Here is a 115,343-nt window from a genome sequence, read left to right on the forward strand (position 1 = left end):
GCCCGCTGGCGCGACATTCACCTGCAACTCAACACCCCGGTCTATTTCTGCAATCCGCACTCGCCCTGGCAACGCGGCACCAACGAAAACACCAACCGCCTCCTGCGCTTCTGGTTCGAAAAGGGCAGCGACCTCAGCGGTTACACCCCAGCAGACCTCAAACGCATCCAAGACACCCTCAACCGACGACCGCGCCCAACCCTTGACCTCGACACCCCCGCCCAACGCCTGGCCGCCCTCCTCGACCAAGCCGCCTAACAAAAATGCATTAGCCACTTGACTTTGAGCGCGGAATCCCGCCGTGGCGTTACAAGCGGGCTCAGGGGGACGGCGAAGACTCAAGTCGGCAGGCGGCGGTTGATCAGCAGCGCCGCCAGCGCCGCCAACGCCAACACCAGCGCGCCCAGCCGCACCCAGCCCACGCTCGCGTCGCCCTTGATCGTCTCGTAGCCGATCTGCTGTTGCAGGGTTGCGTAGACGGCCTTCAGCTCCTGCAAAGACGCTGCGTTGTAAGCGTTTCCGCCCGAGAGCTGGGCCACCTTCTTGAGCGTTTCGTCGTCGACCGGTACCGGCTGGCGCTGGTCGTTGATCTCGACGAAGCCGTAGGGGGTGCCGAACGAGATCGTCGAGATCGGCACGCCCTGGTCCTTGGCGGTGCGCGCGGCGGTGAAGGCGCCCTTCGGGTTGTCGGGGTTGGTCGGCATCGTCTCCTTGCCGTCGGAGAACAACACGATGCGCGCCGGCGGCGGCTTGTCGCCGCCGCCGATCACCGCGCCGACCGTCGCGATGGCCTGCAGGGCGGTGAAGATGCCCTCCCCGGTGGCGGTGCGGTCGGCAAACTGCAGCTTGTCCAGCGCGGCCTTGGTCGAGTCCCGATTGGTCGTCGGCGACACCAACACCGTCGCGGTCCCCGCATACGCGATCAGTCCCAGGTTGATGCCCGGGGTGAGCTCGTCGGCGAACTGCTTGGCCGCCTCCTGGGCCGCCGCCATCCGGTTGGGTTGCACGTCGGTGGCGCGCATCGACTGCGACACGTCGATCACCAGCATCACCACCGCGCGGTTGCGGGGAATGCGGACGTCGTTCGTCGGGCCCGCCATCGCGATCGTGAACAGCACCAGCGACGCGACCAGCAGGATGGCCGGCACATGCCGCCACGTCGAAGGCCGTTTGGGCGCAACGCTTTCCAGCAGCTCCATGTTGGCGAACCGCAGCATGCGCCGCTGCCGCGCCAACTGCATCAGGATGTAGAGCGCGGCCAGGCCGAAGACGACCAACAGGAACAGGAAGAACCACGAATGTTCGAAGCCCGACAACGACATCGGGCCCAGGAGCGGCAGGCTCATATGCGAGTCACTGGCGCCCCGCCAATGCCCCGCGCCGGCGGGATTCCACGAACCGCACGATGTCGGCGATCCAGTCGCGGTCGGTACGCAGCGTCAGGACCGGGGCCCCGCAACTGCGGATGGTGCGCGCCACGTCGGCGCGGTGCGCCGCGGCGGCCTTGGCGAAGTCGTCGCGCAGCTGCGCGTCGATGGTGAACTCGCGGGTGACCCCGGACTCGGCGTCCTGCAGTACCACGTCGCCGATGTCGGGCAGTTCGACGTCGCGGGGGTCGAGCACCTCGATGGCCAGCACCTCGTGCCGGGCGGCGACCGCGCGCAGCGGGCGCATCCAGTTGATCGGCCCGAGGAAGTCGCTGATGATCACCGCCATACCGCGCCGGCGTTCCGGGCGGCGCAGCGCGTCGATCGCCGTCGCCAGGTCGCCGCGTACCCCGACCGGCGCGCGCGGCGTGGTGGCGATGGTGCGCAACAGCGTCTGCTCATGCTGGCGGCCGGAGCGGGCGGGCACCCGGGTGATGTTCGCGCCGGTGGACACGATCGCGCCGAGCCGGTTGCCGCCGCCGCTGTTGAGGAAGGTGATCGCGGCCGCGGCCGCCACCGCCAGGTCGCGCTTCTCGCACACCGTGGTGCCGAAGTCCAGGCTGGCCGACATGTCCACCACCAACCAGGTTTCCAGCTCGCGGTCGGCGATCATCTGCCGAACGTGGGGGTGGGTGGTGCGCGCGGTGACGGCCCAGTCCATGCGGCGGACGTCGTCACCGGGCTGATACTCGCGCGACTCCCCCGGCTCGGAGCCCGGGCCCGGGATCAGCCCGAGGTGATCACCGTGCAGCACACCGTCGAGCTTGCGTTTGACGGTGAGCTCGAGGGTGCGCAGCGCCGCCGACAGCTTCGGGTCATCGATCTGCCCGCGCTGCATCGACGGGGGATGGACAGCCGACCGCCCCTTGGCCCCGGTCACCGACCGCTGGCCGCGCCGGCGGGTTGCATCACCGGGGCCACCGAATGCCCTTGCTGCGGAACGGCATTCACCTGAGGCAGGGCGACCGTCTGCAGCACCCGGTTGATGACGATCTCCGGCGAGATCTCGTCGGCCAGCGCGTCGTAGGTGAGCACGAGCCGGTGCCGCAGGACGTCGGGAATGACGTCCACGACATCTTGCGGAATCACGTAGTCGCGGCCGCGGACCAGCGCCAGCGACCGGGAGGCGGCGATGATGCCCAGCGAGGCGCGCGGCGACGCACCGAACGAGATCCACGTCTTGACGTCGTTCATGCCGAGCTGTTCCGGATGACGGGTGGCGGTCACGACGCGCACCACATAGTCCACCAGCGCGTGGTGCACGAAGACGTTGGCGGCGATGTCCTGCAGTCGCAACAGGTCGCCGGTGTTGAGGATCTGCTTGGGCTCCGGCGGGCGCACGCCCATCCGGTAGATGATCTCGCGCTCCTCTTCCGGCGACGGATAGCCGACGTTGATCTTGAACAGGAAGCGGTCGCGCTGCGCCTCGGGCAGCGGATACACACCCTCGTGCTCGATCGGGTTCTGGGTGGCCATCACCAGGAACGGGTTGGGCAGCGGGAAGGTCTTGCCGCCGATCGAGACGTGGCGTTCCTGCATGACCTCCAGCAGCGCCGACTGCACCTTGGCGGGCGCGCGGTTGATCTCGTCGGCGAGCAGGAAGTTGACCACCACCGGGCCGAGCTCGGTGTCGAACTCCTCCTTGCCCTGCCGGTAGATGCGGGTACCGATGATGTCGGTGGGCACCAGGTCGGGGGTGAACTGGATGCGCGCGAACGTCCCGCCGACCACCCGCGCGAACGTCTCGACGGCCAGCGTCTTGGCGACGCCCGGCACACCCTCGAGCAGCACGTGGCCCCTGGACAGCAGGCCGACCAGCATCCGCTCCACCAGCTGGTCCTGGCCGACGATGATGCGTTTGACTTCGAAGATGGCGCGCTCGAGGGTCTGGACCTCGGCGGCCAGTCCGTTGCCCCCACCCGTCGGCGCTTCGTGAGCCGGCGAACCTGCTTGCCCGCCCGGGCCCGAGTAACCACTGGCGCCTGGCGGCGGCCCACCTGCTGCTGTCATCAAGAACCCTCCACGCTCAATCGGACACGACTGCCGGGCAGCGACGTGCCCTCGTCCAACTATTCCAGGCCTGCCGGTCCCCGTCGACGCTCGCCCGGCCGATGGGTCGCCGGCCCCCGCGATCAGTACTCGATGATCCTGGTCAGGAACGGCGTCATCCCCGGCTTACGAACCGGACTGACCGTAACCTTCCCGGCGCTGCCGGAGGCCTCCAGCATCTGGCCGTTGCCCAGGTACATGGTGACGTGCTGGCCGCCGTTCGGGCCGTAGAAGATCAGGTCGCCGCGCCTGGCCTGATCCGGCGGGATGTGGCGCCCGGCGTTGTACTGGTCACCCGAGAACCGCGGGATCAGCACGCCGACCCCGGCGAAGCCGTAGCGCATCAACCCCGAGCAGTCGAAGCCGGTGATGTTGGCCCCGTCGCCGACGCCCTTGCTGGGGCCGTCCAGCGAGCCGCCGCCCCAGGAGTAGGGCACGCCCATCTGCGACCCCATGCGCTTGATCACGTACTCGATGGCCTGCCGCCCGTAGACCCGTGGGATCTTGCCGCCGGGGTTGGAGGGGGTGGCCGCGCTGGGAGCGGGATCGCCGCCGATGTTGATGCCGAGCCCGCCCAAAAACTGCTTGCCCAAATTGAACGTGGTCTGGGTGGCCTGGGCGGTGGCCTGCAGCGAGGCATTGGCGACGGCGAGCGGATCGCCCGGGGCGCCGGCGCTGATCTGGGCCGGCAGGGTGGGATCCCACGCGCCCGGATCGGCCGCGGCCACCGGAGCCGGACCGGCCACAGAAAGCATCAGCCCGGTCACCACGGTGGTGATCCAGGCGAAGTTGATGAGACGGAATCGCTTGCGGCGCATGACTTCCCGTTCAGTTCTCACTGGATCACCATTCGATGTATCGGACCACGTAGGGGGTCATGCCGCTGGTGCGCACCGGGGCGACGCGAACCTTCAACCCGATGTCGGGAGCCTCGAGCATCTGCCCGTCACCGAGGTAGATCGTCACGTGCTGGCTGCCGCCCGGGCCGTAGAAGATGACGTCGCCGCGGCGCATCTGCGAGGACGGGATCTTGCGGCCGAGGTTGTACTGCGAGCCCGAGTAGTGGGGCAGCTTGATGCCCACCCCGGCGAACGAGTACAGGACCAGGCCCGAACAGTCGAAACCGGTGATGCCGGCCCCGGAGTCGATCCCCTTGCTCGGGCCGGCCGCGTTGCCGCCGCCCCAGGAGTAGGGCACACCGATCTGCGACATGCCGCGCCGGATCACGTACTCGGTGGCCTGCCGGCCGTACACCCGGGGAATGCGCCCCCCGACCCCGCCCGGCGCCGCGTTGGTGATGCCGGTGTCGTCGGGCTTGAGGATGCCCAGCTGCTGCAGGAAGTTGCGGCCGAGACCGGCGGTGACCTGTGTCGAGGTGGCCGAGATGCCCAGCACCTGGTTGATCACCGCGATCGGGTCGCCGGGGATGTTGGCGCTCGGGACCATCGGCAGCGTGGGGTCCCAGGCGCCGTCCCACTGGCGGGCCCCGGACGACGGCGCCGCTCCGCCGGGCGTTCCCGTCTCCCAGCGATCGCCCGACGCCGGGGAGCCGCCCGACCCTTGCCGGGCGGCGGCCTCACGCTTGGCCGCCTCGAGCTTGGCCTGCGCCTGGTTCCGCTCGGCGGCCAGCCGGATCATGTCCTCGCGCTGCTCGTCGAACTTCTGCCGGGAATTGGTCAGCGCCGCCACGGCGGCATCCTGGCTGGACTTGGCGTCGGCGGCGGCCTTGTCGGCGTTCTGCTTGGCCAGCCGCGCCGCCGATTCCTTGTTCAGCTGCTCGGTGCGGGCCTGCTGCAGCTTGGCCATCACGGTCTGCGAACTGGCGGTCAGGCTCTTGGCGGCGGCCTCGGTGGCGATGATGTCGTCGGGGCTGCTGGCGGTCAGGTAGCTGCTCGACGGTCCGTTCATATAGGCGGCCGCGGCGAACGTGTTGAAGCGCTGCTGCGCCCCGGCGATCGCCGCGTTGGCGTCCTTGACCGCCTGCTGGCTGGTCTCCAGATCGTGTTGGGCGGTGGCCACGTTGTCCCGGGCGGTCTCCACATCGACGAGGGCCTTGTTGACGCTTTCCTGTTCGGTCTGAATTTCGGCGCTCAGATTCTGCAGGCGCTGGTTGGCCTTGGCGACGTTCGCGATCAGTGCCGCGAGATTGTCGGCTGCGGGGTCAGCCTCCGCCAGTCCCGGGGTGCACACCAAGAGGGCCACGCTCAACACCGATGGCACGACGGGCCGGAGCAATCTTGCGGTCGGTCGCGCGGAAGACCCCCAGCGTGTGCGTCTCATTCGACTAGGTCTCCTACGGCTCGACGCGACGGGCGGCGCCGGCCACAGCATTCTCGTAAGGCGCCAAAGACAACACCAGCATCATTTGCACCGTACGTCACACAGGTGGGCGTGCAAACGCTCCACCGAAATCGCACTCTCTACGTGCGTTTAATGTGACCGAACGGTGACCTGGCCCGTTTGCCGAATTAGCCGCGAGTCGTCAGGACCCGGTGTTGGCCTCGGCGTCCTCAGCGGTCGCCGACCCGTCCGAGGTTGCTGAGCGCTCGCCGCGCACCTGCAGCAATCGGGTGCCGACGGCCGCGGCGAAGACCGCGATCAACAGGAAGATCGTCAGGCCGGTCCAGGGAAACTCGGGCGTGTCGAGCTCGTGCAGGAAATGTTGCGCCGAGACCACCGGGTTGCCCGTCTTGGCGATGTCCTCGCCGGCCTCGAGGGTGACGCGCGGGAACTGCGTGCTGTAGCTGCCGACGTAACTCGGGCTCAGCGTCAGGACGGTGGCGTCGTGGTAGTCGGCGCCGACCACGGTCGAGATGTCGCGCAGCGGGGTGTCGTTCGGGGGGTTGTGGTCGAGCAGCACGATCTTGAGGTTGATGCCGTCGCCGTGCGCCTGGTTGACCACCTCGAGCAAACCGGGCATGGCCGCCGGTGGCGCGCTGACCCCGGTGGCGGCGACCTGGGCCTTGATCATCGTCATGTCGACGTCCACCGGAATGTAGGCGGGAAGGACCGGAACCGTTTGCGGCGGCGGTCCGAAAGAAACGTGCCCGGTCATCTGCGCCTCCTGCGGTAGTGCTAGAGGCACCGTACGCGACGCGCGGGCGCCGCATCGCGCCCGGCGCCGATCGCGCCGCGTTCATCCCGGCGAGATTCGGGCGCACGCGAAGGTTTAACCGGCGGCCACCGCGATAAGACTGCAATCAGGACTGCCGTAGTAATGCAGGACAAGCGTACTGTTAAAGTTGCATGATCGTTTTGGACGATCCGCCGACACTCAGCCCGTCGGCGCTAGAACTAAATCCTTGGGAGTTGAAGTGACTGATTCTGTGAACTCATTCGGAGCCCGCAACACCCTCGAGGTCGGCGACAAGAGTTACCAGATCTATCGCCTCGACGCCGTCCCCAATACCGAGAAGCTGCCCTACAGCCTCAAAGTCCTGGCCGAGAACCTGCTGCGCAACGAGGACGGCAGCAACATCACCAAGGACCACATCGAGGCCATCGCGAACTGGGATCCCAAGGCGGAGCCCAGCATTGAGATCCAATACACCCCGGCGCGCGTCGTGATGCAGGACTTCACCGGCGTGCCGTGCATCGTCGACTTGGCCACCATGCGCGAGGCGATCGGCGAGCTCGGCGGCGACCCGGAAAAGGTCAACCCGCTCGCGCCGGCCGACCTGGTGATCGACCACTCCGTGATCGCCGACCTGTTCGGCACCGCCGACTCGTTCGAGCGCAACGTCGAGATCGAGTACCAGCGCAACGGGGAGCGCTACCAGTTCCTGCGCTGGGGCCAGGGGGCGTTCCAGGACTTCAAGGTGGTGCCCCCGGGCACCGGCATCGTGCACCAGGTCAACATCGAATACCTCGCCAAAGTGGTGATGTCTCGCGCGGACGCGCAAGGCACAGTGGTGGCCTACCCCGACACCTGCGTGGGGACCGACTCGCACACCACGATGGTCAACGGCCTCGGTGTGCTCGGATGGGGCGTGGGCGGCATCGAGGCCGAGGCCGCGATGCTCGGCCAGCCGGTGTCGATGCTGATCCCCCGCGTGGTCGGCTTCAAGTTGACCGGCGAGATACAGCCCGGCGTGACGGCGACCGACGTCGTGCTGACCGTGACCGAAATGCTGCGCCACCACGGCGTGGTCGGCAAGTTCGTCGAGTTCTACGGCGAGGGCGTGGCCGAGGTGCCGCTGGCCAACCGAGCCACCCTGGGCAACATGAGCCCCGAATTCGGTTCCACCGCAGCGATTTTCCCGGTCGACGAGGAGACCATCTCCTACCTGCGCTTCACCGGCCGCTCCGACGAGCAGCTGGCGCTGGTCGAGGCCTACGCCAAGGAACAGGGCATGTGGCACGACCCCAAGCACGAGCCCGAGTACTCCGAATACATCGAACTCGACCTCTCCGACGTGGTGCCGTCCATCGCCGGCCCCAAGCGTCCGCAGGACCGGATCGCGCTGGCCGACGCGAAATCCACGTTCCGCGAGCAGATTTGCGACTACGTCGGTGACGACCCCGACAAGAAGGAATACTCCAAGCTCGACGAGGTTGTCGATGAGTCGTTCCCGGCCAGTGACCCGGGGCAGGCGACCAACGGCCACGCCGACGACCACAAGGTGCAATCGGCCGCCGCGCACTCCAAGGGCCGGGTGAGCAGCCCGGTGACGGTTAAGTCCGACGAACTCGGCGAGTTCGTGCTCGACCACGGCGCGGTGGTGATCGCCGCCGTCACGTCGTGCACCAACACCTCCAACCCCGAGGTGATGCTGGGCGCCGCGCTGCTGGCGCGCAACGCCGTCGAAAAGGGCTTGGTCTCCAAGCCATGGGTGAAAACCACCATGGCCCCGGGCTCCCAGGTGGTCCACGACTATTACGACAAGGCCGGCCTGTGGCCGTATCTGGAGAAGTTGGGCTTCTATCTGGTCGGCTACGGCTGCACCACGTGCATCGGTAACTCCGGCCCGCTGCCCGAGGACATTTCGAAGGCGATCAACGACAACGACCTTTCGGTGGCCGCGGTGCTCTCGGGCAACCGCAACTTCGAGGGCCGCATCAACCCCGACGTGAAGATGAATTACCTGGCGTCGCCGCCGCTGGTGATCGCCTATGCGCTCGCCGGCACCATGGACTTCGACTTCGACGAGCAGCCGCTCGGCAAGGACAAGGACGGCAATGACGTCTTCCTCAAAGACATCTGGCCGTCGCAGAAGGACGTCTCCGACACCATCGCCTCGGCGATCAACCAGGAGATGTTCACCAAAAACTACGCCGACGTCTTCAAGGGCGACGAGCGCTGGCGCAACCTGCCCACGCCGAGCGGCAACACCTTTGAGTGGAACCCGGATTCGACGTACGTGCGCAAGCCCCCGTACTTCGACGGGATGCCCGCCGAGCCCGAGCCGGTCGCCGACATCACCGGCGCGCGGGTGCTGGCGCTGCTCGGTGATTCGGTGACCACCGACCACATCTCCCCCGCCAGCAGCATCAAGCCGGGCACCCCGGCGGCGCAGTACCTCGACGACCACGGCGTGGAGCGCAAGGACTACAACTCCTTCGGCTCGCGGCGCGGCAACCACGAGGTGATGATCCGTGGCACGTTCGCCAACATCAGGCTGCGCAACCTGCTGCTCGACGATGTGTCCGGCGGTTACACCCGCGACTTCACCCAGGATGACGCGCCGCAGGCGTTCATCTACGACGCGGCGCAAAACTATGCGGCGCAAGACATTCCGCTGGTGGTGCTGGGCGGCAAGGAGTACGGGTCGGGCTCGTCGCGTGACTGGGCGGCCAAGGGAACCCGGCTGCTCGGGGTGCGCGCGGTGATCGCCGAGTCCTTCGAGCGGATCCACCGGTCCAACCTGATCGGTATGGGCGTGATCCCGTTGCAGTTCCCCGACGGCAAGTCCGCCAAGGATCTGGGGCTGGACGGCACCGAGGTGTTCGACATCACCGGTATCGAGGCGCTCAACGACGGCAAGACGCCGAAGACGGTGAAGGTCAAGGCAAGCAAGGACGGTTCGGACGCAGTGGAGTTCGACGCGGTGGTGCGCATCGACACCCCCGGCGAGGCCGACTACTACCGCAACGGCGGCATCCTGCAGTACGTGCTGCGCAACATGCTGAAGTCGGGCCAGAAGTCGGACTAGCGCGAGACCGGCCCAGCCACTCGTGCCCAAAGTCAGCGAGGACCATCTGGCGGCTCGCCGCCGCCAGATCCTCGACGGCGCCCGCCGCTGCTTTGCCGAATTCGGCTACGACAAGGCGACGGTGCGCCGCCTGGAGAAGGCGATCGGGATGTCGCGCGGCGCCATCTTCCACCATTTCCGGGACAAGGACGCGCTGTTTTTCGCACTCGCCCACGAGGACGCCGAGCGGATGGCCGACGTGGCCTCCCGCGCGGGACTGATCCAGGTGATGCGGGACATGCTGGCCGCGCCCGACCAGTTCGACTGGCTGGCCACCAGATTGGAGATCGCCCGCAAGCTGCGCAACGATCCCGCGTTCAGCCGCGGCTGGGCGGAGCGTTCGGCCGAGCTGGCGGCGGCGACCACCGATCGGTTGCGCCGGCAGACGGAGGCGCACCGGGTGCGCGACGACGTGCCCGGCGACGTACTGCAGTGCTATCTGGAGTTGGTGCTCGACGGCCTGGTGGCGCGGTTGGCGTCCGGCGAGGACCCGCAACGCCTGGCCTCGGTGCTCGACCTGGTCGAGAACTCGATGCGGCGCAGTGATTTTGGAGGTTCTCGAGGTTAGGCCCGCGCCGCCTTCGCGGTCCGGTTGGGGCCGCCGCGGCTGCGCATCGTGGTACCCGACTCCCGCAGCAGGCTGTGGATCGACCCGTACGACCTACCGGTCGTGGCAACCAGGCTGCGGATGCTGGCCCCGCCTTCGTAGGCGTGGCGTAGCTCGTCCAACAACTGGTCGCGCGCCTTGGCCGACCTGTGCGTTGCTCTTCTCATGGCTCCTCCGAGACCGGGACACGACCGCAAGAAACCTAGAGTAAGAAGCCGTCGTCGGGCGCGGGCGAATTTCGCCAAATCGCCTTGGGGCCGCGGCTCGCAAAATCAGGCGAGCTCGATGAGATCCCGGTATTCGTCGGACCAGTAGTCCTCGGTGCCGTCCGGTAGCAGCACCACTCGTTGCGGGTCGAGGGCCTCGGCGGCGCCGGGGTCGTGCGTCACCAGCACCACCGCGCCCTGGTAACTGCGCAGCGCGTCGAGCACCTGCTCGCGCGACGCCGGATCGAGGTTGTTCGTCGGTTCGTCGAGCAACAAGACGTTGGCGGTCGACGCCACCAAACCGGCCAGCGCGAGCCGCGTTTTCTCACCGCCGGACAGGGTGCCCGCCAATTGGTCGAGCTGCGGACCGCTGAACATGAACGCGCCCAGCAGGCCGCGCAGGTCCTGCTCGCCCGAATCCGGTGCGGCGTGGCGGATGTTGTCCCACACGCTCGCGTCGTTGTCGAGGGTGTCGTGCTCCTGCGCGAAGTAGCCGATCCGCAGGCCGTGCCCGGGCTCGAGCCCTCCGGTGTCGGGGGTCTCGGTGCCGGCCAGCAGCCTCAGCAGTGTGGTCTTGCCGGCGCCGTTCAGCCCCAGCACCACCACCCGCGAGCCGCGGTCGATCGCCAGATCGACGCCGGTGAACACCTCCAGCGACCCGTAGGACTTGCTCAGCCCCTTGGCGACCAGCGGCGTGCGCCCGCAGGCGGCCGGCGTCGGGAACTTGATGCGGGCCACCTTGTCGGCGACGCGCTCCTCGTCGAGCGCGGCCATCATCCGGTCGGCGCGGCGCAACATGTTCTGGGCCGCAACGGCTTTGGTGGCCTTGGCGCCGAGCTTCGCGGCCTGGGTGCGCAGCGCGGCGGCCTTGCGTTCGGCGTTGGCGCGCTCCCGGCGGCGGCGCTGCTCGTCGGTCGCGCGCGCGTCCAGGTATTTCTGCCAGCCCATGTTGTAGACGTCGGCCTCGCCGCGCACGGCATCCAGAAACCACACCCGGTTGACGACGTCGGCGAGCAATTCGACGTTGTGGCTGATGATCACCAGCCCGCCGGTGTGGGCCCGCAGGAAATCGCGCAACCAGCCGATGGAATCCGCATCGAGGTGGTTGGTGGGCTCGTCGAGCAACAGCGTTGTCTCCGAGCCCGAGGTTCCCGCTCCGCCCTCGGAGGCGGCGAACAGGATGCGCGCCAATTCCACCCGGCGGCGCTGCCCCCCGGACAGGGTGCGCAGCTGCTGGGTCAGCACCCGTTCCGGCAGGCCGAGACTGGCGCAGATGCGGCTGGCTTCGCTCTCCGCGCCGTAGCCGCCCAGGGCCACGAAACGCTCCTCGAGCTGCCCGTACCGACGGATCGCGCGGTCGCGGGCGTCGTCGTCGGCGACCTCGGCCATCAACGCCTGCTGCTTTTCCAGGTCGGTGAGCAACACGTCCAACCCGCGGGCCGACAGGACCCGGTCGCGGGCCAGCACGTCGAGGTCGCCCTCTTTGGGATCCTGTGGCAGATAACCGATTTCGCCGGTGCGGGTGATCGACCCGGCGTACGGCTCGGTCTCCCCCGCCAGGATGCGCAGGGTGGTGGTCTTGCCGGCGCCGTTGCGGCCGACCAGGCCGATGCGGTCGCCGGGCTGGACCCGCAGATCGGGGCCGTCGGGCGAGAGCAGGATGCGCGCGCCAGCGCGGACCTCCAGGTCCGTGGCCGTGATCACGATCGCTCTCCCGAGTTGAAAAGACGCCTATTTGTCGTCGGTGAATACCGCTGGTCGTCGTTCTGCGCGTGCGGCAACCGCTTCTTCGAAGTTGGCGGTGAGCAGGCGGACGAAAAGCTGTCCCAAGCCTTCGGCTTGCATGTGCCCTTCCAGGCTACCGGCGTCCAGTCCACTCCACAGCGTGCGCTTGGTCAACTCGACGCCCGGCCGCGAGAACGCCGCGATCCGCGCGGCGATGGCGTAGCAGGTGTCCAGCAACTGCTTGTCGGGCACCTGGCAGGACACCAGCCCGATGCGCTCGGCCTCCTCGGCGGTGATGTCGCGCCCGGTCAGCATGATCTCGAACGCCCGCGACGACCCGATGGCCCGCGGCAGCAGGTAGGACAACCCCAGTTCGCTGGCCGTCAGCCCGTTGTTGATGCCGGCGGCGCGGAAGTACGCGGTGGTGGAGGCCACGCGGATGTCGGCGGCCAGCGCCAGGCACAGGCCGCCGCCGATGGCGGGGCCGTTGACCGCGGCGATCACCGGCTGGTGCAACCGCCGCAAACCCAGGATGACCTCGTCGAGAATCTCCATGGAGCGCAGCGCATAGGTGGGGCGGGTCAGCCCCTCGACGTGGGGCACCGAACCAGCGGACTTGTGATCAGCCCCCGAGGAAAAGCCCCGGCCGGCCCCGGTGAGGACGACGACGCGCACCGCGTTGTCGTACCTGACCTTTTCCAGGGCCTCCTTGAGCGGGACCATGACGTCGAACGCCATGGAGTTCATCCGCTCGGGCCGGTTGAGGGTTATCAGCGCGACGCCGGGCCGCGGGTGGTCTACCAGTACCAAACTCACCCATGCAACCTAGCGCGTGGCCGACGCCGGCGCGGTGTCGCGCTTACTCGGCCGGGCCGGCTTCGGCGGCGTCGATGTCGAACGCCCGGACCTGCTGAACCAGGTCCTCCAGGGCGGCGGGAGGCAGCGCACCCGGCTGGTTGAACAGCAGTTTGCCCTTCTTGAAGGCCATCAGCGTGGGGATGGACCGGATCTGGGCGGCCGCGGCCAGCTGCTGTTCGGCCTCGGTGTCGACCTTGGCGTGCACAATGTCGGGATGTTTCTCCGAGGAGGCCTGGAACGTGGGGCCGAACTGGCGGCATGGACCACACCAGGACGCCCAGAAGTCGACGAGCACAATCTCGTTGCCCTCGATGGTTTCGTTGAACTTCTCAGCGGTGAGATCGAGTGTTGTCACATTTGCCATAACGCCCGGCGCCGACACGGTGTTCCCGCCCCGCCGGCGCCGCGCCCGGCGCTGGTTACGGTTGCGTACGTTTTCCCGCGTCCGACAGACTGGGCCTGACCATCCGCCGCCCCAATGAACCAGTGAGGGAATCGCGTTGGGCCACTACATCGCAAACGTCCGTGATCTCGAGTTCAACCTCTTCGAGGTCCTCGACATCGGCGCCGTCCTGGGCACCGGGGGCTACAGCGAACTCGACGAGGAGACGGTCCGCACGATATTGGCCGAGGCCGCCCGCCTCGCCGAGGGCCCGGTCGCCGAATCCTTCGCCTTCGCCGACCGCAACCCACCGGAGTTCGACCCGGCCGAGCACACCATCAGCGTGCCCGACGAGCTGGCCAAGACGGTGCAGGCGATCAAGGAGGCCGGCTGGTGGCGGTTGATGCTGGCCGAGGAGATCGGCGGCATGGCCGCACCCCCGCCGCTGGCGTGGGGGGTCAACGAGATGATCATCTGCGCCAACCCGTCGGCGAACTTCTTCTGCCTCGGCCCGTTGATGGCCCAGGCCCTGTACATCGAGGGCAACGAGCAGCAGCGGCGCTGGGCCGCCGAGGGCGTCGAGCGCGGCTGGGCGGCCACCATGGTGCTCACCGAACCCGACGCGGGTTCTGACGTCGGCGCCGGACGCGCCAAGGCCTTCGAACAGCCCGACGGCACCTGGCACATCGAGGGCGTCAAGCGGTTCATCTCCGGCGGCGACGTGGGCGACACCGCCGAGAACATCTTCCACCTGGTGCTGGCCCGCCCCGAGGGCGCGGGTCCGGGCACCAAAGGCCTGAGCCTGTTCTATGTGCCCAACTATCTGTTCGACCCGGACACATTCGAACTCGGTTCGCGCAACGGGGTTTTCGTCACCGGCCTGGAACACAAGATGGGCATCAAGTCCTCGCCCACGTGCGAATTGACCTTTGGCGCAACCGATGTGCCCGCCGTCGGCTACTTGGTCGGCGACGTGCACCGGGGCATCGCGCAGATGTTCACCGTGATCGAGCACGCGCGCATGACGATCGGCGTCAAGGCCGCCGGCACGCTGTCCACCGGTTATCTGAACGCGCTGGCTTTCGCCAAGGAGCGGGTGCAGGGTGCGGACCTGACGCAGATGTCCGACAAGACCGCGCCGCGGGTCACGATCATCCACCACCCCGACGTGCGCCGCAGCCTGATGACCCAGAAGGCCTACGCCGAGGGCCTGCGGGCGCTCTACATGTACGCCGCCGCACACCAGGATGACGCGGTGGCCCAACGTGTTTCGGGCGCCGATCACGACATGGCGCACCGGATCGACGATCTGCTGCTGCCCATCGTCAAGGGCGTGAGCTCGGAGCGGGCGTATGAGGTGCTGACCGAATCGCTGCAGACACTGGGCGGTTCGGGCTTCCTGTCCGACTACCCGCTCGAGCAGTACATCCGCGATTCCAAGATCGACTCGCTCTACGAGGGCACCACCGCCATCCAGGCGCTCGACTTCTTTTTCCGCAAGATCGTGCGCGATCGGGGCCAGGCCCTGCAGTTCCTGACGACTCAGATCACCGCGACCATCGACGACTGCGACGAGGCCCTCAAGCCGGTCGCCCAACTCCTGCAGACCGCGTACGACGACGTCACGGCGATGACCGGCGCACTGACCGGTTATCTGATGTCCGCCGCCCAACAGCCCACCGACATCTACAAGGTGGGGCTGGCCTCGGTGCGGTTTCTGCTCGCCGTGGGCGATCTGCTGATCGGCTGGCGATTGCTGGTGCAGGCCGGCGTCGCCCACCGCGCGCTGACCGACGGCGCGGCGGGCGCTGACGAACCGTTCTATCAGGGCAAGGTCGCGACCGCGACGTTCTTCGCCAAGAACATGTTGCCGAAGCTGACCTCCCTGCGCACGGTCATCGAGGCCATCGACGACGAGATCATGAGGGTGCCCGAAGAGGCCTTCTGACGGTCACAGGTTACGCACAGCTCAAATGGGTAAACCATGACGTTCGCTCTCACCGACGAATGGAGAAACGTTGATGTCTGCCAGCTGTGCCGTGCCCCGGCTCACGCGCTTCGCGGTATTCGCGGTCGCGGGGGCCACCGCCCTGTCCCTGTCCGCCTGCGGCTCGTCGAACAAATCCAGCTCCACCTCCACCTCGACCTCGACGTCGACGTCCACCGTGACCTCGGCGGCCCCCTCGTCCACCCCGAACGCCGAAGCTAAGGTCAGCGGCCTTATCGCGTCGGTGGCCGGCAACTCCATCCAGGTCACCAAGGAAGACAACGCGACCGCCGCGGTGAACTTCACCTCGACCACCAAGATCACCGAGGCCGTTCCGGCCGGCCTGCCCGACGTGACCCAGGGCAGCTGCCTCAGCGTGAAGCCCACCGAGGGATCGGCGCCCGGGCAGCCGGTGACGGCCGCGAAGGTCAAGATCAGCGAGTCCGTCAACGGCACCTGCCCCAAACCGCACGAGTCCACCCCCGGCGGGGCCAGCAGCACACCGCCGTCCGGCTCGCCGTCGCCGGCCCCCGCCAAGCCGGCCTGGGTGCGGGGTTCGGTTGCGTCGGTGTCGGGCAACACCATCAACCTGACCGGCACGGATGCCAGCGGAAACACCACGCAGACGACGGTCACGGTCGACGACAAGACCAAATACACCAAGCAGACCAGCGCGAACACCGAAGCGATCGCGCCGGGCAAGTGCCTGTCCGCGCGCGGAACCACGGACAGCGGCGGCGCGCTGCAGGCGACGAGCATCAAGCTACGACAGGCCGTCGACGGCAAATGCGGCAAGCCCAAGCAGCCCGGCCAGGGTGGATGACCCAGGCTCGAGCCAGCTGAGATTGCCGTCACCGCCGGCGGGCGCGAGCGAAAACCGCGCCCGCCGGGGGTGATTGGCCACGAGGGCGAACATGTGATGGAGAAGAGTCTGTGCGTGCCGCTTCACTGAAACCCCGGCCGACGCACATCGCGATCGCCGCGGTGATCGTTTTCATCGCGTTGTGCGTGGCCATGTGCGACTCCCCGCGCGACACGTCGAGCAGTAACGCGCCGCCCGCCGTCACGGCCGTCCCGCCCAGCGCCGCACCGAGCGCGGTGCCACCGCCGGCGCCGCCCCCGCCGCCGCCGGTCGGCAAGGATTACGTCGAGGGCATGGTCCAGTCGGTGTCGGCTGGCACGATCGCGCTGCGGACGCGAACCGGCTCCGCGAGTGTGGATTACACGCCCGAGACGAGGGTTGTCCAGGTCACCCCGGCCAAGCTGGCCGACGTGACCCCCGGCAGCTGCGTGAACGTCCGCGCCACCCCGCAGAGCGCGCCGACCCCCGGGGCGGTCACCGCGCAAGCGGTGACGGTCACCGCGTCCGCGGACGGCAAGTGCCCGCCGCCGGCCGGGTTCTACGGGACGGTTGCGTCGGTGTCGGGCAACACCATCACCGTCACCGGGCTGGGCCCCGGCGGCCCGGGCGCGCCCACCACCGTGACCGTCACCGAATCGACCTCATATCAACGGCAGACACCGTCGGACGCCCAGGCGATCACCAACGGTAAATGCCTGGGCGCTAACGGAACTCAAGACGGCGGTGTGCTGCACGCGGCGATGATCAGCTTGGAGACGTGCCCGCCCATGGGCCACCCGCACCACCACCACCTGCATCTGCCCCACCTGCCGTTCCACCTTTAGCCTGCGGCGGCGCGAAGCCGGGCGCAGCGGGCCGCCGGCCGTTCAGCCGTTGACCCGCAAACCCTTTCGCGCCTCGAGCTCCTCTTGGGTAACCCATTCGCGCAACGGTCGCCCCGGCACACACAGCAACGTGAGGACGAAGCTACAAGGAATGTCAGCGCGGTTGTTCGCGTCCCGGTAGTGGATCACGTCGCCGCCGGCCCCCCAGAACGCGTCTCCCGCGCGGAGGACGCGGGGCGCTTCACCTTCGATCTCGAACAGCATCTCCCCGTCGATCATGTACCCGAATCCCGGTCCGCCGGGAAGCCGATGCGGCGGGTTTCCGGGGGCGCCGGGTGGATGGTTGATGAGGACGGTCAGTACGTGGGCGTCGGCCGGAATCGACGGCGACCGCACTTCCTGCAGCACGGTGAACGTTGATTTCGGTTCGGAGTCGTTCGCATCCAACAACATTCGCTGCCTCAGCCTGAGGTTACGACGCGCGGTGCGCATCGATCCAGTCGGAGTATCGAGTGGTGAAGATCGTGGCGTTGTCGTCGGGTGCGAGGGTGTGATCGTCGATCACCGCGCCGAAGTACGGGGCCTGGGCGTCGGTCACGACCCGTCGATGATCACCGCCGGCGGCGAGGCCCGTGCGGACAAAGTCGTCCATTCCCATCGCTTCGGGTCCGGCGATCTCCGTCACGCCGTTGCTCGGGGGCTCGACCGCCGCGCGGGCCACGGCGGTGGCGACGTCGTCGGCGGCGATGGGACGGAACAGTGCGGGTGGCAACCTGACAATGTCCCCGTCCGTGGCGGAATCGGCCAAGCCGACCGCGAATTCGTAGAACGGAGTTGCTCGCACGATCGAATAAGGCACGCCCGAATCCTTGATCAGCTTCTCCTGAGCGGCTTTCGCGGTGTTGTAGCCGCTGTCCGGCATGCTCTGCGCGCCCACCACGGACAACGCGACGTGGTGTTTGACCCCCGCTTCCCGTTCGGCAGCGAGAAGATTCGCGGTCGCGGTGGTGAAGAAGTGCATCACGGGTTCATCGTCGAACACCGGCGAATCGGCGACGTCGACCAGGACGTCCGCACCGGCGACGGCGTCGGCCAGGCCTTCACCGGTGAGTGAATCGACACCGGATCGGCGGGAGGCGACGAGCACGTCGTGTCCTTGCGCGCTGAGCTGGCTCACCACCTTCGAGCCGATAAGCCCGCGACCGCCGATGACCACGATCTTCATGATGGACCTTTCCGAGTTGTTCTTGACCGAACCGGTCTACTTGCTGCCAAATCCGGCGATGGCGACGACCTCGATTTCGACGCGCTGGCCGGCCAGTGCGAGCGCCTCGACGCCCAGTGCGGTCCACAGCGGCTGCCGTTCACCGAGCCGCTTGCGGAACTGGTCCACCATCAACGACATGTGTTGACTGCCAATGGAATCGTCGGCGGTGGGGACATGGTAGGAGTGTACGTTCACCACGTCGCCCCAGGTGGCGCCCGCCTCGGCGAGGGTTTTCTCGATGTTGTCACACGCCTTGTCGATCTCGTCCTCTAAGGATGTGACCGACAAGGTGAAATTCGCGTCCCAGCCGCCCTGCCCGGAGATCTCGATGCGATCGCCGATGCGCAGAGCTTGGCGGTAGTGGTTGCGGGTGCGGGCAATCTCGCCGTACCCGGGCGTATCGAAGAATTCGGGCTTGGACATGCGGGGGTTCCTTTCATCAAATGGGCTCACCGGGGAATCTCACGCCGAAGCGTTTGCAGAGTTCGGGCACGCTGTCGACGTCCATCTCCAGCTCGTAGCGTGCACAGAGTTCGTCTAGGCTCTCCGTCGATATCTTGTCCACACCGCCAAGGTCGGTGAGCCCGTCGAAGAACTGCTCAAATCCTGCGGGGGAAATGATCTCGAGGATGCGGGCGGGTTCGTCACCCGCATTCCAGAACGTATGCCATTGGCCCCGCGGCTTGAAGATGAAGTCGGCGGGCCCGCCATAGAGCACTTCATCGCCGAGCAAAGCTCCTACACGTCCCTCGATGATCCAGCTGTACTCATCTTCGTTGTGGTGGCGATGAAGCGGTGCGGCCAGCGCTCGTGGCGACATCGGATGCTCGAGGACCGAGAAGCGCCCCTCCGCATCAAGCTTGTCGAGGATGTGGCGGACACCGATAGTGCCTTGGAACACCGACTTGCCTTCGGTGCGCCCGACAGACCTAGCGGGTGGCCCGCCCGGCCTCAAGATGTCAGTTGCCACGTCAATTCCACCTTCCCAACTCTTCTGTCGTCACCGAAACAACCATCTGGCCTCACACTGCATGATCGAGGTCTCCTTTAGGTTTTCCGTGACGGTTCATCGCCGTCCCCGGTATCGACGGCTCTTGAACAGCTCAGCTCGGCCGCCGCACAACGGGGGGCAATCCTGCGCGGTCCTGCTCTTAGTGAACCTGCAACCACGCCGGGTGAGCTGTCATCACCCCAACCACCAATTCACCCGGGTGAGTGGTGCGCCGCAGTGAACCCGAGCGTGGACGGATGAGCCTGCGCTCGCGGAAGCCCGCTGTTCGCGGGATAGATCGAACGCGTCCGCATTATGAGTGGACTTGCCTCCCATCAGGGAATCGCATCTTCCGAAACTGAACGCACACAGCAGAATACGCTCACCAGAGCGGCGACTACGTCGTCGCTGACGGGCGGCCGGCCACGGAACAAGCGCGGGCGATTAGGGGCTGTCGCGAGCCGGCCGCGACACCGGGCGGAGCAATCCTTGATACTGGTCGGCGACCAGGTCCCGATATTCGGGGTGGCGCAGGATGTAGTCGGCCGTGACCTTGCACCGTGGGATGACGGTATGTCCGGCCCTCCGGATCAGAGTGAGCACACCACTGATCATCGCCGAGGAGACCCCCCGATCACGCCATTGCGCATCGACCTCGGTGGCCATCAAAACGATGTGCGCGCGGTAGCGGCGGTACGGCTGCCGACCGATCACCTGGCCGTCGACGGCGGCCTCGAACCGACTGTCTTGGGCGTTGTCGGTGATGATCGTCTGTAATCCATGGTGGGCACTGCGTTCGATACTGCCCATCGATGTTGCCGATTCGCTCACGATCCACTATCCCTTCCGCATCGTCACGGGTGGCAGCTGAGGTCATGGGCGATGACCTCATGCTCGGTGAGAGTCGCCGGGGTGTCATCATCCGAATTCCGATCGTCCGGGTGATTCGCCTCGATGAAGCCGGACTGCGCTGCGCCAGGGGGCCGAAAGCTACACGGCATCAGGGTTTTCCACCACTACCGCCACCCCTTGGCCCGAGCCGATGCACACCCCGATCACGCCATAGCGTGCGCCACGTTCCCGTAGCTCAATGGACAATGTCAACAAATACCGCGCTCCGGTCGCGCCAAACGGATGCCCGATCGCGACCGCGCCACCGTTGGGCGTGAGCTTGTCATCGGGCACGACAAAGCCGTCGAGTTGGTTGGGCAACTCCCGCAGCACCCCCAAGGCTTGCGCGCTGAACGCCTCGTGGATCTCCCAGACATCGATCTGTTGCGGGGTCAGGCCGGCACGCCGGATCGCCGCCGGCATCGCCCACGCTGGAGCTATCCCCATGATCAGCGGATCGATCCCATGGACGGCGCTCGACACCATCTTGGCCAACGGCTGCAGGCCCAAGTCGGCCGCGCGCTCCTTCGAACCGATGAGTACCGCGCTCGCGCCGTCGCTCAGGGGCGAGGAGTTCGCCGCCGTCATCTGCGTGGTGCCCGGCTGGGCCGGAAGTGCCGCCAGCGCCTCCGCCGTGGTGTCATCACGGATGAACTCGTCATGCTCAACCACGCGCGCCGCCGTCTTCTTGGTAGCCGGGATCGACACTGCCATGATCTCTTTGGCCAGCCTCCCCCGATCGCGAGCGGCTTTGGCGTGGCGCTGCGAGCGCAGCGCAAACGCGTCAATCTCCCGACGGCTCAGCGAATAGCGATCCGCGACATTCTGCGCCGTCTCGATCATGCTGAGGTAGGCGTTGCGCGCCAGCAACACTGGATTCGGCGGACCGCCCGCACCACTCCACATCGTGTCGAGCATCAACACCGGACCGCGGGGGTTGAAGGCCGCGTCCCCCTTCATCAGCGCCCAACCCGAGCGCGACATCGATTCGACCCCGCACGCGATGCCCAGGCCCAGATCGCCGGCCTTGATGGCATGGCTGATACTCACCGCCGCACTCAACGACGAGCCGCAGAACCGATTCACCGTCAAGCCCGCGACGCTGTCGGGAAACCCAGCGGCAAGTGCGGCCCATCGTGCGATATCACCCATCCCCTCATGGGCGGGGTTCACGCATCCGGCGTGGACATCTTCGACGGCATCCAGGGGAACGCCCGCCCGTTCGCATGCGCCCTTGAGCGTCATGCCCAACAGGTCGTCGGCACGGATCGCCGATAGCGCACCCCCGTAGCGGGCAAACGGCGTGCGCACTCCGCCGAGGACATAGGCGTCGCTCATCGGGGTCCCTCCTCGTCGCGGCCAAGCCCACACGACGTGGAGCGCCGCGACATGCGGTCCACCCGTTCCGTCAGTACGATCCGGTCACGACGATCACGCGGTAACAAGCACGGCCCCAACGATATTGGCGCTCGCCCAAGATCAAGCAACGTCGGCATTCGTGATTACCCTTCCCCGGTTGCGCTCATCGACTGAGTCGGGCGAAAGTTCGGTCTGCGGCCCGAAGCGATAGACCAACACCGGATGGGCTTCTCGGTAGCGCGTGTTCGATCAGTTGCGGCCGGCCATGACGCCGCCGTCAACGTTGAGGATTGCGCCGGTGACCCAACTGGCCTCGTCCGACAGCAGATACGTCACGGCGTTGGCGACGTCGGCGGCGGTGCCGACCCGTCCCAAGGGATGAAACGGCGCGAACGTCTCTAGCGTGGCGTCGATCTCGTCCTTCGGGACCCATCGCTCGAGGGCAGGGGTCTTCACCGCGGCCGGTGCCACCGCGTTGACGCGGATCTTGTGCCCGGCAAGCTCGATGGCCAAGTTGTGGGTGAGCGCATGCAGCCCGGCCTTTTGCATGGAATGCCCCGCCGATGGGGTCCGGCCGATGGCTTGATGCGCCCACATGCTGCCGATGTTGACGATGGCCCCGCCCTCGCCCCTGGCGACCATCCCCGCAACGACGGTCTGAGTCAGGAAGAACAGTGCGTGGTTGAGCTCCATGTAGGAGTCGTAGAACTGCGCGTCGTAATCGAGAAACGGCCTGGGGATGAAGAATCCGGCCGCGTTGACCAAAAGGGTCGCATCGCTGTGCTGTTCGGCAAGCGCGCGCCGCACATCGGCGATCGCAGCGCGGTCGGTCAGCTCGGCGGCGATGCCCCAGGCGTGGCCACGCCGGCCCGTCAGGTCGGCGACGGTGTCGTCGACACGGGCTTTCGAGCGTCCCACGATCACCGCGCTGCCGCCATGGTCGACGACATCGAGAGCGACCTGCCGGCCCATGCCCGCACTGCCCCCGACAACGATGACCTTCTTGCCGTCAAAATGCATGCTCGGGTCCCTTCCCGGTCTCCTGACGAGCCCCCAACCGGGGTAGCAATCCCGTCCGATCTGTAGTGAGACTGCGGCCAGGCGGGGTGAGCTGTCATCACCCCGGCACCGTATTCACCCGGGTGAGTGAACCGACTTTGCAGTGAGAATCGACGACGACGGCTCGGTTTTCAGAAGATAGTTAATTTGCAAGCGCAACGAAATTATTTTGAAATGGCCGCCACCTGTTTTCGAAACGGAAATTGTCCGCTAGCGATAAGAAACCAGCACCGATTCAGGGCAGCCGCGCGTATTCTGACCAGTATGGTCAAGACCAAGACCTGCGTGCATTGCGGCCACACGTTCGACCCGGATGCCCGGCGGCGTGACCTATCCGATCCGGAGTGGCTCCCGGCCGCATCGGTCTATTGTTCGCACGAGTGCAGTGACCGCTACCATTGCGAGATCGTGCATTGCTGCTCGACCCACGTCAAAGAGAAGGCTCAGCGCGAAGCCGCCATGGCGGCGCATCGCGAAACGTAGACCGATTGTCCCGCCGGCTGCTATGTCTGCGCATCCGACGGCACCCCGCGTTGCGGGTGGTACAGCAGTGCACGAACAAGCGGGCGGGGTCCGACCGACCGGAGCATCTGACTGGCCGGGCGGACCCGTACCCGCTTCGGCCACCAGAACCAGCGTCCCATCACCGTCATGATCGACGGCGTGATGAGCGATCGGACGACGAACGTGTCGAACAACAGGCCGATGCCGATCGTCGTGCCGAATTGGCCGATCGCCCGGAGATCGCTGGTGATCATCGTGCCCATGGTGACGGCGAACACCACGCCGGCGGCCGTCACCACCGGCCCGGTCACACCCATGCCGCGGATGAGTCCCGTTTTCAGCCCCGCTCCGATCTCCTCCTCGATGCGGGACACCAGCATCAGGTTGTAGTCGGACCCCACCGCCAGGAGCACGATCAACGCGAATTCGGTTGCCACCCAGTGCAACTGGAAATCACCAAGGTGCTGCCAGATCAGTGTCGAGAACCCGAAGGCGGCCCCTAGCGACATCACGATGGTGCCGACGATGACGCCCGCCGCGACCAGCGCGCGGGTCACGATCACCATGATGATGAAGATGAGCACGATCGAGGCCACCCCGGCGATCATCAGGTCGTACTTGGCGCCGTTGGCGATGTCGTAAAACGTTGCGGCCGTGCCGCCGAGGTAGATGTCCGCGTTCTCCAGCGAGGTGAGTTTCAGCGCCTCCTTGGCCGCTTGGCGCTCCTGATCGACGGACGCGATTCCCTTCGACGTCGCCGGATCCACGGAGTGAGTGATGATGAAGCGCGCGGCCTTGCCGTCCGGCGACACCATCAGGCTCAACCCCAGCTGGAAGTCCGAGTTCTGGAAGATCTCGGGTGGCAGGTAGAACAGGCTCTCCACCTGGGCGTCGTTGAAGGACTTGCCCATCACGGCGTTCGTGTCGGTCAACCGGTCGAACTGATCGATCAGGCTGTCGAACGAGCTGTAGATGGTCAGCGTCGTATCCCGGATCGACTTCGAGACGGCGATGTTCTCGGGGATGATCGCCAGCAGTTCGCGCGTGGCCTTGGCCGTGTTGGTGAGGTCGCTCGTGAGGGCGTGGAACTTTTCGGCCAGCAGATCGAACCCGTCCAGCGCGTCGAACAGGCTCCGTAGCGACCAGCAGATCGGGATGTCGTAGCAGTGCTTCTCCCAGTAGAAGTAGCTGCGAATCGGTCTCCAGAAGTCGTCGAAATCCGCGATGTGATCCCGGATTTCGTCCGTGATGGCCGCCGTCTCCCCCGTGGTTTTCGAGCTGTCGTCGGCGGCGTTCGCGAGCTTCTGTGTGACCGCGTACTGACGCTCCAACAGCGCGATCTGGGTGTCGAGGAAACCGGTGATCTTCTTGATGTCGGCGACGCGATCCTTCAGGTAGTTCAGGTTGCTGCGGATCGGCGCGCTTTGCACACTGAGCTGGAACGGAATCGATCCGTCTTGAATCGGCGGGCCCAGAGGCCTGGTGATGCTCTGCACACGTTCGATGCCCGGCACCCGGAAAATGGCACCGGCGATCTTGTCCAGGACCAGCATGTCCCTCGGATTGCGCAGATCGTGGTCCGATTCGATCATCAGCAGGTCCGGGTTCAACCGGGCCTGGGTGAAGTGTTGATCGGCCGCGGTGTACGCCTGCACCGACGAAGCGCTCGGCGGCAGGTAGTACAGGTCGTTGTAACGAGGAGTGAAGCCCATCAAGCCAATTGCGCCGACGATCGCCAGGATGACCGACGTAGCGAGGATGGGCGCCGGCCACCGCACGATGGCCGTCGCCAAGCGGCGCCACCGCGTGTAGTTGAACTCGCGCTTCGGGTCGAAAAGACCGAAGCCGCTTGCGAAGGCGATCAGCGCGGGCGTCAGCGTGACGCCCGCGGCCACCACCACCAGCAGACCGACCGCACACGGAAACGCCAGCGAACTGAAGTACGGCAGCCGGGTGAATTTCAGACAGGCCAGCGCCCCGACAATCGTCAAACCCGAGCCCAGCACCACCTTGGTGACACCGGCGAACGTGTCGTAATAGGCGGCTTCGCGATCCAGCCCCCGTTCGCGGCCCTCCTGGTAGCGGCCGACCATGAATATGGCGTAGTCGGTGCCGGCGGCGATGGCCAGTGCCGTCAACAAGTTGACGGCGAAGGTCGACAGCCCCATGATGCCGGTTTCGCCCAGCAGCGCAACGACGCCGCGACCGGTGGCCAGTCCGACGAACAGGATGACCATCGTCAGCAACACCGTGCCGATGGATCGATAGACGAACATCAGCATGATCGCGATGATGATGATGGTGATGATCGTCATCTTGGCCAGGCTCGCGTCGCCGACGACGATCGTGTCGGCGGTCAGGGCTCCCTGACCGGCGACGTAGGCCTTCACCCCGGCCGGCGGTTTCGAGTCCGCGACGATTTTGCGAACCGCCGCAACCGATTTGTCGCCGACGGCCCCGCCTTGGTCACCCCGCAGGTTGACCTGAACATAGGCCGCCTTGTGGTCGTAGCTCTCGACACCGGAAGACGTGAATCGCTGTCCCCAGAAATTCAGCGCATGCTCGACGTGTTCGTGGTCCTGCTGCAGCTTCTTGACCAGATCGTCGTAAAACCGGTGAGCATCCTCGCCGAGGGGTTTGTCACCGACCAGGGTCACCAGGACAAGGTTGTCGGAGTCGTACTCCTTGAATTTCTCCCCGATGTGCTTCATCCCGGTCACCGAAGGCGCGTCGGACGGCGAGAGCGGCACCGAGACTTCCTCGGCAACCTTTTCCAGCTGTGGGACGAAGACGTTGACGCCGATCGCGATCAGCAGCCAGACCACGATGATCGGCAGCGCCAGGACGCGGATGGTGCGGGCGATCCGCGGTTTCCGCTCAACCTCGGTGCGCTGCACGACGGGGATTTCGGCCGTGTCGTCAGCGTCGCTGCTATCGCTGCTCACGCGGACTTGTCCAAGCAGGAAACCTGCGCGTTCCGGTTGGTGGCCTGTTGTTGATCGACCAACTTGCCGTCGACGGTGATGCGGCAGCCGATGAAGGGACTGTCACCTTGGGCGACGACGTAGGCGAAGATGCCGGGCATCTCGGCGACGATCGTCTTCGACCATGGCAAGGTGGTGAAGTTGGCCTTCTGCGGCAGTGACTCCGCATCCATCCAGTTGACGACGCCGGTCGTCCCGGGCGGTCCCAGGATTTCGTAGATGGCGGTCTTGGCCGCATACGGCGGGGTCGCGTCCCGGGGATCGGGCTTGGGCAGCCCGGGTCCTGGGAAAACGCCGTTGAGTCGGATCACTGCGACGCCACCGATGACCAGCGCCACAGCCACGACCAGCGGAACCCATGCCCGCTTGAGAAGCGTTAACACCGTGCCCCCCGATCAGGAATGCTCGACCGGCTGATATTAAGACATCTCTTCGCGTGCGCCACGGCTAGCCGAACGCAACAGCGGTCGAGTTGATTCCCGCGGTGGGCGCATTCGCTCGGATGCCATGTTCAGATCCCTACGGTTTCGATGACCGCGAACTGCCCAGCCTGGCCGACGGTCGTGCGGCGAAATCCGGCGGAGGCGAAGAGCGCGTCGAACTCGGCGATGTCGCGTTCCTTGCCACCATTCATGACCAACATGTTCATGTCCATCATCGCCGGCAGCCCGGGAAGCCCGAATTCTCCCACAAGATAGTCGATGACGACGAGGCGCCCGTTCTCTTGCAGGGCGGCACGGCAGTTTCTCAAGATCCGTATGCAGTTCTGGTCGTCCCAGTCGTGCAGGATGTATTTGAGCACATAGAGATCCGAGGGCGGTACCGTCTCGAAAAAATCGCCTCCCACCGCGGTAAGACGTTCGTGCAGACCATCTTTGCGCGCCGCCGTCGCGGCGTCGGGCACGATGTGCGGCAAGTCGAAGACGCCACCGCGCAGGTGGGGGTTGGCCCGCATCATCGCCCGAAGGACCTCGCCGTTTGCTCCCCCAACGTCCAGCGCGTATCTGACGCCTCGGGTGTCGACCACCTTTGCGATCTCGATCGCAGCGGCCGCACTGAGATTCGACATGGCTTCGGTGAAATGACTCGCCTCGTCGGGATGCGCGGCCAGATAGTCGAAGATCGTGCCGGGTGCGCCGTGTGCAGCCTTCATCTGGCCGGTGCCGCTGCGAACAGCATCCGGGAAGCGGCCCCAGGTCAGCCAATGACCAGGCGCGGCTTGGGCAAGGACCATGCCACGCAACGAGTTCGGGTCGTCGCGCAGCAGCGTGCTGAGCAAGGGCGTCCCGGTGAGCCGCACACCATCGTCCGACGTGACAAGACCCAGGGAGGCGCAGGCACGGATAAGCCGCCGGGTGGCGGCCGGATCGATGGACTCTTCCGCCGCGATCGCTTCAGCCGTGTCGGTACCCGCGGCGAGATGATCCGCCACGTTGAAAGTCGCTGCAGCACGAACGATCTGCGTGACCCAGAAACCGGTCAGCATGGTCATCATGCGCTCGTAATCTTGCGCCCCGGACGGTGCGGAATGTGCTGTCATGTCTCCTCCATCGCGGCAGACGGACTCGAGGCCACGGCCGGTTGCACGCCGGGCCGGTCACGGCACAACGCCGCGATGTCGCACGGGACGGGTCGGCACCCGCCAGGCGGATTGGTTATCAACAGTGCGGCGCACAACGCGCCTAGGGCGAATAGCGCGGCACTCACCTCCAACACGCGGGCGAATCCGGCGGCGCTCGCCGCGCCGACGGTGATGAGGCCCATGGACCCGATCGACATCAGCGCGGCCAGCCGCGACACCGCGTTGTTGATCGCCGACGCCAGGCCGCTGTGTTCGGTCGGCACCGAGGCCAGCATCACCGACGTCAGCGGTGTGATCGTCGCGACCAGCCCGATGCCCAGCACGGTCATCCCGGGGATAAGGTCGCTGATCGCGTGGAATCCACTGGGTTTCGGACGGATCAGCAGCAGTCCCAATCCCGCCACGGCGGGGCCCCCGATCAGGAACGCGCGTGGTCCCACCCGCGCGGCGATGCGACCGACATGGCGGGCGAACACGAACGACAGCGCCGGGATCGGCAGGGTGGCGAGTCCGGCCGCCGTGGCGGAGTACCGGCCGATTTCCTGGGTGTAGAGGGCGACGGCCAGCGATCCCAGCGTCAATGCGCCGTAGACGAAGGCGGTGACGAGGTTGGCGGCAGCGAAGTTACGAAAGGTGAACAGCGACAACGGAAGCATCGGGCACTTGCTGCGGTGCTGCCACCTCACGAAGCCGGCCAGGGCGGGGACCCCGACCACCAATGGTGCGAGGACAGCCGGGTCGGTCCAGCCATCGCGTTGGGATTCGATCAACGCGTATACGGTCGCGCCCAGCCCCACCGCCGACAGGACCACCCCCGCGGTATCGACACGGGCGCCTTCGACCCGCCCCGATACCGGGCACAGCCAGAACGTCAGGGCATACCCGACCGCCATAGGGATCGCCGACAGCACGAAAATTTAACGCCAGCCCAGAAAGTCGACGCACATTCCGCCCAGCAGGGGGCCCGCAGCGAAGGCGGTTCCCGTCCACCCGGTCCAGACGCCGATCGCCGCGGACCGCTGCGCCTTGTCGAAGACCGTGTTGATCAACGCCAGCGAGCCCGGCACCAGGAACGCGGCACCCAGGCCTTGGACGAGGCGCGCGGCGATCAGCATCGCGGGCGAGGTGGCGGCCGCCGCCAGGACCGAGCCCGCGCCGAAGGTCAACAGCCCGAAGCGCATCACCGGAACGCGCCCGAACAGGTCCGAGACGGAGCCGCCGGGCAAGATCGCGGCCGCCATCGCCAACAGGTAGCCGTCAATGACCCACTGCTGCAACGCCAGACCACCGCCGAGATCGTGTTCGGTGGCCGGCAAGGCCAGGTTGATCACGGTGGAGTCGAGGAACGCGACCATCGACACCATCACCGCGACCACCATCGCGCGACTTGTCGGTGCCGCATCGCGCCACGTCACTGCGGAGTCCGTTCGGCACGTGATCGCGACCGGACGCCAAACCCGTTGGGGCTCACCATCGGTCGAAATGCAGCACGTCATCCAGTGGAACCCGTCGGGCACGGCGGAAGGTAGTGCCGGTGTAGTAGGCGGTGGGGATGGTCGTGGCGTGGTACACGTTGTCGGGCAGGCCGAGGATGGCCCGCATCTCGTCGTCGGCCATGATGGTCACTCCGGTCCACGTGGTTCCCAGGCCCCGAGAGCGCGCCGCGAGCATGTAGCTCCAGGTGGCGGGCATGATCGAACTCCAATACTGGTTGGCGTTTTCGGCCGTCAGCGTGCCGTCACCGTCGATCACCTCTACGCACGGGATCATCAAGACGGGGACTTCGCTGAAATGCTCGGCGAGGTACGCCGCGCTGTCGGACACTTTGCGTTGCTCGCGATTGCGTGCGGGGTCCTCCTTGAACCGATCGGCGACCGCGAACGGCGACGCCGCGATCAGGTTCCAGGTGCGGCGGTACACATCGGCGATCGCACGGCGCTGTTCGGCGTCGGTGACCACGATGAAGCTCCAGTTCTGCACGTTGGCCGATGTCGGTGCCTGCACCGCAATCTCGAGGCATTCCCGGATCAGGCCGAGGGGAACGGGTCTGGTCAGATCGAGTCGTCTGCGCACCGATCGGGTCGTGGTCAGCAGTTCGTCGGTGGACAAGTCGACTTTCGCGTGATCGCTCATGCCGGCAGGATCGCGATGACTTCGACTTCCACGCGGATGTCCGGCCATACCAGCCCGTCGATGATGCTGAACATGCCGCCGGGTCGGTGGCGGATGAACTCTTTACTCACGGCCAGGTAGGCGGCCGCGTTGTCGCGATTGGTGATCCACTGGCGCATGTAGACAATGTCGGTGAGCGTGGCGCCGGCCTTGCCGAGCGCGTTTTCGACATTGGTCCAGCACTGGCGCGCCTCCTCGGTGAAATCCTCGGGCAGCGTGCCGTCTTCGCGCACGCCGGGTGTTCCGGAGACGAAGATCTGTGTGCCGCCGCCGGATACGGCGACGGCGTCGGCGTAGTGCCCGATGTGATCGGCCACTCCGGTGCGGATCGGGGTAATGGTGGTCATCGCGAGACTCCTTGGCGGTGTGTGCTTTTCGGCTGACTTTGTGAGCTGTCTGTCGTGATGGCGACTCCGCTGGCCTCGTGGCCTGCGACGACATGCGCGAGGGCGGCGGCGGCCCGATCAAGGCCGCAGGAGCGTGGGGCCGGCATGCTCAATCGACCGGTAGCGAGTAGCGCGGCGAGGCGGCCGAGTTGAGCCCCGTCGGAACGGACGTACACCGCTGTCACGCTGATTCCGCGGGCCGATGCGGGTGGATCCGGGGTGATGGTGGCCAGTCGGCCGCCGTCGGCAAGCGCGGTCATCGCCGCAGCAGCACCCCCGGGGGCGGCGTTGGCGACGGCGTCGATAGAGCCCCTCGCCAACGCCCTTGCGTGTTGCGGCCACAGCGGATCGCGGTAGTCGATGACTTCGCGGGCGCCATGCCCGCGGACCCGGACGGCGCTGCGCGGGCCGGCGGTGGCGAGCACATCGACACCGCGCAGGGCGGCCAGCTGGACAATGAGGCCGCCGGTGATCCCACCCGCGCCATGAACGAGCAACGTCTCTCCCCCGCGAAGGGCCAACGCCTCGCCGACCACCTGCTCGGCGGTCAACGCCGGCACCGGAAAGATCCCTGCGGTCTCCCACGGAATCTCGGGCGGTTTCTTGGCGAGCGATCCGGTGGATGCGATCAGCAGCGGCGCCCAAGTGCCCTGATCGCGTAGCGGCACAGGGTGACACAGCACCTCATCGCCCACACCGAATCCGCCCGGGCTGTTGCCGACGGCTTTGATGACCCCGGCCGCCTCGACGCCGAGTGCCAGTGGCGGCCCCGCGCCAACGTCCCAACCCCCGTAGCGAATGATGTTGTCCCAGTTGCCGACCCCGGCGCCGAGAACGTCGATGAGGACCTCGTCGGCCGCCAAGGGTCGCGGGTCGTCCACGTCGAACGTCTCCACGTTTCCGCCGAGCGTGCGGATCCCCGCCACAAGCATGGTCACGGCGAGGAGGGCGGCCGGTCGTAGGTCATCGTGGTTCCTTCCAAGGCTCAAGCGCTCTTCTGCGCTTTCTGCGTCTCGGTTTTCAGTAACCGGGCGAGTTCGGACTCTTCGGCCAGTAGCGGATCCCAGACCTGATTGACCGTCGGATGCGGCGCGACCGCATGGCGTAGGAGGCTGACCGGGACCTTCGCGACGATGGCCAGGGTGGCCGCTTGAACCAATTCCGAGAACTGCGGGCCGACGAAGGTCGCCCCGAGCAATGTGTCGGTCTCGTCGTTGATGACCAGTTTCGCCCATCCTTGGAAGCCATCCCGGTATAGGGCGAGGAATGACACTGCGCCGGGGTAACGGGCGGTCCGCGTCCGCACCGCGAATCCTTCTGCTCGGGCCTGACTTTCGGTGCGCCCCGCCCACGCCACTTGAGGGTCAGTGTGGATAACCTGCGCCAGGTTGCCGGCATCGTGGGCGGTCAACTCGTTCTCGGACAGTTCCCGTCCCGCGGCCCGGGCCGCGATGATGTCGGCCACGACGCGGCCGTGGTAGGTGGAGATATGAGACAGCCGGGCACGCCCCGTGGTATCCCCCAGCGCGTAGAGCCAGCCGCCGGTGACGCCGACCGCTTGCAGATGGTCGTCCACGGAGACGAACTCGCCTCTTGGCAGGCCAAGGGTTTCCAGTCCGATGTTGTCTGTGTTGTTGCGCCGTCCGGCGGCAAGCACTATTTCGTCGACCTCGATGGTCTGGCCGTGGAAAGTCGCGTTGACGCAGCCACCCGCCACGGGCCGGCATACCGCCGACAACTCTGTCTCAAAATGAATCGTGACACCTTTGCTTCGCAGCGACTGCGTGACCAGTTCACGAGCTTGGGGTTCGCAGTTGGCGATCAGGGTGTTTTCACGTACCAGAAGTGTTACCGCCGAGCCGAATCCGGTCAGGATGGTCGCGAACTCAACAGCGACGGGGCCGCCACCCACCACCAACGCGCGAGGTGGAACCCGCGTCATGGTCGTCAAGTCCCGATTGGTCCACGGGCGGGCTTGCGCCAGCCCAGGTATCTCCGGCACGTTAGGACGAGTGCCGGTCGCCACGACGACCGCATGGTGTGCCGTCAGGACGACTTCGGTGGTATCTCCCGGGGCGTAGGCCACGCGCACTGTTCGTTCTCCGCTCAGCCGTCCGAAGCCGTGAAACACCGCGACCCCGGCTTGCCGTAGCGATGCTCTTCGGTCGTCGTCCGAAAGGTGCTCGATGATCGCATCGCGCTTCGCGAAGACGGCGGCCACGTCGATCTTTCGGTCCGAAATAGCTTCTCGCACACCTGGAACCGACCTCGCGAGGTTGAACACCTCGATCGGGCGCAGCAGTGTTTTGCTGGGGTTGCAGCCCCAATAATGGCACTCCCCGCCGACCAGACGATCGTCGATGAGCGCTACCGACAGGCCCACGGACGCGAGCTTGCGCACGGCGGCCACACCGGCCACCCCGCCGCCTATGACGATCACGTCGAAGTCCTTGCTCGCTTTCATCAGGCTCACCCGTTACAACGAGCCGGGTTGCGACGGTTGGAAGTTTCCGGACTGCATGAGGCGCCAGCGGCGGGTGCCGGCGATGTCGCGCCGAGTATGGCGTAGGCCGCGGCGGCGCTTGCCGCGGAGAAGACGCTGTAGCTAAGCGGTGACTCGATACCGAGGGATACGGCCATCGCGGTCCCAAATACAGTGAGCACCAGGCAGGTCGCCGCCCCGACGAGTTTCGGCCACCAGCCGGCCAGGAGCAGGATCGCCAGGCTCGCTTCGGTGGCGGTGGCGGCCCACACGATGACGGTCAACGACCATCCAGAAGCATACGGAACAAGCCGGTGGGCATAGTCGGCGAAGCGGTCCATACTCCCCCAGCTACCCTGCCCAAACGGTTCCCACCACCCGAATCGGTCCGCAACAGCGGACAGAAAGGCCGCCGCGAGTGAGACTCGTAGTGCCATCCGGACAACTCGGATCGGATCAGGCGTGCGCATGGCTCGCGTTGTCGTCCGTGGTGAGCGGTCCGTCTCCGGTGTCCAGGAGGAACACCGCCAGCAATTCGGCGGGTTCGGTGGCGCTGGCATTTTCACTGATGGTGTGGTGGGCGCCGGGCGCTTCACTCCATGTCTCCCCGACGTGATAGACGCGTGCCGGCTCACCTTCGACCTGACTGCGGATCGCACCCGAGATCACGTACGCCACGATGAACGCCGATTTCGCGTGGTGGTGGGCTTCGCTCTTGGCTCCGGGCGGATAGCTGACGCTCACTGCCTCAAGTGATTTGCCCGGCACATTGGTGGGTTGATTGAAAACCGGGCGGACCACCGGCTTTTGCTCCGGATTCTCTGGCGCCGGCTCGGCGTGCGCGGCAGGCGCGAGCATCACCGCCACGGTCAGCGCGGCGAGCGGTTTTAGGGCCATTTTGGCCGCCTTCCCTTTTCAGTCCTCGACGACCCGCAGGATCGTCTTGCCGGGGATGCGCTTGCCGGGAGCGAACGCGGTGGCGGCGTCGGCGAGCGGCAGGACCGCGCCGACGACTGGCTTGAGGCGTCCGTCCCGCACTCGCGCGGCGAGGTCTGCGAGCTGGGCGCGGTCGGCTTCGACAAGGAAGAAAACTGCCCGTCCGTCGTGCGGCTGGGTCTTCGGCGGCTCCGCGATGGTGACGAGCGTCCCGCCCGCCCGCACCAGTGCGGCCGATCGGGCGAGGACCTCCCCGCCGATCACGTCAAACACCACATCGACTTCGCCTGCGTCCTCGAGCTTTTCGGTCTCCAAGTCGAGGAAGGCGTGCACGCCGAGCTCCTCCGCTCGGTCGCGGTCTGCGGTCCGGCCGGTGCCGATGACGCGCGCACCGACCTCGCGGGCGAGCTGCACCGCGATCGACCCGACCCCACCCGCGGCGCCGTGGATCAGAACCGTTTGCCCGGCGGCGAGGCGGCCGTGGTCGAACAGGCCCTGCCAGGCGGCCAATCCAGAGATCGGCAGCGCCGCGGCCACGGTGTGGTCGATGTCCATCGGCAGCGGTGCGAGATTGCGGGCTTCCACCGCGGCGTACTCCGCCAGCGAGCCGTTGCGGGCCCAGTCGGCGAGTCCGAACACCCGCTGGCCGACAGTCAAAAGTGTGGTGCCGTAACCCAACTCAACCACGACGCCCGACAGCTCGTGGCCGGGCACGCTCGGTGTCCGGTCGTGACCCGAGCGGTCGATCCACGTGTGCGGCCAGTCAAGCTCGCCGGGTGTGAAACCGGCGGCGTGTACCCGCACGACGACGTCGTTGTCGGCCGCCTGGGGGTAGGGCAGGTCCGTCAGCGACAGGCCGGCGACACCGGCGTGACGATCTGAAACAGTGATGGCTCGCATTACAGGTCCTTCCTGATATGGGTGGTTGTCGTCGGGTCAGCCGCGGGCTGCGGTTGTACGCTGACGAGCTCGAGGCCGAGATCACGGACCCGGTCGAGAAGTCCGTAAAGCTGTGACTGGTCGCGGATTTCACCGGTGAACACGGTTTCGGTCGCACCGGCCTCGAGGCGCATCCCTTCTAATGCGGACCCGAGCCGCTCGGTCACGCGGCCTCGAATGCAGATCTGGTACATCGTCGACTGCACTTGCCCTCCGCTCGCCGGCTGTCGAGTCAGCATTCACCGGTGCGGGGTGAGTCGTCATCACCCGGCGAGCCAAATCACCCGGGTGAGCGCGAACCGGTTCACATCGTGATGCGCGCCCCGCCGTCATCCGGCGGGCGTGGCGTCACGGTGATGGTGATCGTGGACCGGCTTTGGGGCGGAGCACCGCGGATGCCGCGCATCGCCATACTCGCCAAAGCCATTTCGTTGAGCATGTTTTCCGGATTCGTCGCCAGGACGGTCGGGGGGATGGGGCCGGGGAGGGAGTTCGGCCATGTCACCGCGACGGCCCTGATGGTCGGCGTGGCCGCGGCCCAGCCCGGCGGCACCGACAGCGCGCCGATTGAGGAGGCTCGGCCCACCCCCGCCGACAGCACGGGCGCCGCACCGCTGCCCGCCCTCTCCGCCGAACCCAATGACGCTGCTGCGCTCGCTCCCGGACCTCCCGAAAGCGCCCCCAAACGTTCCAATACGGCGTCCATCTTGCTGGCACCGTCCGGGTCGTAGTGCGCCGCGTAGCCCAAGCCCGCATACGACCCGGCCGTCCCCGTGGACGTGATGGCTGTCGCCGCCGATGAGACGGCCAGGTTCACCGGGCTCAGTAAGCTCAGCAATTCCAAGAACGAGGGAAGTCCTGCCGCGGCCGGTAGAGGAAGCGCAAGTCCCTGAAGCGCATTGGGTACCGCGGAGAGCAGCTGCGAGCCCGCCGACAGGATGGCCTGGGTGGCCGTGCCGGCTGTCGTGGTGCCGGCGTGGGCAGCCGCGGCGCCCTGTTCGGCGACCCCTGCTGGATCGGTGGTGGGAAGGGGCGAGGTAAACGGCGGTAACGCCGAAGCCGCAGCGGATGCGCCCGCATACCCGTACATCGCCCCGGCGTCTTGGGCCCACATTTCGCCGTACTCGGCTTCGGTGGCCGCGATCGCCGGGGTGTTTTGGCCGAAGAAGTTCGTCGCGATCAGCAACATCAGCTGCGCACGGTTGGCCGCGACCACCGGTGGAGGCACCGTCATCGCGAAAGCGGCCTCGTAGGCGGCCGCGGCGACCCTGGCCTCGGCAGCGGCCTGCTCGCACAGGGCCGCCGTCGTCGTCAGCCAGGAGACGTAGGGTGCGGCGGCGGCCGCCATCGCCACCGACCCGGGACCCAGCCATGCTGCGCTGGTGAGGTCCGAGATCACCGACCCATAGGAGCCGGCGGCGCAATACAGGTCGGCGGCCAGCCCGTCCCAGGCCGCCGAGGCGGCCAGCATCGACCCGCAGCCGGGACCGGAATACATTCGGCCGGAGTTGATCTCAGGCGGCAGCGCCCCGAAATCCATCTTCGAAATCCCCAGGTTCCTCCGGCTATCCGGTCGCCTCGCGGATGTAGCGGCCGATCTGACGCAACGAGCGGATGGCTTCGGGGATCATCGGCGCGGCGAGCTGGAACACGTGGATTTGGCCCGGCCATACCTGCACTTCGACCGGCACCCCGGCGGCGGCCAGTCGTTGAGCCGCCAGCTGCGCGTCGTGAAGCAACACCTCGCAACCGGACACATGGATCAGCATGGGCGGCAGGCCGGGTCGGATGTGGTCGAGCGGCTCGTAGAGCGCGTCGGAATGCCCGTAGGCGGCGGTGCGCCCTGCGGCGCGAGTGATCAAGGCGTGGAAGGCGTCGAACGCTCTGGGCGGAAACATCGCGTCCGAGCCGACGTTGGGATGAGTCGTTTTGGGTTGCGTGGCCAGTTGCAGCAGCGGTGACATGGCCGCCATCGCTGCCGGCTGCTCACCGCACTCGAGCAGGCGTTGGGCCAGCGCTAGTGCCAGATAGCCGCCGGCGGAATCGCCGGCCAACACGATCTGGTCGGGCTGGTAACCCTGTCGTCGCAACCAGCGGTACCCGTCGTAGCAGTCCTCGATCGCCTCGCCGATCGCATGTTTGGGGATCTTGCGGTAGTTGGGCACCAGTACGGGGCTGTCGGCGAAGCCGGACAGCATGCTGACCAGCCGACCGTGCGAGTGGGCGCCGCAGGTGAGGAAGGCTCCGCCGTGCAGGTACAGGACGGCCCGGTGGGAGCCGTCGGCCGGTAGCACTCCGGCGGCGCGGACTAGCTGCGCACTGCAGTGCGCCAGCCCGACACCCGTGCGTACCGTGCCCGGTGGCGGGGCGATGGCGCGAGCGGCGATCTCAACGGCGCCCCATGGCCAGGGCGCCGAGGGCAGGTGGCTGCCCACGCTCAGTGCGGGCCGGATCATCAGTCGGGCACTCAGCGAGGCAATGCGCCCAGCCATGCTCGGACCGTCCTGGATCACATCGACGACGACGTCCGCGCGGAACGGGGACCGTCGGGCTTTACGCGCCCTGGGCGCTCCTAGACCGGGGCGCGGTGAACCGGGTACGGCGGCGGGCGCGGTCATGTCAACGCTTCCGCGCTCGGGAAATCGGTTGCCCCACGCCCCCAACGGATTTCACGTGGTGATTGCGCCGCGAGCGGCCTGGGCTCGTCGTGTCGACTCTGGGGTGAGAACCAGGCGCGCATACCCCGCACAAGCGCGTACGCTGCCGGTCAGCGAATCTGGGTGATTCGCTTGGGAGTTGGCGCGCGTCTCCGCATGACGGGCACTGTTGTCCGCCAGCGGTCGCCGCCTGCCGATCACGGCGCTGCCAAACAGCCGCACGTCCCCGGGCCATCGCTTGGCGGCGTCGCTTGCTGGCGTAGGCGATCAGCCCCGCCGCGGTCGAGCACCCCACCCAGATGCCGGCGGTGACGCCGAAATCGGTGAGTCGACCATTGACCAATGTGAGAAGCGCATAATCACCGGCCACCACAGCCACCAACACGGAGGCAACGCGTACCCGGGTCATCATGACAATCCCTCGGACCCGATCGGGCGCACAGCGAAGACGCTGCGCAGGTATCCGGTGGAACGCCCGCAGGTCGCACACACCGGGCGGGTGCCGCAGCGCGACGCCATCTCGCGTTTGTCACCTACGTAGGTCGCCATCGCCCATCGCACAGTGGCCAGGCAGTGTTGGCAGAGCGTTTCGACGAGGTCACCGTCCGGGCTGAGCCCCATTTGGTCGCATCCGTCGATGGCGTGTATCTCGGCGACCGCCACCGCCGGCGCACCGCATGTGGTGCCGGTCGCCAGCCCCTGGGCACTGCAGATGGGCTGCAGCGCGTGAAGTTGGTCCTCGATCGCCGGGATGGCGCCCGTCCCGGCCTCTCCATTGCGGCGCGCCCAATGCCGGGCAGATGCGGCGGCGCCCCGTAATCGATGCAGCAGCCATGGTGTTCGCGTGGCGCCGGAGCCGTATTCGGTTGGCGGTCGTTGAAATTGGCGGGGCTTCATGTGTTTTCTCCACTTCGTGGCGGTGGCGGTTCCGCGGTGATCGACACAGCGAGGTTGTCCACCTTCACCCCGACCCGTTGCTCGCTCATGCGGCCTGAATGCCGATCCCCGAAACGTGGTGGACTCCACGTACCGTCCGCTCGCCAGTTGTTAAGTCAGCATTAACCGACGTGGGATGAGTGGTCATCGCCCGGCGAACTGATTCACCCGGGTGATTTGCCTGGCATTGGGAGCGTCACGAGCTGTCAGCGAACGTCGCTCAAGGTGGTGTATTCGCGACGTCATCCCCCGCACGTGGGTGAGCCACCCATTTGCCGAGAGGATGCGCGGTGCGAATCGAAGAGGCGGTCAGCGGCTCATCGCGTTGCCGCAGCCGGGCGGGGCGCCCGCGACGCGCCCGGCGCTTTGGCGAGCCGGAACTTGGCCAGCAACGGCCGAGGGACGCGGCGCTTCCTGATGATGACTGCGGGCCAATGCTTTTCGGCCGACAAGCGCAAGGCCGTTACGCGATGCCGTAATCGTTGATCTTGCGGTAGATGGTCGCACGTGACATTCCCAGGGCGCGTGCGGCCTCTTGTTTGTTGCCGCCGCTGTCCTGAAGGCTGCGGACAATCGCATCGCGCTCCAGAGCCTCCATCCGAGTCAGCTTGCGTCGTGTGACGGACCGGCACTCCGGCGGCAACTTGTCGACGCCGATAATGCCGGATCGTTGGCGGGCAACGGTGTCGGTCAGGACCCGGCGCAGCTGCGAGACGTTGCCCGGCCACGGCAACCTGCTCAGCTGCCGCATGGCCTCGGGCGCCAGCGTCACATCGGCGCCCCGGGTGATCTCGCGCAGCAGCAGGGGCACGAGTTCCTCGAGGTCGTCAATCCTGTGTCGCAACGCGGGCACGGTGACGGTATGGGTGAACAGCGGCAGTAACTGTTTGATCGGTGCAGCAGGAGCCGCGGAACTTGTGGTGGCCGCGATCCACCCCCGACCTGCGCGCGCGGCCAGCATCGGCACGATCGCTTCGAGTATGTCCTCGTCGATGTCATCCACGTCGGCGATCACCACCGCGAAGTCGTCATCGGCGGCCAGTGTCGCCAGCTCGGCGACGAAAGATGCCGCGCTCCCGAAGCTTTCGCTGCGCATCACGCGAATCGTTCGGTCCGGCTTCACATGCTGCCCCACCGCCTGCGCCAGCTTTGCCCGGCCGGATCCCTTCTCACCCTCGATCATCACCCATTCTCGGTCGCGGCAGCACTGCCGGACCTGCTGGCAGCAATGCAGCCAGGCGCTATTGCGACCGACCAAGCCGGGGATGTACGTGGACGCAAGGCGGCCCGTTCGACGCGATTGCGAGCCGGTCTCGCCGGAAAGATCAACGCGGAAAACGACGTTGAGGCGGCCGGCGCGTGTCGTCGACCGGTCGGCGGCGGTGATTTTGGCGATGTGTCCCCTCGGCAGCACAACCAGCGCCGTGCCCGACAGGGTGGACGTGAGCAGATCCGAGGCGTGTTCAAGCAGCGCGGTCTGCTCGTCCCCGTCGAGCGTGCGACGCAGGTAGGGATTCATCAACACGACATCGCCACCGATCGCCAACACGCCGGCCGAACATCGCCGTGCCTGCTGCAGATAGGCTTCCAGAAGTGCCGTCTCGCTCTCATGAGCCACCACGCGCAAGCGATCCTCGATGTGGCGACTGGCGCTGGTAGCCAGCGCGAGCAGCAGTGGATCGGATCGGTCTGCGAGACAGCTCAGATTGACGGCTCCGATGACTCTGCCCGTTACGGGATCACGGATCGGTGACCCCGCGCACGCAAAACCGGTGAACATAGCCACGTAGTGCTCGCTGCCACCGATGAATGTGGGCTGTCCGGTTTCCAGAGCCGTGCCGATCCCGTTGGTGCCCGCCACCTCTTCGGCCAAGCTATAGCCCGGTGCGAGGCTCACCGTGTCCAACGCGTCGAGGATGGGGACTGCCGCAGCGGTCCGATCGACGACCACACCGTCAGCCGACGTCAGGACGACGCTGACATCCTGCGCGGCCAGGTCAAAGGTGACCCGCTCCAGCACCGGCGCAGCCGCGCGCACCAGGCGCGAACCCCTGTTGGGTTCGCGCACAAAGGGCAGCTCGACCCGGTCGGGGTGGACTTGCAGGGCCCGGGACCGACGCCACGAATCGAGGACACCGGGGCGCAGAATGTCCTCATCGACTGAGCGAATCACGTCAAGGGACTCCACGGGCAGGAACGTTTCCTTGGCCTGCTCGAGTTCGGCCGTGCGGCGCGCCTGTGAACCCATCCCCAACTACCTCGACTCCGGGTCACCGTCGCGGAGCGGCGGCTGACACCCGCCGACCGCGGCCGGAGACTGGGTGTCCCTTCGCTGCAGACAGCAAACTTTTATCGACTTCGGCGATTACCCTACGCGCGCGACGGGTGCGTTGCTCGGATGAACCGATACACCCGTCCGAAGCCAAGCGGAAAGACCATGACGGACCGTCCGCCGTCGTCTCAATTTGAGACACCCATTCACCTCATGTTGAGACGCTCACCATCCGCGCGCAGCGATGTCATGAGTTGGCAGGAGCCGATACATCGATCCCGAGAGGAGAAATACGGTGAGCGGGCACAGCATGAGCGCGGATCACGAGAAAATGATGAGGTCCTTGGGGCTAGCGCCCGCCAGCAAAAGGGGACGTGCACCGGGTGTGATTGCTGAGTGCGTTGATTCAATCGAACGCGAAACACAGCAGGTGGGGCCGAAGAACATGCCTACACTGACTGCCAGCGCTAACGGTGGCGAGAACAGTGGATTACACAACTTGGACGTCTCCCGCCCGCCCACAACACGTCGGCGGGTGGCGGTTCGCGTGAGTGCCGCGAATGCGTCGGGGCAGCTGCGCACGCCGCCGATCCGCGGGCGGGCGAGCGAGCTGAGGGCGATCGATGCGCTGATCGCGGCGCTCGCTCAGGGGCGTGGGGGCGTACTGGTCATCGAGGGACCACCGGGCATCGGCAAGAGCCGCTTGTTGACCGAGGTCTTGGCGCGCGCCGAGAAGGCAACCGTCCGTGCACTCTTCGGCGAGGCGTTCGAGTACCAGCAGACGGTGCCGTTTTTCCCGCTGTTCATGGCGACACTGCGCGCGGATCCCCCCGTCGGGGATGCGGAGGCGTTGCGCCGCTTGGGCACATCGGCCGATCTCAGCTACTGGGTGGTGCGCGATCTGCAAGCGGCCATCCATGCCACCGCGTCCCGAACGCCCCTGGCGATCCTCCTCGAGGACATCCATTGGGCCGACAACGCCACCCTGCTGGCGCTGCGGTCGCTGGCCGCAACGCGACCCGACGCCCCGGTGCTGTGGATCCTTGCCACGCGAACCGGGGCCGGCGGTCCGGCCGTTCGCGAGACGCTGACCGCGCTGGAACGCGAGGATGCCACCTTTCTGCGGTTGACTGCCATGACACCGAGCGCGGTCGCAGACATCGTGCAAGACGCCGTGCGAGCCAACGCGGATGCGTCGCTGCTGAATCTGGCCGATAAGGCGCACGGCAACCCCTTCCTGCTGACGGAGCTGCTGCGCGGACTGGACGAGGAGGGCCGGCTCGACGTCAGCGATGGCCGCGCGCTCGCCACGGGAGATTCGTTGCCGCGACGGCTCAGCCACACCATGCAGCAACGACTCGATCAACTCTCCCCCGCCGCCAGCCAAGTCGTGCGGGTCGCGGCAGTACTGCCTGACCGATTCTCGGCCCGGCTGCTCGCCGCCATGCTGGAACGCCGCCCGGCCGCCCTGGTGTCGGCGGTCGAAGAGGCGGTCCGCGCCGACCTGCTCATCGAAGACGGTGATCAGATGAGGTTCCGTCATGATCTGCTGCGCGAAGCGACGCGGCAGTCGTTGCCCCGGTCGCTGCGCCGAGCGATGGAGCGGCAATCGGCGAGCGTCATGCTGGACATGGGCGCGGCGCCGCAGGAGGTCGCCACCCAGCTCGCCCGCAGCGCGGAGGTGGGCGATCAGGCGGCGATCGCCGCACTCCGCGAAGCCGCACAGTCTCTGGCCTATAGCGATCCGGGCGCCGCGTCGGACTTGAGCAAGCGCGCGTTGGAACTCCAACCCGCCCAAGACTCAGGACGCGCGTCACTCGTCACAGAGACGATCGTGCTGCTCAATCGGGCCACCCGCTACGAAGAGGCGGAAAGATTGGCCGACACCACCCTGTCTGCCGCGCTGGCGCCCGAAGAAGAGGCCAAGATTCTTCTCCGGCTCCGGACACCGATCACCGATACGACAACGCGACACATCGAAGACAACCGCCGCGCACTTCAACTGCCTCACCTCAGCGACGTGACCCGGGCACGACATCAGGCGTGGCTGGCGTACAACATGGCGATGTACGGCCAACAGGGACAGGACAGCGCGGCAGCCAACGAGGCGGCGGCCGCCGCCGCATCCACCGGCGATCTCGAGTCGAGCATCCTATCCGGAGTAGCACTTGCCTGCCTCGACTGCGCGGACGGGTACGCCGGCCGCGCCCTTTACCGGGTTGAGCAACTGCAAGCCCTGACCCCCGCGGGCGACATGACCGCTCACAATCTCGCCGCATGCCACCTAGCAAACCTGCTCGCGGTGGTCGGACGGTTGAACGATGCTGCGGCGCTCGTCGACAAGTGCACAGAGAAATCCAAGCAAGAACGCGACGGCATGGCGCTTCACATCTGGGCCCTGACGGCGGGGGTCGTACAGGCGGCCGCCGGCAGATTGTCGGCTGCCCGCGCCGCCATCGAGTGGCTGCCCACGCCGGAGCGAACGGGGTCGACCTTCGTAACCGCGATGCGCATGTTCACCCTGGCGGAGGTGGCGGCCCGCACCGACGACCGAACGTTGTTGCTAGAGACGATGAGTGAGGCACGCGATGCCTACTCCAGCGGTACACCTGCCGTACGTCGCGGGGCCGCGGCCGCGCTGGGGCTGGCGGCGTGGCAGCGCGACGACGTCCATGAGGCGGTGCGGTGGCTCGGCGGCGATATCCCGCTGCTCGTGACACCCGTCTTGCCGATCGTCTTTGATCAGCTGACCTTGACCGCGCGCGTGGCTTCGGCTGCCGGTGATGCCGGGTTGCGGGCGCGTCTCCTGGCCGTCGTTGACGTGCTCGAACGCGAGCGGCCCGGGGTTCGGTTCTTCTCCACCGTCGCCGAGCACATCCGCGGGATCCTCGAGCGCGATGCCGATGCGTTGGTGGCGGTGGCGAGTGCGCTCCACTCGTCGTCGCGGCCGCTTCTCTACGCTGGCGCTGCCGAGGACGCCGGCGGCGAGCTGAGTCGCGCACAGCGCAACGCCGAGGCGCTCGACGAGCTGAACGCGGCATTCGACACCTACATCGCGTGTGAAGCGATTGCCGATGCCCGCCGGGTCGGCCGCGCGCTGCGTGGATTGGGCGTGGAGCGGCGGATCGTCAGCCCGCGAGCAAAATCAGGCTGGGGCAGCCTCACCGACTCCGAACTCACTGTCGTCAACCTCATCGCACAGGGCGCGACCAACCGCGACGTCGCTACCGAGCTGCACCTCTCCCCCCACACGGTGAAGACCCACGTCCACAACGCATTTGCCAAGCTCGGCGTCAGTTCCCGCGCCCAATTGGCGCAGCTCATGCGCGGCGCTGATTGACCGGCAGCAAATCGGATAGATGGCGTGCGCGGGCCTACAATGACGTGCACTCCAATGGCAGTCCGGTAAACGGTAGATAGGACACACACCCGATGGGGCCTTCCACCGGCCTATTCGATGTCGGCGGCCCAAGGCTGTCCACTCCGCCGCTTCGAGGGCGGGCAGACGAGCTGAAAATGATCGGCGCACTGGTTACCGCGCTGGCGCGGGGCCGCGGGGGCGTGCTGGTCATCGAGGGCCCGCCCGGCATCGGGAAGAGTCGGTTGCTCACCGAAGTGTTGGCGCTGGCCGACCACAGCGGGGTGCGCACCTTGTTCGGTGAGGCGTTCGAGTACCAGCAGACGGTGCCGTTTTTCTCGCTGTTCATGGCCACGCTCAACGCCGATCCCCCGGTGGGAGACGCCGAGGCGTTGCGCCGCCTGGGCGGATCGGCCGACCTGCGCTACTGGGTGGTGCACGATTTGGCCGACGCGATTCACGCCGCGGCCGCACAGACCCCGCTGGTGATTGTGTTGGAGGACATTCACTGGGCCGATAACGGCACGCTGCTGGCGCTGCGTTCGCTGGCCACCGCGCGGCCGGATGCGGCGGTGTTGTGGATATTGACCGCCCGCACCGGGGCCGGCGGGCCAGCGGTGCAAGAGACGTTGTCGGTGCTGCACCGCGCGCATGCCACATTCCTGCGACTGGGGGCCATCGCGCCGGATGCGGTCGCCGACATGGTTTGTGACGCCGTGCGGGCGAAAGCCGATGTGTCACTGTTGAATCTGGCCGCCAAGGCGCACGGAAATCCGTTTTTGGTCAGCGAGCTCGTCAGGGGGCTCGGCGAGGAGGACCGACTGAGCGTTACCGGCGGGCACGCGGTGGCCACCGGACATGAGCTGCCGCGACGGCTGGGCGCCAGTATGCAGCAACGGCTGGACCTGCTCTCCGAAGGTGCATCAGAAGTGGTCCGGGTGGCCGCGGTGCTGCCGGACCGGTTCTCGGCCGGCTTGCTGGCCGCGATGCTGGAACGTTCGCCGACGTCGTTGCTCTCGGCGCTCGAGGAGGCGGTGCGCGCGGATCTTTTCATCGAAGACGGTGAGCAGCTGAGGTTTCGGCACGACTTGCTGCGCGAGGCCACCCGACAGTCCTTGCCGCAGTCGCTGCGCCGGGCGATGGAGCGCCAGTCGGCGTCGGTCATGCTGGGGATGGGCGCGGCGCCGGCCGAGGTAGCCACCCAGCTGGCGCGCAGCGCCGAGCCGGGAGACCGGGAGGCGATCGACGCTCTGCGCCACGCCGCCCAATCGGTTGGCCGCGGCGACGCGAGCGCGGCCGCGGACCTGAGCAAGCGCGCACTGGGGCTGTTGCCCGCCGACGACGCCGAGCATGGATCCCTGGTCGCGGAAACGGTGGGGTGGCTCAACCGGGCCGGCCGCCACGGCGAGGCCGAAGAATTGGCCGTCGCGGCGCTCTCGGGCGCGGCGTCGCCCGAAGTAGAGGCCGAGATCCGGCTGCGACTTCCCGTGCACACCAAGCACACTGACCAGCGGCGTGTGGAGGAGAATCGGCGGGCGCTCGAGTTGAGCGGACTCAGCGAGATCACCCGGGCGCGGCATCTAGCGTGGCTGGCGTACAACCTGGTGTTCGACGAAGGTGGGCAACGGCGCGAGGCCGCCGACGAGGCGGCCGCGGCCGCGGCCGCCACCGGTGATCTCGAGGCCACGATCATGGCCGGCGTCACCCACGCTTTGCTCGATGCCGGTGAGGGGTATACGGCCCGCGCACTGCGCCGTTTCGAAGAGCTTTGCCCGCTCGCCCACACGAATGAAACGGCGTTGGCGCATGCCTATGCCGGAATGTACAACGCAAACCTGCTGGCAGTGGTCGGCCGGTTGGACGACGCGACGGCCCAGGTTGCGCAGGGCATCGGGCAAGCCGGTCGGGAAGGCAACGCGATGGCGCTCGCCTTGTGGGCCGTCTTCAGTGGGCTCGTCCACCTCGCTGCGGGCCGGCTGTCGGCCGCTCGCGATGCGACGGAATGCCTTCCGCCACCGCAGCGGACGGGGGCGACCGAGCACGACGTACTCCGCACGGTGATTCTCGCCGAGGTGGCGGCCCACACCGATGACCGGAACTTGTTGCAACAGATGGTCAATGACGCGCGCGACGCCCATTCCACTGGCTCCGCCGGCATTCGTCGCGGATCGGCGTATGTGCTCGCGCGGGCGGCGTGGCAGCGCGACGACATTCATGACGCGATGCGCTGGCTCGGCGACGTCATCCTGCTGGCGACACCGTTTTTCCCCCACGCGTTGGCTCGCCTGATCTTGGGTGCGCGGGTGGCCTCGGCCGCCGGTGATGCCGGTTTACGCGCGCGGGTCCTGCAGGCCACCGAGGTGCTCGAGCGTGACCGGCCCGCGGTGCCGCTGTTCGCGGCGGTGGCCGGGTACGCCCGCGGGATCCTCGAACACGATGCCCAGGCATTGGTGGCTGCCGCGGAGTTGCTGCACGCGTCGCCGCGGCCGCTTCTGTACGCCAGCGCCGCCGAGGATGCCGGCGGCGAACTGGCTCGCGCGCAGCGCAATGCCGAGGCGCTCGAACAACTGAACGCCGCGTTCGACACCTACATCGAGTGCGGGGCGACCGCCGATGCCCGCCGGGTCGGTCGCGCGCTGCGCGGGTTGGGCGTGGAACGGCGCATCGTCACACACCCGCGGGCGAAAACGGGCCTGGACAGCCTCACCGACTCCGAACTCACCGTCGTCCATCTGATCGCCGACGGCGCGACCAACCGCGCGGTCGCGCAGCAACTGCACCTCTCCCCTCACACGGTGAAAACGCATCTTCACAATGCCTTCGCCAAACTCGGGATCACGTCCCGCGCTCAACTGACGCAACTCATGCGCCGCCCGGATTGACCAATCCGTCAAAGCCCAAGGCCACTAGGCATACACCGACCCGGCCCTAAACATCACCCGCCGGGCGATGGTGGCGCGGTTCCCGCGGTGCCAACGTAGTCATTGCGCTTTGGATCGCCGCGACCCAACCAGGGCCCGGCGCCGGAGGGCAAACGCGCAGAGGGTCGAGAAGACGATGATGAGCACACTGTTGGGAATGTTGATGATGATGCCGGTGGTCTTCGGCGTGGGTGGCTACGTGTTGGTGTCCCGACGTCCATGAGCACGGCGCAGACGATGGCGGGCCGCCGGCCCGCGTGCCCCGAAGTCTCGCGTTGAGACGCTCAGTCACCTCCCTTGAGAGGTTCAGCATCCGGGCGCGGCGGTGCAGTGGGTTGCAGGAGTAGAGGCTTCGGTGAAAACAGGAGAAGTGCGGTGAGCGGGCACAGCATGAGCGCGGCTCATGAGACAACCATTGAGCCCTTGGCGGGACGCGGGTCCGCCGGCCCAAACGGGCACCGCCGGCGTGCGCCCGCGGCATTTCCGGACGGCGCATCTGATTCAATAGAGTCGCCGCGATTACCGAGCAGAACGAGCCCGGGCGGCCCCGCAAGGACAAACTGGGATGCCGACAGGGCGGCCACCCAGGACGCGTCACCGCCGAGTTTCCCCGCCCGGCTGCGGGATTCGACGGATTCGCGGAGTGCGGACATGAGCGGCTCAGCAGGGCGCAGCGACAACGGCGTCGGACAAGCCGGTGCGCGCGCAGTCCTGCTCGCCACCAAGCTGCACGTCCCGGCCATGGGGGCGCAGCTGGTTCACCGGGCGGCCCTGCTGGACGCATTGTCGGCGGGGCGTACCCGCAAGCTGACCCTGTTGAGTGCGCCGGCGGGTTGGGGCAAGACGACATTGCTGGCGCAGTGGGCGATGGGTGGGGATGGGCGGTTCGCCTGGCTGTCGCTCGATTCCTCCGACAACGACCCGGTGTGGTTTTGGATGTACGTGGTCGCCGCGCTGCAGAAAGTCAGTCCCGGGCTGGGGATTCGCGCGGTCGAACTCCTGGCGATGGGTGCCGATCCAGTGCAAGTCGTGCTGCCTACCCTGCTCAACGATCTGGACACGATCCCTAGCCCCGTCGTGCTCATTCTCGATGACTACCATCTGGTGGTAGGCCGAGCGATGCATGAGCAGCTTGCCTTCTTCATCAGCCGGATGCCGGCGAATCTTCACCTGGTGTTGGCCACCCGAGCCGATCCGATGTTGCCGCTGGCTCGGCTGAGGGCCAGCGGCGAGCTCGCCGAGGTGCGAACGGACGACTTACGTTTCGGGCCGACCGAGGCGGACCACCTGCTGAACGATGTCCTCGGGCTGGGCTTGGCGCCCACGGATATTCAACTGTTGCACCGCCGCACCGAAGGATGGGCTGCCGGCCTCTATCTTGCCGCCCTCTCGCTTGCCGGGCGTGCTGACACCGCAACGTTCATCAAGACGTTCGCAGGCGACAACCGTCATATCGTCGACTACTTGATGGCCGAGGTGCTCGACGGGCAGCCACCGAACCTGCGTAGTTTTTTGCTCCGCACGTCGGTCCTGGGACGACTCAGCGGTGCGCTGTGCGACGCGGTGCTGCAAACGTCTGGCTCGGCCGCGGTCCTGCAAAAGATCGAGCGCGAAAACCTGTTCGTGGTGCCACTGGACACGTCGCGTCACTGGTATCGCTATCACCAGCTGTTCGGTGAGCTGCTGCGCACCGAGCTGCGCCGCACCGAGCCTGATCTCGTCGCCGATCTGCACCGGCGAGCCGCGACGTGGTTCGAGGCCGAGGGACTCATCGATGAGGCGCTGCGCCACCTGCTCGCCGCCGGCGACACCGCGCGCAGCGCTGACCTGATCGCCGCGGACTGGGTCGACGAATTCAACGGCGGCGGCCTGTCGACCATCTCCGGCTACCTGGATCTACTTCCCGAGGAAACCGTCTTAGAGGATCCGCGCCTGAGCGTCGCCCGCGCGTGGATCGCCCTCAGCGTCGGTCAACTCGATGACGCCGCCGAGTGGATCGAGGCGGTCGAGGCGCGATCCGCGGACGATACCGCGGATGGTCGCGCCATCAGCGCGCAAGCCGCCGTGTTGCGCGCGGTTCACTCATTCAAGACGGCTGACGTTGCTGCCGCGCTCGAGGGGGCTCGCCGGGCGACCACCCTCGATTTCGGCGAAGCACCGCTGGGCCGACCGAGCGCCTATTGCATTTATGGTGCCGCGCTGTACTTTTCGGGCGATGTCCCCGAGGCGCAAGCCGCCTTCCGGCGGGCCGTGCAGCTTGCCGAGAAGGTGGGCGATCGTCGCGCCCGCAGTTCCTCGTTGGGCTATCTGGCGCTGATCTCGGCCGAACGGGGTGAGCTCGCGGATGCCGAGCATCAGATCCGGGAGGCTTCGGGCAGCCCCCGAGACCTGGCCGATGCGGAACATCTGGTGGACGTGATGGTGTCGCTGGCCACGGCCGAACTCCTCGCCAAAAGCGGTGACGCGCTTGCGGCGGTGGCCGCCGCGGACATGGCCGTCATGTCGGCCCGCCAAAGTGGTGCGATCCTCGAGGTGGCCAAGGCGCAGTTGGTGAGGGCGGAGATCTCCGAGCGGCTCGGCGACCACCAGACCGCCAAGGCGAGCCTCGAAGAGGCCGGCACCCTGGTGCGTGGTTGCGCCGATGCCGGCATCGCCCCGACGCTGCTCGCCTCGGCCGAGCGCAACGCGGGAGTCGCGGTGAGTCCGCGCAACGAACGGAGCGTGGTCGCCGAGGAACTGACCCCCAAAGAGGTTGAGGTTCTTCGCCTGCTCGCCACCCGGCTATCGCGACGCGAGATCGGTGAGCGGCTCTACGTCTCGCTCAATACCGTGAAGACCCACCAGCGCGCCATTTACCGCAAGCTCGGCGTTGAGCACCGCGGCGCGGCGGTCAGCCGGGCGCGAGAACTCGGACTGTTTTAGCCCATCCGCGGGCACCGCACCAGATGTGCCCGGTCACGAATCACCTTGTCTGACAAAGCCGTTAATGAACCACGCCCAGCCGCCGCCAGGAAACCGGAAAGGGACCAGGACATGCTTACTGCCGCTATCAGGCCCCAGGCCCGATTGGTGTCGTCGAAGACACGGAGGTTCCCGAGTCGTGGTTCGGTGGCGCAACCGCGCCCCACGGTTGAGCCGTCGAGCATCTCCGACGAGGACATGGCGTGGTTACTGGTCGACGCGGTGAATTCGTGTCTGACCGGCTATGAGCGCACGGTTGTCTTCGTCGAATTAGGCTGCGGCGAAGGGTATCTCGTGATCAAACGCATCCTCACCTCCCTCCTGGCAACCCGTACGGCGTTGCCGGTGGCGATACACTCGAAGTTGACCGGATGGCTGAATGGCTACGCCGGCAGCCCAGAGGAGCCGCAGCTGCGCAGGATGCTGGCCATCATTCGCCCGCGGCAGCCCGAGGCGGTTTAGGAGCGCCTGACCCGCCAGACCGGTCGCGCCCCGTCAGTGGTGATCTTGGGTAGTGGGTTCGGCGGATTCGTCACGTCATTTTATCACCCGGGTGAGGCACTCAGGTGGGCGAGGACAGTTCACCCGTTTGCACGCCATGCTTTTGATGTCTACAGCTACGCAGCCGTGTTCTGTTGTGTGAGACAGCCTCCAACAAGGAGGAACCTGACAAGGAGGACGTAGTGAACGCCGCCAGGAGAATGCTGGAGACCTATCCCCGCGATCTAGGCCGGATCGATCGAGACAGCTGGTCGCATGTATCGACGCGTGTTTTGAATGCGACCAGGCGTGCACAGCGTGTGCAGACGCCTGCCTCAGTGAAGACGACGTCAACCACTTGACCAAATGCATCCGTACCTGCCTTGACTGCGCGGATGTCTGCGCGACAACCGGGCGCGTGCTGTCCCGGCACACGGGCTATGACGCCAACTTGACCAGGACGGTGCTCCAAACGTGCGCCGTCGCCTGTAAGACAAGCGGGGACGAGTGCGACAAGCACGCGGCGAAACACGAGCATTGCCGCATGTGCGCCGAGGTATGCCGTCGCTGTGAACGAGCCTGCCGCGATCTTGTCGAGGCGCTCGGTTGAGGCAACCACCGGGCGGGCGCACGGCTTCGCTTCGCGAGTGCGACCTTGCAGATAAGGAATGGAGACGGCGCTGATGGGGATTTCTGAATTCGACGACGTCGGGGCCCACCTGCTCGAGCCGGAAGAAAGCGTGGACTCTGAACAGACGGGCATCGACCTGGACGAGGGCTACTCACCCCCGGAAAGCCCGCGGGAATTGCGGGCGTGGGGTCTCACCGCGAGGGAAGCGCGCACCCACGAAAGTCTGGCGCGCCGGCTGGCCCGTGAGCTGCCGGACGTGACCGACCAGTGGGACGGCGACGGAATCGGTGATAGCGCTGACAGCGATGGCGAGCCGATCGACGATCAGGTCGGCGGCATGCGCGCGGGCCGGCTCGTCGCCTTCGACGTAGACCCTACGGATCCGGCTACGGATTACCTTGCCTACGACGTCGGCATTGACGGTGGCGCCGCGTCGGCTGAGGAAGCCGCCATCCATATCATCGGCGATGAAGACACGAACGCCGGTGGTGGATGGCGTTTTTGATGACCTGTCGTCCGGCCGGATGGTGAGGTTCGAGCTGTGCCGACCCGCATTGTGATCCTCGGCGGGGGCCCGGCCGGTTACGAGGCGGCACTGGTCGCCGCCGCCCGAGGGCCTGAGGTGGCACGGGTGAGCATCGTGGACGCCGACGGTATCGGCGGTGCGGCCGTGCTGTGCGACTGCGTGCCGTCAAAGACGTTCATCGCCTCCACCGGGCTGCGCACCGAACTGCGCCGGGCGCCTCTGAGCTTGGACATCGGTATCGCCGACGCGGAGATCTCGTTGCCCGAAATCCACCAGCGGGTCAAGACATTGGCGGCCGCCCAGTCCGCCGACATCACCGCCGACCTGCTCAGCATGGGCGTCGAGCTGATCGCCGGTCGCGGTGAGCTGATCGACGCGACTCCCGGGCTGGCGCGCCACTGCGTCAAGGTGACCAAGCCCGACGGCACCGCGATGGTGCGAGATGCCGACGTCGTATTGGTCGCGACCGGCGCCAGCCCGCGAATCCTGCCCTCGGCGCAGCCCGACGACGAGCGCATCGTGACCTGGCGCCAGCTTTACGACCTGACCGCGCTGCCCGAGCACCTCATCGTCGTCGGCTCGGGCGTCACCGGCGCCGAGTTCGCCAACGCGTACGCCGAACTCGGTGCCGCGGTGACCGTCGTGGCCAGCCGGGACCGGGTGCTGCCCTACGAGGATGCCGACGCCGCATGGGTACTGGAGGAATCGTTTGCCGAACGCGGCGTCAAACTCGTCAAAAACGCACGCGCGCAATCGGTTGTCCGCACCGAGGGCGGAGTCGTGGTGACGATGACCGACGGCCGCACCGTTGAGGGCAGCCACGCCCTGATGACGATCGGATCGACCCCCAACACCGACGGCCTGGGCCTGGAGCGGGTGGGCATCGAGCTGGGGCGCGGCAACCACCTGACCGTAGACCGGGTGTCACGGACGTCGGTTCCCGGGATCTATGCCGCCGGGGATTGCACCGGCCTGTTGCCGTTGGCCTCGGTCGCCGCGATGCAGGGCCGGATCGCGATGTATCACGCGCTGGGCGAGGCGGTTAGTCCGATCCGGCTGCGCACCGTCGCGGCCACGGTATTCACGCGTCCCGAGATCGCCGCGGTCGGCGTGCCGCAGACGGCGATCGACGACGGCTCGGTGCCGGCCCGGACCATCATGCTGCCACTCGAAACCAATGCGCGCGCCAAGATGTCGGAGCTGCGTCATGGCTTCGTCAAACTCTTCTGCCAACAGGCCACCGGCGTCGTGATCGGCGGTGTGGTGGTCTCCCCGATCGCCTCGGAGCTGATCCTGCCGATCGCCGTGGCCGTGCAGAATCGCATCACGGTCGACGGGCTGGCGCAGACGCTCGCGATCTACCCGTCGCTGTCCGGCTCGATCACCGAGGCGGCCAGGCGGCTGATAGCGCACGATGATCTGGACTGACGCCGCACAGTGGTTGGCGCCGCGGCCCGTGGCCCGGGCGACCCTTGTCCTGGGCGCACTGCCTGCCGCCGTGTGGTGGCTGGCACCGTGGAAGTTGTTGATCAAGACCACAATCGATGAGATGCCGCCGCCAGGAGCTCAGACCACCCAGTTAGGAGAATTCACCAGCCACATCCACCCAACCAGCGGTGCTGCGCGGCTGGCGACCTTGCCCGACGGGTCACGGATACTGCGGCTGGACAATCTCCATGCCACGTTGGGTCCGCAGCTGCGCGTCTGGCTGAGTGACACACGAGTAGCCATGTCGACACCGCCGGAGTCGGCAGCGTCATTCTGTGGTGCGCCCGCTTCGGTGTGTCCTTTGGCGCCGCGGAGCTGCGATTCGTGCCGCAATCACTGGACACACCCTTGAGGGGTCTAACCGTCCGTCCAGCTTGAGCATTATCACCCGGGTGAATGGTGCTGGAGGGTGATGACGGCTTGGCCGGGTCCGGGCCACGCTCAGAACACCACCCGGCAGGTGCCCATACACAACCTGGCCATCGACCGGGCGGGAATGAGTTCCGCAGCAACGGGCTTGCACGCGCGGTGGTGCAAACAACGCTCTATGAAGGCCTGGTAACGGAGGATCTGTGACGCAAACAGCGCGCCGCATTAGCTTGACGACGCGGGACCGGCGGATGCTGGCCGGCGCGTACTGGCCGGTCGTCGCGTTCGCCGCCGCGCTCCTCACCGCACGAACAGCGCGTAGCCGCCGACATCGGCAGGAGGCCGCAGACACATGACGCAAGACCCAACCCTGACCGCGCTTTCGGCGGCGGGGGTCTCGGTTTGGTTGGACGACCTGTCGCGCGACCGTCTGGTATCCGGCAACCTGCAGAGGCTGATCGACACCAGAAGCGTAGTCGGCGTCACCACCAATCCCTCGATCTTCCAGCGGGCGATCTCACATGGCCATGCCTACGATCGGCAGATCACCGAACTGGCCGAAGGCGGCGCCGACGCCGAATCGGCGATCCGCACCGTCATCACCGACGACGTCCGGCAAGCGTGCGACGTCCTGCGCCCGCAGTGGGAAGCCTCCGGTGGCGTCGACGGACGGGTATCCATCGAGGTGGACCCGAGGGCAGCCCACGACGCCGACAAGACGGTCAGTCAAGCCGTCGAGTTGTGGAAGATCGTCGATCGGCCGAATCTGTTCATCAAGATCCCCGCGACGTCGGCCGGTATGTCCGCGATCACCGCCACTGTGGCCGAGGGCATTTCAGTCAACGTGACCCTCATCTTCTCGGTCGAGCGCCATCGTGCGGTGATGAACGCCTACCTGGCCGGGCTGGAGGCGGCGCAGCGCGCCGGCAAAGACCTCACCCAAATCCATTCCGTGGCATCCCTGTTCGTCTCCCGCATCGACACCGAGATCGACCAGCGGCTGGAGACGATCGGCACCGAGGCAGCCATGGAACTGCGCGGACGTGCCGGAATCGCCACCGCCCGGCTCGCTTATGCCGCATACCAGGAGGTGTTCCAAGCCGGACACCGCTACGCCGCGCTCGGCTACGACGGCGCCCATGTGCAGCGCCCGCTGTGGGCCTCCACCGGGGTGAAGAACCCCGCCTATCCCGACACCATGTACATCACCGAGCTGGTCGCGCCACACACTGTCAGCACCATCCCGGAAAAAACCCTGGAGGCACTCGCCGATCACGGCGTGATCAGCGGCGACTCCATCACCGGGACGGCCGCCGACGCCCGAGCCGTGCTCGACAACATCAGCGCAGCCGGCGTGGAACTCAAGGACGTTGTGAGGACGCTCGAAGATGACGGCGTCGCCAAATTCGTAGCATCCTGGCGGCAACTGCTCGGGTCCTATCCCGCTCCCCCAAATCTGCTGCCGAAAGGACACCAATGACTGTCGTCAACAAGGGCTTTCGCGGGCGTCGCGCCGAGTCGGTCGTCGAGTTGCCGCCCGGTCAGCATCTGACCGCGGACTTCCCCGTGCTGCAGGCGGGACCGACTCCGCGCATCGACCTCGATCGCTGGCGGTTCACAATCCGCGACGAGCATGGCACCGAACGCGTGTGGACCTGGGCCCAGTTGAGGCAATTGCCCAGCGAGCGGCCCACCGTCGACATCCACTGCGTCACCACGTGGTCCAAGCTGAACACCATGTGGGAGGGCGTAGCTGTAGACACTCTTTTCGAAGGGATCGACACGGCCGCCGAATTCGCACTGGTCGGTTGCTACGGCGGTTATACCACCAACCTCCCGCTGCGCGACCTTCTCGGCGGCAGGGCGTGGATCGTCTACGCCTACGACGGCGCACCGCTCAGCCCGGTGCACGGCGGCCCGGCACGGCTGCTGGTGCCGCACCTGTATTTCTGGAAGTCCGCGAAGTGGGTGAGATCCATTGAGTTGCGCGACAGCGACATACCGGGCTTCTGGGAAGGGTTGGGCTACCACAACTACGGGGACCCGTGGCGAGAACAACGCTACGCCGGGGATTGACGGCGACTGTGGATGTCGACGTGAAACCGGCGCTACGGTGGCGGGTCGCGCGTGTCGTGAATTCTCACCCCGAGACCGATTCGGCGCGCACGATCCGGCTGACCGTGCCCGGCTGGGGCGGCCACCTGGCCGGCCAGCACATCGATCTCAAATTGACCGCCGAGGACGGGTACAGCGCGCAACGCAGCTACTCGCTGAGCAGACCGGCCGACGGTGAGCACATCGAACTCACCGTGCAGCGGATCTCCGACGGAGAGGTCTCGCCGTTTCTCCTCGGACTCGCTGCCGGCGACGAGATCGAATTGCGCGGCCCCATCGGTGGCTGGTTCGTCTGGCGCCCCGACGAGGGGGGTCAGGTTCTACTCGTCGGCGGCGGATCGGGAATCGTGCCGTTGATGGCGATGCTGCGACAGCGGCTAGTGGTGGGCAGCGCCCACTTTCGGCTGATCTATTCGGTGCGCAGTCCTACCGATGTGTACTACGCCCAAGAGTTGGCGCGGCTCGAGCGTGAATGTGATTGGCTTGAGGTCACACGGGTCTACACCCGCTCGGCCGCGCCACACACCACGCGGCCGTCCGGCCGGGTGCGTGCCGCTGACTTCGCGCCGACCCGCTGGGCACCCCGCAACGAGTTGCGCATCTATGTGTGCGGCCCAACGGGATTCGTGGAATCGGTGACCGCAATGCTGATCGAGCAGGGGCATCAGCCGTCAGCCATCCGGACCGAGCGGTTTGGGCCGAGCAACTAATCCAGAAGCGAGGAATGATGACCGAACCGACACACGTCGACGGCAACGCGGCCGCCGGCGCCTTCGCGGAAGTGCTGGGATTCGAGGTCACCACCGCGACGCTGACCTGCGGGAAATGTTGTCGTAACACCGCCTTCGCCGAGAGCCACGTCTACCACCGCGGCCCCGGCATCGTGGTGCGCTGCCCGGGCTGCGACGACGTCCTGGCCCGACTCGTGCAAACGAGCACGGACACCTGGCTCGACTTCCGTGGCGCCCAGTCCTGGCGTATCGCGACCCCGGACCGCTGATGCAATCCCTCGACGTACTCGCCGGTCGCGTGCGCACCGCCGACATCGTGGACGCCATGGGGCGCCGGCACCGACATCGTTGTCACCTCCTCGACCTGGTGAGCCCGACACCCGGCCGCCGTCTCTTCGGTCCCGCCGTGACCATCTCCTACTTCCCGGCGTGCCGGGTCGCCCTCCCTCCCGAGCGCTACAACTTCAAGAGGTTGTTCTACGACGCCATCGAAAGCGGCGCCGACGGGCGCGTGCTCGTCCTGGCCAGCAATGGCTGCAGCGACGCGTCGCTGGGCGGCGGGACAAAGCTGTCGCGTGTCCATAACCATCGGCTCGCCGGCATTCTCGCGGACGGGAAGCTGCGCGACTTCGCCGAGCTGGCGCACTACGACCTCGCCGTCTATTGCCGCGGCGAGACAACGCGGTCGGGCGGCGACATCGTCACCCCGTACGAGGCGAACCGTCCGGTGGTGATCGCGGGGGTGGCGGTCCGTCCCGGCGACTACGTCTTCGCCGACGCCTCGGGCGCCGCGGTCATACCCGCCGGCGACGTGCGCGCGGTGGTGCGCGCCGCCAAAAAGGTCGCACTGGAGGACGCGGAGACCATCGTGGCCATCAGGGCCGAGACGCCAAACACACTGGGAACCAACGAGAACTGACGGATCGGACCGCGCCCACAACGTTTGGGCACTACACACGACAACGCTAGGGGCGGGAATGGTTGAGCATCATCACGTCGACTGGGACGCGGGCACGCGGCGCATCGAGACACCCCGGCTGGTGTTGCGGCCGTGGGAACTCGATGACGCTCTCGCCGCATATGCGATCTACGGTGCGCCCGAAGTGGCGCGTTGGCTGTGCCCGGCCTTGCCCCCCATCCCCGACGCGATGGTGATGCGACACGTCCTGGCGGCATGGATCGCCGAAAGCGACCCGACCGGGCTGCCGTTGGGCCGGTGGGCGATCACCGACAACACCGCGGGAGACGTGATCGGGGGCGTTGCCCTGCTTCCGCTGCCGCCGGGCGGCACGGATCTGGAAATCGGGTGGCAGCTGTCTCCGAACGCTTGGGGCTACGGTTACGGCGCGGAAGCCGGTCACGCGGTTGCCCATCAGGCATTCGAAAACCCCGGTATCAGTGAGGTCTTCGCAGTCGTGCGACCGGAGAATCGCCGTGGTGTGGCTACCGCCCGGCGAGTGGGGATGGAGTGGGTCGGCGAGACCGACAAGTACTACAACCTCACGCTACAGGTCTACCGTTTGACGAAGGCCGATCTGGACCTGCCGGAGCCGGCTTGTGCGCACTGAACGGCATGCCCCGCAACGGCTTACCGTCGTCTCACCCGGGTGAATTGCATCCGGGGATGAGGACAACTCACCCCATGCGCGTAGATAGTGGTCGCTGATCTGAGCCGCGACCGACACACAGAACGGAGACCGCATGTCGCAGAGTGAGGCCACCGCCATGATGACTGCTGGGCCAGGAAAGTCTCGAATAGACGTCATCGCGCCCCTCGTCGCACGTTACGGTTTGGCAATAGTCCTGGCCTGGTTCGGCGCCATGAAATTCACTTACTATGAGTCCCACGGCATTTCGCATTGGGTGGCCAACAGTCCCTTCTTGAGTTGGGTCTACGAAATCATGTCCATCGACGCCTTTGGCCGATTGAACGGAACGGTAGAATTGGTCACGGCGGCGCTCTTGGCCCTCAAGCCCTGGTCTCCGAAAGCTGCCGTGGTGGGCGGGATAGTCGCTTCTCTGTTCTTCGTCACCACGCTGAGTTTCATGATCACGACGCCCGGGGTCGGCGAGGCGTCTGCGGGTGGGTTTCCCGTCTTGTCCGCCGATGGCGAATTCTTGATGAAGGACATCGCGCTCATCGGCTTAGCGCTCTGGCTGTTGGTGGACGCTATCGACGCGACCCGCGAACAGCCGGTCGTCGCCAAATCGCAGTGACTCTCCCCGCCGACGAAGTTGCCCGGGACAAGGACTCGCGCCCAACTCCGCATCAAATCACCCGGGTGAACAGACGGCTGGGGTGATGCCGGCTCAGTCCGCGACGTTGCAGTCTCGTTAGACGCGGCGGCCCAGCGGGGAGCCGTCAAAGACAACCAGGAAGGGACCCGAACATGCATTTTGACGGCAAGAAGGTCATCGTTGTCGGCGGCAGTGCCGGCATGGGTCGGCAGGTCGCTCTCGATGTCGTCGACCATGGCGGCAGCGCGGTGATCATCGGACGTTCGAAGGACCGTGTCGATGACACCGTCGCTGAGCTGACGAACCGGCGTCGCCACGCCTGGGGCATCGCCGCCGAACTGACTGATCGCGCTGCCGTCGCGGATGTACAGCGGGCGCTGTCCGAGCAGCACGACGACGCGACCTTGCTGGTAAACGCGGCGGGATTCTTCATCCCCAGGCCGTTTCTCGAGTACGACCAGCAGTTCTATGACTCCTACATGGAGCTCAACTACGCGCTGTTCTTCCTGACACAGACCGTCGTTGCGGGCATGATCGCCAAGGGCGAGGGCGGGGCCATCGTCAACATCGGCAGCATGTGGGCACATCAGGCCATCGGTTTGACACCATCGTCTGCGTATTCGATGCAAAAGGCCGGCCTGCACGCCCTTACCCACAATCTGGCCATCGAGCTTGCGGAGCACAAGATTCGCGTCAACGCGGTGGCGCCGGCGGTTGTCAAGACCCCGCTGTATGAGGGCTTTATCCCGAAGGACGAAATCGACGCCACGCTAGACACTTTCGCGCCGCTTCACCCGCTGGGACGAGTCGGCACCCCCGTCGACGTCGCCAACGCCGTCACCTATCTGCTTTCCGAACAGGCCAGCTGGGTCACCGGCGCGATCCTCAATGTCGACGGCGGCATCATGGCCGGCCGCAACTAATCGGACAACCGAGCACACTCACCAAGGAGCATCCGTGTCACACGAATACACCAAGGACCCGGCGGCGGTCGACGCGCTGAGTCCCGAGCAGTACCACGTTACCCAGGAGAGCGGGACCGAGCGTCCATTCTCCGGCGAATACTGGGCCAACAAGGAACCCGGTATCTACGTCGACATCGTCTCCGGTGAGCCGCTGTTCGCATCGGTCGACAAATTTGAGAGCGGCACCGGCTGGCCCAGCTTCACCCAGCCGATCGACGCGGACAACGTCGTTGAGAAGAGCGACCGCAGCCACTTCATGGAACGCACCGAGGTTCGTTCGGCGCACGGCGACAGCCACCTCGGGCACGTCTTCAGCGACGGCCCCCGGGATAAAGGCGGCCTGCGCTACTGCATCAACTCGGCGTCGCTGCGTTTCATTCACCGCGACAACCTCGAGGCCGAAGGTTACGGGCGATACCTGAGCCTGTTCTCCGACGCGGCTGCGGAGCGACGCGGCGGCGCACCCGTGAGCGAGCAGCGGTCATGACACACAAGGTTGCCGTCCTGGCGGGTGGATGCTTTTGGGGCATGCAGGATCTGATCCGCAAGCAGCCCGGTGTGGTGTCCACGCGGGTCGGCTACACCGGCGGCCAGAACGCGCACCCCACCTATCGCAACCATCCCGGGCATGCCGAAGCGATCGAGATCACCTACGACCCCGACCGGACCGATTATCGGACGCTGCTGGAGTTCTTCTTCCAGATCCACGACCCGACCACCAAGAACCGCCAGGGCAACGACGTCGGGACCAGCTACCGCTCAGCGATCTTCTATCTGGACGACGAACAGAAGCGGATCGCGCTCGACACCATCGCCGACGTCGACGAGTCGGGACTGTGGCCCGGCGCGGTGGTCACGGAAGTGGCTCCGGCCGGCGAGTTCTGGGAGGCGGAGCCCGAGCACCAGGACTACCTCGAGCGGTATCCGTCGGGCTATACGTGCCACTACGTCCGGCCAGGATGGAAGCTGCCCCACCGCAGCGGCTTTCGCGATGCCAAGTCGCCGTCGGCGCACGCGAACCGCGATGGGTGATCGCGGTCGTCCGGCGCCGAGGCCGTTGACCGCCGGCGGGAGACGGATCCAGCATTAGGAGACCAATCTGATGTCCGCCTACGCACCCCCGGTGGGTGAGCTGCGCGCCCACCGGGCCTTTCCGGCGCGCGTCGGGCCCAAGGGCAACCTGATCTACCGCCTGATCACCACGACCGATCACAAGCTGATCGGGATCATGTACATCGTCGCCTGCTTCGCCTTCTTCTTCGTCGGCGGGCTGATGGCTCTGTTCATCCGTACCGAGCTGGCCGCACCGGGGCTGCAGTTCTTGTCGAACGAGCAGTACAACCAGCTGTTCACCATGCACGGCACGGTGATGCTGCTGTTTTATGCCACTCCGATCGTGTTCGGGTTCGCCAACCTCGTGCTGCCCTTGCAGATCGGCGCCCCCGATGTCGCCTTCCCACGGCTCAACGCATTGTCGTTCTGGCTCTTCATGTTTGGTGCTCTCATCGCGCTGGCGGGATTCATCACCCCGGGCGGCGCCGCGGATTTCGGCTGGACGGCTTACACGCCGCTTTCCAACGAGGTCCATTCCCCGGGCGCCGGAGGCGACCTGTGGATCCTGGGGCTGATTGTCGGCGGCCTGGGCACCATCCTGGGCGGGGTGAACATGATCACCACGGTGGTCTGCCTGCGCGCACCGGGTATGACGATGTTCCGCTTGCCGGTATTCACCTGGAACATCCTTGTCACGAGCATCATGGTGATAGTCGCTTTCCCGTTGCTGACGGCCGCGCTGTTCGGCGCGGCCGCCGACCGCCACCTCGGCGCGCACATCTTCGACGCGTCCAACGGCGGAGTCCTGCTGTGGCAGCACCTGTTCTGGTTCTTCGGCCACCCCGAGGTCTACATCATCGCGCTGCCGTTCTTCGGCATCATCACCGAGGTCGTGCCGGTGTTTTCCCGCAAGCCCCTGTTCGGCTACTCCACGATGGTGTACGCCACCATCAGCATCGGGGCGCTGTCGATCGCGGTGTGGGCGCATCATCTCTACGCCACCGGTGCGGTGCTGCTGCCGTTCTTCTCGTTCACGACGTTCTTGATCGCGGTCCCCACCGGGATCAAGTTCGTCAACTGGATCGGCACCATGTGGAGGGGCCAGCTGACCTTCGAGACCCCGATGCTGTTCGCGATGGGCTTCCTGGTCACGTTCCTGCTGGGCGGGTTGTCCGGGGTGCTGCTGGCCAGCCCTCCGATCGACTTCCACGTCACCGACACGTATTTCGTGGTCGCCCACTTCCACTACGTGTTGTTCGGCACGATCGTGTTCGCCACCTATGCCGGGGTGTACTTCTGGTTCCCGAAGATGACCGGACGGCTGCTCGACGAGCGGTTCGGCAAGCTTCATTTCTGGCTGACGCTGATCGGCTTTCATACGACGTTCCTGGTGCAGCACTGGCTGGGCAGCATGGGCATGCCGCGCCGGTACTCCGACTATCTGCCCACCGACGGCTTCCAGCCGCTCAACATCGTCTCGACGATCGGGGCGTTCATCCTCGGCTTCTCGATGCTGCCGTTCGTGTGGAATGTGTTCAAGAGCTGGCGGTACGGCGAACCGGTCACCGTCGACGATCCATGGGGACACGGCAACTCGCTGGAATGGGCCACCTCGAGCCCGCCGCCACGACACAACTTCATCGAACTCCCCCGGATCCGCTCCGAGCGGCCCGCCTTCGAACTGCACTACCCGCACATGGTCGACCGATTGCGCGCTGAATCCCACGTGCGATACGGGAGTGCGGATGCGCGGTGAGCGCGACGCCGGAGTCGTTGTCGCTCAAACCGTTTAGCACGTTTGTCCCGTCCGCTCCCGCAGTGCCGGCGCCGGCCCGCATCCATGACGTCGTCATCGTCGGATCGGGCCCGGCGGGGTACACCGCAGGCATCTATGCGGCGCGAGCGCAGCTCGACACGGTGCTGATCGAAGGGACTTCGCGTGGCGGGGCGCTGATGACCACCACGGTCGTCGAGAACTATCCCGGCTTCCGCGAGGGCACCGGCGGGCCACTTCTCGTAGGGGACATGTGTGCCCAGGCCAAACGGTTCGGCGCCCAGCTGCACCCCGACGACGTCGATGATTTCCGGCTAGACGGTGACGTCAAGACCGTGGCGGCAGCCGGAAAGGTCTGGCGTTCCCGCGCCGTCATCCTCGCCATGGGTTCGGCCCCGCGGGCGCTTGGCATCCCCGGCGAGAAGAGGCTACGGGGCCGAGGCGTCAGTACCACCGCCAAGGGTGCGGGGTTGATGTTGCGTGACAAGGATGTCGCCGTGGTCGGCGGAGGGGACGCCGCCATGGAGGAGGCGCTCTTCCTGACGGGGATCGCGCGCAGCATCACCATCGTTCATCACCGCGATACCTTCCGCGCATCGCCGCTCACCACCGCCCGGGTGCGCGCACACGACAAGGTCACCGTCCTGACCAACACCTCGGTCCTCGCCGTCCGAGGGCGGCGGTGGGTGACCGGCCTGCGGCTGCGACAGCACGTAGGCGGCGCCGAGCGCGATCTGCCGGTTTCCGCGGTGATCGTGGCCGTCGGCCACGGCCCCCGCTCGGAGCTGCTCGCGGGCATCGTCGATCTCGATCCCCACGGGTATGTCCTCACGCGAGAAGGGACCAGCCACACCTCGGTCGACGGCGTATTCGCCGCCGGCGACCTGGTTGACCGCCGCTACCGGCAGGCCATCACCGCGGCCGCCAGCGGTTGCGCATGCTCCCTCGACGCCGAACGCTGGTTAGCGAAATCTGCTCTGAGACAGGGCCGATGACCACCGTCGGCCTGGCTAGAGCATCACCACGACCTGCAGAATATCGGCGGCAGATCGGATCGGTCTATCGCAGGACGGGCATCGAGCGACGCGCCGGGACAGCCGCCGCGCGAGACTCGCGGGGTGTAGCTCCCGTGCGGTGCACTCGGCCGTGTACTCCAACGCATCGAGATGGTCCGCGCACACGAAACCGCAGGCATTGCCATCCTCGTCACAATCGTCGCGTTTGCAGTAACCGACCATGTGAAACTCCACATACGCCGCCGCCGGGCGCGCACACCGAAAACCGTTGTCGAGGAACGCCAGCTGACACTGTGGCGAGAAATCGAGATGTTCGATGCCGCAGGGAGTGGCGATCGGGCTGTGCGTCCGAACCGGGGAGTTTGTGATAGCGGCGGTGGATCTCGGCGCGACATCCTGGGCCTCCGCAGGTCTGCTCATACAGTGAGCGTGACGCGCGGCGGGGTTAACCGTCATCACCCCTGCCGTTCATTCACCCGGGTGATTGGCGGTGAAGGGTGATGACAGTTCACAACGGTTGGGGCCAGGCTCACTACCGGGAACGGAGGCACGCGTGGACCGAATATTTCATGCCCTGATCGGCGACTCGGCCGGTGTAACCGGTGCCGCCATCAAATCCTCGACGCTGTTCCTCACCGCCGCGGTCCTGTTTCGCTTCACGGAGCGGCGCACCCTCGCCGAATTCGCGCCCTTCGACTGGATCGCCGCGGTCGCCGCGGGCGCCATCGTCGGCAGGGCCGCCACCGCCAGTGACGCGTCGTGGCTCAGCGCAACCACGGCGCTGATCTGCCTCCTGGTCACCCACGCGGTGTTGGCACGATTGCGCTTCATTCCGGGGGTTCGACGGTTCATCGATCCACCGCTGAAAGTGCTGATCCGCGACGGGAAGATAGACCGACGCAATCTGCGCCAATGCGGGTTGACCGCAGCCGACCTGGAGGCCGTGTTACGCCTGCACGGCCACCCCAACGCCGACTGCATCAATCTTGCGATCTTCGAGGCCAAAGGCGCCATTTCCGTTCTGCGCAAAGACGATGACTGCAGAGCGGCGCGAGATTCGAGTCGATACCGAAGTTCTAGACCGTGAAGCCAAGGGCGCGCAGTTGCTCGCGCCCGTCGTCGGTGATCTTGTCCGGGCCCCATGGCGGGTTCCACACCCAGTTGATCTTCAGCTCGTCGACCAAGCCGGCGCCGACGAGCGCGCTGCGCGACTGGTCCTCGATGACGTCCTGCAACGGGCAGGCCGCCGAGGTGAGCGTCATGTCGATCAATGCCACCGGGCCCATCTCGCCGTGCTCGACCTCCAAGCCGTACACCAGGCCCAAATCCATGACGTTGATGCCGAGTTCGGGGTCGACGACGTCATGCATCGCTTCCTCGACGTCGGCGAGCAACTCGTCATGTGGTGTGGTGGTCTCGCTCATCTGTAACCTCCTCGAGGGCTGGTTCTTGTCGTGAGTAAGCCTGTGCCAGCGCGTCTTTGCACGCCATCCACCCCAGCAGCGCGCATTTCACCCTGGCGGGGTATTTGGCCACCCCGGCGAACGCGACTCCGTCGCCGAGCACGTCCTCGTCGCCATCGATGGTGCCGCGGGAGGACACCATCTCGGTGAACGCGGTGATGGTCTTGAGGGCATCGCCGACACTTTGACCGATCACCTGCTGGGTGAGGACCGAGGTGGCCGCCTGGCTGATCGAGCAGCCCTGCCCGTCGTACGACACGTCGGCGACGGTTTCGCCGTCGTCGGACAGCGCGACGCGCAGGGTGACCTCGTCACCGCAGACCGGGTTGACGTGGAACACCTCGGCGCCGAACGGCTCCCGCAGCCCGCGGTGCTGCGGGTGCTTGTAGTGATCAAGGATCACGTCCTGATACATCTGTTCGAGGCGCAAGGTCATTGTCTCCCAACCCATGGCGACGACCCGCTGCGCCCGGCTTCGCCGCGCTTGCGATCGCCGACGAAGAAATCCAGCGCGCGGCGCACGCCCGCGACCAACCGCTCGACCTCTTCGGCGGTGTTGTACACCGCGAAGGACGCCCGGGCCGTGGCCGCCAGCCCGAACCGGCGATGCAGCGGCAGCGCGCAGTGGTGCCCCACGCGCACCGCGACGCCGTCGTCGTCGAGGACCTGCCCGACGTCGTGCGCGTGCACGCCTTCGACGACGAATGACACCGGAGAGCCGCGGTTTTCCAGTGCGGTGGGCCCTATGATCCGCACGCCCTCGATCCCGGACAGGCCCTCGAGGGCGGCGGCGACCAGCCCGCGTTCGTGCGCCTCGACGGCGTCCATGCCGATGCCGTCGAGATAGCGCGCGGCCGCGGCCAGCCCGACCACCTGGGACGTCATCGGGGTGCCGGCCTCGAAACGCTGCGGGGGCGCGGCGTAGGTGGAGGCGTCCATGGCGACGTTCTCGATCATGGAGCCGCCGGTGAGGAATGGCGGCATCGCCGACAACAACTCCCCGCGTCCGTACAGCACGCCGATCCCGTTGGGACCCAGCATTTTATGGCCGGAAAAGGCGGCGAAGTCGACGTCGAGCGCGTGGAAGTCGACCGGGCGGTGCGGCACCGACTGGCAGGAGTCCAGCACGGTGAGCGCGCCGACGGCTTTGGCGCGGGAGACCAGTTCGCCCACCGGCGCGAGCGCGCCGGTGACATTGGAATGGTGGCTGAAGGCAACGACTTTGACCCGCTCGTCGAGCTCCAGCGAGTCCAGGTCGATGCGGCCCTCGTCGGAGATGCCGTACCAGCGCAGCGTGGCACCGGTGCGGCGGGCCAGCTCCTGCCAGGGGACCAGGTTGGCGTGGTGCTCGAGCTCGGTGGTGACGATGACGTCGCCGGGGCCGACGGCACGCTCGAACCGGTTGTCGCCCAGCACATAGGAGACCAGGTTGAGCGCCTCGGTGGCGTTCTTGGTGAAGATCAGCTCCTGCGCGTCGGCGCCGACGAACGCCGCGATGTCGGCGCGGCCCTGCTCGTAGGCGTCGGTGGCCTCCTCCATCAGCTGGTGCGCACCACGATGCACGCCCCCGTTGGACGTCAGCAGAAACTCGCGCTCGGCGTCGAGCACCTGCAGCGGACGCTGGGCCGTCGCCCCGGAGTCCAGATACGCCAACTGGTTTCCGCCGCGCATGACGCGCTTGAGGATCGGGAAGTCGGCGCGGATCGCCGCGAGATCGAGAGCGGAAGCCGCCGCATCACGCCGAGTCATGTCAGGCCTTCGCAGACGCCGCCTGCACGAAGCGCTCGTAGCCGTGCTCCTCGAGCTGGTCGGCCAATTCCGGGCCGCCGGCTTCGACGATGCGCCCGCCGACGAACACGTGGACGAACTGCGGCTGGATGTAGCGCAGGATGCGGGTGTAGTGCGTGATCAGCAGAACGCCGCCATGCTCGGCTTCGGCGTAGCGATTCACACCCTCACTGACCACCCGCAGCGCGTCGACGTCCAGGCCGGAGTCGGTCTCGTCCAGGATGGCGATCTTGGGCTTGAGCAGCGACAGCTGAAGAATCTCGTGGCGCTTCTTCTCGCCGCCGGAAAAGCCTTCGTTCACACTGCGTTCGGAGAACGCCGGGTCGATCCCCAGGTCGTCCATCGCGGCCTTGACTTCCTTGACCCAGTGCCGCAGCTTCGGCGCCTCACCGCGCACGGCGGTGGCGGCCGAGCGCAGGAAGTTCGACATGGACACCCCGGTGACCTCGATCGGGTACTGCATCGCGAGGAACAGGCCGGCCCGGGCGCGTTCGTCGACGCTCATCGCCAGCACGTCCTGGCCGTCCAGCGTGATCGATCCGGACGTCACCTCGTACTTCGGGTGCCCGGCGATGGCGTAGGACAGGGTGGACTTGCCGGATCCGTTGGGACCCATCAGCGCGTGCGTCTCCCCCGAGGACACCGTGAGGTCGACGCCCTTGAGGATTCCGATGGCGTCGGCCTCGTTGGTGCGCGCGACGCTGACGTGTAAGTCCTTGATTTCGAGCGTGGTCATCAGTTCTTGTTTCCTTCGGTCAGCTCAAGCTCGTGTTCGATGGCCTCGGTCAGGCGCTCGCGCACGGCGGGCACGGCGATCTTCTGGATGATCTCGGCGAAGAAGCCGCGCACGATCAATCGGCGGGCCTGGTCTTCGGGGATACCGCGGGCCCGTAGGTAGAACACCTGCTCGTCGTCGAATCGCCCTGTGGCACTTGCGTGTCCGGCGCCAACGATCTCACCGGTCTCGATCTCGAGGTTGGGCACCGAATCGGCGCGGGCACCGTCGGTGAGGATCAGATTGCGGTTGGTTTCGAAGGTGTCGGTGCCGGTCGCCTCGGCGCGGATCAGCACGTCGCCGACCCAGACGGCGTGTGCGTCCGGACGGTCGGATTCCGGATCCGCTTGCAGCGCACCCTTGTACAGCACGTCCGAGCGGCAATTGGGGTGAGCGTGGTCGACGAGCAGCCGGGATTCGATGTGCTGGCCGTCATCGGCGAAGTAGGTGCCGAGCAGTTGAGCGTCGCCGCCGGCGGCGGTGAACCGCACCGTCGTCGAGGTGCGCACCAGGTCTCCCCCGAGCGTCACGTTGACGTGGCCGAGCACCGAATCCTTGCCCAGCCGTGCGTGATGCGCGCTGACGTTGACCATGTCGTCCGCCCAGTCGGCGATCCAGATCACCCCGAGCGCCGCCGAGTCTGAAACAATGATCTCGACGTTGTCGGCGTACGTTCCGCTGCCGCGCAGGTCGACGACCACGATGGCCCGGGCGAGTTCTTCGACGCGGATCTGCAGATGCCCGTAGGCGACCGCGCCCTCGCCCGGCCCGTCCACCACGATCTCGATGGGCTTGGCGACCTCGGTGTCACGCGCCACGGTCACCACCGTCGCGGAGTTGAACGACGAGAAAGCCTGAGCCGCAACGCGATCGGTGGGAACACCGCCCTGGCCCAGCCGCTCGTCGCCCCGGCGGACGACTTCGGTGCGCACACCCGGCTGTTCGGTGACGGTGATCTGCGCCTTGCCGGTGGCATGCGCGGAACCGTCGTGCAGGCCGCGCAGCCGGCGCAACGGGGTGAAGCGCCAGATTTCGTCGCGGCCGTGCGGGACCTCGAACGCGTCCACGTCGAAGGAGGAGAACAGCTCCCCCTTGTTCAGCGCGGTAAGCGACGACCCCTCGACCGCTTCGGTCAGATTCGTCACTAGCCGACCGCGCCTTCCATCTGGAGCTCGATCAGGCGGTTGAGCTCCAGCGCGTACTCCATCGGCAGCTCTTTGGCGATCGGCTCGACGAAGCCGCGCACCACCATCGCCATCGCCTCGTCCTCGGTCAGGCCGCGGCTCATCAGGTAGAAGAGCTGGTCCTCGCTGACCTTGGACACGGTGGCCTCGTGCCCCATCGTGACGTCGTCCTCGCGGATGTCGACATACGGATAGGTGTCGCTGCGGCTGATCGTATCGACCAGCAGCGCATCGCATTTCACGCTGGAGCGTGATCCGTGGGCGCCCTTGTTCACCTGCACCAGGCCGCGATACGAGGCGCGGCCCCCGCCGCGCGCCACCGACTTGGACACGATGTTGCTCGACGTGTTGGGCGCCAGGTGCAACATCTTGGCGCCGGTGTCCTGGTGCTGGTCTTCGCCGGCGAAGGCCACCGAGAGCACCTCGCCCTTGGCGTACTCGCCGGTCATCCAGACCGCCGGGTACTTCATGGTGACCTTGGATCCGATGTTGCCGTCGACCCACTCCATCGTCGCGCCGGCCTCGGCGCGGGCGCGCTTGGTGACCAGGTTGTAGACGTTGCTCGACCAGTTCTGAATCGTCGTGTAGCGAACGCGCGCATTGGGTTTGACGATGATCTCGACGACGGCCGAGTGCAGCGAGTCCGATTTGTAGATCGGCGCGGTGCAGCCCTCGACGTAGTGCACGTACGAACCCTCGTCGGCGATGATCAGCGTCCGCTCGAACTGGCCCATGTTCTCGGTGTTGATCCGGAAGTAGGCCTGCAGCGGGATGTCGACGTGCACGCCCGGTGGGACGTAGATGAACGAGCCGCCGCTCCACACCGCGGTGTTGAGCGCGGAGAACTTGTTGTCCCCCGCCGGGATCACGGTGCCGAAGTACTCCTGGAAGATCTCGGGGTGCTCGCGCAGGCCGGTGTCGGTGTCGACGAAGATGACGCCCTGGGCCTCGAGGTCCTCGCGGATCTGGTGGTAGACCACCTCGGACTCGTACTGCGCCGCCACGCCACCGACCAGGCGCTGCTTTTCCGCCTCGGGGATGCCCAGCCGGTCGTAGGTGTTGCGGATGTCCTCGGGCAGGTCATCCCAGGTCGCGGCCTGCTTTTCGGTGGAGCGCACGAAGTACTTGATGTTCTCGAAGTCGATGCCCTCCAGGTTCGAGCCCCACGTCGGCATCGGCTTGCGCTCGAATATGCGCAGCGCCTTGAGCCGGGCCTGCAGCATCCACTCGGGCTCGCTCTTCTTCTCGGAGATGTCGCGGACCACCGCCTCGGACAGCCCCCGCTGGGCGCTGGCGCCCGCGACGTCGGAGTCGGCCCAGCCGTAGCCGTACCGCCCCAGGGAGGCGATCGCCTCTTCCTGGGTCAGCGGCGCGGTAGCCGTCTTGCTGGCCTCGGGTGTGAGTGTCATCGAGACGCTCCTTTGATGCTCGTGGTGTCGGTCATGTGGCGCGGGCTGGGCGCCGTACTTGAAGCCTTGCTCTGCGTCAGCGGGACGTGCGTGGTGCAGGCGCAGTCGCCGTTGACGATGGTCGCCAACCGCTGGACATGGGTGCCCAGCACCTCGGCCATCGCCTGCTGTTCGGCCTCGCACAGCTCGGGGAATTCCTCGGCGACATGGGAGACCGGGCAGTGGTGCTGGCAGATCTGCACGCCGTGAATCGGCCCGCCGACCTGGGTGGTGCTGGCGACATAGCCGGCCTTGGTCAGCGCGGTGGCGATCCGTTCGGCGGCCGCCTCGACGTCGTCGTCCGCCGCGCTGTCGGCCGCGGTGACCTCGGTCAAGATGGCGTCGATCCGTTGCCGGGCGAACGCCTGAACCGCCTCTTCGCCGCCGATCTCGCGAAGCTGCCGCATGGCCGCCGCCGCCAGGTCGTCGTAGGCGTGGTCGAGCTTGGCCCGACCGCCTGCGGTCAACCGGTAGCGCTTCGCGGGACGCCCGCGCCCCGCCTGCTGCCATGCCGCGGGGGCCGTGGCCTCGGCATCGCCGGCCTCGATCAGGGCGTCGAGGTGCCGGCGCACACCGGCGGCCGCCAGGCCCAGCCGGTCACCGATCTCGCCGGCGGTGATCGTTCCGGATTCCAGCAGCAGGCGCACGATGGCGCGGCGGGTGTGACGATCCGAGCTCGCAGCGCCGACGTCGGGCGCGGCGACGCCATCGGGGCTGGTTCGGATTTTCACAACACCAGTGTGACGCAATTCCGACGATCGGTCTAGCAAGGGTCCCCTGCCCTGGCGTTGCGCTGGTCACACCGCCGGACGGCTACGCTGCTGAAGATGTCAGCCCGCCACCACACGCTGAGCTCGTCGATCGCGAGTCTGCACGGCGACGAGCAGGCGGTGGGTACGCCGCTGAACGATACCGAGCTGACCTCGCTCCGCCGCATCCGCCTGTTCGGCGCCAGCGGCACGATGCTGATGGCGATCGGCGCGCTGGGCGCCGGGGCGCGGCCCGTCGTGCAGGACCCGACGTTCGGGGTGCGGCTGCTCAACCTGCCGTCGCGCATCCAGACCGTGTCGTTGACGATGACGACCACGGGCGCAGTCATGATGGCGCTGGCCTGGCTGATGCTCGGCCGGTTCGCGCTGGGCAACCGGCGGATGTCGCGCGGTGACCTGGACCGCACCCTGCTGCTGTGGGTGCTGCCGCTGCTGATCGCCCCACCGATGTACAGCAAGGACGTCTACTCCTACCTGGCGCAGAGCCAGATATCCCTGGAGGGGCTCGACCCGTACCGGGTCGGCCCGGCCTCCGGGCTGGGCCTGTCCCACATCTTCACCCTGTCCGTGCCGACCCTGTGGCGCGAGACGCCCGCGCCCTACGGCCCGCTGTTTCTGTGGATGGGGCGCGGCATTTCGGCGATCACCGGGGAGAACATCGTCGCCGCCGTGCTGTGCCACCGGCTCGTCGAGCTGCTCGGCGTCGCACTGATCGTGTGGGCGACGCCCCGGCTGGCCCGGCGCTGCGGCGTCGCCGAGGTCAGCGCGCTGTGGCTGGGCGCGGCCAATCCGCTGCTGATCATGCATCTGGTGGCCGGCGTGCACAACGAGGCGCTGATGCTGGGCCTGATGCTGGCGGGCGCCGAATTCGCGCTGCGCGGTGTCGACACCCCGCGCCTGCTGCCGCGCTCCCTCAAGCCGGGTCCCGACTGGGAACCGCTGGGCATGCTGGTGGCCGGCGCCGTCCTGATCACGCTGTCGTCGCAGGTGAAGCTGCCGTCGCTGCTGGCGCTGGGCTTCGTCACGATGGCCCTGGCCTACCGGCGGGGAGGAAACCTGCGCGCCCTGCTGTTGACCGGCGGCGGCATGGCGGCCCTGTCGCTGGCGGTGATGGCCGTCGTCGGCTGGGCCAGCGGCCTGGGCTTCGGCTGGATCTACACGCTGGGCACCGCGAACGTGGTGCGCAGCTGGATGTCGCCCCCGACGCTGCTGGCGCTCGGCACCGGGCAGGTGGGCATCCTGCTGGGCCTGGGCGATCACACCACCGCGGTGTTGGGACTGACCCGTGCGATCGGTGTGCTGATCATCACGGTCATGGTGGCGTGGCTGCTGCTGGCCGTCTTCCGCGGCCGGTTGCACCCGATCGGCGGCCTCGGCGTCGCGCTGGGCATCTGCGTGCTGCTGTTCCCGGTCGTGCAGCCCTGGTATCTGCTGTGGGCGATCATCCCGCTGGCCTGCTGGGCCACCCGCACCGGCTTCCGGGTGGCGGCGATCGTCATCAGCCTCGTCGTCGGCATCTTCGGCCCGACCGCCAACGGCGACCGGTTCGCGCTGTTCCAGATCGTGGACGCCACCTTGGCCAGCACCGTCATCGTGGTGCTGCTCATCGCGCTGACCTATACCCGGTTGCCCTGGCGGCCCCCGCCGGCGCAGTCCCGGGAAATCGACCCCCGACCGGCCGCCGACCCGTCATCGCCCGCGCAACCTGCCCCGACCCCGCGGCCGGCGCCGACCCATGACGCCTACGCTGATTCCACGTGAGCCGCGCCGACGACGTCCGCGAATCCCGCGAATCCCCCGAAACTGTCGTGCGGCTGCGCGGCGTGAGCAAGCACTACGGATCCACCACAGCGGTCTCCGATCTCGAGCTGGAAGTGCACGCCGCCGAGGTGCTGGCCCTGCTCGGGCCCAACGGCGCCGGTAAGACCACGACGGTCGAGATGTGCGAGGGCTTCGTGCGCCCGGACGCCGGCACCATCGAGGTGCTCGGCCTGGACCCGATCGCCGACAACGCGCGGCTGCGGGCGCGGATCGGCGTGATGCTGCAGGGCGGCGGCGGGTACCCGGCGGCCCGCGCCGGCGAGATGCTCGACCTGGTGGCCGCCTACGCGGCCGATCCGCTGGACCCGGCCTGGCTGCTGGACATCCTGGGCCTCACCGACGCCGCGCGCACCACCTACCGGCGGCTCTCCGGCGGGCAACAGCAACGGCTCGCGCTGGCGTGCGCGCTGGTCGGCCGGCCCGAATTGGTGTTCCTCGACGAGCCCACGGCGGGCATGGACGCCCACGCGCGGCTGCTGGTGTGGGAGCTGATCGACGCGCTGCGCCGCGACGGCGTGACGGTCCTGCTGACCACCCACCAGCTCAAGGAGGCCGAGGAACTCGCCGACCGGATCGTCATCATCGACAACGGGGCGACGGTCGCCTCGGGCACGCCCACGGAGCTGATGCGCAGCGGGGCCAAGGACCAGTTGCGGTTCAGCGCGCCGCCACGGCTCGACCTCTCCCTATTGTCCGCGGCGCTGCCCGAGGACTACAAAGCCACCGAGGTGACGCCGGGCGAGTACCTGGTCGAGGGCCCGGTCGACCCGCAGGTGCTCGCGACGGTCACGGCGTGGTGTGCCCGGATCGACGTGCTGGCCACCGACATGCGCGTCGAGCAACGCAGCCTCGAGGACGTGTTCCTCGACCTCACCGGCAGGAAGTTGCGGCCATGAGCGAATCACCTTTCCCCGCAGGCACTTTCGCGCCCGACCCGCGCCCCAGCACGGTGCCTAAGATGCTGGCCGCGCAGTTCGGTCTGGAGCTCAAGCTGCTGCTGCGCAACGGCGAACAACTGCTGCTGACCATGTTCATCCCGATCACGCTGCTGGTCGGGCTCACGCTGCTGCCGCTCGGCTCGTTCGGCCAGCACCGCGCCGCCACGTTCACCCCGGTCATCATGGCGCTGGCGGTGATCTCGACCGCGTTCACCGGGCAGGCGATCGCGGTCGCCTTCGACCGCCGCTACGGGGCTTTGAAACGGCTTGGCGCCACGCCACTTCCGGTGTGGGGCATCATCGCGGGCAAGTCCCTGGCCGTCGTCACGGTCGTGTTCTTGCAGGCAATCCTGTTGGGCGCCATCGGTTTTGCGCTGGGTTGGCGACCCGCGTTGCTCGCGTTGGCGTTGGGCGCGGGGGTCATCGCGCTCGGCACCGTGGTGTTCGCGGCCCTCGGCCTGTTGCTCGGCGGGACGCTGCGGGCCGAGATCGTGCTCGCGGTCGCCAACCTGATGTGGTTCGTCTTCGCCGGCCTGGGCGCGCTGACCGTGGAGACCGACATCATCCCGACGGGGGTGAAATGGGCGGCCCGGCTGACCCCGTCGGGCGCGCTGACCGAGGCGCTGTCCCAGGCGATGACCATGTCGGTGGACTGGTTCGGGGTGATCGTCCTGGCGGCCTGGGGCGCGCTGGGCGCGCTGAGCGCGCTGCGCTGGTTCCGGTTCACCTGACGACCGTTCGGCGACCCAGGGCGTACTACAACATGTAGTTTTCGGTGCCTTAGGATCGGGCCGTGCTCGGACGAACGCTGTTGCGGCTGGTGGACCTGCTCCCCAATCCCAGTCTGGGCGTCCAGCGGCTGATCGCCGCGGCCGTCATCCTGACCCAGGGCGGCATCGCCATCACCGGCGCGATCGTGCGCGTCACCGCCTCGGGGCTGGGCTGCCCCACCTGGCCGCAATGCTTTCCGGGCAGCTTCGTCCCGGTGGCCCACGCCGAGGTGCCGCGCATCCACCAGGCCGTCGAGTTCGGCAACCGGATGGTCACCTTCGCCGTGGTGATCACCGCGGCGTTGGCCGTGCTCGCGGTGACGCGGGCCCGCCGACGGCGCGAGGTCCTGGTGTATGCGTGGCTGATGCCGGTGTCGACCGTCGTCCAGGCGGTCATCGGCGGCATCACCGTGCGCACCGGGCTGCTGTGGTGGACGGTGGCCATCCACCTACTGACGTCGATGACGATGGTTTGGCTAGCGGTGCTGCTCTACGTCAAGATCGGCGAGCCCGACGACGGAGCCGTGCGCGTACTGATCCCCCCGCCGCTGCGCGCGCTGACCGCGCTCTCGGGCGTGAACCTGGCCGCGGTGCTGATCACCGGCACGCTGGTGACGGCCGCCGGCCCCCACGCGGGTGACCGCAGCGCCACCCGGACGGTGCCGCGACTCAAGGTCGAAGTCGCCACTTTGGTGCACGTGCACTCCTCGCTGCTGGTCGCCTACCTCGCGCTGGTCGTGGGCCTGGGCTTCGGGCTGCTGGCGGTGCGCGCCACCCGCCCCGTGCTGCGGCGGCTCGGCGTTCTGCTCGTCCTGCTGTGCGCGCAGGCCGCCGTCGGCACCGCCCAGTACTACACCGGCGTCCCGGCGGCGCTCGTCGCCCTGCACGTTGCGGGGGCCGCGGCGGCCACCGCCGCCACCGCGGCGCTATGGGCGTCGATGCGAGAACGGGCCGAGCCCGAGCCGCTCGCAGCCTGACTCGACCGCCACGGCGAACCGGCGCTGCGCGAGCTCGCGGGTGGCGGCGTCCACGTGCCGCCAACCCAGTTGCGGCGCAACGAGATCCAGCTTCACCAACCGGTCCCCCGCCACGTCGGCGCGCGCGTAGAGGAGCTCCCGCGCGCCGACCCCGGCGCGTTCGGCGGCCGCTGCCAGCGCGGCATAGACGAGGTCCCAGGACTCGAACTCCGGTTCGCCCGGCCAGGCGTGCGATCGCTCCCCGCCGAGAAAGATCAACGTCGAGCGGGCCGCCGCGCCAGGGTCAGTCGGGATCCCGTCGTCCGCGAGATCGCGCAGATAGCGCTCAGCGAAATTCCAGGCGATGGCGTCGGGCGGGTTGAGCAGGTGGCGCACCCGGCGGGTCCAGGCCAGGAATTCGTCGCGCCGGCCCGGCCCGACCGGGGCGGCCCGCAGGATCACCAGGTCGGCCTGGGCGGCCCCCGGGTCGTCCCAGGACAGCCACCGCGCGTGCAGGCCACGCCGGCGCAGCGCGGGCACCAGCCCCGCGTCGTCGGGGTCGTCGCCGGGCCCCGCCAGCACGATGCGGGGATGGAAGACGTCCGGACGAGCGAGCTTCATGCCCGGGCATGATAAGCACATGCACGCAATCGAAGTCAGCGAAACCGGCGGCCCCGAGGTGCTGCGCTACGTCGATACGCCGCAACCCTCCCCCGGCCCGGGCGAGGTGCTGATCGAGGCCGAGGCCATCGGCGTCAACTACATCGACACGTATTTCCGCTCGGGCCAGTACCCGCGCCAGCTGCCGTTCATCCTCGGCCAGGAGACGAGCGGCACGGTGGTGGACACCGGCGAGGGCGTCGAGGGGTTCACCGCCGGCGACCGGGTGGTCACCGCCACGGCTTCCGGCGGTTATGCCGAATATGCCACCGCCCCAGCGTCTTTCACCGCGTCGGTGCCCGACGGCGTTCCCGCCGACGTGGCGGCCTCGGCGCTGCTGAAGGGGCTGACCGCGCATTACCTGTTGAAGTCGGTGTATCCGGTGCAGGCCGGCGACACGGTGCTGGTGCACGCCGGCGCGGGCGGTGTCGGACTGATCCTGACGCAGTGGGCGCACCTGCTCGGCGCGCGGGTGATCACGACGGTCTCGACCCCGGAGAAGGCGCGGATGTCGGCGAAGGCCGGCGCCGACGAGGTGCTCTCCTACCCCGACGACGCCGACGAGTTCGGCGAGCGGATCCGGGCGTTGACCGACGGTGCCGGGGTGGCCGCGGTGTACGACGGCGTGGGCGCGACCACCTTCGACGCCAGCCTGGCCAGCCTGGCCGTGCGGGGCACGCTCGCGCTGTTCGGCGCGGCCAGCGGGCCCGTTCCGCCGTTCGATCCGCAGCGGCTCAATGCCGCCGGCTCCGTGTTTTTGACCCGGCCGTCGCTGGCGCACTTCGTCCGCACCGGGCAGGAATTCAGCTGGCGCGCAGAGGAATTGTTCGCCGCGATCGCCCGTGGCGACATCACCGTCGAGGTCGGCGGGCGTTACCCTCTGGCCGATGCCGCCCGCGCCCACGAGGACCTGCAGGGCCGCAAGACCACGGGCTCGATCGTGCTGGTGCCCTGAGGGCTGTCGAGTCACAGCGGCCACATTGGTTCGCCGCGGAAGGCATGGGCGTTTTGCCCACCTCCGAGCGACAACGCATCGCGGTGGGGTTGCCGTTACTAGGCGCGGTGGGGTTGCCCTTACGCGCCGTGGTGGGTTGCCGCTACCCGCCGTGGTGGGGTTGCGACAACTCGGGCCGGACGATTGTCGCGGGGAGGTGGGCATTCGCGGTCCACTCTCTCGGAGAGACTGGAGTGGCCCAAGTGACTGGCGGCGCCCGAGTGGCGGCCCCAGATCGTCAGAACAGGTGCGGCAGCCCGATGGCCGAGTCGATCGCCAACGCGCAGAACACCACCGCCAGGTAGTTGTTCGACTGCAGGAACAACCGCAGCGGCTTGACCGGCTCACCGACGCGCACCCCCGCGTACAGCTGGTGCGCCATCGCCAGGAACCACACCCCGGCCACCACGGCGACCGCCGCGTACAGCCAGCCCGTCGCCAGCGCCAGCGCCAGGGTGGACAGCACCGTCAGCCAGGTGTAGATCAGGATCTGCTTGGTCACCTGGCGCTCGGTCGCGACAGCCGGCAGCATCGGGACGCCCGCCGCTTTGTAGTCGTCCTTGTAGCGCATCGCCAGCGCCCAGGTGTGCGGCGGCGTCCAGAAGAAAATGATGGCGAACATCACCAAGGCGGGCCAGCCGATCGTGTTCGTCACGGCGGACCAACCGATCATCACCGGCATGCAGCCGGCCGCACCGCCCCACACGACGTTCTGCGAGGTGCGGCGCTTGAGCAGCAGTGTGTAAACGAACACATAGAACGCGATCGTCGCCAGGGCCAGCAGCCCCGACAGCAGGTTGGTCGTCCACCACAGCCAGAAGAACGACCCGACCGTCAGCACCAGCCCGAGCACCAGGGCGTTGCGGGTGGGCACCGCGGCCCTCGCCAGCGGCCGGCGCGCCGTGCGCTTCATCACCTTGTCGATGTCCGCGTCGGCCACGCAGTTCAGCGTGTTGGCGCCCCCGGCGGCCAGCATGCCGCCGATCAGGGTGTTGACGATCAGCAGCGGGTTGACCGTGCCGCGCTGCGCGAGCAGCATCGCCGGGATCGCGGTCACGAGCAGCAGCTCGATGACCCGCGGCTTGGTCAGCGCCAGGTACGCCAGCACCGTGCCTCGCACCCGGCTTGGCAATCGGCTCGGCGCGGCGCGCCCGCGAACGCTCACGCAATAACTCCTCGGGGTCGCAGCGGCGCGCAGCATCTACTACAGACGATGGTAGACCGAGTGGCGGCGATGCCCCGCCCGTGGGTCGGTTCCCGCAGACTTTTCCCAGTTTTCCGAACTGAATGTTAAGGGCTTTCGACGGGCGCGTAATTTTCTCACCTGCCGGCCGCGGGTACCCGAAATCCTGCTCTGCAAGAGCCGGCCCTCCCGCACTAGGGTGGGATTGATCAGCTCGATGACCCAAGGACTGAGTCTGTGACGACACTCGAAGAGATCTCCACGCTGACCCAACCGCACCTCCCGGACGACTGGTCCGAGCTCGACTCGGCCGCCGTCGACACCATTCGGGTGCTGGCGGCCGACGCGGTGCAAAAGGTCGGCAACGGCCACCCCGGGACGGCGATGAGCCTGGCCCCGCTGGCGTACACGCTGTTCCAGCGGACGATGCGCCACGACCCCAGCGACACCTACTGGCTGGGCCGCGACCGGTTCGTCCTGTCGTGCGGACACAGCAGCCTGACCCTGTACCTGCAGCTGTACCTGGGCGGTTTCGGCCTGGAGCTCTCCGACATCGAGTCGCTGCGCACCTGGGGATCCAAGACGCCCGGGCACCCGGAGTTCCGCCACACCAAGGGCGTTGAGATCACCACCGGTCCGCTCGGGCAGGGCCTGGCGTCCGCCGTCGGCATGGCGATGGCCGCCCGCTACGAGCGCGGCCTGTTCGACCCCGACGCCGCCCCGGGCACCAGCCCGTTCGATCACTTCATCTACGTGATCGCCTCCGACGGGGACATCGAAGAGGGCGTCACCTCGGAGGCCTCGTCGCTGGCGGCCGTCCAGCAACTGGGCAACCTCATCGTTTTCTATGACCACAACCAGATTTCGATCGAGGACGACACCAACATCGCGCTGTGTGAGGACACCGCCGCGCGCTACGAGGCCTACGGCTGGCACGTGCAGAGGGTCGAGGGCGGCGAGAACGTCGTGGGCATCGAGGAGGCCATCGCGGCCGCCCAGGCCGTCACCGACCGGCCGTCGTTCATCGAGCTGCGCACCATCATCGGCTATCCCGCGCCGAAGTTGATGAACACCGGTAAGGCGCACGGCGCGGCGCTGGGCGACGAGGAGGTCGCCGCCGTCAAGCAGATCCTCGGCTTCGACCCGGACAAGAACTTCGAGGTGCGCGACGAGGTGATCGCCCACACCCGCAAGCTGGTCGACCGCGGCAAGGAAGCGCACGAGAAGTGGCAGGCGGATTTCGACGCGTGGGTGCAGCGCGAGCCCGACCGCAAGGCGCTGCTGGACCGGTTGACCGCCGAGGAACTGCCCGACGGCTGGGACGCCGACATCCCGCACTGGGAGCCGGGTTCCAAGGAGCTGGCCACCCGGGCGGCCTCGGGCAAGGTGCTGTCCGCGGTGGGACCGAAACTGCCCGAGCTGTGGGGCGGCTCGGCCGACCTCGCGGGCAGCAACAACACCACCATGGATGGCGTGAAATCCTTTGGCCCGCCGTCCATTTCGACGAAGGACTACACCGCCGACTGGTACGGTCGCACGCTGCATTTCGGCGTTCGCGAGCACGCGATGGGTGCGATCCTGTCCGGCATCGTGCTGCACGGCCCCACCCGCGCGTACGGCGGCACGTTCCTGCAGTTCTCGGACTACATGCGGCCCGCGGTGCGGCTGGCCTCGCTGATGGACATCGACACCATCTACGTGTGGACGCACGACTCCATCGGGCTGGGCGAGGACGGCCCCACCCACCAGCCGATCGAGCACCTCGCGGCGTTGCGCGCCATTCCCAAGCTGTCGGTGGTGCGCCCGGCGGACGCCAACGAGACCGCGCACGCCTGGCGCACGATCCTGGCCCGTGGCAACGGCAGCGGCCCGGTGGGGCTGATCCTGACCCGCCAGGGCGTGCCGGTGCTCGAGGGCACCAGCGCCGAGGGGGTCGCCCGCGGCGGGTACATCCTGGGTTCGGACGGCGAGGAGGCCGGCCAGGACCCCGACGTGGTGCTGATCGCCACCGGCTCGGAGGTTCAGCTCGCCGTTAAGGCGCAGAAGTTGTTGGCGGACAAGGACATTGTGGCGCGGGTGGTCTCCATGCCGTGCGTCGAATGGTTCGAGTCCCAGCCCGACGACTACCGCGACAGCGTGCTGCCGCCGTCGGTGTCGGCACGGGTGGCCGTCGAGGCCGGCGTCGCGCAGAGCTGGCACAAGTTGGTCGGTGACACCGGGAAGATCGTTTCGATCGAGCACTACGGCGAATCCGCCGACTACAAGACCTTATTCCGTGAATTCGGCTTCACTGCCGAAGCCGTCGCTGCCGCCGCGGAACAAGTCGTGGATAACTGAGGAAAGGGTAATTCACATGACCGCTCAGAACCCTAACCTCGCGGCGCTGAGCGCCGCGGGCGTTTCCGTGTGGCTCGACGACCTGTCGCGGGAGCGGCTGCGGTCGGGGAACCTGCAGGAGCTCATCGACACCAAGAGCGTCGTCGGCGTGACCACTAACCCGTCGATCTTCCAGAAGGCGTTCGCCGAGGGCGATGCCTACGACAGCCAGATCGCCGAGCTCGCCGAGCGCGGCGCGGACGTCGACGCCACCATCCGCACCGTCACCACCGACGACGTGCGCAACGCGTGCGACGTGTTGACGCGCGAGTGGGAGAACTCCGACGGCGTCGACGGCCGGGTATCGATCGAGGTCGACCCCCGGCTGGCGGGCGACACCGACAAGACCATCGCTCAGGCCGTCGAGCTGTGGAAGATCGTCGACCGGCCGAACCTGTTCATCAAGATCCCGGCAACCGAGGCCGGGATTCCGGCGATCACCGCTGTTCTGGCGGAAGGGATTTCGGTCAACGTCACGCTGATCTTCTCCGTCGAGCGGTACCGGGCCGTGATGGACGCCTACCTGGCCGGCATGGAGAAGGCCCGCGAAGGCGGACACGACCTGTCCAAGATCCATTCGGTGGCTTCGTTTTTCGTCTCCCGGGTGGACACCGAGGTCGACAAGCGGCTGGAGAAGATCGGGTCCGAGGATGCCAAGGCGCTGCTGGGCCAGGCCGGTGTGGCCAACGCCCGGTTGGCCTACGCGGCCTACCAGGAGGTGTTCGAAGGCGGCGAGCGTTACCAGGCGCTCAAGGGCCACGGGGCCCGGGTGCAGCGTCCGCTCTGGGCGTCGACCGGGGTCAAGAACCCCGACTACTCCGACACCCTCTATGTCACCGAACTGGTGGCGCCCAACACGGTGAACACCATGCCGGAGAAAACAATTGACGCGGTCGCCGATCACGGTGTGATCAAGGGCGACACCGTCACCGGCACGGCCGCGGACGCCCAGGCGGTATTCGACAAGCTGGACCAGATCGGCATCGATCTGAGCGACGTCTTCGTGGTGCTCGAAGACGAAGGGGTGGAGAAGTTCGTGGATTCGTGGACCGAGCTGCTGGAGGAAACGCAGAAGCAGCTGGGTTCCGCCTCCAAATGAGCCCAGCCCGCACCGCGCAACAATGGCATAACCCGTTACGGGACAAGCGCGACAAGCGCCTGCCGCGCATCGCCGGGCCGTGCGGGATGGTCATCTTCGGTGTGACCGGCGACCTGGCGCGCAAGAAGGTCATGCCGGCGATCTATGACCTGGCCAATCGCGGGCTGCTGCCGCCGAGCTTTTCGCTGGTGGGCTTCGCCCGCCGGGATTGGAGCACGCAGGATTTCGGCAAGGTGGTGTACGAGGCCGTCAAGGAACATTGCCGCACCCCCTTCCGGGAGGAGAACTGGGAGCGGTTGGCCGAGGGATTCCGTTTCGTGCCAGGCGCTTTCGACGACGACGAGGCGTTCGGGCGGCTGGCCGAGACACTGGACAAGCTGGACGCCGAGCGGGGCACCGGTGGCAACCACGCCTTCTACCTGGCCATCCCGCCCAAGTCCTTCCCGGTCGTGTGCGATCAGCTGCACAAGTCCGGCCTGGCCCGCCCGCAGGGCGAGCGGTGGAGCCGGGTGGTCATTGAGAAACCGTTCGGCCACAACCTGGAGAGCGCGCAAGCGCTGAATCAGTCCGTCAACGCCGTCTTCCCCGAGGAGTCGGTCTTCCGGATCGACCACTACCTGGGCAAGGAGACGGTCCGCAACATCCTGGCGTTGCGGTTCGCCAATCAGCTGTTCGACCCGATCTGGAACGCGCACTACGTCGACCACGTGCAGATCACCATGGCCGAGGACATCGGCCTGGGCGGTCGGGCCGGCTACTACGACGGCATCGGCGCCGCGCGCGACGTCATCCAGAACCATCTGATGCAACTGCTGGCGCTGACCGCTATGGAGGAGCCGGTCAGCTTCAGCCCAAGGGCGTTGCAGGCCGAGAAGATCAAGGTGCTTTCGGCGACGCAGCTCGCCGAGCCGCTCGACGAGACCACCAGCCGCGGTCAGTACTCCGCGGGGTGGCAGGGCGGCGAGAAGGTCCTCGGGCTGCTCGACGAAGAAGGGTTCGCCAAGGACTCGACCACCGAGACGTTCGCGGCCATCACCCTCGAGGTGGACACCCGCCGCTGGGCGGGCGTGCCGTTCTACCTGCGAACCGGAAAACGGTTGGGCCGCAGGGTGACCGAGATCGCCCTGATCTTCAAGCGCGCACCGCACCTGCCGTTCGACGCGACCATGACCGACGAGCTGGGCACCAACGCCATGGTGATCCGCGTGCAGCCCGACGAGGGTGTCACGCTGCGGTTCGGGTCCAAGGTGCCCGGCACCGCGATGGAGGTCCGCGACGTCAACATGGACTTCTCCTACGGTTCGGCGTTCGCCGAGGAATCCCCGGAGGCCTACGAACAGTTGATCCTCGACGTGTTGCTGGGTGAGCCGTCGCTGTTTCCGGTCAATGAAGAGGTCGAATTGGCTTGGCAGATACTCGATCCCGTGCTGGATAACTGGGCGGCCGGCGGCAAGCCCGAGCCGTACGAGGCGGGCACCTGGGGCCCGGACTCCGCGTTCGAGATGCTGCACCGCACCGGCCGGGAATGGCGGCGGCCCTGATGATTATCGATATGCCGGACGCCACCACCACCGCGGTCAACAAGAAACTCGACGAACTCCGCGAGAGGGTCGGCGCCGTCGCGATGGGCCGGGTCCTGACGCTGATCATCGCGCCCGACAGCGAGGAGATCCTCGAGGAGTCGCTGCAGGCGGCCAACGACGCGAGCCACGAACACCCCAGCCGGATCATCGTCACGATGAGGGGAAATCCGTACGCGGACAAGCCCCGGTTGGACGCGCAGCTGCGCGCCGGTGGCGACACCGGCGCCAGCGAGGTCGTGGTGCTGCGGCTGTCGGGCGCGCTGTCGGGCCACGCGGCCAGCGTCGTCACCCCGTTCCTGCTCCCCGACATCCCGGTGGTGGCCTGGTGGCCCGACGTCGCGCCGGCGGTGCCCGCGCAGGATCCGTTGGGCCGGTTGGCGATCCGCCGCATCACCGACGCGACCAACGGGGTCGATCCGCTGGCGGCGATCAAGAGCCGGCTGCCGGGATACACCGCTGGTGACACCGACCTCGCCTGGGCGCGCATCACCTACTGGCGGGCGCTGCTGACCTCGGCCGTCGACTTGACGCCGCACGAGCCCATCGAGTCGGCGCTGGTGTCCGGCCTGGCCACCGAGCCGGCGCTCGACGTCCTGGCGGGGTGGCTGGCCAGCCGGATCGACGGCCCGGTGCGCAGGGCGGTCGGCGAGCTCAAGATCGAATTGACGCGCAGCAGCGAGACCATCGTGTTGAGCCGCCCGCAAGAAGGCAGGACGGCCACGCTGAGCCGGACGTCGCGGCCCGACGCGCTGCTTCCGTTGGCGCGCAGGGAAACCGGCGAGTGCCTCGCCGAAGACCTGCGTCGGCTGGATCCCGACGAGATTTACCAAACCGCGCTGGAAGGCATTGAGAAAGTGCAATACGTGTGAGCACCAGCATCGAAATCTTCCCGGACAGCCAGGCGCTGGTTGACGCCGCCGCGACGCGACTGACCGACACCATCGGGAAGGCGGTCGCGGCCCGCGGCCGCGCGCTCGTCGTGCTGACCGGCGGCGGCAACGGCATCGGGCTGTTGCGGTCGCTGGTGGACCGGCCGATCGAGTGGTCCAAGGTGCACCTGTTCTGGGGCGACGAACGCTACGTCCCCGAAGACGATGACGAGCGCAATGACAAGCAGGCGCGAGCCGCGTTGCTCGATCATGTCGACATCCCGTCCAGCCAGGTGCACCCGATGCCGGCCAGTGACGGCGAATTCGGCGGCGATCTGGCCGCGGCGGCGCTGGCCTACGAGCAACTGCTGGCGGCCAACGCCGCGCCCGGCCAGCCGGTGCCGAACTTCGACGTGCACCTGCTGGGCATGGGCCCCGAGGGCCACATCAACTCGCTGTTCCCGGACACCCCGGCCGTGCTCGAAACCACCCGCATGGTGGTGCCGGTCGAGGACTCCCCCAAGCCGCCGCCGCAACGAATCACCTTGACGCTGCCCGCGATTGCACGCTCCCGCGAAGTCTGGTTGATGGTGTCGGGCGCCGGGAAGGCCGACGCGGCGGCCGCGGCCATCGGTGGCGCCGCGCCGGTGTCGGTGCCGGCCGCCGGGGCGATCGGTCAAGAGACCACGCTCTGGCTGCTCGACGAGGACGCCGCAGCCAAGCTGCCGTCGGACCCGTCCGGCGTGGCCTGACGCGATTCGGACCGTGGGGTCCCCGGCCGGCCCGTCCGGGTCATAATGGCGGTCATGGCAGACAGAACCGTGCGCGGGGGGCAAGAGCGAAGCCGGATCAAGACGCTCACCCAGGCCGCCTTGAACGCCGACAAGACGGTGGAGCAGGTCGAAGACGTCCTCGACGGTTTGAGCAACACCATGAAAGAGCTGAGCAGCTCCCTGTCGGCACTGAACGCCACGGTGGAACGCCTGGAAGCCGGCCTCGATCACCTGGACGGCACCATGGCCAGCCTGGACGATCTGGCCAAGCGGCTGATCGTGCTGGTCGAACCCGTGGAGGCCATCGTCGCGCGGATCGACGAGATGGTGAAGGTGGGCGAGACCATGATGTCGCCCCTGGCGATCACCGAGCACGCGGTGCGCGGTCTGCTGGACAGGCTGCGCAACCGGACCGCGGAGTAGGCCCGGCCCCTGATGGCCACGCTGCTGCTGCACCACTCCGCCTTCGCCGCGCATCGGACGGCCCCCGGGCACCCGGAGCGGCCGGACCGCTACCGCGCGGTGGAGGCGGCGCTGCGCCAGCCCCGGTTCGACGCGCTGGTGCGCGAGACGGCCGAGCCGGCGGAGCTTGCCGCCGCGCGCTACGTGCATTCCAACCGCTACGTGGACGCGCTGGAGGCGGCGCGCCCCGAGCACGGCTACGTCTATCTCGACGGCGGCGACACCATGATGGAGCCCTCGACGTGGGAGACGGCCTTGCGCGGGGTGGGCGCCACGCTGCGGGCGGTGGACCGGGTGCTGGCCGGCGACGTGCAGAACGCGTTCGTCGCGTGCCGGCCGCCGGGGCATCACGCCGAATCCGAGCGCGCGATGGGCTTCTGCCTGTTCAACAACATCAGCATCGGCGCGCGGCACGCGCAGCGCAAACACGGGCTGATGCGCGTCGCCATCGTCGATTTCGACGTCCATCACGGCAACGGCACGCAGCAGATCTTCTACTCCGACCCGAGCGTGCTCTACGCGTCCACGCACCAGATGCCGCTGTTTCCCGGCACCGGCGCGGCGCGGGAAACCGGGGTCGGCAACATCTTCAACGCACCGCTGGCGCCCGGCGACGGCGGCGCCGAACTGCGCGCCGCCTTCGCCGAGCGGATCCTGCCCGCGCTGCACGCGTTTTCACCCGAACTGATCATCGTGTCCGCCGGATTCGACGCGCATGAGCGCGATCCGTTGGGCTCGCTGACCATGACGACCGACGACTTCGCTTGGGTCACCAGGGAATTGATGAAGTCGGCGGAGACGCTGTGCGACGGCCGATTGGTGGCGGTGCTCGAAGGCGGTTATGACCTGCAAGCCCTGGCCGATTCGGTGACCGCGCACGTCGGCGAGCTGGTGAAGGGCTAGGCGCCCTCCCCTGGTCAGCTCGCCTTTTTCTCGTGCATCTCGGGGGCCGGGCCGCCGACCGGCGTCGCCGACTTCATGATGTCCTCGATCGCGGCCAGGTCCGCGTCGGTCAGCGTGACGTCGGCCGCACCGGCGCTGTCCTGCAGGTAGGTGACGTGCTGCGCGCCCATGATGGCGGTGTGCACGCCGGGTTGCGCGAGCGTCCAGGCGATGGCCAGCTGGCTCGTCGTGACGCCGAGATCGATGGCCAAATGGCTCAGGTCATCAACGACTTTGAGGTTACGCAGATAATCCTCGCCGGTGAAGATCGGACTCTTGCCGCGCCAGTCGCCGTCGGCAAAGCTGGTGTCTGGCTTCATGGTTCCCGTGAGCAGGCCGTGCGCCAACGGTCCGTACACCATCACCCCGATGTCGTGGGCGTGGCAATAGGGCAGCAGGTCGGATTCGATGTCACGGCGAAACAGGTGGTACGGCGGCTGCACCGCTTCCACCGGAAGCGTGGCCGAAAGTTCCTCTATCTGGGTCGTGTCGTAGTTCGAGACACCGACGTGCCGAATCTTGCCCTCCGACACCAGTTCTGCGAGCGCTTCACCCGTCTCGGCCGCCGGAGTCGTGGGATCCGGCCAGTGGACCAGGTAGAGGTCGATGTAATCCACGCCCAGCGCGCGGAGGCTGGACTCGACACCGCTGCGCAGGTACTCGCGGCTGGCGTCGCGGACCAGTCCCGTGTCGGTTTTGCGCAACCCGCCTTTGGTGGCGATCACCAACTCGTCGCGGGCCCGCGCGAAATCGTCGCGAAGGGCCTTGCCGAGAATGCGCTCGGATTCCCCGAACCCGTATTGCTGGGCGGTATCGAAAAAGTTGATCCCCAGGTCACGAGCGCGTTGGATCATGGTGATCGCGGCGTCCTCATCGGCTTGGCCCCAGTCGCTGCTGAACGCCCAGGTGCCGAAGGCCAACCGGGAAACCTCAAGCCCCGTCTTACCGAATGTGATGGATTTCAAATGCCAACCTCCCCCATTGGATGTTCGTCCCTGCGTGCGCGGCCCGCGCAGGCAAGCCACGACTCAACCATAACGACGCCGACACCGCGTGCCGCAACACCGGTGGTCAGCGCGGGAAGTACGCGCGTCGTCAGCCGCTGTTGCGCAACGCGCTCGCCAGCCCGTTCATCGTCAGCAATATCCCGCGCTGCACCAATTCGTCGTCGTCGCCGGAGCGGTACCGGCGCAGCAACTCCACCTGGAGGTGGTTCAGCGGCTCGAGGTACGGGAAGCGATTGAACACCGACCGCGCCAGCGCGGGGTTGTCCGCGAGCAGGTTGTCCTGCCCGGTGATGAGCTTGTGCATGGCGATGGTTCGGCCGTGCTCGTCGACGATCTTGCCGAAGACCCGGCGCCGTAATTCCTCGTCGTCGACCAATTCGGCGTAGCGGGCCGCCAGGCCGAGGTCGCTTTTGGCCAGCACCTGAGCCAGATTCGACAGCACGCTGCGGAAAAACGGCCAGCGCTGGTACAAGTCGTGCAGGATGCTCACCCGCTCGGCCTCGCTCTGCGGGCCCGCCGCGATCCACTGCTCGAATGCCGACCCGGTGCCGTACCAGCCGGGCAGCATGACCCGCGACTGGCTCCACGCCAGCACCCACGGGATGGCGCGCAGGTCCGAGATCGACTCGGTGGGTTTGCGGGACGTCGGCCGGCTGCCGATGTTCAGCGACCCGATCTCGCTGACCGGGGTGGAGGCCATGAAGTAGTCGACGAAACCCGGTGTGTCGTGCACCAATTCGGCGTAGGCCCGCTGGGCCAGCACGGCCACCTCGTCGAGCACCGCGTACGCCGGTTCCGCGGCGTCGCCCAGGCCCTCGACGTCCAGCAGCGTGGACTCCAGCGTGGCGGCCAGCAGGCTTTCCAGATTGCGTTGCGCCACTCGCGGTTCGGCGTATTTGGCGGCGATCACCTCGCCCTGCTCGGTGAGCCGCAGCGAGCCGTTCACCGCGCCGGGCGGCTGCGCCAGGATCGCCTCGTAGCTCGGCCCGCCGCCACGCCCGACGGTGCCGCCGCGACCGTGGAAGAGCCGCAACCGGATTCCGGTTTTGCGCGCCACTTCCACCAGCGCCAGCTCGGCCCGGTACACCGCCCAGCTGGACGCCAAATACCCGCCGTCCTTGTTGGAGTCCGAGTAACCCAGCATCACTTCCTGGGTCTCGCCGCGCGCGGCCACCAGCGCCCGGTAGATCGGAAGTTCCAGCATCGCGTGCAGGATCGTCGCGCCGTTGTGCAGATCGTCGATGGTTTCGAACAGCGGGGAAATGCCCACGGGGCAGTAGGGTTCGGGACCGGACGCGTCGATCAGCCCCGCCTCTTTCAGCAGGATCGCGGCCTCGAGGACGTCGGAGACCGAACGGCACATCGAGATCACGTAGTTGGGGACGGCGGACGGTCCGTAGCGCTTGATGGCGTGCGCGGCGGCGCGCACCACATCCAGCTCGCCGCGGGCCAGGTCGGACAGCTGCGCGTCGTCGGCCACCAGCGGGCGGCGGGTGCCCAGCTCGGCCGCCAACAGCTCGACGCGCTCGTCTTCGGGCAGCGAACGGTAGTCCGGGTGCACGCCGGCCCACGCCAGCAGCTCGCAGATCACCTCTTCGTGCGCGTCGGAGTTCTGCCGCATGTCCAGGCCGCACAGGTGGAACCCGAAGACCCGCACGCCTTCTCGCAGCAGCGCCAGGCGGTCGTCGGCCAGCAGCGCGCTGCCGTGGCCGCGCAGCGACTCGTCCATGGTGTCGAGATCGGCCCCCAGTTCGGCCGGGGTTTCGTACGGCGGCAGCCCCAGATCCAGCACCTGCTGCGGTGTCCGGTCCAGGATCGCCGCGCTCGTCGCGCTGAGGCGGGCGCGGATCACCCGCACCGCCCGCCGGTACGGTTCGTCGGCGCGGGCCTTCTCCGCGCAGCCCCCGGCGAGTTCAGTCAGCGCGGGGGTGACCGAGACCAGGCGCGCCGACATCGACAGCTCCTGCTCCAGCGCGGTCAGTTCGGCCAGGTAGTGCGCCAGCGCGGTGAACGCGGCGCTGCCGGTGGCCTGGCGCACCACGTCGGCCGTCACGTTCGGATTGCCGTCGCGGTCCCCGCCGATCCAGGAGCCGGGCTGCAGCATCGGCTCGTCGAACAGGTCGGCGTCGGGCCAGCGGGCGCGCAGGGTGTCGCGGACCTCGGCGTTGACCTGCGGGATCACCTTGAAGAACGCGGCGGCGTAGTAGCGCAGACCCACCTCGATCTCGTCGGTGATCTGCAGGCGGGACAGCCGGATCAGCGCGGTCTGCCACAGCGTGAGGACCTGGCGGCGCAACTCGAGTTCGATGTTGCGCCCGTCGTCGGTCTCGGCGTGCCCCTCGGCGTGCAGCCGCATCAGCTCGTTGATCCGGTGCTGGGTGACGAAGACGGTGCGCCGGCGGGTCTCGGTGGGGTGGGCGGTGATCACCGGAGCGACCACGGCGCCCTTCAACGCGTCGGCAACCGTGTCCGAATCGAGTTGTGCCTCATCGAGTTTGGCGTAGGTCGCGGCCAGGGTGCTGTCCGGCGGTGGTTCGCCGGCGGCGACGTGGACAGCGCGGCGGCGCTCGCGGTGGATGTCTTCGGCGACGTTGGCCAGCAGCGCGAAGTGACTGAAGGCGCGGATGACCGGGATGGCCTGGTGGATGTCGATGCGATAGAACATCCGGGCCAGCTCCGCCCGGTCGATCTCGGAGCGGCGCACCCGGAACGATTCCACTCGGGCGCGTTCGACGAGCTCGAACACCTCGCGCCCGTTCTGCTCGCGCACCGTGTCGCCCAGGATGGCGCCCAGCAGCCGGATGTCGGCCCGCATCGGCTCGGTCGCCGCGCGCCCCACCGGGGTGCGCTGGACGGCGCCGATCGGTTCCAGGGTGTCCTCGGGGGCTTCGGAGGCGTCAGCCATGCGTCCCACTATCGGCGTGCCGCGGGGCGGTCAGGTCGTCAGTGGTACTTGATCAGCAGCGCCATGCCGATGATGCACACCAGCCAGATGCCGGTGATGAACAGCGTCAGGCGGTCCAGGTTCTTTTCCACCACGGTGGATCCGGACAGGCTCGATTGGACGCCACCGCCGAACAGCGTGGACAGGCCGCCACCCTTGGCGCGGTGCAGCAGCACCAGCAGCACCACCAGGATGCTGGTGACGACCAGGGTGATCTGCAAAGCCAACTGCATGACGGCCAGCCTACCGGTGCCTTGGCCGCATCACGGAAGAGGCCCACCGGCGGCGATGGCCGCCAGCGTGGCGAATTGCTCGCCGTCCAGCGACGCGCCGCCGACCAGGCCGCCGTCGATGTCGTCCTGGGCGACGAGCTCGCCGACGTTCTTGGCGTTGACCGAGCCGCCGTAGAGCACCCGCACCGAGTCGGCGACCTGGGGCGAGGCGAGCGACGCCAACTCCTTGCGGATCGCCGCGCACACCTCCTGGGCGTCGGCGGCGCTGGCCACCCGCCCGGTGCCGATCGCCCACACCGGCTCGTAGGCGATGACGACCTTGCCGATCTGTTCGGTGGACAGCCCGGCCAGCGACCCCCGCAGCTGCTCTTCGCAGTGGATGACGTGGTTTCCGGCCTCGCGCACCTCGAGGTGCTCGCCGATGCAGACGATCGGGGTCAGTTCGTGCTTGAGCGCCGCGGCGGTCTTGGCGGCGACGACGGTGTCGTCCTCGTGGTGGTACGTCCTGCGCTCGGAGTGCCCGACGACGACGAACGTGCAGCCCAGCTTGGCCAGGAAGGCGCCGCTGACCTCGCCGGTGTAGGCGCCGGCGTCGTGCTGGGACAGGTCCTGCCCGCCGTAGGTCAGCCGCAGCTTGTCGCCGTCGACCAGGGTCTGCACGCTGCGCAGGTCGGTGAACGGCGGCAGCACCGTGACGTCGACCTTGTCGTAGTACTTGTCCGGCAGCGCGAACGCGATCTTTTGCACCAGCGCGATCGCCTCGAAGTGGTTGAGGTTCATCTTCCAGTTGCCGGCGATCAGTGGCTTGCGGCTCACGCTGCGTCTCCAGTCGGTTGCGGACGGTCCAGTACCTCGACACCCGGAAGCGTCTTGCCCTCAAGGTATTCCAGCGACGCTCCCCCACCGGTGGAGATGTGCGAGAAGTCGCCTTCCGGGATGCCCAGCGCGCGCACGGCCGCCGCCGAGTCCCCGCCGCCGACCACGCTGAAGGCGCCCTTGCCGGTCGCGGTGGCGATCGCTTCGGCGACGCCCTTGGTGCCCGCGGCGAACGCCGGGAACTCGAACACGCCCATCGGCCCGTTCCAGAAGACGGTCTCGGCGTTGGACAGCAAGGTGGCGAACCGTTTGACCGATCCGGGCCCGATGTCCAGACCCATCAGGTCGTCCGGGATGGCGTCGGCGGCGACGGTCTGCGGTGTCGCGTCGGCGGCGAACTTGTCGGCCACCACGATGTCCACCGGGAGCCGCAGCACGTCGACGTAGGTGTCCAGCAGCCGCCGGCAGGTGTCCACCATCTCGGTCTCCAGCAGTGACTTGCCGACGGAAAAGCCTTGCGCGGCGAGGAAAGTGAAGCACATGCCGCCGCCGATGACGATGCTGTCGGCCTTGGTGGCCAGCGACTCGATGACCCCGAGCTTGTCGGACACCTTCGACCCGCCGAGCACCACGGCGTAGGGGCGTTTGGTGGAGCTGGTCAGCTGCTGGAGCACCTGGATCTCCTCGGCCACCAGCGTGCCGGCGTAGTGCGGCAGCAGGGTCGCGATGTCGTACACGGAGGCCTGCTTGCGGTGCACCACGCCGAAGCCGTCGGAGACGAAAGCGCCTGTGGGCCCGACCAATTCGGCGAGCTGGCGGGCGAGGGCGAGCCGCTCGGCGTCGTCCTTGCTGGTCTCGCGGGCATCGAAGCGGATGTTCTCCAGTAGCAGGACGTCGCCGTCGGTCAGCCCCTCGGCGCGGGCCAGCGCGTCGGTGCCGACGACATCCCCGGCCAACTGCACGTGGCGGCCCAGCTGCTCGGAGAGCGCCGCGGCGACCGGCGCCAGCGACAGCTTCGGGTCCGGCCCGTCCTTGGGACGCCCGAGGTGCGCGGTGACCACCACCTTGGCGCCCGCCTCGACGAGCGCCTTCAGCGTCGGCACCGAGGCGGTGATGCGCCCGGGGTCGGTGATCTTGCCGTCATCGAGCGGCACGTTCAGGTCCGAGCGCACCAGCACGCCTCGGCCCGAAACCCCCTCGCCGAGAAGGTCTTTGAGCGTGTGGACGGCCACGGGTTACAGCGACTTGCCGACCAGGGCGACCAGGTCCACCAGGCGGTTGGAGTAGCCCCATTCGTTGTCGTACCAGGACACCACCTTGGCCTGGTCGTCGATCACCTTGGTCAACCCGGAATCGAAGATCGAGCTGTGCGGGTCGGTGACGATGTCGCTCGAGACGATCGGCGCGTCGTAGTACTTGAGGATGCCCTTCATCGGCCCCTCGGCGGCCGCCTTCATCGCCGCGTTGATCTCCTCGGCGGTGGCGGACTTCTTCAGCTCGGCGGTCAGGTCGGTGACCGAGCCGGTGGGGATCGGCACGCGCAGCGCGTAGCCGTCGAGCTTGCCCTTCAGCTCGGGCAGCACCAGGCCGATGGCCTTGGCCGCGCCGGTGGAGGTCGGCACGATGTTCAGGGCGGCGGCGCGGGCGCGGCGCAGGTCCTTGTGCGGGCCGTCCTGCAGGTTCTGGTCCTGGGTGTAGGCGTGGATGGTGGTCATCAGGCCCTTGACGATGCCGAACTCGTCGTTGAGCACCTTGGCCAGCGGCCCCAGGCAGTTCGTGGTGCACGAGGCGTTGGAGATGATGTTCTGGCTGCCGTCGTACTTGTCGTCGTTGACGCCGAGCACGATGGTGATGTCCTCGTCGGTGGCCGGCGCGGAGATGATCACCTTCTTGGCGCCGGCGTCCAGGTGGCCCTTGGCCTTGGCGGCGTTGGTGAAGATGCCGGTGGACTCGACGACGACGTCGACGCCCAGGTCGCCCCAGGGCAGCGCCGCCGGGCCCTCCTTGACCTCCAGCGCCTTGATCTTGGCGTTGCCGACGACGATGGTGTCGTCACCCTCGAGGCTGACGTCGTGCGGCAGGCGGCCCAGGATGGAGTCGAATTTCAGCAGGTGCGCCAGGCTGGCGTTATCGGTGAGGTCGTTGACCGCGACCACCTCGATGTCAGCGGTGCCTTGCTCCTGTTGAGCCAGCAAGGCCCGGTAGAAGTTCCGCCCGATTCGACCGAAGCCGTTGATACCTACTCGGACCGTCACTTGTCTCTCCTCTGTCTTCTTTCCTGTGTCCGCTGATTTGCGCTCGTCGCCAGCCTAGATCAGCGCCGCCACCCGTTGCCGCGCTGGTACATCGGCCGTGACGTCGGCCACACGCGGCCCGTACCGCTAGGCCGGATTGCGGCGCTTGCGCAGCCAGCCCAGGGCCGCCTCGGCCGCGTGGTAGCCGCACAACCCGTGGATGCCGGCCCCCGGCGGGGTGGACTGCGAACACAGATAGACACCGGGGACACCGGTCGCGTACGGGTTGACCGAGACCCGCGGCCGCAGGATCACCTGGAGCCCGTCGTTGGCGCCGCCGATGATGTCGCCGCCGATGAAGTTGGGGTTGTAGGCCTGCAGATCGGCGGTACCGCTGGTGACGGTGGCGACGACGCGGTCGCGGAATCCGGGCGCGAAGCGCTCGATCTGGTCAGTGATGATCTCGGTGGCATCGCCGGTGTAGCCGAACGGCACGTGGGCGTAGGCGTAGATCGGGTTGATATTGCCCGCCGAGCGCGACGGGTCGGCCAGGTACTGCTGCCCAAGGATGATGAACGGCCGCCGGTACATCCGTCCTTGCGACCGCTCGCGTTCGCTGTGTGCGATCTCGGCGAATGTCCCGCCCAGGTGCACGGTGCCGGCGTGACCGCAGTCGGGATTGGTCCAGGGAATGTGGCCCTCGATGGCGTAGTCGACCTTGAAGGCCGAGGACCCCTGGCGGTAGCGCCGGTAGGAGCGCTTGATGCGGCCGGGCATGGCGTCGCCATAGAGCCGCAGCGTCGCGGCCGGGGTGAGGTCGAGCATGACGATGTCGGCGTCGGGAATGTCTTTGCGGCTGGTCACTGTGACGCCGGTGGTGATCGCAGCGCCGTGTTCGGCCAGGACGGCTGCTAGCGCCGCGATGATCGAACCCGATCCGCCCGCAGCCACCGGCCAGCCGTAGTGGTGCCCGCTGGCCATGAACATCAGCGCCATTGCGGCCGTCAGCGGCCGGTCGAGCCGGGTGTAAGCGTGCGCGGCCTGGCCGCCGTATAGCGCGCGCACCCGCTCGGTGCGAAACCAGCGGGCCAGCACGGTCGCCGGCAACAGCGCGCGCGGCCCGAAGGCAGCCAGCCGGATGGGGTGGTGCGGAACATGCAGGACCGGGCGCATCAGGTCTTGGCACAGCTCGTCGAAGCCGGCGGAGAGATCGCCCACCGCGAGCCGCCACCGCCGTCCGTCGGCGCCCATTTCGGCCACGGTTCGGTCGATCGACCGGTACAGCAACCCGGCGGTGCCGTCGTCGAGCGGATGCGCGCAGTCGACCTCCGGCCACTTCCAGGTCAGCCCGTAGCTCGGCAGGTCGATCTCCTCCCAGAACGGTGAACCCACTGCCATCGGATGCGCAGCCGAGCAGACGTCGTGGATCACCCCGGGCACCGTCAGCTCGGCCGAGCGCGCTCCCCCGCCGACCGTCTCGCCGGCCTCCAGCACCTGCACGTCGACACCGTGGCGGGCGAGGTGGATCGCGGCGGCCAGCCCGTTCGGCCCGGCGCCGACGACGACTGCCCTAGCCATGGGCGTCATCAATGACGTGGACGGGGCAGTCATCCCCGGACTCGGGCCACGGCTGGCGGGTCAGCATGTCCTTGACGTCGACGTAGCCCGCCTCGATCAGGCCGGTCTTGGCGTCGAGGATGCGATACGACTGCCGTTGGACGTGGATGGGCTGACCCTCCAGGACGATGACCCGCAGGTCGCCGTCCTCGAAGCGGCAGCGGCGTTGCACCGCCTCCACAAGTTGCTCGTTGTGTAGGTGGCCCTCGCCGAAGTTCCACCCGACGAGCGGCCCGGCAACGATTTCGCCCTCACGGATCTTGTAGTCGGCTTCGTCGTCGATCGCGCGCGGCAGCAGCCCGTTGAGCGCCCGGCCATGCACGTGCATCGCGCGGAAGGCGGCGATCTTGTCCGCCAAGATTTCGGCGGTTTCCGGGTCGTAGAGCCTCGCCAGCTGATTGACGACGAGCGCGGAGCTCTTCACGATGTCGGCGTCGATCTTCTCCTCGGCGCCCGCACGAAAGCACCACACGCTGGTGGCCCAGTTGCCCGCGTAATACCGCATCGCCGGAAGGAACGAAATCTTTTCGGGGAACATGTTTCCCACGATGACCACCACCACCGCGAGGATCACGAGGGCGAGCAGCACGGGCGAACGAAGATCGGTGGCCCGGACCGCGCCGTAATGCCCGAACAGATAGAACAGCGAGAAGATGAAGAACACGTTCCATTCCAAGGGCACTCCCATTGGGAGGTTGGAAATGATGTTGAGATGGAACAGCACCATGAACGCGATCAGAAACCATCGCCACGGGTGATCGGCGGCGAAGAAGACCAGCACCGTCGGAACCACGAATTCCGCTGTGGTGCCGCCGACGTGGGCCATCAGCTTGGGCAGCAGCGACGGTCGCAGGTCGTTGACGTGGTCGAGGTAGAGCAGGTGCTTCAGCGGGGTGAACACCCGGCTTCGCAGTAGCGCGTTGTTGCTCGTCATCACCGCCACCACGTAAGGGAAATGGTGGTTGAGCTTGGAAACCGCTGCGCCCCACCACAAGCAGAGCATGATGAGCTTGCAGGCCGCGATCTGATCGGTGAACGGGAAGAAGAACACGAACAGCTTCAGCCAATAGTGTTCGCCGCGGGCGGCCAGGAAGACCGTCTTGTCGCGTAGACCTAACAGGGCCAGCGCCACGATCGTCGGGACGACCCGCACGGGGTCGATCAGGCCGACATCGCCCGCGGTGGTGACCGGCCCGCCGTGACCGGGCGACAGCAGCGCCCACACCCCGCCGATCAGAACGATGGCATACAGCGCGGCGTCGAAGGCGGTGCGCGTGTCGCCGCGGGTGAACGGAACCTTGCCGGGCCAGGCCGGGAGCCGAATTGTGTTGGGTCGCAACCAGTAAAGGATGCCGCCGATCGGTGGCATGAACCGCCCGGTCAGCGGCCCGGATCCGCAGCCGAGGCCGGTGACCTCGAACAGCAGCGTGAAGATGACGACCTTCTGGTAGACGATGGGTTGCGTCCACCAGTCGCCGATGCGGCCCAGACCGCCCAGGCCGGGGGTAAGCGAGATGATCGCGGCGGGCGCGGCGACGTAGAGGGCGATCTTGAGCAGGTAGAGCAAATACACCGCGTATGGCGTGCCGAAGCCGTGTTCCGCCCAGTGCCGGGTCACGACTTGCAGCCGGGTGGCCCGGGGCAACGTGGGCCAGGTGCTGCGGTCGACTTCCGGAAGCTCCGGTGACATGAATCCCATGGGCGGCCTCGTTCCTGTCGGAAAACCAGCTGGCCCATCGAATGTATCGGCACCGCAGCCGACTCAACGGCTTACGCGGGCGAAAATGCCGAAACACCCCGACGGCGGCGCTTCCTTGGTCGCTACCATCGAGGGACTCGACTCGGCACCTGGCCCGGCGCGAGCGTCAAGGGAGGAATGTGACCGACAGCGACAACGCCGATGGCGGGGACATCGGCAAATTCGACCCCGTCTTGACCCAGCGCCTGATGGCGGTGATGCGCCCGGTCTTGAAGACGTATTTCCGGTCGGAGGTACACGGCCTGGACTCGTTCCCGCCCGGCGGTGCGCTGGTGGTCGGTAACCACTCGGGCGGCATGTTCCCGATGGACGTCCCGATCTTCAGCGCCCACTTCTACGACAAGCTCGGCTACGACCGGCCGGTCTACACGCTGAGCCACGACATCCTCATGACGGGCCCCACCGCGGACTTCTTCCGGCGTACCGGATACATCCGGGCCAATCGGGAGAACGCGGCCGTCGCGCTGCGGTCCGGCGGGGTCGTGATCGTGTTCCCCGGCGGCGACTACGACGTCTACCGGCCCACGCTGTCGGAGAACGTCATCGACTTCAACGGCCGCAAGGGCTACGTCCGCACCGCGATCGACGCCGGCGTCCCGATCGTGCCCGCGGTGTCGATCGGCGGGCAGGAGACGCAGCTCTACCTGACGCGCGGCACCTGGCTGGCCGAGCGGCTGGGCATCAAACGGTTGCTGCGCAGCGCGATTCTGCCGGTCTCGTTCGGTTTCCCCTTCGGCCTGAGTGCGGTCATCCCGCCCAACCTGCCGCTGCCGACCAAGATCGTGACCCGGGTGCTGGAGCCGATCGACATCGCCGGAAAGTTCGGCGAGGACCCCGACATCGACGAGGTCGACGAGTACGTGCGCTCGGTGATGCAGGAGGCGCTGACCGAGCTCGCCGCCAAGCGCCGGTTCCCGATCCTCGGCTGAGTCATGCCAAACCCTTTGCGCGAGACCCTTGGTCTGATCGGCACCATGCGCCGCGCCGGACTGATCGCGCCCATGCGCCCGGATCGCTACGTGCGGATCGCCGCGGCCATGCGCCGCGAAGGCATGGGCATGACGTCAGGGTTCGCCAGCGCCGCCCAACGCTGCCCGGATCGGCCCGGCCTGATCGACGAGCGGGGCAGCCTGACCTGGCGCGAACTCGATGAGCGGTGCAACGCGCTCGCCGCGGCGCTGCAGGGGTTGCCGTCGGGCCAGCCCCGCGTCATCGGGATCATGTGCCGCAATCACCGCGGTTTCGTCGAGGCGTTGGTGGCCGCCGACCGGATCGGCTCGGACATCCTGCTGCTCAACACGTCGTTCGCCGGGCCGGCGCTGGCCGACGTGGTGACCCGCGAGGGCGTCGACGCCGTCATCTACGACGAGGAGTTCACCGAGACGGTGGACCGCGCGCTGGCCGGCACGCCTGACGCGACCCGCATCGTGGCGTGGACCGATGCCGAGCATGAGCGCACGGTCGAGGGGCTGATCGCGGCCCGGGCAGGCGCTCAACCCCAGCGCACCGGGCGCAAGGGCAAGATGATCCTGCTCACCTCCGGCACCACCGGAACGCCCAAGGGCGCCAAGCAATCTGGCGGCAACGCGGGAATCGGAACGCTGAAGGCGATCCTGGACCGCACGCCGTGGCGGGCGGAGGAGCCCATCGTGATCGTGGCGCCGATGTTCCACGCCTGGGGCTTTTCCCAGCTGCTGCTCGCGGCGTCGTTCGCCTGCCCGGTGATCACCCGGCGCAAATTCGACCCGGAGGCCACCCTGGACCTTATCGACCGGCACAAGGCGACCGGCCTGGTGGTGGTGCCCGTGATGTTCGACCGGATCATGGATCTGCCGGCCGAGGTGCGGCGCCGCTACAGCGGCCGGTCCCTGCGGTTCGCCGCGGCATCCGGTTCGCGGATGCGCCCCGACGTCGTCACCGCGTTCATGGACGAGTTCGGCGACGTGATCTACAACAACTACAACGCCACCGAGGCGGGCATGATCGCCACCGCCACGCCGGCCGACCTGCGCGCGGCGCCCGACACCGCGGGCCGGCCCGCCGGTGGAACCGAAATCCGCATCCTGGACCCGGAATTCAATGAGCTGCCCGCCGGCGAGGTCGGCAGCATCTACGTGCGCAACAACACCCAGTTCGACGGCTACACCTCGGGCAGCACGAAAGACTTTCACGCCGGATTCATGTCGTCGGGCGACGTCGGGTATCTGGATTCCGCGGGCCGGCTGTTCGTCGTCGGCCGCGACGACGAGATGATCGTGTCCGGCGGCGAGAACGTCTACCCGATCGAGGTGGAGAAGGCGCTCGCAGCACATCCCGACGTGGCCGAGGCGGCGGTGATCGGCGTCGACGACGAACAATACGGCCAGCGGCTGGCGGCGTTCGTGGTGCTGGAACCGGGCGGCCACCTTGATGAGAAGGCCACCCCCGACACCCTCAAGCAACACGTGCGGGACAACCTCGCCAACTACAAGGTGCCGCGCGAGATCGCAATCCTTGACGAACTTCCCCGCAGCAGCACCGGCAAGATCCTGCGCGCGGAGCTGCGAGCACGGGTCGGCGGCTGATGCGGTTGCTCCGGACCATCAGAAGGCCCAAGCCCCGGCCGCTGGTGCGCGCCGCGCTGGAATTGGCCAACGCCGCCAACGGTTTACGGCCGCTGGCCCGCAAGGGCTACAGCACGGTGCTGGTGTTCTGGTTCGGGTGGCCGGCGTCCGAGGTGCCGGGCGTGTACTTCTCCGCTTCGCTTTTGGACGTGCTGCGGCGCGGGCGCCGCGGCGACTTCGCGGGACGTCGCGGGAAGGTGGCGCTGGCGCTGACGGCGGCGTCCTGGGCCATCCTGGCGGTGATCAAGTATCGCGGCGTGACGACCCCCGGGCCAGTGCTGGAGGCGGGGCTGCGCGAGCAACTCGGCGACGACTATGAAGAGGTGCTCGACAAGCTGCCGCAAACCAAGCCCACCCGCAGCGGGCGTCGCACCCTGCCGCTGGGGAATACGGTGGCGCGGCGCCGCTACGTGGAGAAGACGAACGTGGTGTCCTACGGGCCGCACGGCCGCGCCAATCTGGCCGACATCTGGCGCCGCCACGATCTACCGCGCGACGGCAAGGCGCCGGTGCTGGTGCAGGTGCCCGGCGGCGCGTGGGTGATCGGAATGCGCCGGCCCCAGGCCTATCCGCTGATGAGTCACCTGGCCGCGCGCGGTTGGGTGTGCGTGTCCATCGGCTACCGGGTGTCGCCGCGGCACACCTGGCCCGACCACATCGTCGACGTCAAGCGCGCGCTGGCCTGGGTGAAGCAGAACATCTCCCGCTACGGCGGGGATCCGAATTTCGTGGCGATCACGGGCGGTTCGGCCGGTGGCCATCTGTGTTCGCTGGCGGCGCTGACACCCAACGACCCGGCGTTCCAGCCAGGCTTCGAGGAGGCCGACACGTCGGTGGTCGCCGCGGTCCCGGTGTACGGGCGCTACGACTGGTTTTCCACCGAGGGCGAGGGCCGGCGCGAATTCGTGGAGTTGCTCCAAAAGTTCGTCGTCAAGCGGAAATTCAGCACCCACCGCGACATCTACGTCGACGCCTCGCCGATCCGTCGGCTGCGCGCCGACGCGCCACCCTTCTTCGTCCTGCACGGCCACGACGATTCGCTGATCCCGGTGGGCGAGGCGCAGGAGTTCGTCGAGGAGCTGCGCGCGGTGTCGAAGTCGCCGGTCGCCTACGCCGAATTGCCGCACGCCCAACACGCTTTCGACATCTTCAGTTCCCCGCGGGCCCACCGTTCCGCGGAGGCCGTGGCGCGGTTCTTGTCGTGGGTGTACGCGACGCGTCCGCCCCAGCGCGACTAGGACGGCTCGCCGCCGCCCGAGGTGGTGCCCCGAGCAGCGCTCCGGCGCCCCGGGCCGTCGGTTCTCGCGCCTCCGGCCGTCGGTTCTCGCGCCTCCGGCCGACGCGGTTTCGGATATCGGAAACGTATACTGAAATCCCTTGTGTCACTGTTGTTTCAGTGGTCACAATGCGGGCTTTTCTGTCGGTGGCCCTCGATAGTTTGACGGTATGAGTTCGGGCGGCATCAGCGATCGGGACGCGATCAGCGCGGCCTTCGACGCGCTCGATGCCGCGATCGAGGGTGTGGGGGCACTGAGTTTTGATGCGCTGACTCCGCGCGAGTGCCTGGCGCTGTTGGAGCGCTGCGAAAAGGCGCGCCGCCGGCTGCCGGTGCCCGAGCATGCGTTGATCAACCACCTGGCCCGCCAGGCCAGCATCCAAGAACTCGGCGCCCCGCTGGATCAGGCGATCGCTGACCGGCTGCGGATCAGCCGCGCCGAAGCCGCCCGGCGGGTCAAAGAGGCCGCCGATCTGGGCCCACGCCACGGGCTAACCGGTGAACCCTTGCCCCCAGTGTTAGCGGCCACCGCCGCCGCTCAACGCCGCGGTGAGCTGGGCGCCGCCCATGTGGCGGTGATCCGCAGATTCTTTCGCCGCCTGCCCGGCTGGATCGGCACGGTCACCCGCGAGCGCGTCGAAGCCGACCTGGCCGGCCACGCCGCGTATCACCGGCCCGACGAACTCGACGGACTGGCCCACGTCCTCGAAGATTGCCTCAATCCCGACGGCCTCTTCACCGATGAGGACCGCGCCCGCAGCCGCGGGGTGACCCTGGGCCGCCAACAACCCGACGGCATGTCGGAGTTGCGGGGCCTGATCACCCCCGAACTACGCGCCACCTTCGAAGCCGTGGAGGCCAAACTCGCCGCCCCGGGCATGTGCAACCCCCTCGACGACATTCCGTGCGTGGAGGGGACGCCCAGCCAAGAGGCCATCGACGGTGATACGCGCTCGAAGGCTCAGCGCGGCCACGACGCCCTGCTGGCCGCCCTGCGTGGGCTGTTGGCCTCCGGGGAGTTGGGGCAGCACAACGGGTTACCGGCCTCCATCATCGTCACCACCACCCTGCAAGAGCTGGAGGCCGCCGCCGGGCGAGCCCTGACCGGCGGGGGCACCATCCTGCCGATGAGTGAGGTGATCCGCCTGAGCCGCCACGCGCATCATTACTTGGCCATCTTCGATAAGGGCAAGGCCCTGGCGTTGTATCACACCAAGCGGCTGGCTTCCCCGGGGCAACGAATCGTGTTGTACGCCAAGGACCGCGGCTGCACCGCACCGGGCTGCACCGTCTCGGGCTACTACTGCGAGGTGCATCACGTCACCGACTACGCCACCTGCCACACCACCGACATCAACGACCTCACCTTCGCCTGCGGCCCGCATCACCGCATGCTCGACCCCGGCGGCTGGAGGACCCGCAAGAACACGCGCGGCGAGACCGAATGGAAATCCCCACCCCACCTCGAGCGCGGCCAACCCCGCACCAACACCTACCACCACCCCGAAAAACTCCTCCACCACGAACACGACGACGACGAAGCCGACAATCCGGGGGCTGCATAACACTTTTTGCGATCGCCTAGGTCCGATGGCGGCGCCTCATAGTCGCGAGATCGCCTGGCAGCAGGCCTAGTTGGGGCTGTTCTCCCGCGCGGCGGCCTTTTCGAGGTCGGTGAGCGCCGGCTCGATGCGATCGGCCATGTCGTCGATGTCGTTGGCCACCTCGGGCGTCGTCACGAAGCCGAAGTCGAGGTAATCCGTGTAGGAGAAGCAGGTGATGTTCAGCGCGACGTCCATCACCGGCGGCCCCAGCGGCACCAGCGAATCGAGCTTGGCGCCGGCCATGTACAGCGGGAACGACGGGCCGGGAACATTCGAGACAACCAGGTTGATAGGGGCCAGGTTTCGCGACAGACCGCTGGCGGTGTAGGCCCGCGCGGCCAGCCCCAACAACCCCGGCGGCGTCGTCTCGGTCAGCCCCATGATCTGGTGCGCCGACAACGCCTTGGCCATCAGCTTGGCGTTCTGGGTGCTTTCGTGGATGGACCGCAGCCGCTCCCCGGGGTCTTCGATGTGGGTGGCCAACGAGACGGTCATCGAGCTCACCTTGTTGCCGACGTCATCCTTGTTCTCGTCGGTGCGCGTCGACACGGGGATCTGCGCGATGAGCGGTTTGGCAGGCAGCTCACCGCGTTTGAGTAGGTAGTCGCGGGCGGCGCCGGCCACCAACGCCAGCACCACGTCGTTGAGCTTCACACCATAGGCGTCCTTGATGACCTTGGCGCGGGCCAGTTCGACGCGGCAGCCGGTGATGCGCCGGTGTGGCGAAACCGGCGCGTTGAAGCGGGTTTTGGGCGCTTCGAAGTAGCGCGGCGGCCTGCTGCGCACGCCCAGCGTGGCGATCTGCTGGCGCACGGTCTGCTCCACCAGCCGCGCGACGCGGAACGGCGTCTTGACGCCGACGTTGATGAGCGCGCCCACCGCCCGCCGCTCGATGCCCGGAATATTCAACCCCACCAGCGATCCGACCGTCTCCTGTTGCGGCGGTCGCGGTTCCGGCGTGACGTCCAGCAGGATCTCACCCAGGCCGGCGCCCGAGACGCCGTCGACGATGGCGTGGTGCATCTTGGTCAGCGACGCGATCCGGCCGCCCTCGACACCCTCGATCACCCACATCTCCCACAGCGGCCGGGCTCGGTCCAGCTTGTAGGACATCAACCGCCCCACCAGTTCCTCGAGTTCGCGCCGGCCGCCGGGCGCCGGAACCGCGATGCGCCGGATGTGGAAGTCGGGGTCCAGGTCCTCGTCCTCGACGAACCACGGCCGGTCCAGGCCGAATGGCGCCCCGGTGACGCGCCACCGCAACTGCGGCAATTCCGGCAGCCGCTCGATGATCAGCTCGCGCAGTCGCGCAAAGCTGTACTCGGAGCATTCCTTCGGGTCGCAAATCGCCAGCGCCCCCACGTGCATGTGCCAGCCCGCGGTTTCGGCCGACCAAAACGCCGCATCAACGCTCGAAAGCCGTTTCATTCCCCGACCGTAGCCCCCGCCACCCCTTGCGAACAGCGATTCGCGCGACCAGTTAGGCGTCTTCCAGCAAATCCGGCGTCACCGCCGACTCGGTGTCGGGAATGCCCTCGATCTTCGCCTTGCGGTCGGCCATCGACAGCAACCGCCGAATGCGGCCGGCCACAGCGTCTTTCGTCATCGGCGGGTCGGCGAGCCGGCCGAGCTCCTCCAGCGACGCCTGACGATGCTCGACGCGCAGCTTGCCGGCCGAGGCCAAATGGTCGGGGACGGTGTCGCCGAGGATCTCCAGCGCCCGCTCCACCCGGGCGGCCGCCGCGACCGCCGCGCGCGCCGAGCGGCGCAGGTTGGCGTCGTCGAAGTTGGCGAGCCGGTTGGCCGTGGCCCGCACCTCGCGGCGCATCCGGCGCTCCTCCCACACCAGCCGGGTGTCCTGGGCGCCCATCCGGGTCAGCAACGCGCCGATCGCCTCGCCGTCGCGCACCACCACCCGGTCGGCGCCACGCACCTCGCGGGCCTTCGCGCTGACCCCCAGTCGCCGCGCCGCGCCCACCAACGCCAGCGCCGCCTCCGGGCCGGGGCAGCTGACCTCCAGCGCCGAGGACCGACCCGGCTCGGTCAGCGACCCATGCGCCAGGAAGGCCCCCCGCCACGCGGCCTCGGCGTCGCCGACGCTGCCGCCCACCACCTGGGCCGGCAGCCCGCGCACCGGGCGGCCGCGGTTGTCGAGCAGCCCGGTCTGGCGGGCCAGCGCCTCACCGTCGTTGGCCACCCGCAATACGTACCGGGTGCTTTTGCGAATTCCGCTGGCGGACAACACATGCACGACGGCGGTGTAGCCGTAGAGTTCGAAAATGTCTTTGCGCAGCCGCCGGGCGACATTGCCGAGATCGACCTCGGCCTCGACCACGACGCGACCGCCCACGATGTGCAGCCCGCCGGCGAACCGCAGCAGGGACGTGACCTCCGCCCGGCGCGCGCTGACCGATTTCACGACCAGGCGGCTCAGTTCGTCCTTGACTTCGGTCGTCATCGCCACGAGTCGTCACCCCTTGGTCCGCTGCCGGCGGGCCCATCCCCACCTGGTGGTGGTTTTGCACCGTCGACCCGAATATCCGCGGTGGCCGTGGCCGGAGCCGCTTCCGGACCCTTGCGGGCCGCCCGGACCCCGTCCAGGGCCGCCGCGAGCTTGCCTGGATCATGTAAAGGTGTACCAGGTCGGGACACGTCGGCGAAGTGGACCTCGGCATGCAGCAGGGTGGCGGTGCGGCGCAGTTGCTCGCGTTCCCGCTCACTCGGCACCCGGTCGGCGTCGATGATGATGTCGTGCACGGTGAATCCCGGAGCGTGCTGGGCCAGCACGTGCAGATGACGCTCGACGGAGAACCCGGCGGTCTCCCCCGGCTCGGCCACCAGGTTGAGCACCAGGGCGCGGCGCGCGGACGTCGCCCGCAGCGCCGCCGCCAGCTCGGGCACCAACACGTGCGGGATCACGCTGGTGAACCACGAGCCGGGGCCCAGCACCACCAGGTCGGCGGCCATGATGGCGTCGACGGCCTGCCGGGTGGCCGGGGGGTGGTCCGGCAGCAGCCGCACCCGGCGCACCTTGCCCGGGGTGGTCGCGATCGCCACCTGGCCGCGGATCACCCGGAACATCCGCGGGTCGCCTTCCAGGCCGGACACGTCGGCCTCGATCTGCAGGGCGATCGGGCACATCGGCAGCACCCTGCCCTTGACGCCCAGGATGCGCCCGAGCTCGTCGAGGGCGGCCACCGGGTCGGCCAGCACCTCCGACAGGCCGGCCAGCATCAGGTTGCCGATCGGATGCCCCGCCAAAGCGCCACTGCCGCCGAACCGGTGCTGCAGGATGGTCGCCCACAGACGCCCATGCGGGCTGTCAGAAGCCAAGGCCGCCAACGCCATTCGCAGGTCGCCGGGCGGCACCACCCCGAGTTCGCCGCGCAGCCGGCCCGAGGATCCGCCGTCGTCGGCGACGGTCACCACGGCGGTGACGTAGGGGGTGAGGCGCCGGGCCGCCGACAAGGTCGCGTACAAGCCGTGTCCGCCGCCCAGCGCGACGATGCCCCGGTTGAACGGCTCGCTCATTCGCGACCCAGATCCCGGTGCAGCACGCGCACCGACAGCTGGTGATCGGCGTTCAGCAACTGCATCAATTGCTCGGCGATCGCGACACTGCGATGCTTCCCCCCCGTGCAGCCGATGGCGACCGTCATATAGCGCTTGCCCTCCCTGCGGTAGCCGTCCACGACCAGAGATAGCAGTCGATGGTAGGCGTCGAGAAACTCGGCCGCGCCGGGCTGGCTCAAGACGTAATCCCGCACCGCGGGATCCTGCCCGGTGCGTGGGCGCAATTCGTCGACCCAGTGCGGGTTCGGCAGGAATCGCACGTCCATCACCATGTCGGCGTCCATCGGCAGGCCGTACTTGAAACCGAACGACTCGACCGTGACGCTGGTGGTCGCGCCGGCGTCATTGCCGAACGCCCGCTCGATGGTCTCGCGCAGGCCCCGCACCGACAGCGTCGACGTGTCGATGATCAGGTCGGCGGTGGCGCGCACCGAGGCGAGCATCCGGCGCTCGGCCGCGATGCCCTCGGCCAGCGTCTGATCGCCCTGCAGCGGGTGGCTGCGCCGATTCTGCTCGTAGCGGCGCACCAACATGTCGTCGGATGCTTCCATGAACACCACCCGCGGGGCGATGTTGCGGGTCGCCAGCTCGGTGCGCACCGAATCCAGATCTCCGGTGAAGCCCCGCGACCGCACGTCCATCACCACCGCCAGCTGGGTGATCCGCGACCCCGCGTCCATGCCGAGGTCGACCATGCGGGTGATCAGCTGCGGGGGCAGGTTGTCGGCCACATACCAGCCGAGGTCCTCGAGCACCTTGGCCGCCGTACCCCGCCCGGCCCCGGACAACCCCGTCACGAGAACGACGTCGATACCGGCCGGGGCGTCCACCGAGTGATTCCCCGCCAACTCGCCCGGACCCGTCATTGCGCGGCCCTGGACTCGTCGGGGGCCTGCTCGGGTCGCAGCGCCTCCAGGACGGCGGTGGCGGTGGCGACGCCGATGCCGGGAACCGCGGTGATCTGGTCGACGGTGGCCTCCTTGAGGCGGGCTATCGATCCGAAATGGCTTACCAGTGCCTTACGGCGATGTTCTCCCAATCCTGGCACCGAATCCAGCACCGATGCCGTCATTCGCTTGGATCGCTTGCTGCGATGGTAGGCGATCGCGAACCGGTGCGCCTCGTCGCGCACACGCTGCAGCAGGTAAAGACCCTCGCTGTTGCGCGGCATGATGACGGGGTCGGGTTCCGAGGGCACCCACACCTCTTCGAGCCGCTTGGCCAGCCCGATCACCGCGACGTCGGTGATGCCGAGCCCTTCGAGCACCGCGCTGGCCGCGTTGACCTGCGGCGCGCCGCCGTCGACGACGTACAGGTTCGGCGGGTAGGCGAAGCGGCGGGACTTCCCTTCCGGCGAAAGCATATTCGGGTCGTTCTGCTCGCTGAGGTGGCGCGCGAAGCGGCGCCGGGTCACCTCGGCGATGGAGGCGACATCGTCGGAGCGCCCCTGTCCGGCGGCCTCCCGGATGCTGAAGTGCCGGTAGTCCGATTTGCGTGGCAGACCGTCCTCGAACACCACCAGCGAGCCCACCACGTCGGTGCCCTGCACGTGGCTGATGTCCACACATTCGATGCGCAGCGGCGCCTCGGACAGCCCGAGGGCTTCCTGAATGTTCTGCAGCGCAGCGGATCTGGCGTTGAAGTCACCGGCCCGCTTCAGCTTGTGTTGCTGCAGGGCTTCTTTCGCGTTGCGCTGCACGGTTTCGGCCAGCGCGCGTTTGTCACCGCGCCGCGGCACCCTTAAGACGACCCTGGACCCGCGCAGGCCGGACAACCAGCTCGTCAGCTCGTCGGCGTTGGACGGCAGGCAGGGCACCAGCACCTCCCGAGGCACCGGGTTCACCGATTCGTCTGCGGCGCCGCCCAATTCGGCCTGCTCGCCGTAGAACTGCGTCAAAAACTGCTCGACCAACTGCTCCTCGCCGGAATCGCCCGGGTCGGCGGACTTTTCGACGATCCAGCCGCGCTGACCGCGGACCCGCCCGCCGCGCACGTGGAACACCTGCACCGCGGCCTCGAGGTCGTCGTCGGCGAAGGCCACCACGTCGGCGTCGGTCCCGTCACCGAGCACCACGGCCTGCTTTTCCATCGCCCGCTTCAGCGCGCCGAGGTCGTCACGCAGCCGCGCGGCCCGCTCGAAATCGAGACGCTCGGCCGCGGCGTTCATCTGCTGTTCGAGCTCGCGGGCGAACCGATCGGTCTTGCCCGACAGGAAGTCGCAGAAATCGTCCACGATCTGACGATGCTGTTCGGCACTGACCCTGCCGATGCACGGCGCCGAGCATTTGTCGATGTAGCCCAGCAGGCACGGACGGTCGATCTGCCTGTGCCGCTTGAACACTCCCGCCGAACAGGTGCGCGCCGGGAACACCCGGGTGAGCAGGTCCAGAGTTTCCCGGATGGCCCACGCGTGCGAGTAGGGGCCGAAATACCGGACGCCTTTGCGGCGCGGGCCGCGATAGACCATCAACCGCGGGAATTCCTCATTGAGGGTGACCGCCAGCACCGGATACGACTTGTCGTCGCGGTAGCGGACGTTGAACCGCGGGTCGAATTCCTTGATCCAGTTGTATTCGAGCTGCAGCGCCTCGACTTCGGTGTTGACCACCGTCCACTCGACCTTGGCCGCGGTGGTGACCATCTGCCGCGTTCGCGGGTGCAGACCGGAGATGTCGGCGAAGTAGGACGTGAGCCGGCTGCGCAGGCTCTTGGCCTTGCCGACGTAGATGACCCGGCCGTGCGGATCCCGGAATCGGTAGACGCCCGGCTCGACCGGGATGGACCCGGGCGCGGGGCGGTACGTGGCGGGATCTGGCACAGATCCAGGCTAGTAGCCGGGAACGACGTGCCGAGAAAGGCGGGTGCCGGTCTACTGTGGTGCCCACGAACGTTGGGGAGGCCGGGAAGGGTTGGGAGGAACAGTGGCCGCCGAGTCCTCGCTCGCCTGGTTGCTGCGGCCGGTTTCGGTCGAGGCGTTCCTCGACGAGATCTGGGCGATCAGGCACCACCACATCCAGCGCGGCGAGCCGGGCTACTTCGACGGCCTGCTGCCCGCGGCCGACGAACTCCTCGAGCAGATGCGAGCGGAGCCGTCGGCCGTGCGGCTGGTGAAGGGCGGCCAGGACAGGGATCCGGCGAGCTATCGCCGCGGCGACGGCAGCCTCGACCCGGACCGCGCCCGCGAGGGCCTGGCCGACGGGTACACCATCGTGCTGAACGGCCTCGAGCGGTACCTGCGCACGGTCGCCACGCTGTCGCATTCCCTCGAGGTCGAGCTGAACTTCCCGACGCGGGTCAACGCCTACGTCACGCCGCCCGACGCCACCGGCTTTGCCCCGCACTACGACCCGCACGACGTGCTGGTCCTGCAGATCCGGGGATCCAAGACGTGGCATGTGTCCACCGGCGCCCCCGTGCCGCCACACGAGATCGAAAGCCGCAAGGGCGTCGGGACGGACGGGCCCGCGGCGGCGACCGACGTGTGCCTGCGCGCCGGCGACGTGCTGTATCTGCCACGCGGCCAAGTGCATTCGGCCGAAACGCGCTCGGAGCCATCCGTCCATCTGACGATCGGGCTGCACGCACCCACCGTGCTCACGCTCGTCACGCACGCGCTCTACGCGCTGAGCTTGCGCGACCCCCGGCTGCACACCCGCCTGTCGCCGCGCCACCTGGACGACGCGGGCGCCCGCGCCGGCCTGGGAGACCTGGTGCACGACACCCTGCGCACCGTCGAGGGCCCCGACATCGTCGCCGACGGCCTCGGCGCATTGGAGGACGTCCTGGTCCGGCGCGGCCGATGCCCACCGGTCGGGCGGGTGAGCGACACGGCCGGAATCGACGCCCGGACGCTGGTGCGCAAGCACCAGCCGCTCTACGCGCGGGTGACCCGCGCCGGCGATCGCGTTGTCCTGCACTTCGCTCAGCTGTCCGTGGCCGCCGGCCTCGACCACGAGGCCGCGATGCGGTTCCTCGCGTCCAGCACCGAGCCATTCCGGGTCGGCGAACTGCCCGGCCTGAGCGCCCCGCAGCAGACGGGGTTGGTTCAGACGCTCCTGTTGAACGGGTTCCTGGCCCGGCTGTCCACTGACTGACAAATACCTTCGCATTTCCGGTGAAAGTCGGGGATCGTATCCGTATTTGCGGACACTCTGGCGATAAGCTTCATGACATGCGGACCGCTGTCCGCACCGCGGCCGCCCTCGTCACTGCCACGCGACATCGGCGCCGCAGCCTTCGAACGAATCGCAGTGTCGCAACGACGAGGGTGGCCAACGATGACGATGCCGATCTGGGCGGCCTTTCCACCGGAAGTGAATTCGGCGGCGCTCACCACCGGCCCGGGGCCCGCCTCGTTGTTGAACTCGGAGACGGTGTGGCTGAACTTGAGCGCCGAATACGACTCGGCGGCTACCGAACTCAGCGAGTTGTTGGCCGAGGTGCAGGCCGGGACGTGGCAGGGCCCCACCGCGGAGAAGTTCGTGGCCGCGCACGTGCCGTACCTGGCCTGGCTTTTGCAGAACAGCGCCAACGCCACGGCGGCGGCCCTCGAGCACGACACCGTGATCGCGGCGTACAACGCCGCGGTGGCGGCCATGCCGACACTGGCGGAGATCGCAGCCAACAAAGCCCTGAACGCCTCCCTGATAGCGACGAATTTCCTTGGTGTCAACACGATTCCGATCGCGCAAAACGAGTTCGAGTATTTGCAGATGTGGCTGCGGGCAGCCACCGCGATGGCGATGTATGAAGCGGTGTCCCAGACCGCGATGACGTGGGTCCCGCCCACCGCGCCACCCCCGCCGATCCAGCTGACCAACCCCCCGAACCAAGATGCGGGCGGGGGGGCAAATCAGCTGAGCTGGTGGGTAGATCGCGTGCAGATGGTCGCCCAAGAACTCACCACGGACCTGAACCAGCCTGGGTCCAACCCGTCCACGGCCATCCACAGCCTGCTGACTGACCCGCTACTCCTCAAGGTTCCGCACTGGGCGGGCGAGTCGCTTTACACCTTCATTCCCCAAGTGCCGCAGTTGACTCAGCTCTCGGTCGGGCTGATCGTCCCCTTCCTCCCCGTCGCCGGGGCGGCCGGCCTGGCGGGGCTGGCCGGGCTGGCCGGCGTCGCGCCGCCCGCGCCCACCCTGCCCGGTGCGGCGGCCGCGCCGGCGCCGTCCCACACGGGCGCGCCCGTCGCGATGGCGCCCGGCCTGAGCGCCCCGGCCCCGGCCGCAACACCGGCCGCGGCGCCCGCGCCCGCACCGGCGACGGCCCCGGCGTCCGCCGCGGCGCCCGCGGCGCCACCCGCGACCGCCGTCGCCGGCTTCGATTACCCCTACGTCGTCGGCCCGCCGGGCATCGGCGCCGGTGCGAACCTCGCGGCCGGCGCGCGGTCCCAGCAGAGATCGGCCGAACCCGGCACCGCGGCCGCGGCGACCGCCCCGGCCCGGCGGGAACAGGCCCGCCGCCGGCGCCGCCAGCGGCCCGGCCTGATCGACCCCGGCCGCCGCCACGAATACCTCGACGCCGACCCGGAGCTCGATGCCGCCGGCAAAACCACGGCGACGGCCTCGGACCGGGGGGCGGGGCCCCTGGGGTTCGCCGGCACCGCCCGCGGGCCCGATGCGGCCCCAGTGGGGTTGACCACAATCGGCGCCGATTCCTTGGACGACGGACCCCGGATGCCGCTGCTACCGAGCAGCTGGGGCCCCGAAAGCGAGGGGGCGGAACCGGGGCAGACGGACGTCCCCTGAGCGGCCCGTACGCGTTGCCGGCGGTTTGGGCGGCGCCGGTTCTGGCTACCAAGCCTCTAACTCAACGTTAGAGTGGGGGCACAGCAATGGAGGGAGTCCGTAAATGATGAAGCGCTCGTGGGCCAAACTGGCCGTCACCGTCGGCGGCCTGGCTTTGGCGTCGACCGCTGGGGCCGGGGTCGCATCGGCCAGCCCCGATTACGGTCCGATGATCAACACGACCTGTAGCTACGACCAGGCGATGCGGGCCGTACACGCGGAGAACCCGATGGCCGCCCAGTACCTCGACCAGTCGCCGCCGAACCAGCAGTTTTTGCAGCAGTACCTGGCGTCGTCGCCCGATCAGCGCGTGAACCTGCTGCACGCGATCGAGCACAACCAGGGGGCCCAGCAGGCCCTGCCGATTTTCCAGCAGATGATGACGGACTGCACCCGATACTGAGTGCCTCCGATACGGGTCTCCGACTCAAGCGTTAGGTAGTCAGGCGGCGGGCCGCTGCGGGTACGCAGCGGCCCGCCCGCCTATACGGTGATCAGGAGGCTGGCAGGTCCGGCCGATAGCGCGTCAGCAACGCGCGCACCGTGTCCATAGCCTCCACCGCGCGGCCCTTGTCGACGGCCTGGATGGCCATCACCGGGATGTACTCGTCGTCGGGCAAGTCGATGCGCGCCCAGCGGTGGCCCACCGGAAACGAGACATCGACGACATCGGGCCACTCGATCAGCTTGTCTCCCAGCAGGTTTCGCACCGATACGCCCGACGGCCCGACCCGCAGCCGGGGGCGGGCGAACAACAGCACGATGCCGGCGATGACCAGCCCCAGCACCGCGATCGCCACCTGGTCGGAAGTCTGAAAAACCACGCCGGTCGATCTCGCCTTGAGCAACAGCCCCACCACGATGTGCGCGCCGGCGATGAGCACCGCAGCCCCATAGGCGAACAGCGGCGTGCGGTGGGGACGCAACACCGCATCCCAGGTCTCGCGGTCGGGAGGCTCAGTCACGACCGAGCGCGCAACTCACGCAGGGTCAGCGCGGTGGTCAGGGCCGCCAACGTGGCTTGGGCCCCTTTGTCCTCGGCCGATTCCGGAAGGCCGGCGCGGTCCAGTGCCTGCTGCTCGGTGTCGGTGGTCAGCACCCCGTTGGCCACCGGTGTGGAAGTGTCCAGCGACACCCGGGTCAGGCCTTGGGTCACCGCATCGCAGACGTATTCGAAATGCGGTGTCTGCCCACGGATCACGACGCCCAGCGCGACGACGGCGTCGTGGTTGCGGGCAAGCTCCTGGGCCACCACCGGAATCTCGATCGCGCCGATCACCCGGACCACCGTCGGATCGTCGACACCCGATTCCGAGGCCACCTTGCTGGCACCCGCCAGCAGTGCGTCGCAGATCTCGCTGTGCCAGGTACTCGCAACGAGGGCCAGTCGCAGGCCGGACGCATCGAGCGGGGGAACCTCCGGCACCCCCTCGGCGGGGCTCATGGGCGCCGCTCCTGCGCATCACTTCGTTCTGCATCGTCGCCGGGGTGGCTCACAAAGCACCACCGAATTCACCTGGCAGGTGGACGGATTCGTGAAAGTCGTCCAGCCCGGCCAGGTCGTGGCCCATCTTGTCCCGCTTGGTCATCAGGTAACGGATGTTCTCCGCGTTGGCGCGCACGGGAAGCGGCACCCGCTCGATGATGTGCAGACCGTACCCGTCCAGCCCGACGCGCTTGGCCGGGTTGTTGGTCAACAGCCGCATCGAGCGCACGCCGAGGTCTACCAGGATCTGCGCGCCGATCCCGTAATCCCTTGCGTCGGCGGGCAATCCGAGCTTGAGGTTGGCGTCGACGGTGTCCTCGCCGGCGTCCTGCAGCTGATAGGCCTGCAGTTTGTGCATCAGGCCGATGCCGCGGCCCTCGTGGCCGCGCATGTAGAGCACGATGCCGCGTCCCTCGCGGGCGACCATCGCCATGGCGGCGTCCAGCTGCGGCCCGCAGTCGCAGCGGCGGGAACCGAAGACGTCACCGGTCAGGCACTCGGAGTGCACGCGCACCAGCACGTCGTCGCCGTCGGAGTCCGGCCCGGCGATCTCGCCGCGCACCAGCGCGACGTGTTCGACTTCCTCGTAGATGCTGGCGTAGCCGATGGCACGAAACTCGCCGTGCCGAGTCGGGATCCGGGCCTCGGCGATGCGGGCGATGTGCTTCTCGTGCTTGCGCCGCCACTCGATCAGGTCGGCGATGGTGATCATGGCGAGGTCGTGTTCGTCGGCGAACACCCGCAGCTCGTCGGTCTGCGCCATCGAACCTTCGTCCTTCTGGCTGACGATCTCGCAGATGGCGCCCGCGGGCTGCAGGCCGGCCATCCGGGCCAGGTCGACCGCGGCCTCGGTGTGACCGGGCCGGCGCAGCACGCCACCGTCCTTGGCGCGCAACGGAACCACGTGACCGGGGCGGGTGAAATCGTCGGCGACGCTGATGGGATTGGCGAGCAGCCGCATCGTCGTGGCGCGGTCGGATGCCGAAATGCCGGTTCCCACACCATCTTTCGCGTCCACCGTGACGGTGTAGGCGGTGCCGTGCTTGTCCTGGTTCACGGCGTACATCGGCAGCAGCCCCAGGCGGTCGCAGATCGCCCCGTCCAGCGGCACACACAGATATCCCGAGGTATAGCGCACCATGAACGCCACCATCTCCGGCGTCGCCTTCTCGGCGGCGAAGATCAGATCGCCCTCGTTCTCGCGGTCCTCGTCGTCAATGACGATGACGGCCTTGCCGGCCGCAATGTCGGCAACCGCCCTCTCGACGGAGTCCAACCTCGTCATCCCTGCTACCTCGCCGTCCCCGCTTTTCCGAGGGGGAACACTGTCAAAACGGCCCACACGAGAAGCCCACGTGTTGCATTCAGTATGAACCACGCCGGCGGCGCCGTTATTGCGACGGCTTGATCAGCGGGACATCAACCGCTCGACGTATTTCGCGATCACGTCGACTTCGAGGTTCACCTGCGTCCCGATCGGGGCCTGGCCCAGGGTGGTCAGTTCGCGGGTGGTGGGAATCAACGAGACCTCGAACCAGTCGCGCGGGTCACTGCCGAGCCCGGACACCGTCAACGAGATCCCGTCGACGGTGATCGACCCCTTCTCCACGACGTAGCGGGCCACCTCCGCGGGGATCTCGATGCGCACGACCTCCCAGTGCTCGGACGGCGAGCGGGCCACGATCTGCCCCGTCCCGTCGACGTGGCCCTGCACGATGTGCCCGCCCAGCCGGCTGTTGACGGCCGCGGCGCGCTCCAGGTTCACCCGGCTGCCGACCTGCAATGCGCCGAGGTTGGACCGGTCCAGCGTTTCGCCCATCACGTCGGCGGTGAACAGCCCGCCGGGCAGCAGCTCGGCGACGGTCAGGCACACGCCGTTGACGGCGATCGAGTCGCCATGGCCCGCGTCGGCGGTCACGACGGCTCCGCGGATCGTCAGCCGCGCCGCGTCGGAAAGGACGTCGCGACCCGTCACCTCCCCGAGTTCCTCGACAATTCCGGTAAACATCCCCTAAGGCTAATTGGCCCGCCCGTACGCGGATGAGCAGGGCAAACACTACCGCGCGGGCGACACCGGGGCCCCGCGTTCACCAGGGCAGTCACCGGCACCCTCTACGATGCGAAGTATGCAGACCCGCCGCCGTCTATCGGCCGTCCTCGCATCCCTGACCCTCGCCACCGCCTTGATCGCCGGCTGCTCGTCGGGCTCAAAGCAGAGCGGCGCACCACTGCCCGACGGCACGACCTTGGTCAAGCAGTCGGCCGACGCCACCAAGAAAGTGCAGAGCGCGCACATCGCGCTGAGCATCCAGGGCAAGATCCCCGGGCTCCCCATCAAGACGCTCAACGGCGACCTCACCACGGCACCGGCCACCGCCGCGTCGGGC

106 protein-coding genes and 2 pseudogenes (2 of these 108 running past the window's edge) are annotated in these 115,343 nt (G+C 67.5%); 47 read left to right on the plus strand and 61 right to left on the minus strand.

Annotation, left to right across the window (positions count from 1 at the left end):
• Nucleotides 1-258: the 3' portion of an IS30 family transposase gene (locus W7S_RS15495; RefSeq protein ID WP_369751691.1), read on the plus strand. 936 nt of this gene lie to the left of the window's left edge; 258 of the gene's 1,194 nt are visible here — the last part of the coding sequence; the start codon falls outside the window, past its left edge; the stop codon is at nucleotides 256-258.
• An 80-nt stretch (nucleotides 259-338) separates the two neighbouring features.
• Here the strand turns inward: W7S_RS15495 and W7S_RS15500 are convergent, their stop codons facing one another.
• The 6 genes from W7S_RS15500 to W7S_RS15525 form a co-directional block, all read right to left on the minus strand.
• On the minus strand, nucleotides 339-1,346 hold the full coding sequence (locus W7S_RS15500; RefSeq protein WP_008257965.1) for a VWA domain-containing protein: 1,008 nt from the start codon (nucleotides 1,344-1,346) through the stop codon (nucleotides 339-341).
• Nucleotides 1,347-1,353: 7 nt separating this feature from the next.
• A complete protein-coding gene (locus W7S_RS15505) occupies nucleotides 1,354-2,265 on the minus strand; it encodes a DUF58 domain-containing protein (RefSeq protein ID WP_014380439.1) in 912 nt (303 codons plus the stop codon).
• A 38-nt stretch (nucleotides 2,266-2,303) separates the two neighbouring features.
• Complete coding sequence (locus tag W7S_RS15510) at nucleotides 2,304-3,437, minus strand: MoxR family ATPase (RefSeq protein WP_008257970.1); 1,134 nt, start codon at nucleotides 3,435-3,437, stop codon at nucleotides 2,304-2,306.
• 122 nt (nucleotides 3,438-3,559) lie between these two features.
• Nucleotides 3,560-4,294, minus strand: a complete 735-nt coding sequence (gene ripB, locus W7S_RS15515) for an NlpC/P60 family peptidoglycan endopeptidase RipB (protein WP_008257972.1) — start codon at nucleotides 4,292-4,294, stop codon at nucleotides 3,560-3,562.
• 25 nt (nucleotides 4,295-4,319) lie between these two features.
• A complete protein-coding gene (gene ripA / locus W7S_RS15520; RefSeq protein WP_014711976.1) occupies nucleotides 4,320-5,756 on the minus strand; it encodes an NlpC/P60 family peptidoglycan endopeptidase RipA in 1,437 nt (478 codons plus the stop codon).
• Nucleotides 5,757-5,958: 202 nt separating this feature from the next.
• Nucleotides 5,959-6,531 carry a DUF6676 family protein gene (locus tag W7S_RS15525; protein WP_008257976.1) on the minus strand — a complete coding sequence of 191 codons (573 nt, stop codon included), beginning with the start codon at nucleotides 6,529-6,531 and terminating at the stop codon, nucleotides 5,959-5,961.
• A gap of 259 nt (nucleotides 6,532-6,790) precedes the next feature.
• Here W7S_RS15525 and acnA point away from each other — a divergent pair, with 259 nt between their 5' ends.
• Nucleotides 6,791-9,628, plus strand: a complete 2,838-nt coding sequence (gene acnA / locus W7S_RS15530; protein ID WP_041297905.1) for an aconitate hydratase AcnA — start codon at nucleotides 6,791-6,793, stop codon at nucleotides 9,626-9,628.
• 22 nt (nucleotides 9,629-9,650) lie between these two features.
• Entirely contained in the window at nucleotides 9,651-10,235 is a 585-nt protein-coding gene (locus W7S_RS15535; RefSeq protein WP_014711978.1) for a TetR/AcrR family transcriptional regulator, read from the plus strand.
• On the opposite strand, the gene W7S_RS15540 is transcribed toward W7S_RS15535, so the two are convergent.
• The 4 genes from W7S_RS15540 to trxA form a co-directional block, all read right to left on the minus strand.
• The gene (locus W7S_RS15540; RefSeq protein ID WP_014711979.1) at nucleotides 10,232-10,441 is read right to left on the minus strand and encodes a helix-turn-helix domain-containing protein; all 210 of its coding nucleotides are present in this window, start codon (nucleotides 10,439-10,441) and stop codon (nucleotides 10,232-10,234) included. The two genes, W7S_RS15535 and W7S_RS15540, sit on opposite strands and share 4 nt — an antisense overlap.
• 105 nt (nucleotides 10,442-10,546) lie before the next feature.
• Nucleotides 10,547-12,184, minus strand: coding sequence for an ABC-F family ATP-binding cassette domain-containing protein (locus W7S_RS15545; protein ID WP_014385196.1), 1,638 nt, complete (start codon nucleotides 12,182-12,184; stop codon nucleotides 10,547-10,549).
• A 27-nt stretch (nucleotides 12,185-12,211) separates the two neighbouring features.
• Nucleotides 12,212-13,021 (minus strand): enoyl-CoA hydratase, encoded by an 810-nt coding sequence (locus tag W7S_RS15550; RefSeq protein WP_008257990.1) that lies wholly within the window; start codon nucleotides 13,019-13,021, stop codon nucleotides 12,212-12,214.
• Between the two features lie 43 nt (nucleotides 13,022-13,064).
• Nucleotides 13,065-13,418, minus strand: coding sequence for a thioredoxin (trxA, locus tag W7S_RS15555; RefSeq protein ID WP_014711980.1), 354 nt, complete (start codon nucleotides 13,416-13,418; stop codon nucleotides 13,065-13,067).
• A 145-nt stretch (nucleotides 13,419-13,563) separates the two neighbouring features.
• On the opposite strand from trxA, the gene W7S_RS15560 reads away from it, so the two are divergent.
• Nucleotides 13,564-15,393: an acyl-CoA dehydrogenase gene (locus W7S_RS15560; protein WP_014711981.1), complete on the plus strand. Its 1,830-nt coding sequence runs from the start codon at nucleotides 13,564-13,566 to the stop codon at nucleotides 15,391-15,393.
• 21 nt (nucleotides 15,394-15,414) lie between these two features.
• Here the strand turns inward: W7S_RS15560 and W7S_RS27590 are convergent, their stop codons facing one another.
• On the minus strand, nucleotides 15,415-15,693 hold the full coding sequence (locus W7S_RS27590; protein ID WP_014380448.1) for a hypothetical protein: 279 nt from the start codon (nucleotides 15,691-15,693) through the stop codon (nucleotides 15,415-15,417).
• Here W7S_RS27590 and W7S_RS15570 point away from each other — a divergent pair.
• Together W7S_RS15570 and W7S_RS15575 are read left to right on the plus strand one after the other, a co-directional pair.
• Nucleotides 15,677-16,255 carry a DUF5666 domain-containing protein gene (locus tag W7S_RS15570; RefSeq protein ID WP_008257998.1) on the plus strand — a complete coding sequence of 193 codons (579 nt, stop codon included), beginning with the start codon at nucleotides 15,677-15,679 and terminating at the stop codon, nucleotides 16,253-16,255. The genes W7S_RS27590 and W7S_RS15570 overlap by 17 nt on opposite strands.
• A gap of 125 nt (nucleotides 16,256-16,380) precedes the next feature.
• Complete coding sequence (locus W7S_RS15575; RefSeq protein ID WP_014380449.1) at nucleotides 16,381-17,118, plus strand: DUF5666 domain-containing protein; 738 nt, start codon at nucleotides 16,381-16,383, stop codon at nucleotides 17,116-17,118.
• Between the two features lie 42 nt (nucleotides 17,119-17,160).
• On the opposite strand, the gene W7S_RS15580 is transcribed toward W7S_RS15575, so the two are convergent.
• The 7 genes from W7S_RS15580 to W7S_RS15610 form a co-directional block, all read right to left on the minus strand.
• On the minus strand, nucleotides 17,161-17,571 hold the full coding sequence (locus tag W7S_RS15580) for a cupin domain-containing protein (RefSeq protein WP_008258000.1): 411 nt from the start codon (nucleotides 17,569-17,571) through the stop codon (nucleotides 17,161-17,163).
• Between the two features lie 19 nt (nucleotides 17,572-17,590).
• Nucleotides 17,591-18,343: an SDR family oxidoreductase gene (locus tag W7S_RS15585; protein ID WP_008258001.1), complete on the minus strand. Its 753-nt coding sequence runs from the start codon at nucleotides 18,341-18,343 to the stop codon at nucleotides 17,591-17,593.
• A gap of 36 nt (nucleotides 18,344-18,379) precedes the next feature.
• Entirely contained in the window at nucleotides 18,380-18,808 is a 429-nt protein-coding gene (locus W7S_RS15590; protein ID WP_008258002.1) for a Rid family hydrolase, read from the minus strand.
• A gap of 16 nt (nucleotides 18,809-18,824) precedes the next feature.
• Nucleotides 18,825-19,355: a cupin domain-containing protein gene (locus tag W7S_RS15595; RefSeq protein WP_238535813.1), complete on the minus strand. Its 531-nt coding sequence runs from the start codon at nucleotides 19,353-19,355 to the stop codon at nucleotides 18,825-18,827.
• A gap of 465 nt (nucleotides 19,356-19,820) precedes the next feature.
• Nucleotides 19,821-20,207, minus strand: coding sequence for a GNAT family N-acetyltransferase (locus tag W7S_RS15600; RefSeq protein WP_014711983.1), 387 nt, complete (start codon nucleotides 20,205-20,207; stop codon nucleotides 19,821-19,823).
• Between the two features lie 159 nt (nucleotides 20,208-20,366).
• Nucleotides 20,367-21,605 carry a thiolase family protein gene (locus W7S_RS15605; RefSeq protein ID WP_014711984.1) on the minus strand — a complete coding sequence of 413 codons (1,239 nt, stop codon included), beginning with the start codon at nucleotides 21,603-21,605 and terminating at the stop codon, nucleotides 20,367-20,369.
• A 270-nt stretch (nucleotides 21,606-21,875) separates the two neighbouring features.
• Nucleotides 21,876-22,646 carry an SDR family NAD(P)-dependent oxidoreductase gene (locus W7S_RS15610; protein ID WP_014711985.1) on the minus strand — a complete coding sequence of 257 codons (771 nt, stop codon included), beginning with the start codon at nucleotides 22,644-22,646 and terminating at the stop codon, nucleotides 21,876-21,878.
• Between the two features lie 303 nt (nucleotides 22,647-22,949).
• Between W7S_RS15610 and W7S_RS15615 the strand changes: the two genes are divergently transcribed.
• A complete protein-coding gene (locus W7S_RS15615) occupies nucleotides 22,950-23,168 on the plus strand; it encodes a hypothetical protein (protein WP_009955746.1) in 219 nt (72 codons plus the stop codon).
• Between the two features lie 20 nt (nucleotides 23,169-23,188).
• Here the strand turns inward: W7S_RS15615 and W7S_RS15620 are convergent, their stop codons facing one another.
• The 16 genes and pseudogenes from W7S_RS15620 to W7S_RS15695 all read right to left on the minus strand — a co-directional run bounded on the left by W7S_RS15620 (nucleotide 23,189) and on the right by W7S_RS15695 (nucleotide 40,511).
• Nucleotides 23,189-26,134, minus strand: coding sequence for an RND family transporter (locus tag W7S_RS15620; RefSeq protein WP_014385207.1), 2,946 nt, complete (start codon nucleotides 26,132-26,134; stop codon nucleotides 23,189-23,191).
• Nucleotides 26,131-26,556, minus strand: coding sequence for an MmpS family transport accessory protein (locus W7S_RS15625; protein WP_008258012.1), 426 nt, complete (start codon nucleotides 26,554-26,556; stop codon nucleotides 26,131-26,133). Before W7S_RS15625 ends, W7S_RS15620 begins: the two co-directional genes overlap by 4 nt.
• A gap of 128 nt (nucleotides 26,557-26,684) precedes the next feature.
• On the minus strand, nucleotides 26,685-27,713 hold the full coding sequence (locus W7S_RS15630; RefSeq protein ID WP_041297908.1) for a methyltransferase: 1,029 nt from the start codon (nucleotides 27,711-27,713) through the stop codon (nucleotides 26,685-26,687).
• Nucleotides 27,710-29,251: pseudogene (locus tag W7S_RS27885) on the minus strand (MFS transporter). The gene W7S_RS15630 and the pseudogene W7S_RS27885 overlap by 4 nt, the downstream one beginning before the upstream one ends.
• Nucleotides 29,223-29,888, minus strand: a complete 666-nt coding sequence (locus W7S_RS15640; protein ID WP_008258018.1) for a nitroreductase family protein — start codon at nucleotides 29,886-29,888, stop codon at nucleotides 29,223-29,225. The pseudogene W7S_RS27885 and the gene W7S_RS15640 overlap by 29 nt, the downstream one beginning before the upstream one ends.
• The gene (locus W7S_RS15645) at nucleotides 29,885-30,274 is read right to left on the minus strand and encodes a Rid family hydrolase (RefSeq protein WP_008258020.1); all 390 of its coding nucleotides are present in this window, start codon (nucleotides 30,272-30,274) and stop codon (nucleotides 29,885-29,887) included. Before W7S_RS15645 ends, W7S_RS15640 begins: the two co-directional genes overlap by 4 nt.
• Entirely contained in the window at nucleotides 30,271-31,245 is a 975-nt protein-coding gene (locus W7S_RS15650; protein WP_232518829.1) for an NADP-dependent oxidoreductase, read from the minus strand. The genes W7S_RS15645 and W7S_RS15650 overlap by 4 nt, the downstream gene beginning before the upstream one ends.
• A gap of 53 nt (nucleotides 31,246-31,298) precedes the next feature.
• Nucleotides 31,299-32,777, minus strand: a complete 1,479-nt coding sequence (locus tag W7S_RS15655; protein ID WP_008258029.1) for an NAD(P)/FAD-dependent oxidoreductase — start codon at nucleotides 32,775-32,777, stop codon at nucleotides 31,299-31,301.
• A gap of 5 nt (nucleotides 32,778-32,782) precedes the next feature.
• Complete coding sequence (locus tag W7S_RS15660) at nucleotides 32,783-33,265, minus strand: hypothetical protein (RefSeq protein WP_050989387.1); 483 nt, start codon at nucleotides 33,263-33,265, stop codon at nucleotides 32,783-32,785.
• A complete protein-coding gene (locus W7S_RS15665; RefSeq protein ID WP_008258030.1) occupies nucleotides 33,252-33,692 on the minus strand; it encodes a cupin domain-containing protein in 441 nt (146 codons plus the stop codon). The genes W7S_RS15660 and W7S_RS15665 overlap by 14 nt, the downstream gene beginning before the upstream one ends.
• An 18-nt stretch (nucleotides 33,693-33,710) precedes the next feature.
• The gene (locus tag W7S_RS15670; protein ID WP_008258031.1) at nucleotides 33,711-34,631 is read right to left on the minus strand and encodes an NADP-dependent oxidoreductase; all 921 of its coding nucleotides are present in this window, start codon (nucleotides 34,629-34,631) and stop codon (nucleotides 33,711-33,713) included.
• Nucleotides 34,631-34,876, minus strand: coding sequence for a hypothetical protein (locus W7S_RS15675; protein ID WP_085976450.1), 246 nt, complete (start codon nucleotides 34,874-34,876; stop codon nucleotides 34,631-34,633). The genes W7S_RS15670 and W7S_RS15675 overlap by 1 nt, the downstream gene beginning before the upstream one ends.
• 98 nt (nucleotides 34,877-34,974) lie before the next feature.
• Nucleotides 34,975-36,210, minus strand: a complete 1,236-nt coding sequence (locus tag W7S_RS15680) for a PPE family protein (RefSeq protein ID WP_008258036.1) — start codon at nucleotides 36,208-36,210, stop codon at nucleotides 34,975-34,977.
• 25 nt (nucleotides 36,211-36,235) lie between these two features.
• On the minus strand, nucleotides 36,236-37,288 hold the full coding sequence (locus tag W7S_RS15685; protein ID WP_036428998.1) for an alpha/beta hydrolase fold domain-containing protein: 1,053 nt from the start codon (nucleotides 37,286-37,288) through the stop codon (nucleotides 36,236-36,238).
• 447 nt (nucleotides 37,289-37,735) lie between these two features.
• The gene (locus tag W7S_RS15690; RefSeq protein WP_008258040.1) at nucleotides 37,736-38,224 is read right to left on the minus strand and encodes a hypothetical protein; all 489 of its coding nucleotides are present in this window, start codon (nucleotides 38,222-38,224) and stop codon (nucleotides 37,736-37,738) included.
• 502 nt (nucleotides 38,225-38,726) lie between these two features.
• Nucleotides 38,727-40,511 carry a sigma-54-dependent Fis family transcriptional regulator gene (locus tag W7S_RS15695; protein ID WP_008258042.1) on the minus strand — a complete coding sequence of 595 codons (1,785 nt, stop codon included), beginning with the start codon at nucleotides 40,509-40,511 and terminating at the stop codon, nucleotides 38,727-38,729.
• A gap of 571 nt (nucleotides 40,512-41,082) precedes the next feature.
• Between W7S_RS15695 and W7S_RS15700 the strand changes: the two genes are divergently transcribed.
• From W7S_RS15700 to W7S_RS15785, 19 genes and pseudogenes are all read left to right on the plus strand, one after another.
• Nucleotides 41,083-43,875, plus strand: coding sequence for a LuxR family transcriptional regulator (locus W7S_RS15700; RefSeq protein ID WP_008258043.1), 2,793 nt, complete (start codon nucleotides 41,083-41,085; stop codon nucleotides 43,873-43,875).
• A gap of 92 nt (nucleotides 43,876-43,967) precedes the next feature.
• Entirely contained in the window at nucleotides 43,968-46,775 is a 2,808-nt protein-coding gene (locus W7S_RS15705; protein WP_036429000.1) for a helix-turn-helix transcriptional regulator, read from the plus strand.
• Between the two features lie 690 nt (nucleotides 46,776-47,465).
• The gene (locus W7S_RS15710) at nucleotides 47,466-49,736 is read left to right on the plus strand and encodes a LuxR C-terminal-related transcriptional regulator (protein ID WP_008258047.1); all 2,271 of its coding nucleotides are present in this window, start codon (nucleotides 47,466-47,468) and stop codon (nucleotides 49,734-49,736) included.
• A 186-nt stretch (nucleotides 49,737-49,922) separates the two neighbouring features.
• Nucleotides 49,923-50,237 (plus strand): hypothetical protein, encoded by a 315-nt coding sequence (locus W7S_RS15715; protein ID WP_008258049.1) that lies wholly within the window; start codon nucleotides 49,923-49,925, stop codon nucleotides 50,235-50,237.
• A 239-nt stretch (nucleotides 50,238-50,476) separates the two neighbouring features.
• Nucleotides 50,477-50,865: pseudogene (locus tag W7S_RS26355) on the plus strand (four-helix bundle copper-binding protein).
• A 58-nt stretch (nucleotides 50,866-50,923) separates the two neighbouring features.
• On the plus strand, nucleotides 50,924-51,391 hold the full coding sequence (locus W7S_RS15720; protein ID WP_008258051.1) for a DUF5709 domain-containing protein: 468 nt from the start codon (nucleotides 50,924-50,926) through the stop codon (nucleotides 51,389-51,391).
• A 36-nt stretch (nucleotides 51,392-51,427) separates the two neighbouring features.
• Nucleotides 51,428-52,840, plus strand: a complete 1,413-nt coding sequence (locus tag W7S_RS15725) for an NAD(P)H-quinone dehydrogenase (RefSeq protein WP_008258053.1) — start codon at nucleotides 51,428-51,430, stop codon at nucleotides 52,838-52,840.
• Nucleotides 52,841-53,621: 781 nt separating this feature from the next.
• The gene (tal, locus tag W7S_RS15730; RefSeq protein WP_014385225.1) at nucleotides 53,622-54,749 is read left to right on the plus strand and encodes a transaldolase; all 1,128 of its coding nucleotides are present in this window, start codon (nucleotides 53,622-53,624) and stop codon (nucleotides 54,747-54,749) included.
• Nucleotides 54,746-55,345, plus strand: coding sequence for a sulfite oxidase-like oxidoreductase (locus W7S_RS15735; RefSeq protein WP_008258058.1), 600 nt, complete (start codon nucleotides 54,746-54,748; stop codon nucleotides 55,343-55,345). Before tal (W7S_RS15730) ends, W7S_RS15735 begins: the two co-directional genes overlap by 4 nt.
• 8 nt (nucleotides 55,346-55,353) lie before the next feature.
• Complete coding sequence (locus tag W7S_RS15740) at nucleotides 55,354-56,094, plus strand: ferredoxin reductase (RefSeq protein ID WP_014711988.1); 741 nt, start codon at nucleotides 55,354-55,356, stop codon at nucleotides 56,092-56,094.
• Between the two features lie 14 nt (nucleotides 56,095-56,108).
• Nucleotides 56,109-56,384: a DUF6510 family protein gene (locus W7S_RS15745; RefSeq protein WP_014385227.1), complete on the plus strand. Its 276-nt coding sequence runs from the start codon at nucleotides 56,109-56,111 to the stop codon at nucleotides 56,382-56,384.
• Nucleotides 56,384-57,034 carry an RraA family protein gene (locus W7S_RS15750; protein WP_014385228.1) on the plus strand — a complete coding sequence of 217 codons (651 nt, stop codon included), beginning with the start codon at nucleotides 56,384-56,386 and terminating at the stop codon, nucleotides 57,032-57,034. Before W7S_RS15745 ends, W7S_RS15750 begins: the two co-directional genes overlap by 1 nt.
• A 58-nt stretch (nucleotides 57,035-57,092) precedes the next feature.
• Nucleotides 57,093-57,683: a GNAT family N-acetyltransferase gene (locus tag W7S_RS15755; protein ID WP_014711989.1), complete on the plus strand. Its 591-nt coding sequence runs from the start codon at nucleotides 57,093-57,095 to the stop codon at nucleotides 57,681-57,683.
• A gap of 133 nt (nucleotides 57,684-57,816) precedes the next feature.
• Nucleotides 57,817-58,332 (plus strand): YkgB family protein, encoded by a 516-nt coding sequence (locus W7S_RS15760; protein ID WP_014711990.1) that lies wholly within the window; start codon nucleotides 57,817-57,819, stop codon nucleotides 58,330-58,332.
• A 173-nt stretch (nucleotides 58,333-58,505) separates the two neighbouring features.
• Nucleotides 58,506-59,276 (plus strand): SDR family NAD(P)-dependent oxidoreductase, encoded by a 771-nt coding sequence (locus tag W7S_RS15765; RefSeq protein WP_014711991.1) that lies wholly within the window; start codon nucleotides 58,506-58,508, stop codon nucleotides 59,274-59,276.
• Nucleotides 59,277-59,310: 34 nt separating this feature from the next.
• Nucleotides 59,311-59,805 (plus strand): peptide-methionine (R)-S-oxide reductase MsrB, encoded by a 495-nt coding sequence (gene msrB, locus W7S_RS15770; RefSeq protein WP_014711992.1) that lies wholly within the window; start codon nucleotides 59,311-59,313, stop codon nucleotides 59,803-59,805.
• A complete protein-coding gene (msrA, locus tag W7S_RS15775; RefSeq protein ID WP_041297910.1) occupies nucleotides 59,802-60,350 on the plus strand; it encodes a peptide-methionine (S)-S-oxide reductase MsrA in 549 nt (182 codons plus the stop codon). Before msrB ends, msrA begins: the two co-directional genes overlap by 4 nt.
• Nucleotides 60,351-60,420: 70 nt before the next feature.
• Nucleotides 60,421-62,127 (plus strand): cytochrome c oxidase subunit I, encoded by a 1,707-nt coding sequence (gene ctaD, locus W7S_RS15780; RefSeq protein ID WP_014711993.1) that lies wholly within the window; start codon nucleotides 60,421-60,423, stop codon nucleotides 62,125-62,127.
• Between the two features lie 62 nt (nucleotides 62,128-62,189).
• Nucleotides 62,190-63,140, plus strand: a complete 951-nt coding sequence (locus W7S_RS15785) for an NAD(P)/FAD-dependent oxidoreductase (RefSeq protein ID WP_041297912.1) — start codon at nucleotides 62,190-62,192, stop codon at nucleotides 63,138-63,140.
• A 15-nt stretch (nucleotides 63,141-63,155) separates the two neighbouring features.
• On the opposite strand, the gene W7S_RS15790 is transcribed toward W7S_RS15785, so the two are convergent.
• Nucleotides 63,156-63,581: a hypothetical protein gene (locus W7S_RS15790; protein ID WP_233425282.1), complete on the minus strand. Its 426-nt coding sequence runs from the start codon at nucleotides 63,579-63,581 to the stop codon at nucleotides 63,156-63,158.
• Between the two features lie 133 nt (nucleotides 63,582-63,714).
• On the opposite strand from W7S_RS15790, the gene W7S_RS15795 reads away from it, so the two are divergent.
• A complete protein-coding gene (locus W7S_RS15795; protein WP_014385236.1) occupies nucleotides 63,715-64,248 on the plus strand; it encodes a DUF421 domain-containing protein in 534 nt (177 codons plus the stop codon).
• Here W7S_RS15795 and W7S_RS15800 read toward each other — a convergent pair.
• The 7 genes from W7S_RS15800 to W7S_RS15830 are packed head-to-tail and all read right to left on the minus strand — an operon-like array spanning nucleotide 64,238 to nucleotide 70,550.
• Nucleotides 64,238-64,585 carry a metal-sulfur cluster assembly factor gene (locus tag W7S_RS15800; RefSeq protein WP_008258091.1) on the minus strand — a complete coding sequence of 116 codons (348 nt, stop codon included), beginning with the start codon at nucleotides 64,583-64,585 and terminating at the stop codon, nucleotides 64,238-64,240. The genes W7S_RS15795 and W7S_RS15800 overlap by 11 nt on opposite strands.
• Entirely contained in the window at nucleotides 64,560-65,060 is a 501-nt protein-coding gene (gene sufU / locus W7S_RS15805) for a Fe-S cluster assembly sulfur transfer protein SufU (protein WP_014385237.1), read from the minus strand. The genes W7S_RS15800 and sufU overlap by 26 nt, the downstream gene beginning before the upstream one ends.
• Nucleotides 65,057-66,373 (minus strand): cysteine desulfurase, encoded by a 1,317-nt coding sequence (locus W7S_RS15810; RefSeq protein WP_014385238.1) that lies wholly within the window; start codon nucleotides 66,371-66,373, stop codon nucleotides 65,057-65,059. Before W7S_RS15810 ends, sufU begins: the two co-directional genes overlap by 4 nt.
• A gap of 1 nt (nucleotide 66,374) precedes the next feature.
• Nucleotides 66,375-67,148 carry a Fe-S cluster assembly ATPase SufC gene (gene sufC / locus W7S_RS15815; protein WP_009955752.1) on the minus strand — a complete coding sequence of 258 codons (774 nt, stop codon included), beginning with the start codon at nucleotides 67,146-67,148 and terminating at the stop codon, nucleotides 66,375-66,377.
• Nucleotides 67,148-68,332, minus strand: a complete 1,185-nt coding sequence (gene sufD / locus W7S_RS15820) for a Fe-S cluster assembly protein SufD (protein ID WP_008258095.1) — start codon at nucleotides 68,330-68,332, stop codon at nucleotides 67,148-67,150. Before sufD ends, sufC begins: the two co-directional genes overlap by 1 nt.
• Nucleotides 68,332-69,780 (minus strand): Fe-S cluster assembly protein SufB, encoded by a 1,449-nt coding sequence (gene sufB / locus W7S_RS15825; protein ID WP_008258096.1) that lies wholly within the window; start codon nucleotides 69,778-69,780, stop codon nucleotides 68,332-68,334. Before sufB ends, sufD begins: the two co-directional genes overlap by 1 nt.
• A complete protein-coding gene (locus W7S_RS15830) occupies nucleotides 69,777-70,550 on the minus strand; it encodes a metalloregulator ArsR/SmtB family transcription factor (RefSeq protein ID WP_009955755.1) in 774 nt (257 codons plus the stop codon). Before W7S_RS15830 ends, sufB begins: the two co-directional genes overlap by 4 nt.
• A 96-nt stretch (nucleotides 70,551-70,646) precedes the next feature.
• On the opposite strand from W7S_RS15830, the gene mptB reads away from it, so the two are divergent.
• The 4 genes from mptB to W7S_RS15850 all read left to right on the plus strand — a co-directional run bounded on the left by mptB (nucleotide 70,647) and on the right by W7S_RS15850 (nucleotide 75,095).
• The gene (gene mptB / locus W7S_RS15835) at nucleotides 70,647-72,350 is read left to right on the plus strand and encodes a polyprenol phosphomannose-dependent alpha 1,6 mannosyltransferase MptB (protein WP_014711996.1); all 1,704 of its coding nucleotides are present in this window, start codon (nucleotides 70,647-70,649) and stop codon (nucleotides 72,348-72,350) included.
• Entirely contained in the window at nucleotides 72,347-73,306 is a 960-nt protein-coding gene (locus W7S_RS15840) for an ABC transporter ATP-binding protein (protein ID WP_014711997.1), read from the plus strand. The genes mptB and W7S_RS15840 overlap by 4 nt, the downstream gene beginning before the upstream one ends.
• Nucleotides 73,303-74,079, plus strand: a complete 777-nt coding sequence (locus W7S_RS15845) for an ABC transporter permease (RefSeq protein ID WP_036429002.1) — start codon at nucleotides 73,303-73,305, stop codon at nucleotides 74,077-74,079. Before W7S_RS15840 ends, W7S_RS15845 begins: the two co-directional genes overlap by 4 nt.
• 62 nt (nucleotides 74,080-74,141) lie before the next feature.
• Nucleotides 74,142-75,095, plus strand: a complete 954-nt coding sequence (locus W7S_RS15850) for a heme A synthase (protein WP_008258101.1) — start codon at nucleotides 74,142-74,144, stop codon at nucleotides 75,093-75,095.
• On the opposite strand, the gene W7S_RS15855 is transcribed toward W7S_RS15850, so the two are convergent.
• Nucleotides 75,045-75,695 carry a hypothetical protein gene (locus W7S_RS15855; protein ID WP_036429004.1) on the minus strand — a complete coding sequence of 217 codons (651 nt, stop codon included), beginning with the start codon at nucleotides 75,693-75,695 and terminating at the stop codon, nucleotides 75,045-75,047. The two genes, W7S_RS15850 and W7S_RS15855, sit on opposite strands and share 51 nt — an antisense overlap.
• Before the next feature lie 19 nt (nucleotides 75,696-75,714).
• On the opposite strand from W7S_RS15855, the gene W7S_RS15860 reads away from it, so the two are divergent.
• Nucleotides 75,715-76,689, plus strand: coding sequence for a quinone oxidoreductase (locus W7S_RS15860; RefSeq protein ID WP_008258103.1), 975 nt, complete (start codon nucleotides 75,715-75,717; stop codon nucleotides 76,687-76,689).
• Between the two features lie 277 nt (nucleotides 76,690-76,966).
• Here the strand turns inward: W7S_RS15860 and W7S_RS15865 are convergent, their stop codons facing one another.
• Nucleotides 76,967-77,893: a heme o synthase gene (locus tag W7S_RS15865; protein WP_008258105.1), complete on the minus strand. Its 927-nt coding sequence runs from the start codon at nucleotides 77,891-77,893 to the stop codon at nucleotides 76,967-76,969.
• Between the two features lie 255 nt (nucleotides 77,894-78,148).
• Between W7S_RS15865 and tkt the strand changes: the two genes are divergently transcribed.
• The 7 genes from tkt to W7S_RS15900 are packed head-to-tail and all read left to right on the plus strand — an operon-like array spanning nucleotide 78,149 to nucleotide 85,976.
• Entirely contained in the window at nucleotides 78,149-80,248 is a 2,100-nt protein-coding gene (gene tkt, locus W7S_RS15870; protein ID WP_008258107.1) for a transketolase, read from the plus strand.
• A gap of 16 nt (nucleotides 80,249-80,264) precedes the next feature.
• Nucleotides 80,265-81,386, plus strand: coding sequence for a transaldolase (tal, locus tag W7S_RS15875; RefSeq protein WP_008258113.1), 1,122 nt, complete (start codon nucleotides 80,265-80,267; stop codon nucleotides 81,384-81,386).
• Nucleotides 81,383-82,927, plus strand: a complete 1,545-nt coding sequence (zwf, locus tag W7S_RS15880; protein WP_008258114.1) for a glucose-6-phosphate dehydrogenase — start codon at nucleotides 81,383-81,385, stop codon at nucleotides 82,925-82,927. Before tal (W7S_RS15875) ends, zwf begins: the two co-directional genes overlap by 4 nt.
• Complete coding sequence (gene opcA / locus W7S_RS15885) at nucleotides 82,927-83,838, plus strand: glucose-6-phosphate dehydrogenase assembly protein OpcA (RefSeq protein ID WP_008258116.1); 912 nt, start codon at nucleotides 82,927-82,929, stop codon at nucleotides 83,836-83,838. The genes zwf and opcA overlap by 1 nt, the downstream gene beginning before the upstream one ends.
• A complete protein-coding gene (gene pgl, locus W7S_RS15890) occupies nucleotides 83,835-84,590 on the plus strand; it encodes a 6-phosphogluconolactonase (RefSeq protein WP_014711998.1) in 756 nt (251 codons plus the stop codon). Before opcA ends, pgl begins: the two co-directional genes overlap by 4 nt.
• A gap of 45 nt (nucleotides 84,591-84,635) precedes the next feature.
• Nucleotides 84,636-85,034, plus strand: coding sequence for a hypothetical protein (locus W7S_RS15895; protein WP_009955772.1), 399 nt, complete (start codon nucleotides 84,636-84,638; stop codon nucleotides 85,032-85,034).
• Nucleotides 85,035-85,046: 12 nt separating this feature from the next.
• Nucleotides 85,047-85,976: a histone deacetylase family protein gene (locus tag W7S_RS15900; protein ID WP_014711999.1), complete on the plus strand. Its 930-nt coding sequence runs from the start codon at nucleotides 85,047-85,049 to the stop codon at nucleotides 85,974-85,976.
• Between the two features lie 14 nt (nucleotides 85,977-85,990).
• On the opposite strand, the gene W7S_RS15905 is transcribed toward W7S_RS15900, so the two are convergent.
• From W7S_RS15905 to W7S_RS15940, 8 genes are all read right to left on the minus strand, one after another.
• Entirely contained in the window at nucleotides 85,991-86,980 is a 990-nt protein-coding gene (locus W7S_RS15905) for an aldo/keto reductase (RefSeq protein WP_009951912.1), read from the minus strand.
• A gap of 130 nt (nucleotides 86,981-87,110) precedes the next feature.
• The gene (gene ppc / locus W7S_RS15910; protein ID WP_014385247.1) at nucleotides 87,111-89,927 is read right to left on the minus strand and encodes a phosphoenolpyruvate carboxylase; all 2,817 of its coding nucleotides are present in this window, start codon (nucleotides 89,925-89,927) and stop codon (nucleotides 87,111-87,113) included.
• Nucleotides 89,928-89,965: 38 nt separating this feature from the next.
• On the minus strand, nucleotides 89,966-90,199 hold the full coding sequence (gene secG / locus W7S_RS15915; RefSeq protein ID WP_008258126.1) for a preprotein translocase subunit SecG: 234 nt from the start codon (nucleotides 90,197-90,199) through the stop codon (nucleotides 89,966-89,968).
• A 30-nt stretch (nucleotides 90,200-90,229) separates the two neighbouring features.
• The gene (tpiA, locus tag W7S_RS15920; RefSeq protein WP_009951908.1) at nucleotides 90,230-91,015 is read right to left on the minus strand and encodes a triose-phosphate isomerase; all 786 of its coding nucleotides are present in this window, start codon (nucleotides 91,013-91,015) and stop codon (nucleotides 90,230-90,232) included.
• Nucleotides 91,012-92,247 carry a phosphoglycerate kinase gene (gene pgk / locus W7S_RS15925; RefSeq protein ID WP_014712000.1) on the minus strand — a complete coding sequence of 412 codons (1,236 nt, stop codon included), beginning with the start codon at nucleotides 92,245-92,247 and terminating at the stop codon, nucleotides 91,012-91,014. Before pgk ends, tpiA begins: the two co-directional genes overlap by 4 nt.
• 3 nt (nucleotides 92,248-92,250) lie before the next feature.
• Complete coding sequence (gene gap, locus W7S_RS15930) at nucleotides 92,251-93,270, minus strand: type I glyceraldehyde-3-phosphate dehydrogenase (protein ID WP_009951905.1); 1,020 nt, start codon at nucleotides 93,268-93,270, stop codon at nucleotides 92,251-92,253.
• 126 nt (nucleotides 93,271-93,396) lie between these two features.
• The gene (locus tag W7S_RS15935) at nucleotides 93,397-94,827 is read right to left on the minus strand and encodes an NAD(P)/FAD-dependent oxidoreductase (protein ID WP_014712001.1); all 1,431 of its coding nucleotides are present in this window, start codon (nucleotides 94,825-94,827) and stop codon (nucleotides 93,397-93,399) included.
• On the minus strand, nucleotides 94,820-96,565 hold the full coding sequence (locus W7S_RS15940; protein ID WP_014712002.1) for a DUF3556 domain-containing protein: 1,746 nt from the start codon (nucleotides 96,563-96,565) through the stop codon (nucleotides 94,820-94,822). The genes W7S_RS15935 and W7S_RS15940 overlap by 8 nt, the downstream gene beginning before the upstream one ends.
• A gap of 179 nt (nucleotides 96,566-96,744) precedes the next feature.
• Between W7S_RS15940 and W7S_RS15945 the strand changes: the two genes are divergently transcribed.
• The 4 genes from W7S_RS15945 (at nucleotide 96,745) to W7S_RS15960 (ending at nucleotide 102,069) form a co-directional block, all read left to right on the plus strand.
• On the plus strand, nucleotides 96,745-97,554 hold the full coding sequence (locus W7S_RS15945; protein ID WP_014712003.1) for a lysophospholipid acyltransferase family protein: 810 nt from the start codon (nucleotides 96,745-96,747) through the stop codon (nucleotides 97,552-97,554).
• A gap of 3 nt (nucleotides 97,555-97,557) precedes the next feature.
• Entirely contained in the window at nucleotides 97,558-99,189 is a 1,632-nt protein-coding gene (gene fadD12 / locus W7S_RS15950; RefSeq protein ID WP_041297915.1) for an acyl-CoA ligase FadD12, read from the plus strand.
• Complete coding sequence (locus tag W7S_RS15955) at nucleotides 99,189-100,466, plus strand: alpha/beta hydrolase (protein ID WP_014712005.1); 1,278 nt, start codon at nucleotides 99,189-99,191, stop codon at nucleotides 100,464-100,466. Before fadD12 ends, W7S_RS15955 begins: the two co-directional genes overlap by 1 nt.
• Nucleotides 100,467-100,674: 208 nt before the next feature.
• Nucleotides 100,675-102,069 (plus strand): HNH endonuclease signature motif containing protein, encoded by a 1,395-nt coding sequence (locus tag W7S_RS15960; RefSeq protein ID WP_014712006.1) that lies wholly within the window; start codon nucleotides 100,675-100,677, stop codon nucleotides 102,067-102,069.
• Nucleotides 102,070-102,135: 66 nt separating this feature from the next.
• On the opposite strand, the gene W7S_RS15965 is transcribed toward W7S_RS15960, so the two are convergent.
• The 5 genes from W7S_RS15965 to uvrC are packed head-to-tail and all read right to left on the minus strand — an operon-like array spanning nucleotide 102,136 to nucleotide 108,499.
• Nucleotides 102,136-103,536 (minus strand): wax ester/triacylglycerol synthase family O-acyltransferase, encoded by a 1,401-nt coding sequence (locus W7S_RS15965; RefSeq protein ID WP_014385259.1) that lies wholly within the window; start codon nucleotides 103,534-103,536, stop codon nucleotides 102,136-102,138.
• Nucleotides 103,537-103,588: 52 nt separating this feature from the next.
• On the minus strand, nucleotides 103,589-104,566 hold the full coding sequence (whiA, locus tag W7S_RS15970) for a DNA-binding protein WhiA (RefSeq protein WP_026071328.1): 978 nt from the start codon (nucleotides 104,564-104,566) through the stop codon (nucleotides 103,589-103,591).
• Nucleotides 104,563-105,639: a YvcK family protein gene (locus W7S_RS15975; RefSeq protein WP_009956168.1), complete on the minus strand. Its 1,077-nt coding sequence runs from the start codon at nucleotides 105,637-105,639 to the stop codon at nucleotides 104,563-104,565. Before W7S_RS15975 ends, whiA begins: the two co-directional genes overlap by 4 nt.
• Nucleotides 105,636-106,547 carry an RNase adapter RapZ gene (gene rapZ / locus W7S_RS15980; RefSeq protein ID WP_008258167.1) on the minus strand — a complete coding sequence of 304 codons (912 nt, stop codon included), beginning with the start codon at nucleotides 106,545-106,547 and terminating at the stop codon, nucleotides 105,636-105,638. The genes W7S_RS15975 and rapZ overlap by 4 nt, the downstream gene beginning before the upstream one ends.
• Complete coding sequence (gene uvrC, locus W7S_RS15985) at nucleotides 106,544-108,499, minus strand: excinuclease ABC subunit UvrC (RefSeq protein WP_008258168.1); 1,956 nt, start codon at nucleotides 108,497-108,499, stop codon at nucleotides 106,544-106,546. The genes rapZ and uvrC overlap by 4 nt, the downstream gene beginning before the upstream one ends.
• A 103-nt stretch (nucleotides 108,500-108,602) precedes the next feature.
• Between uvrC and W7S_RS15990 the strand changes: the two genes are divergently transcribed.
• The 3 genes from W7S_RS15990 (at nucleotide 108,603) to W7S_RS16000 (ending at nucleotide 111,873) form a co-directional block, all read left to right on the plus strand.
• Nucleotides 108,603-109,775, plus strand: coding sequence for a cupin domain-containing protein (locus W7S_RS15990; protein ID WP_008258169.1), 1,173 nt, complete (start codon nucleotides 108,603-108,605; stop codon nucleotides 109,773-109,775).
• 183 nt (nucleotides 109,776-109,958) lie between these two features.
• Nucleotides 109,959-111,431, plus strand: a complete 1,473-nt coding sequence (locus tag W7S_RS15995) for a PPE family protein (RefSeq protein WP_008258170.1) — start codon at nucleotides 109,959-109,961, stop codon at nucleotides 111,429-111,431.
• A gap of 103 nt (nucleotides 111,432-111,534) precedes the next feature.
• Nucleotides 111,535-111,873 carry a hemophore-related protein gene (locus W7S_RS16000; RefSeq protein WP_008258171.1) on the plus strand — a complete coding sequence of 113 codons (339 nt, stop codon included), beginning with the start codon at nucleotides 111,535-111,537 and terminating at the stop codon, nucleotides 111,871-111,873.
• Between the two features lie 91 nt (nucleotides 111,874-111,964).
• Here the strand turns inward: W7S_RS16000 and W7S_RS16005 are convergent, their stop codons facing one another.
• From W7S_RS16005 to W7S_RS16020, 4 genes are all read right to left on the minus strand, one after another.
• Nucleotides 111,965-112,435 carry a PH domain-containing protein gene (locus tag W7S_RS16005; protein ID WP_008258172.1) on the minus strand — a complete coding sequence of 157 codons (471 nt, stop codon included), beginning with the start codon at nucleotides 112,433-112,435 and terminating at the stop codon, nucleotides 111,965-111,967.
• A complete protein-coding gene (gene ribH / locus W7S_RS16010) occupies nucleotides 112,432-112,914 on the minus strand; it encodes a 6,7-dimethyl-8-ribityllumazine synthase (protein ID WP_008258173.1) in 483 nt (160 codons plus the stop codon). Before ribH ends, W7S_RS16005 begins: the two co-directional genes overlap by 4 nt.
• Nucleotides 112,915-112,963: 49 nt before the next feature.
• Nucleotides 112,964-114,241 carry a bifunctional 3,4-dihydroxy-2-butanone-4-phosphate synthase/GTP cyclohydrolase II gene (locus W7S_RS16015; protein ID WP_008258174.1) on the minus strand — a complete coding sequence of 426 codons (1,278 nt, stop codon included), beginning with the start codon at nucleotides 114,239-114,241 and terminating at the stop codon, nucleotides 112,964-112,966.
• 123 nt (nucleotides 114,242-114,364) lie between these two features.
• Nucleotides 114,365-114,964: a riboflavin synthase gene (locus W7S_RS16020; RefSeq protein ID WP_008258175.1), complete on the minus strand. Its 600-nt coding sequence runs from the start codon at nucleotides 114,962-114,964 to the stop codon at nucleotides 114,365-114,367.
• 118 nt (nucleotides 114,965-115,082) lie between these two features.
• Between W7S_RS16020 and W7S_RS16025 the strand changes: the two genes are divergently transcribed.
• On the plus strand, nucleotides 115,083-115,343 hold the beginning of the coding sequence (locus W7S_RS16025) for an LppX_LprAFG lipoprotein (RefSeq protein ID WP_008258177.1). Its footprint extends 447 nt past the window's final position; the window shows 261 of its 708 coding nt (coding positions 1-261); it begins with the start codon at nucleotides 115,083-115,085; its stop codon lies off the right edge, out of view.

Origin of the sequence: Mycobacterium sp. MOTT36Y (assembly GCF_000262165.1) — a bacterium.
Classification (GTDB): domain Bacteria; phylum Actinomycetota; class Actinomycetes; order Mycobacteriales; family Mycobacteriaceae; genus Mycobacterium; species Mycobacterium intracellulare.

Bases quoted from the DNA above. Each gene is read 5' to 3' on its own strand.
- W7S_RS15500 (WP_008257965.1), bottom strand. From the start codon at position 1,346: ATGAGCCTGCCGCTCCTGGGCCCGATGTCGTTGTCGGGCTTCGAACAT.
- W7S_RS15505 (WP_014380439.1), bottom strand. From the start codon at position 2,265: ATGCAGCGCGGGCAGATCGATGACCCGAAGCTGTCGGCGGCGCTGCGC.
- W7S_RS15510 (WP_008257970.1), bottom strand. From the start codon at position 3,437: ATGACAGCAGCAGGTGGGCCGCCGCCAGGCGCCAGTGGTTACTCGGGC.
- ripB (WP_008257972.1), bottom strand. From the start codon at position 4,294: ATGCGCCGCAAGCGATTCCGTCTCATCAACTTCGCCTGGATCACCACC.
- ripA (WP_014711976.1), bottom strand. From the start codon at position 5,756: ATGAGACGCACACGCTGGGGGTCTTCCGCGCGACCGACCGCAAGATTG.
- W7S_RS15525 (WP_008257976.1), bottom strand. From the start codon at position 6,531: ATGACCGGGCACGTTTCTTTCGGACCGCCGCCGCAAACGGTTCCGGTC.
- W7S_RS15540 (WP_014711979.1), bottom strand. From the start codon at position 10,441: ATGAGAAGAGCAACGCACAGGTCGGCCAAGGCGCGCGACCAGTTGTTG.
- W7S_RS27590 (WP_014380448.1), bottom strand. From the start codon at position 15,693: ATGGAGTTGCCGGCCACCGACGCGATAAGGCCGCTGACCTTAGCTTCG.
- W7S_RS15580 (WP_008258000.1), bottom strand. From the start codon at position 17,571: ATGTTGTTGGATGCGAACGACTCCGAACCGAAATCAACGTTCACCGTG.
- W7S_RS15585 (WP_008258001.1), bottom strand. From the start codon at position 18,343: ATGAAGATCGTGGTCATCGGCGGTCGCGGGCTTATCGGCTCGAAGGTG.
- W7S_RS15590 (WP_008258002.1), bottom strand. From the start codon at position 18,808: ATGTCCAAGCCCGAATTCTTCGATACGCCCGGGTACGGCGAGATTGCC.
- W7S_RS15605 (WP_014711984.1), bottom strand. From the start codon at position 21,605: ATGAGCGACGCCTATGTCCTCGGCGGAGTGCGCACGCCGTTTGCCCGC.
- W7S_RS15610 (WP_014711985.1), bottom strand. From the start codon at position 22,646: ATGCATTTTGACGGCAAGAAGGTCATCGTTGTCGGGGGCAGTGCGGGC.
- W7S_RS15615 (WP_009955746.1), top strand. From the start codon at position 22,950: ATGGTCAAGACCAAGACCTGCGTGCATTGCGGCCACACGTTCGACCCG.
- W7S_RS15630 (WP_041297908.1), bottom strand. From the start codon at position 27,713: ATGACAGCACATTCCGCACCGTCCGGGGCGCAAGATTACGAGCGCATG.
- W7S_RS15640 (WP_008258018.1), bottom strand. From the start codon at position 29,888: ATGAGCGATCACGCGAAAGTCGACTTGTCCACCGACGAACTGCTGACC.
- W7S_RS15645 (WP_008258020.1), bottom strand. From the start codon at position 30,274: ATGACCACCATTACCCCGATCCGCACCGGAGTGGCCGATCACATCGGG.
- W7S_RS15650 (WP_232518829.1), bottom strand. From the start codon at position 31,245: ATGCTTGTGGCGGGGATCCGCACGCTCGGCGGAAACGTGGAGACGTTC.
- W7S_RS15655 (WP_008258029.1), bottom strand. From the start codon at position 32,777: ATGAAAGCGAGCAAGGACTTCGACGTGATCGTCATAGGCGGCGGGGTG.
- W7S_RS15660 (WP_050989387.1), bottom strand. From the start codon at position 33,265: ATGCGCACGCCTGATCCGATCCGAGTTGTCCGGATGGCACTACGAGTC.
- W7S_RS15665 (WP_008258030.1), bottom strand. From the start codon at position 33,692: ATGGCCCTAAAACCGCTCGCCGCGCTGACCGTGGCGGTGATGCTCGCG.
- W7S_RS15670 (WP_008258031.1), bottom strand. From the start codon at position 34,631: ATGCGAGCCATCACTGTTTCAGATCGTCACGCCGGTGTCGCCGGCCTG.
- W7S_RS15680 (WP_008258036.1), bottom strand. From the start codon at position 36,210: ATGGATTTCGGGGCGCTGCCGCCTGAGATCAACTCCGGCCGAATGTAT.
- W7S_RS15685 (WP_036428998.1), bottom strand. From the start codon at position 37,288: ATGACCGCGCCCGCCGCCGTACCCGGTTCACCGCGCCCCGGTCTAGGA.
- W7S_RS15690 (WP_008258040.1), bottom strand. From the start codon at position 38,224: ATGAAGCCCCGCCAATTTCAACGACCGCCAACCGAATACGGCTCCGGC.
- W7S_RS15695 (WP_008258042.1), bottom strand. From the start codon at position 40,511: ATGGGTTCACAGGCGCGCCGCACGGCCGAACTCGAGCAGGCCAAGGAA.
- W7S_RS15705 (WP_036429000.1), top strand. From the start codon at position 43,968: ATGGGGCCTTCCACCGGCCTATTCGATGTCGGCGGCCCAAGGCTGTCC.
- W7S_RS15710 (WP_008258047.1), top strand. From the start codon at position 47,466: ATGAGCGGCTCAGCAGGGCGCAGCGACAACGGCGTCGGACAAGCCGGT.
- W7S_RS15720 (WP_008258051.1), top strand. From the start codon at position 50,924: ATGGAGACGGCGCTGATGGGGATTTCTGAATTCGACGACGTCGGGGCC.
- tal (WP_014385225.1), top strand. From the start codon at position 53,622: ATGACGCAAGACCCAACCCTGACCGCGCTTTCGGCGGCGGGGGTCTCG.
- W7S_RS15735 (WP_008258058.1), top strand. From the start codon at position 54,746: ATGACTGTCGTCAACAAGGGCTTTCGCGGGCGTCGCGCCGAGTCGGTC.
- W7S_RS15745 (WP_014385227.1), top strand. From the start codon at position 56,109: ATGATGACCGAACCGACACACGTCGACGGCAACGCGGCCGCCGGCGCC.
- W7S_RS15750 (WP_014385228.1), top strand. From the start codon at position 56,384: ATGCAATCCCTCGACGTACTCGCCGGTCGCGTGCGCACCGCCGACATC.
- W7S_RS15755 (WP_014711989.1), top strand. From the start codon at position 57,093: ATGGTTGAGCATCATCACGTCGACTGGGACGCGGGCACGCGGCGCATC.
- W7S_RS15760 (WP_014711990.1), top strand. From the start codon at position 57,817: ATGTCGCAGAGTGAGGCCACCGCCATGATGACTGCTGGGCCAGGAAAG.
- W7S_RS15765 (WP_014711991.1), top strand. From the start codon at position 58,506: ATGCATTTTGACGGCAAGAAGGTCATCGTTGTCGGCGGCAGTGCCGGC.
- msrA (WP_041297910.1), top strand. From the start codon at position 59,802: ATGACACACAAGGTTGCCGTCCTGGCGGGTGGATGCTTTTGGGGCATG.
- ctaD (WP_014711993.1), top strand. From the start codon at position 60,421: ATGTCCGCCTACGCACCCCCGGTGGGTGAGCTGCGCGCCCACCGGGCC.
- W7S_RS15790 (WP_233425282.1), bottom strand. From the start codon at position 63,581: ATGAGCAGACCTGCGGAGGCCCAGGATGTCGCGCCGAGATCCACCGCC.
- W7S_RS15800 (WP_008258091.1), bottom strand. From the start codon at position 64,585: ATGAGCGAGACCACCACACCACATGACGAGTTGCTCGCCGACGTCGAG.
- sufU (WP_014385237.1), bottom strand. From the start codon at position 65,060: ATGACCTTGCGCCTCGAACAGATGTATCAGGACGTGATCCTTGATCAC.
- W7S_RS15810 (WP_014385238.1), bottom strand. From the start codon at position 66,373: ATGACTCGGCGTGATGCGGCGGCTTCCGCTCTCGATCTCGCGGCGATC.
- sufC (WP_009955752.1), bottom strand. From the start codon at position 67,148: ATGACCACGCTCGAAATCAAGGACTTACACGTCAGCGTCGCGCGCACC.
- sufB (WP_008258096.1), bottom strand. From the start codon at position 69,780: ATGACACTCACACCCGAGGCCAGCAAGACGGCTACCGCGCCGCTGACC.
- mptB (WP_014711996.1), top strand. From the start codon at position 70,647: ATGTCAGCCCGCCACCACACGCTGAGCTCGTCGATCGCGAGTCTGCAC.
- W7S_RS15845 (WP_036429002.1), top strand. From the start codon at position 73,303: ATGAGCGAATCACCTTTCCCCGCAGGCACTTTCGCGCCCGACCCGCGC.
- W7S_RS15855 (WP_036429004.1), bottom strand. From the start codon at position 75,695: ATGAAGCTCGCTCGTCCGGACGTCTTCCATCCCCGCATCGTGCTGGCG.
- W7S_RS15860 (WP_008258103.1), top strand. From the start codon at position 75,715: ATGCACGCAATCGAAGTCAGCGAAACCGGCGGCCCCGAGGTGCTGCGC.
- tal (WP_008258113.1), top strand. From the start codon at position 80,265: ATGACCGCTCAGAACCCTAACCTCGCGGCGCTGAGCGCCGCGGGCGTT.
- zwf (WP_008258114.1), top strand. From the start codon at position 81,383: ATGAGCCCAGCCCGCACCGCGCAACAATGGCATAACCCGTTACGGGAC.
- opcA (WP_008258116.1), top strand. From the start codon at position 82,927: ATGATTATCGATATGCCGGACGCCACCACCACCGCGGTCAACAAGAAA.
- W7S_RS15895 (WP_009955772.1), top strand. From the start codon at position 84,636: ATGGCGGTCATGGCAGACAGAACCGTGCGCGGGGGGCAAGAGCGAAGC.
- W7S_RS15900 (WP_014711999.1), top strand. From the start codon at position 85,047: ATGGCCACGCTGCTGCTGCACCACTCCGCCTTCGCCGCGCATCGGACG.
- ppc (WP_014385247.1), bottom strand. From the start codon at position 89,927: ATGGCTGACGCCTCCGAAGCCCCCGAGGACACCCTGGAACCGATCGGC.
- secG (WP_008258126.1), bottom strand. From the start codon at position 90,199: ATGCAGTTGGCTTTGCAGATCACCCTGGTCGTCACCAGCATCCTGGTG.
- W7S_RS15935 (WP_014712001.1), bottom strand. From the start codon at position 94,827: ATGGCTAGGGCAGTCGTCGTCGGCGCCGGGCCGAACGGGCTGGCCGCC.
- W7S_RS15940 (WP_014712002.1), bottom strand. From the start codon at position 96,565: ATGGGATTCATGTCACCGGAGCTTCCGGAAGTCGACCGCAGCACCTGG.
- fadD12 (WP_041297915.1), top strand. From the start codon at position 97,558: ATGCCAAACCCTTTGCGCGAGACCCTTGGTCTGATCGGCACCATGCGC.
- W7S_RS15955 (WP_014712005.1), top strand. From the start codon at position 99,189: ATGCGGTTGCTCCGGACCATCAGAAGGCCCAAGCCCCGGCCGCTGGTG.
- W7S_RS15960 (WP_014712006.1), top strand. From the start codon at position 100,675: ATGAGTTCGGGCGGCATCAGCGATCGGGACGCGATCAGCGCGGCCTTC.
- W7S_RS15965 (WP_014385259.1), bottom strand. From the start codon at position 103,536: ATGAAACGGCTTTCGAGCGTTGATGCGGCGTTTTGGTCGGCCGAAACC.
- whiA (WP_026071328.1), bottom strand. From the start codon at position 104,566: ATGACGACCGAAGTCAAGGACGAACTGAGCCGCCTGGTCGTGAAATCG.
- W7S_RS15975 (WP_009956168.1), bottom strand. From the start codon at position 105,639: ATGAGCGAGCCGTTCAACCGGGGCATCGTCGCGCTGGGCGGCGGACAC.
- rapZ (WP_008258167.1), bottom strand. From the start codon at position 106,547: ATGACGGGTCCGGGCGAGTTGGCGGGGAATCACTCGGTGGACGCCCCG.
- W7S_RS15995 (WP_008258170.1), top strand. From the start codon at position 109,959: ATGACGATGCCGATCTGGGCGGCCTTTCCACCGGAAGTGAATTCGGCG.
- W7S_RS16000 (WP_008258171.1), top strand. From the start codon at position 111,535: ATGATGAAGCGCTCGTGGGCCAAACTGGCCGTCACCGTCGGCGGCCTG.
- ribH (WP_008258173.1), bottom strand. From the start codon at position 112,914: ATGAGCCCCGCCGAGGGGGTGCCGGAGGTTCCCCCGCTCGATGCGTCC.
- W7S_RS16015 (WP_008258174.1), bottom strand. From the start codon at position 114,241: ATGACGAGGTTGGACTCCGTCGAGAGGGCGGTTGCCGACATTGCGGCC.
- W7S_RS16020 (WP_008258175.1), bottom strand. From the start codon at position 114,964: ATGTTTACCGGAATTGTCGAGGAACTCGGGGAGGTGACGGGTCGCGAC.